Raw genomic sequence first — 113,474 nt, forward strand, 5'->3', positions numbered from 1 at the left:
TCACCATCTCGAGAGCGGTCTGTTCAGGAGCAGGTTTCTTCAACATGTCCCAATGAATCATAAACCCCCAGCTCACGCCAGGGGTTTGTCAGCAGTCTGAAGCCGGGCATCGCCCGGCTTTTCTCTTTTTTCGATACAGTTCGGCGCAATCAGTTGATCGCCTTCATCTCAACCTTGAAGAACAGCGTCTCGCCAGAAGAATCATCGACGCCGTCATTGTCTGTCACGGCATAGGCCGCTCCAGCCTTGTCAAAGGTGAAGCCTTCCAGCTTGTCGACGACGTAGCCGTTGGTCTGGGCCTTGAGGTCGGGCAGGAAGTCGTGGGCTTCCTGCTTGGTCACCAGCGGCAGCTCGCCGCCGATCTTGCCCGGCTTCAGGTCGGCGATAGCAACGCGGTAGAGCTTCTTGATCTTGGCCTTGTCGCCGATCTGGTTGTCGCGCTCGATGATATAGACATAGTCGCCCTGCGCGGTGATTTCAGAAAGGCCGACCCAGCCTGCCTCGGTCTTGTCGAGCGGGTAACGCACAGCGCCCCACTCCTTGGACTTCGGATTATAGGAGACGAGCTTGACGAAGCCCTTCTCGTCCGTGCCCCATTCACGCTGCACGGCCATCCACAGCGTCGCATCGTCGCCTTTACCGATCATCGTCACGCCTTCGAAACCGAAGCGGGTATCGCTGGCGAGCAGCTCCTTCGGCAGCGCGATCTCGGCCTTGATTTCACCCTTGGCGTTAACGTTATAAAGCGCATGCGGAACGAGCTTGGCGCTATCGCCTTCAGAGGCCAGCCAGAAACCGCCCTTGCCGTCCAGCGTGATGCCTTCGATATCAAGCTTCTGGGCGGCGACGCCGTCACGCTTGACGCGCAGCACGCTGGTGATGACAGCAGGCTTTTTCGTCGCATCAATGGTAAAGATCGACGGCTGATTGCCATAGACCGAATCGGACACGGCATAGAGAATGCCGGGCTTTTCGGTATCGCCGACCAGACCCGAGAGCGCACCCCAACCGATCGGCGCACCATCGACTGTCGCGGAGACGAGCTGCGGATAGGCTGCTTCGCCTTCAGCACGCTCATAAAGCATGACATGCGAGCGGACGCCGCCGTCTTCGATCAGATCAACCTCATTGGCCGTGGCTAGGAGGTTGCGCGACGGGATGGCGACTGCGCCTTCCGGCGAAATTCCCGAAGGCAGGAGCTGGGTCAGTTGCGGCTCTGCGCCGGTATCCTTGTAAACAGCGGCAACGGAGGCGCGCTCGGCAAGCACGAAGAAATACTTCTGACCATCGAAGGTCGCCGCCTCCAGACCCTCGGGCTCGATCCCCTTGGCCTTGGAACGCTTTTCCGGATAGTGGCCGATGGCGGCAACCGCGTGCTCGAGCGAGGTGCCGGCCTCATAAAGAAGCTTGCCGGTCTTGTCGAAGATGGTGAAGCCGCGCGAGCCGCCCTGCCAGTCGCCCTCATTGGCGATGACGATACGGTCATTGTCCAGCCACTTCACGGCATCCGGCTCGCGCTTGCGGCCTTCCTGCTTGTCGGTGAACTTCAGCTGTCCATCGGTTTTGGTATCGATGCCTTCCAGATTGACGGTGCCGGCAGAGAAATGCGTCTTCACGGTGCCGGTCTTGCCGTCGATGATGACGATATGGTTGTTTTCCTGCAGCGTCAGCGCGATCTCGCCATTGGCGTTGATGGAAACAAATTCCGGTTCCGGATCCTCCGGGGAAATTTCAGCGAGACCGGTAACGTCGATCTTCTTCAGCGTCGCGCAGTCGGCAACACCATCCTTCAGGCCGACGGTAACGAGGTAACCGGCTGGCATCTGCGGCAGGGCGCCTTCGTTTACCTCTTCATCGCGCTCGTTTTCGATCGCGATGGCGGCAAAGGTCTTGTCCGGGGAAACGGCGACGGAATCGGGTTGGCCGCCGAGGTCGCAGCTTGCCTCAACCTTCTTCGTGGCGAGATCGACCGTCACCAGCTTGCCGGAGGGCTTGGCACGACTTTCCGACGTATTGACGCCAGCCAGTACCTTGAGACCGGCAACGGCAACGGAGGTCGGCTCGCCTTCCAGCAACAATGCGCCGCCGGCCTTTGGAGCCTTGGCGTCTGTGATGTCGATGAAACCGATGCCGCCAAGCGGGCTGTCCGAATAAATCAGCGTCTTGCCGTCTTCGCTGGCGGTGATGATTTCAGCCGAAGTGACAGACTTGGCGTCCTTGTCCGCGGGAAGGTTTTTCGCCACCGGGAACGATGCAATGCGGTTGAAAACCGGCTCGGCAGCGGCCGGGATGGCCGCGGACGCAAGCAGAGCTGCAGTCAAAGCCATTTGAGAAAATCGGAACGCCATTTTAATCCCCCTTGGGTCCAGAAATACCCCATGGCTTCTGCGTCAAAGACATGACAGTGGCATGACATTTCCTTGCGGGAGAATCAAAAAGCCCGACTGCTGGAGCCGGGCTTTCGCGTTTATGCGCACATTCCGCGTTTCGAAACACCACCCGCTTTAGCGTCGATGTGACGGCGTCAGGGCATCAAAACATGTTTCCTCGTGAACCTGAAAAGCCGCCCGCCCGCCGCCGGGCGTTGCAGCTTTCCGGAAACCTTACGAGTTGACGGCGTCCTTCAGGCCCTTGCCTGCGGAAAACTTCGGTACGTTGCGAGCCGGGATATCGACTTCAGCACCCGTGGAAGGGTTACGACCCTTGGAGGCTTCACGACGGCTAACGGAGAAGCTGCCGAAGCCAGCGAGACGGATGTCGCCACCGCTCTTCAGTTCGTTCTGTACGGTTTCGAATACGGCATCAACAGCGGAAGCAGCATCTGCCTTCGTGAGACCAGCCTTTTCGGCAACAGCAGAGACGAGCTCGTTCTTGTTCATGTTTCCACCCCTTTCAATGGTTTGAAACGACTAAAATTAAGCCGGCGCAGAATACATTCGCATCCGCGCGCAGCAACTCAAAAGCGCTGGAATCGCCTGAAAAACAAGGGGTCTGCGATTTTTTTCACAAAAAAGGCCGACATTTCTGCCGGCCTTCCACATATTCGTGCCAATTTGGCATCAGTTGCGCAGAGCTGAGCACCGCGCACGCACTCCGACACCTAACGCATTGATTCTATGCGCTGCCCGCCGCGAAAGGCGATTCCCGCCTTCGCGACGATGCATGTATCAATGGGCGATGGTCTGGTTGCCGTCATCAACACCTTCGACGGTTGCGATCACCGGCGTCTCGATGCTGCCGTCCCACTCGATGGGTTCCGGCTGGCGGATGAGAGCGTGCTTGATAACCTCGCCCATGCGCGACACCGGAATGATTTCCATCTCGTTCTTCACGTTATCCGGAATCTCCGCCAGATCCTTGGCGTTTTCTTCCGGGATCAGCACCTTCTTGATGCCGCCGCGCAGAGCCGCAAGCAGCTTTTCCTTCAGGCCGCCGATCGGCAACACGCGACCACGAAGCGTGATCTCGCCCGTCATCGCCACATCCTTCGAGACCGGAATACCGGTCATGATGGAGACGATGGCAGTTGCCATGGCAACACCGGCAGACGGTCCGTCCTTCGGAGTTGCCCCTTCAGGAACGTGAACGTGGATGTCACTCTTGTCGAAACGCGGCGGTTCGATGCCGAAATCCACGGCGCGCGAGCGGACATAGGATGCCGCCGCCGAAATGGATTCCTTCATCACTTCCTTGAGGTTGCCAGTAACCGTCATGCGGCCCTTGCCCGGCATCATCACGCCTTCGATGGTGAGCAACTCACCGCCGACTTCCGTCCAGGCTAGACCGGTGACGACACCGACCTGATCCTCGCGCTCGGCTTCGCCATGGCGGAACCGCGGCACGCCCAGATAGTCGGGAACGTTTGCAGCGGTGACTTCCACGGACTTGACCTTGCCCTTGATGATCTCGGTGACAGCCTTGCGCGCCAGCTTCATCAGCTCGCGTTCGAAGCTGCGCACGCCCGCTTCGCGGGTGTACTGCTGGATGACGACCATCAGGGCATCATCGGTGACCGAGAACTCTTCTGGACGCAGGGCATGCTCCTTGATCGCCTTGGGCAAAAGGTGACGCTTTGCGATTTCGCGCTTTTCGTCTTCCGTGTAACCGGCGATGCGGATCACTTCCATGCGGTCCATCAGCGGGCCGGGAATGTTCAACGTGTTGGCCGTGGTCACGAACATCACGTCGGACAGGTCGTATTCCACTTCCAGGTAATGATCCATGAAGGTGGAGTTCTGTTCCGGATCGAGAACCTCCAGCAGTGCCGACGACGGATCGCCACGGAAATCCATGCCCATCTTGTCGATTTCGTCGAGCAGGAAGAGCGGGTTCGCCTTCTTGGCCTTCTTCATCGACTGGACGATCTTGCCGGGCATGGAGCCGATATAGGTACGGCGGTGACCGCGGATTTCCGCTTCGTCACGAACGCCGCCCAGCGCCATGCGCACATATTCACGGCCGGTCGCCTTGGCGATCGACTTGGCAAGCGAGGTCTTGCCGACGCCGGGAGGACCGACGAGGCACAGGATAGGACCGCGGATTTTGGAAGCACGGGCCTGTACGGCCAGATATTCGACAATGCGCTCCTTGACCTTGTCCAGACCGAAGTGATCCTGATCAAGGATCGTCTCGGCGGCATTGAGGTCGGTCTTGATCTTCGACTTCTTGCCCCAGGGCAGACCCAGCAGCCAGTCCAGATAGTTGCGCACGACTGTGGCTTCCGCCGACATCGGGCTCATCTGGCGAAGCTTCTTCATTTCCGCCTCGGCCTTTTCCTTGGCCTCCTTGGAAAGCTTGGTCTTGGCGATGCGCTCTTCCAGTTCGGCCATTTCGTCACGACCGTCTTCGCCGTCGCCGAGTTCCTTCTGGATCGCCTTCATCTGCTCGTTCAGGTAATATTCGCGCTGGGTCTTTTCCATCTGGCGTTTGACGCGCGAACGGATGCGCTTCTCGACCTGCAGCACGGAAATTTCGCCTTCCATGAAGCCGAGCGCCTTTTCAAGCCGCTGCTTCACGCTGACGGTTTCCAGCATTTCCTGCTTTTCGGTGATCTTGATCGACAGGTGCGAAGCGACCGTATCGGCAAGCTTCGAATAATCGTCGATCTGGCCAGCAGCGCCGACAACCTCGGGCGAAATCTTCTTGTTGAGCTTCACGTAGCTTTCAAATTCGGACACGACCGAACGCGAAAGCGCTTCGATCTCGACCGGATCTTCGGCAGGCTCCTGCAAAGGCGTCGCGGAGGCTTCATAGAAATCCTCGCGGCCGGTGTAATTGTCGATCTGGGCGCGGCCCTTGCCTTCCACCAGCACCTTTACGGTGCCGTCGGGAAGCTTCAGGAGCTGCAGGACATTGGCGACCGTGCCGACCTTATGGATGGCTTCCGGTGCCGGATCGTCGTCGCTGGCGTTGATCTGGGTGACAAGCATGATCTGCTTGTCCGAACCCATGACTTCCTCGAGCGCACGGATGGATTTTTCCCGCCCGACGAACAGGGGAACGATCATATGCGGGAAAACGACAATGTCGCGCAGGGGAAGTACCGGATAGGTACCGCCAGATGCCGCAGACGTGATGTTCGTCATATCATTTCCTTTCCATGGTCCCTTTCGGGACACTTTGCCGGACAGCTTGGGGCATCCGGCGCATTCATTTCTCGAGACTGAAAGTGGAGCTTCGAAACACCGATTTCAAGTCGCCGGAACAGACGGTCCAGCAGAGCGGCAAGACCGTGAAATTCAACAAAACCCAGCGCTGGCTCATACTCCCGACATTCCGGTTATCCTCAAGGGCCAGGAACCGGGTCGCCGACGGAATTCACATTTCCGTCATAACGCGCTGCAAATCAGTTGTAAGACTTTATCAGCAAAGCGCAATCCGCTCCAAACGCAAAATCGGGCTTCGTCAAGTTAGACGCAAGTTTCGTGAGGTCGCTCTAACAGAAAAGGCCCGCACGGATGCGGGCCCTGATCTCTTCCAACATTGCATCAGCCGATCAGGCCGAAACGTTGGTCTTTTCTTCCTGGCGGTCCGCATAGATGTAGAGCGGACGGGCGACACCGCTGACGACCTCGTCGGAAATGACGACCTCGCGCACGCCTTCCAGCGTCGGCAGTTCGAACATGGTGTCCAGCAGGATCTTTTCCATGATCGAGCGCAGGCCGCGGGCACCGGTCTTGCGGGTGATCGCCTTACGAGCGATTTCGCGCAGCGCGTCCTCGTGGAAGGTCAGCTCGACATCTTCCATCTCGAACAGGCGCTGATACTGCTTGACCAGCGCGTTCTTCGGCTCGGACAGGATCTGGATCAGCGCATCTTCGTCCAGGTCTTCCAGCGTCGCCAGAACGGGCAGACGGCCGATGAATTCCGGAATGAGGCCGAACTTCACCAGATCTTCCGGCTCCAGCTCGCGCAGCACTTCGCCCACACGACGATCGTCTTCCGCCTTGACGGTCGCACCGAAGCCGATCGAGGTCTTTTCGCCTCTGGCCGAGATGATCTTGTCGAGGCCGGCGAATGCGCCGCCGCAGATGAACAGGATATTGGTCGTATCCACCTGCAGGAACTCCTGCTGCGGATGCTTGCGGCCGCCCTGCGGCGGAACGGAAGCGACCGTGCCTTCCATGATCTTCAGAAGCGCCTGCTGAACGCCCTCGCCCGACACGTCGCGCGTGATGGACGGGTTGTCCGACTTGCGGGAAATCTTGTCGACTTCGTCGATATAGACGATGCCGCGCTGGGCGCGCTCGACATTGTAATCCGCAGCCTGCAACAGCTTCAGGATGATGTTTTCCACGTCCTCGCCGACATAGCCGGCTTCGGTCAGCGTCGTTGCGTCCGCCATGGTGAAGGGAACGTCGATGATGCGAGCGAGCGTCTGGGCAAGATAGGTCTTGCCGCAACCCGTCGGACCGACGAGCATGATGTTAGACTTCGCCAGCTCGACATCGCCGTTCTTGGAGGCGTGCGCAAGGCGCTTGTAATGGTTGTGAACGGCCACGGACAGGATTTTCTTCGCCTGCTTCTGGCCGATAACATATTCATCGAGGATCTTGATGATGTCCTGCGGGGTGGGCACACCCTCGCGCGACTTCACCATAGACGTCTTGTTCTCCTCGCGGATGATGTCCATGCACAATTCGACGCATTCATCACAGATGAACACCGTCGGTCCGGCAATGAGTTTCCGGACTTCGTGCTGGCTCTTGCCGCAGAATGAACAATAGAGTGTATTCTTAGAGTCGCCGCCGTTGCTGCCGCTGACTTTGCTCATATCTCTTTCCTTCCAGCACGCCGCAGGTCCGCCAAACGGATCGCGGTCAACTTACCGCCCGCAGATACGGCAGCCCTTGGGGTGCATCGCCGTATCCGCCTCGTTTCCCGGGGTACTAACCGGTATCAGATACATGAGCTGATACCCGGCTGCAACGAATTCCCCATCAAACCTAGCTACGTCATAAAAACTCAACATAGCCTTTATATATACTAATATCGCTTTCTGTTGCGGTTGAAAGCCCCGAAATTACTTTTGCGGCTTCAAACAAACGTCAAAAGCGGCGCGCCTCAATTCGCGACGGCGCCTTCGATTTCCTGGCGCGAGGTCAGGATCTTGTCGATCACGCCCCAGTCCTTCGCCTCGTCTGCATCCATGAAATGGTCGCGATCAAGGGTTTTTTCAACCTCTTCGAGCGTACGGCCGGTGTGCTTCACGTAGACTTCATTGAGACGGCGCTTCATCTTGATGATGTCGCGGGCGTGGCGCTCGATGTCCGATGCCTGCCCCTGGAAACCGCCGGAAGGCTGGTGAACCATGATGCGGGCGTTCGGGGTCGCAAAGCGCATTCCCTTTTCACCGGCGGCGAGAAGCAGCGAGCCCATGGACGCGGCCTGGCCGACGCAGAGCGTCGAGACCGCAGGGCGAATGAACTGCATCGTGTCGTAGATCGCCATACCGGCGGTCACGACGCCACCCGGCGAGTTGATGTAGAGCGCAATTTCCTTCTTGGGGTTTTCAGCCTCGAGGAAAAGCAGCTGCGCGCAGACGAGCGACGCCATCTGGTCTTCCACCGGGCCGGTGAGGAAAATGATGCGTTCCTTGAGAAGACGGGAAAATATGTCGTAGGAGCGTTCGCCGCGATTGGTCTGCTCAACGACCATCGGCACCAGAGCCATGGCGGTATCAACTGGATTTTTCATGTCCGTCCTTTGTCAAACTCTGCCCTTCGCGGAACGCCGCTCCGGAATCACTTCTAACCTTCATACTCCCTACATAGAGTGTCCCTGCCCCGTACTTCAAGACACGAAGCCGCATATCCTTAACGGCTCAACAGCGTTTGCAGGCCTTTCAGGCCGAGGTTGACAGGGCTTTCGGACCGGGCGGCGCCAGCCGGGCCTCTCTCCCACGCTGCCACCATTTTTTTACTATGGCGCGCGACGACGGCAAAAATCGCCCGCCATGCACAGATATAACTTCTCACCGGCAAGAACTCGTTAGTATTTGCTGCCGATACTGGCCAGCGAATTTCCGGTTCCCGTTGGGGAATGGGCCCATCCGGGCGAAATGGCAGCTCAACAATTCCAGCGGGCATAACGCACCTCGTGCGGAAGGGCCCGCTTTTACCGCATTATGGCGCAGATAGGATTTTGCAATGCTGGATGCAAAGACGAGCACGCTACTGTGGGCGGCGGAGACGCTCACCCTTGCCGTGCTTTTGGGAACGCTGTGGCTGCACCGCCCTTCCCGCCGGCATAATCTCTATTTCGCGGCCGGTTTCCTCGCCACGGGCATCGGCACGGTAATGGTGGCGCTTCGTGGGGATATTTCCAGTTTTTTGTCCATCCAGGTCGGCAATACGCTCGCACTTTCCGCCTTCGGGTTCTGGCTTGCGGGCCTGCTGTGCTTCGAGCAGCGGAAAATCGGCGGCTGGGTCGCCATTCCGGCTCTGCTGTGGATCGCCGGAATGTTTCTGCCGCCCGTGCGTGAAAATATGGTGCCCCGCATCCTGCTCTATCACGCCAGTGCCGCCACCGGTTATTTCATGCTCGCCGGCGTCCTTCTGGCCAGCAAGGCGCGCGCCTCACGCAGCCGCCGGGTTTTGGCCGCAATTCTGATCATGCAGGCTTTTGCCGGGGCGTTTGTCGCATCCATCGTCATACCGGCCAATGCCGCGGCCCCCAACGCTATTCCGCTGACATCGGCGCTCGCCTTTTCCGGCATGCTCGGCTTCACGGCCATCATCATGATCAGTGCCAAGATCATCATGGAAGACACAGAAACGCGCCTTCACCGGCTCGCCATGACCGATCATCTGACCGGCGTTCTTAACCGTCGCGGCCTGCTGGAGGAGTTTGAGCGCATCAAGAAGAGGTCGCCGGCCTCCAGCCGTTACGTGGCGCTGGTGCTGTTCGATATCGACCATTTCAAGAAGATAAACGACAGATACGGCCACCAGTCCGGCGATGCGGTCCTCGTGCATTTCTGTAATATCGCACAGCGTACGATCGGCGATCGCGGGCTTTTCGTCAGGATGGGCGGCGAAGAATTCGCCCTGGTTGCCGAAGTGGAAAGCTCCTCCAGCACCGCGGCGCTTGCGGAAGCCATCCGCAGCAACCTGCGCCTTTCGAAGATCAGTTCGCGCGGTGAAGGTATCGAGGTGACCACCAGCGTCGGCATATCGGAAGCCATGATCAAGGATGCCGACCTGAATACGATGATGACAGAAGCCGACCGCGCGCTTTATGCCGCCAAGAAGGCCGGGCGCAACCGGACCGTCATCCATGTCAATTCGGCCAATGTCGTCGTGCCAGCTTCGGACCGCGACGAAAATCCGATGGACAACAATGCCGACCGCCAGGTGGCGGCGCTGAACCGGATATCCGCCATCGCCGGCCGGTGATGATGTAACCATTCAGTGACATGCGCAGAGTTATCGCAATGGATTTGTCTCCCTTCCCAAAGCGCCGCGCGCGGAATAGACCATGGGCATGACAGCGACATTTCCCTTTCTCAAAATCGACCACGCCACCCGCCGCATCTCCCTCGATGCCCGCGACCCGGCCTTCTACAACGATCCGAACCCGGTTTATGCGGCCCTGCACGCGCAATGTCCCACTTTCTACTGGGAAGAGCAGCGGCAATGGTTCTTCACCGGTTACGACCATGTCAGCGCCCTTCTGCGCGACCGCCGCTTCGGACGGCAGATACTACATGTGGCTAGCCGCGAGGAAATCGGCCTGCCGCAGCCGCTGGAACATGTGAAGCATTTCGACGCCGCCGAGCAGCATTCGCTTCTGGAGCTCGAGCCGCCGGAGCACACACGGCTGCGCACGCTCATCAACCGCGCCTTCGTGTCGCGGCACGTCGACAAGATGAAGCCGGAAATAGAGGAACTCGCCAACCGCCTCATCGACGCCTTCGAAAGCAAGGGCGAAACGGAACTGCTCTCGTCTTATGCCGATATCATCCCGGTGACGATGATCGCCCGTATGATCGGAATTCCCGAGGAAATGGGGCCGCAGCTTCTGAAATGGTCGCATGCCTATGTCGGCATGTACATGTTCAAGCGCACGCCCGAGGACGAGCTTCTGGCCGACAGGGCCGCGCATGAATTTTCAGACTATGTACGCAGCGTGATCGCAGAGCGTCGGGCGGAGCCGAAAGACGATCTGCTGAGCCACATGATCCATACGCAGCACAAGGGCCAGTATCTGACCGACGATGAGCTCGTCTCCACCACCATCGTGTTATTGAACGCCGGTCATGAGGCGACGGTGCACCAGATCGGCAATTCCGTGCGCATCATTCTGGAGAGCGGCCTCAATCCCGAAACCCTCTTCCATGACGAGACGGCCACGGAACGCACGGTCGAGGAAACGCTGCGCATCTGCGCGCCGGTCCACATCTTCCAGCGTTGGGTTCTCGAACCGGTCGAGATTGATGGCGTGCAGTTCAAGCGTGGCGACAAGGTCAGCCTCATCCTAGCCGCCGCCAACCTCGATCCGGCGAAATTTTCCGATCCTCTGGCCTTCCAGCCGGATCGGAACGAGGGCGCCAACGTCTCCTTCGGCGCCGGCATCCATTTCTGCATCGGCGCACCGCTTGCAAGACTGGAGCTCAATCTCGCCCTGCCCCTGCTTTTCAAACGTCTGCCGGGCCTGAAGATCGCCGAGCCGCCCAAGGTGAAGGACGTCTATCATTTCCATGGTCTGGAGCGGCTCGATCTCAGCTGGTAGATCGGGGTAACGAAGCTTCGCCCCTATATCTGCGCCAGTCCACCGTCGACGGAAAGTTCCACGCCGGTAATATAGCTAGCCTTGGAAGACGCCAGAAACAGCACGGCCTCGGCGATTTCGTCGGGGTCGGCCATTCGGCCGATCGGTGCCGCATCCTTCAGATAGGCCTTGAAACCGGCGATCTTTTCATCGTCCATCTTCAGTCCATTTTCCATGATCGGCGTGCGGGTGACACCTGGGCTGACCGTATTGACACGGATTCCGCGCCCCTTCAGGTCATTGGCAAAGCTGCGGGCGAATGACCGAACCGCCGCTTTCGAGGCATTGTAAGCGCTGAGCCTTTCCATGCCCTTGTTGCCGACGATCGACCCCGTCAATACGATCGAGCCGCCATCGCGCAGCACGGGCAACAGGGTCTGCACCGTGTAGAATACGCCCTTCACGTTGATATCGAAAATCCGGTCGTAAAGTGCCTCGTGGGTCTCGCCAAGATCATTATTCTCCGCAATGCCGGCGTTGGCGACCAGTATGTCCACTTTCCGCCCGTCTGCTTCTATGCGGCTCTTGAGCTGTTCCAGGTCCGAGAGCTTCGCGACGTCTGAAACGAAGCCGATTGCCCCCTTCCCGAGTTTGGCGATGGCGGCATCGAGATTGGCCGAATTGCGGCCCGTCACATAGACCGCAGACGCTCCACCTTCCAGAAACAATTTGGCGACTGAAAAGCCTATGCCGGTCGATCCGCCCGTGACGACGACCACTTGCCCGTTGAATATTCCAGACATTAAAAACTCCATAAATATCTAAACTTCCGAATAACCGTAATTCGGTATTTCGGTTTTATTGAAATATTGAAGCCTGTCAATCCATATGCTAGAGCCGACCCATGGTTCAGTTTTTTCATCCCGCTCGCGAGGACATATCGCTCACAGCCGTGCTGGCCGCCCTCGGCGAACCTGCACGCATGGGCATCATCCGCAAACTATGGGGGTCCGAGGCCGGGCAAAATTGTGGCGCGGCAGCGCCCTGCCAGGATATGCCGCGCTCAACCCTTTCCAGCCATATGCGAATCCTGCGTGAGGCCGGATTGATCCGCACCCATAAACACGGCGTCGAAAATATCAGCGTCGTCCGTCTCGAGGATTTGGAAGCCCGCTTTCCCGGGCTCCTTCCATCGATTCTCAAATTCGATGAGCAATAGCAGCTTTAAACCGTCACCCTGCCTCACAGCCGGATGACGTAATCCTTCCGCGTGGTTTCCACGACCTCCCAGGTGCCGGTGAAGCCGGGGCGCAGGACAATCCTGTCACCCGGCCTCAGATCGCGCGGTGTGCCGCCGTCTTCGGTCAGGATGGAATGGCCTTCGAGAATGCTGAAATATTCCCATTCATCATAGACCACCCGCCATTTGCCCGGCGTAGACTGCCAGATGCCGGCATAGATGCCGCCGGGAGCCTCTTCGAGATTCCATGTCGTGAATTTGGGATCACCTGATATCAGTCTTTCCGGCGCGGGCGCGCCGTGCTCCACCTCAACGGCGCTGCTTTCAAAAGACACAAGATTTGTCATCGCGGCAGGTCCTCAGATTTTTTCAAAGGACTGTTCGAGATCGGCGATGATGTCCTTGACGTCCTCAATGCCGATCGACAAGCGCACCACATCCGGCCCGGCGCCGGCGGCCGTTTGCTGTTCCGGCGTCAACTGCGCATGAGTGGTGGAGGCCGGGTGGATGACGAGCGAGCGTGTATCGCCGATATTGGCGAGATGCGAAAAAAGCTGCAGCCCTTCCACCAACGCCTTGCCGGCGGCATAACCGCCCTTGACGCCGAAAGTGAAGACGGAGCCCGCCCCCTTCGGCGAATAATGCTGTTGGATGGCATGGTTGTCGCTGTCCTCCAGGCCCGCATAATGCACCCAGCCGACTTTGGGATGTGCCTTCAGCCATTTCGCGACGGCGAGCGCATTGTCGGAATGGCGCTGAACGCGCAGCGGCAGCGTCTCTATGCCAGTCAGGATCAGGAAGGCGTTGAAGGGTGAGATTGCCGGGCCGAGATCCCGCAAGCCCAGCACACGGCAGGCGATGGCGAAGGCGAAATTGCCGAAGGTCTGGTGCAGAACGACACCGGAATATTCGGGTCGCGGCTGCGACAGCGCCGGAAATCTATCGGTCGCCGACCAGTCGAAGGTGCCTCCATCGACAATGATGCCACCCATGGAATTGCCGTGTCCGCCAAGGAATTTCGTCAGCGAATGCAGCACGATGTCAGCGCCGTGCTCCAGCGGGCGCAGCAGATAGGGGCTCGCCATGGTGTTGTCGACGATGAGCGGCAGGCCGTGGCGATGGGCGACATCGGCGATTGCGGCGACATCCACGAAAGTACCGCCCGGATTGGCGAGGCTTTCGATGAAGACGGCACGGGTACGATCATCGATCTGCGCCTCGAAGCTTGCCGGATCTGCGGCATCTGCCCAGCGCACCTGCCAGTCGAAACCCTTGAAGGCGTGGCCGAACTGGTTAATCGAGCCGCCATAAAGCTGGCGGGCCGCGACGAAATTATCGCCGGATTGCATGAGCGTGTGGAACACCAGCAATTGCGCCGCGTGGCCGGAAGCAACGGCAAGCGCCGCCGTGCCACCTTCTAGCGCCGCCACGCGCTCCTCCAGAACCGCCTGGGTGGGATTCATGATGCGGGTGTAGATATTGCCGAACTCTTTCAATCCGAACAGGGCGGCGGCGTGATCGGCATCGCGGAAAGCATAGGCCGTGGTCTGATAAATGGGCGTGGCGCGCGCGCCGGTGGTCGGATCAGGCTGCGCGCCTGCGTGAACGGCCAGCGTCGAAAAACCGGGATTGTTGCTCGGCATGATGTTTCCTCCATTGGAATTTTGGAGGGATCATAATGCCTTGGCGCCAAATGATAAGTGCAATCCGTACCAACTATCGCGCAATATTGAGACGCGGATACTCAATTGCGGGGCAACGGTCCATCACCACGTCCATGCCATAGGCTTCCGCCTTGGCGGCGGCATCGTCATCGCGAACGGAGAGCTGGCCCCAGATCACCGAAGGGCGGTCAGGCAGCAATATCGCCTCTTCGACAATGGCCAACAAATATTCCGGCGCCCGGAAAACGTCGATCATGTCCACCGGCTCGGGAATATCGGCGAGTTTGGCATAGACCTTCTGCCCCAATATCTCCTTGCCCGCCTGGCCAGGATTGACCGGAAACACGCGATACCCCTTGGACAGCAGAAAGCGCATCACGCCGTGGCTGGGCCTGTCGGGATTGGGAGAAGCACCCAGCAGGGCGATGGTTTTGACGTCAGTCAGAATTTTTCTGAGGTACTCGGGTTCATAACTATCATGCTGCATGTCAACTTATCCCTTCTGGAGCATCGCATGGTTTGAAGAATACCAATGCAGGTGCGCCATTTAAAAGCGCCCGAGCATGGCGTCTCATGCATAATTCCACCGACGCATTCCTGACGCTGCCGGTTGCGCCCGTCCTTTCCATCTAGGAAGGTTCTTCGCTTTCTTGAACCCCTGCCGATCTGTTTGACCGCCATTACCGCAGACTCCATGTCGCGAAGAGGCGCATTTTTCGTTCACGCAAAATGATTTCACCAAACGCCAGAACGCCAGTTTTATTGACTATTCTTGCCCAGTTTTCGAAATGACGCGAATTGTCGCAAATGCGGGCTTAAACAATATTAGCGTGAAATTCATGCGCCCTTCGTCTCCTGTTTGTTTTCATTCCGTTCGCAGGAAAATTAGACATGTCTAATTTTCAAAAAGTTATTCAGTAAATCAATCCTTATACGAACCTGCAACGTTACAGAGCCTGATTCAGGAGAGATCTGAAATTTATTTTCATGCGCGCCTCCCCCCGATTGATACAGTTAGAGCCCGAGGAGCCGTCGGATATCCATCAGGATATTTGACAAAACAGGTAGTATTTTAAGCGAAAATTGATCCCGACGCGAAACTAGAAGCTGTGCATGCGACGCTCCTACCTCCATCTGGCGGATGAAATTGTGAGCAGAAGGCCATATCGCCCCGACGCAAAATCATTCCACTGATCCGTGACATGCACAAAGCATAAAGTTTACGCGCGTTGCAGTATCCGCCGCAATCACAGGCTATTTGCGGGCGGCTCCACCGCGCAAAACGTGTACGCGAACAATTGGGAAAGGCTTGCCGGGCGTAGCGAAAATCGATTCCGGTTTTCAAACCGATGCTGTAGGTTGCCCAAAGTAGCCCGCGAGCGAGTCTCTATTGTGACATTTGACATTCTTCTTCTGGTGCTCATGGGCGCGATGCTGCATGCCGGATGGAATGCGCTGGTCAAAGCCGGATCCGACAAATCGCTGGACGCCTCGCTGATCGCGGCGGGCGCTGCGGCCTGTTCGCTGCCGTTTCTACCTTTCCTGCCATTTCCAGCTCCGGTCGCCATTCCTTTCCTGATCGCTTCGGCCGTTCTGCAATTCGCCTATTTCCGGCTTGTCGCCGCCGCCTATACGATCGGCGACATCGGCCTTGTCTACCCCGTCATGCGCGGCGTGGCGCCCCTGATCGTCGCTGCGACGAGCAGTCTGTTCCTGAGCGAGATTTTGAGCCCGGTGGCGCTTGCCGGTATCGCCGTCATCTCAGTCGGCATCCTGACGCTCGCTTTCGAGGCGCGGCGCGGCGGCGGAAAGGCGATCATGGTCGCCCTGCTCAACGCCTTCGTGATCGCATCCTACACCTTCGTCGACGGTGTCGGCGCAAGGCTTTCCGGCAACGCCATCTCCTATACGCTGTGGATGTCGCTTCTGCCGCCCGTGCTGCTTTTCGGCTTTGCCCTTTACCGGCGCGGTGTGGGCCCGGTCGCAAACCATGCCCGGCGCAACTGGCGGCGCGGACTGATCGGCGGCGGCGGCTCCATTCTCTCTTACGGGCTGGCGCTCTACGCCATGACCAAGGCGCCTGTCGCGGTCGTCGCGGCGCTCCGGGAAACCTCCATTCTCTTTGCACTGGTGATCTCCGTGGTGATCCTGAAGGAACGCGCCAGCGTCTGGCGTTATCTTGCCGGAGGCATCATTGCAGCAGGCGTTCTGGTGATGCGACTGGGGTAAAACGGCCCCGCTTGATGGGGTAAAATAATACCCCATTATCAAGTCATTGTTTTTTATATCTTATTTTTACGGCCTCCAAAATCCGTCATATTGACGCTTTCGTTCGCGCACCGTATAAGCGCGCCAGATCGGATTCCAGCCGGAATTGGGTCATTTGCGGTTGTCTTTCACGGCAACCAAACCAAGCAACAAGAAACGCCCGTATGCTCTTCATGCAAGAGGATGACGGGTCCACGTTAGAAAGTGAAATTCATGTCTACTTTCGTTCAGAAGCCCGCTGAGGTGGAGAAGAAGTGGGTCATCATCGACGCCGAAGGCCTCGTTGTTGGTCGCCTCGCCACCATCGTTGCAACCCGCCTGCGCGGCAAGCACAAGGCTACCTACACCCCCCACGTTGATGATGGCGACAACGTCATCGTTATCAATGCGGAAAAGGTTGCCCTCACCGGCAAGAAGTATTCCGACAAGAAGTACTACTGGCACACCGGTCATCCGGGTGGCATCAAGGAGCGTACGGCTCGCCAGATCATCGAAGGCCGCTTCCCGGAGCGCGTCGTTGAAAAGGCCGTCGAGCGCATGATCCCGCGCGGCCCGCTCGGCCGTCGCCAGATGAAGAACCTGCGCGTTTACGCCGGCTCGAACCATCCGCACGAAGCACAGCAGCCCACCGTTCTCGACGTGGCCGCGCTTAACAAGAAGAACGTAAGGAGCGCCTGATAATGGCCGATCTTTCCTCTCTGAAAGACCTCGCCCCGGCATCGGAAGCTTCGGCTCCCGTGCATGTCCGCAAGGTTGACACCCTCGGCCGCTCCTACGCGACCGGCAAGCGCAAGAACGCCGTAGCCCGCGTATGGGTCAAGGCCGGTTCTGGCAAGATCATCATCAACGGCCGCGATTTCACCACGTATTTCGCCCGTCCGGTTCTGCAGATGATCCTTCAGCAGCCGATCGTCGCCGCTGCCCGCACGGGTCAGTTCGACATCATCGCCACCGTTGCCGGTGGTGGTCTGTCCGGTCAGGCCGGCGCCGTTCGTCACGGTCTGTCCAAGGCCCTCACCTACTTCGAACCGGGCCTGCGCTCCGTTCTGAAGAAGGGTGGCTTCCTGACCCGCGACAGCCGCGTTGTCGAGCGTAAAAAGTACGGTAAGGCCAAGGCCCGCCGTTCGTTCCAGTTCTCGAAGCGCTAATCGCTTCTCAGAACGGTTCGTTCAGAACTTCGAAAGGCGGGGCTTCGGCTCCGCCTTTTTTTTCATAATCGCCTCCCTTGTTTTTTTAGCAGGAAGACAGCAACCTCGGCGCAAATCGCAATGGGGTGATCAATGCCGTCCAAAACCATCGACCATGCCTTCACCGCAACGACCCTGACATCGGCCGCCACCGACCCGACCCATGCGGGCGTCCTCTCCTTCATGCGGCGCAAATATACCAAGAACCTCAAGGGTGTATCGACGGCCATCTGGGGCATCCCCTTCGATGCGGCCACCTCCAACCGGCCGGGCGCCCGTTTCGGGCCGCAGGCCATCCGCCGCGCCTCGGCGATCTTCGACAATGATCCACAATATCCTTTCGCGCGTGATCTTTTTGCCCAAATGCCGACCATAGATTACGGCGACTGTCTGCTCGATTACGGCAATCACTGGAAGACACCTGATACGATCGAAAAGGAAGCGCGAAAGATCATCTCCAAGACAGATTATCTGCTGACGCTCGGCGGCGATCATTTCATTACCTGGCCGCTTTTGAAGGCGCATGTCGCAAAGCACGGCCCGCTGGCGCTGGTGCAGTTCGACGCACATCAGGACACCTGGTTCGACGACGGCAAGCGCATCGACCACGGCTCCTTCGTGGCGCGCGCCGTGCGCGACGGGCTGATCGACCCCGACCGCTCGATCCAGATCGGTATCCGCACCCATGCGCCCGACGATTTCGGCATTCGCATTCTCCATGGTTACGAGGTGGAGGAAATGCGGGCAAGCGATATCGCCTCGCTGATCGTCAAGCACACGGCCGGCATGCCCGCTTATCTGACCTTCGATATCGATTGCCTCGATCCCGCATTTGCGCCGGGAACAGGCACGCCAGTCGCTGGCGGGCCGACCAGTGCGAAAATTCTCTCCGTTTTGCGCGGGCTTGGACAGCTCGATATTCGCGGCTCGGACGTGGTGGAGGTCGCGCCCGCCTACGACCATGCGGATATTACCGCCATTGCCGGAGCGACCGTTGCAATGTATATGCTTGGCCTGCGTGCCGAACGGCTGGCGAAGGCTGGCTGACAAAGATAACGGCGCTTGCCAAACTGATTCCGAATACCCTCGCAACACTCTGAAAAGTCAGGACAAGGACATGACAGCGAAGATCTTCATCGATGGCGAACACGGCACCACGGGTCTGCAGATCCGCACGCGCCTTGCCGGTCGCCGCGATATCGAGCTGCTGTCCATACCCGAGGCCGAGCGCCGCAATGCGGCGATGCGCGAGGATATGCTCAACAATGCCGACATTTCGATCCTCTGCCTGCCGGACGATGCTTCCCGGGAAGCGGTCTCGATGGTGGCCGGCAATAACAATGTCCGCATTATCGATACCTCGACCGCCTATCGTGTCCATCAGGACTGGGCCTATGGGTTTGCCGAAATGGATAAGGAACAGGGCGAGAAGGTTCGTTCCGCCCGCCTCGTCGCCAATCCGGGCTGCTATCCGACCGGCGCGATCGCCCTTCTGCGCCCGCTGCGCGCCGCAGGCCTCCTGCCTGACGGTTATCCGGTCAGCGTCAATGCGGTTTCCGGTTACACTGGCGGCGGCAAGCAGATGATTGCCCAGATGGAAGACCAGAGCCGCGATGACGCCATCAGCGCCAATAATTTCCTTTATGGCCTGACGCTCAAGCACAAGCATGTGCCGGAGATGACCATTCATGGTCAGCTCGACCGTGCACCGCTGTTTTCGCCCTCCGTCGGTCGTTTCCCGCAGGGGATGATCGTGCAGGTGCCGCTTTTTGCTGCCGACCTGAAGGAAGGCACGACCATCGAAACGATCCACGCGGCGCTGACCGCCCATTATGCGGGCCAGGACATTGTCAGTGTGGTGCCGCTTGCTGAAAGCAAGGGGCTCTCCCGCATCGATGCGGAGGAACTGGCGGGCAAGGATACGATGAAGCTTTTCGTCTTCGGTACGCCCGGCGATGAGCATATCAACCTCGTGGCGCTGCTCGACAATCTCGGCAAGGGCGCGTCTGGCGCAGCGGTACAGAACATGGAGCTGATGCTCTCTGCATGAGACTTTTCTCATGAAGATTGCCCCGCCCTCTTTTCCGGCCTCGTGGAATATCGAGGCCGCGAAATCTATTGCCGATACGCCGGCCGGGGTGGTGTACGAGCTTACGCGCGGCGATGGTTCCCTCGCTGTTGCCAAGGTTCTGAAAAAGAAAGTATTGAAGGACAGCCTTCGCGGCGCGGATTTCATCGCATGGCGCGCCGGCATCGGCTGTGTGGAACTGCTCGACCGCTCCGACGATATTCTGCTGATGGAACACGCCGGTACGGAGACCCTGCGCGACCTGCTGTTTCGCGACGGCAACGACGACGCCACGACGGAAATCGCCGCCGATGTCCTGCTAAAATATCATCAGCCATCGCAGCAGAAGCCGCCTTCAAGCCTGCTGACGCTGCCGCTCTATTTCGAGAGCCTGTTTCGCAAGGCCGAGCAGGATCGCACCGACGGCATGGACAGCCCCTATATCGAGGCGGCCACGCTGGCGCAGGCGCTGATCGACCGGCAGCGGGATGTGAAGCCGCTGCACGGCGATCTGCATCACGAAAACATCATGCGCAGTGAACGCGGCTGGATCATCATCGACCCGGCCGGCCTGATTGGCGATGCGGCCCTCGATGTCGCCAATATGTTCTCCAACCCACTCGACCGTTTCGACCTTACCCGCAGCGAGGCGCGTATCGCCTCCATGGCAGCGATTTTTGCGAAGGCCCTGCAACGGGACGAAAAGCTATTGCTGCAATATGCTTTCGCTTATGGCTGCCTTTCCGCTGCGTGGCACGAAGAGGACGGCAATGCGGAAGAGCGCGACAACGAACTCGCCGTCGCGGCCGCCATCAAAACGGTGCTCGGGCAGTTCTAAGCCGCCTCAGTCCCTGACTTCGACCGCAACGGGGGCCGGATATTCGCCAATGAAACCGCGCCAGTGGGCGACGGCGAAACCCAGCACAATCAGCGCCATGCCCTGATGGGCGAGCGCCACATGAATATCCACATGCATGAGCAGCGTGGTGATGCCGAGCCCCGCCTGAATGGAGACGAGCACGAAGAACAGCACCGCCCGGCGGGCATGTGGCGTACTGGGCAAGGCGCGGGCCATCGACACCATATGCCAAAGCGTGGCGGCAAAGAGCGTATAGGCGCCGAGGCGGTGGACGAATTGCACCGTCTTGGGGTTCTCGAAGAGGTTGATCCACCAGGGTTGTTGCAGGAAGAGATCGCCCGGCACCAGTGAGCCGTCCATTAGCGGCCAGGTATTGTAGGAAAGGCCGGCATTCAGCCCCGCCACCAATGCGCCGAGATAGATCTGGAAGAGACAGAGCACAGTCAGCAGCGCGGCAAAGCCCCTGCCCGTCTTTTCGTCGGCGGCGTCGGGCGAGTGGTGCGACAGGCCGCGCAATATCCACATGCAGCCCGCAAAGATGAGGCAGGCAATGGTCAGATGCGTAGCAAGCCGATATTGCGAGACATCCGTGCGGTTGACGAGGCCTGACGATACCATCCACCAGCCGATGAAGCCCTGAAAACCGCCAAGCGCCAGAAGGCCAACGAGCGGCAGGCGCAGGCGCTTTTCGACGCGGCCGGTCAGCCAGAAAAAGGCGAGCGGCAAAGCGAAGATGAGGCCGATGGTGCGGGCAAGCAGGCGATGCGCCCATTCCCACCAGAAAATCGTCTTGAACTCGTCGAGCGACATACCCTTGTTGATTTCCTGATATTGGGGAATGCGCTTGTAGAGCTGGAATTCCTCTTCCCATTCGGCGACGGAAAGCGGCGGAATGGCGCCATGGATCGGCTTCCATTCGGTAATCGACAGGCCGGATTCGGTAAGCCGCGTGGCGCCGCCGACGAGGACCAGACAGAAGAGCGTGAAGAGCACGACGCGAAGCCAGATGCGCAGCAGGCGGCGGTCCTTCTCCTGTTTCTGCAGGGCAGCCTCCACCACCATATCCGCAGAACCATTTGCCATCGTCATGCCGCTCGAACGCATCTTTCAGGTCTCCCTCATACAGTCATGTTGATTAGCCCCAACCGGCACCACAAAACAAGGCCTCAGGGTTTGCGGCATCCGGTCGCGGCGGTATAGTCGGCCAGTTGTTCAATCACGGAAGATTTCATGCACCCTCGCCTCAGATCGCTCATCGGCACTATCGTCATCATCTGCCTCGTCGTCGTTTACGCCGTGGTGGCGACGGCCATTGCATCGGCGGCGCTGGCGCAATCGCCCTGGTGGGTGCATCTCGCTTATTTCGTGCTGACCGGAATCCTGTGGGTTCTGCCGGCGATGCTGATCATCAAATGGATGGCCGGACCCAAAAAACAGGGTTAAGCGCCGGCCATTGCATGACACCCTGAGGTCGCAATTTTATAAACCGATTGTTTGCCGCTCAGCGATATAGTCCGACCGAAACAACCGGAGAGAGTGGATGGCGGCTGAGGGGCCGGTCTTTATCAGCGACGAGCAAGCGCCGACCGCCGTGCAAAACGAGCGGCGGGGTGCTGATCGTCTGTTGATCGATCTGGTCGATGACGCCTCCACCATCCGCGTCGACTGGGAGCGGCTGGAAAACGATCCGCTCAATTCGCTGCATCAGAGTTTCGGCTGGTGCTCCATCTGGGCACAAACGCAGGATAGCGCGCTCCTGACGCTTCGCGGCCGGCAACGCGGCAAGACGATCTTTCTGCTGCCTCTCGAAATCGTAATGGAAGGCGGCGTTCGCAAGGCGCGTTTTCCCGGCGGCCGTTTCAACAATATCAATACGGGGCTTTTCGACCCCTCCTTTGCCGGACAGGCCGGACAGGAAATCGCGGCGGCGATTGCCCGGGAGGCGCGGAAGCTGTTGCATGGTCGAGCCGATATTCTGGCTTTGCACAACATACCGCTGAGGTGGCGCGACAGGACCAATCCCCTCTCGCATCTTGCTTCCGTCGAGAACCAGAATCCGGCCTTCCAGCTTCCCCTGCTCGAAAGTTTCGAGGCCACGCTTCGGCAGGTCAATGCCAAGAGGCGACGGAAGAAATTCCGCATCCAGAGCCGAAGGGCCGAGGAAATGGGCGGCTACAGCCATATGATCGCTCAATCGCCACAGGAAAAATGCGAAATGTTGCAGGCGTTTTTCCGCCAAAAGGCCGCCCGTTTCGCCTCGCAGGGCATTCCGGATGTGTTTCGCGATCAATCGGTGAAGGATTTCTTCTACGATCTCGCCAATTTCCCACAGACAGGCACGGACAGCCTGCTGGAGCTGCACGCCATTCGCCTGCATGGCGAAAACGAGGGCGTCATCGCCGCGATAGCCGGCCTTTCACGCAAGCAGGATCACATCATCTGCCAGTTCGGTTCGATCGATGAATCCGTTTCGGAACTCAGCCCCGGTGAATTGCTGTTCTGGTTGATGATCGAAAGGGCCTGCCGCGAAAAGGCGGCAATCTTCGATTTCGGCGTCGGCGACCAGCTCTACAAGCGCAGTTGGTGCCCGCTTTTCACCGTGCAGCACGATATATTCCTGCCGGTGACGTTGAAGGGTCGTGTTGCGGCCTCGGCCTATGTCGCCATCGCCCGGACGAAGAGCCTGATCAAATCCAATCCGGCGCTTTATGCGTTGATACAGCGGTTTCGCGCCGGACGGCCGAAGATGGACAGCGCCGCCGACTGAGTTGCCGGCGCTGTAGGTATGCGGCGCCTCAGGCCGCGCTCAGATGGTCCGGCTTGCGCATGCCGGTCAGCGGCAGCGCCTGTCCATAACCCTCGGCAACCAGTTCACCGAGCGTCTTTTCCAACAATTCGCTATCCTTGCCCGGAACCGAGACGATAATTTCCGCCGGCAGGTTGCGCAGCATTTTCCCGAGGCTCGAGATCTGTACCGCGCCGCACTCGACGAGGACGGTATCATAAGCGTCGGAGAGCGCCCCGAGGATCATCGTCAGACGGTCAATCGCACGCATGGCCTCGCGCGGCTGCGCATTGCCACGCGGCACAATATGGGCGTCGGACAGGCGGTCGCCGTGAATGGTTTCACCAAAGGCGGCCGCGCCCGCCAGAAGGTCCATCACACCGGGAAGTCCAGCCTCCGGCGCCATCAATCGCGTCGGACAGGCTGACGCCGTCATGTCGACGAGAACGACCGAACGACCCATTTCGGACAGAGCACGCGCCAGCATGACGGTCGTGGTCGAACCGCTATCACCGGCCGGAGACACGATCGCGGCGACCGGCTTGGCAAGGCGGGTAGCCAGGAAACCTGCAACGGCGCTAATGGAGAAGTCGTCATTGGCGTCGACCTCCTCCTCCACTGCCTCCTCTTTCGCGGCCGTGACATCCTCCACCGGCAAGGCCGGTATGGCGGCCGCAGCGGCGGCGGCCGGTACACGCCGTTCTTCCTCTTCGGCAACGGGCTGGTATGCGGCGACCGGCATGGCTCGCACAGCAGGCTGAATGGCTTCATGGCGCGCGACTACAGGCTGTTCCGACACGTCCGTCGTTTTGTCCGGATCGGCTGGGGAACGGGAAGGAGAAGGCGGATCGGAGAGCGGCGGAACTTGGTTCCTGCCCAACGGCTTCAAGGCCCGGCCGGTGAAGAGCTCCACCAGCATGACGACGATGCAGGACAGTAGAAAGGCCGCCAACGTCACGACGATGGTGATGGCGCCGGTCTTCGGGAAATAGGGTTCGCGCGGTTCCACCGCCGTCGAGATGACGCGCGCATCGGCCGGCGTGGAATCCACCGAACCGGCGCGCGAAGTCGCTTCGCGGTAACGGGCAAGATAGGTCTCCAGAAGCTGCCTTTGCGCAGAAGCTTCCCGCTCCAGATCGTTGAGACCGACCTGCTGTTCGCCGGCACGAACGCTTTCCGATTTCAGCATGTTCAGCTGCTGAACCAGTTGCCGTTCCCGCAGACGCGAAACATTGGCCTCGTTTTCGAGACTTGCCAGCACCTTGCGGGTTTCTTCCTGAATCTGCCGCTGTATGCCGTCAAGCTGATTGCGCAGCGCACGGATGCGCGGATGGCCTTCCAGCATCGAAGACGAGAGATCGGAAATCTGGCTGCGGATCGTCGTCTCGTTTTCCTTCAGCCTCTGGATCGTCGGGGAACCGACGACATCGGGGAAAGTATCAAGCGGACGGCCGTTAGCAAGCGCGCTGCGCACGCCTTCCGCCCGCGCTTCCGCATTGGCGCGCTCGCCACGGATACGGCCAAGTTCGGTGGAGATATCGCTGAGCTGGCGGGTGGCAAGCGTTTCGCCCTGCCCCGCCGAGAGAAGATCGGCGGAGGCGCGGTAATCCGCAACCTTCCTGTCGGCCTCGCGCACCTTTTCGCGCAGATTGGCGATTTCCGGCTCCAGCCAGCGCGCCGCTTCCGTGCTTGTATCCAGCTTTGCGCCGCTTTGCAGGGCGATATAGGCCTTCATCATCGCATTGGGGATGGCGGCGGCGAGCTTCGGGTCCTGCGAGGAAAACTCGACAGTGATGACGCGCGAACTTTCGACCTGATAGACCTGCAGCTTTTCCCGGAAGGCCGTCAGCACCCGCTCCTCGGGCAACACCTGAAGCGGGTCCTTCTTGACGCCGACGGCGACCAGCAGCTGCGAGATGAGCGAAGGATGGGCCTCCGGATCGAACTCATCAAGCTCATAAAGCTTCATGTCTTTCGCGACCTGTTTGATGAGATCGACCGATTGCAGGATCTGCACCTGGCTGGAAACGGTCAATTCATCAAGAACCGGCTCGGCGGGCGCATTGGACTGCTGCGAGGCGCCGAAGGAGGCCGTGCGGGATTCGATGAGCACGCGCGCCTCGCCCTTATAGGCAGGCGACATCATGCTTGAGATCACGAAGGCGGTGCCTCCGGCCAGAAGCGTGATCGCCGCGATCCGCCCCTTGCGCTGCCATATGGCTGCGACAAGCTGCGCAAGATCGATATCCACATCCCTGTCGTCAATGCGATCGCCGTTCATGCAGGCTCCGTAACCGAGACAAACCTCGGGCGTTCAAATATAGATGGTCAATTTTCGCGAAGCTTAAGTCTTGCGGGTAACACAACAGTTAATCCCGGAGAATCCGACGAAATAAAGCCGATATTACCATCGCTCGCGCCGGCTGTTTACCGCACATTAACCCTAACAGAACGATAAGAATGATCAAAGATCGACTCGGAGCCAGATGAGATGCCGCTCGCCGGATCACGACATGTCACCGCACTGACGCTCGCCGTTTTGACGGCCCTTTCCGGCTGCGCGGCATATCAACCCGCGCCGAGGTCCTTTAACGAGGCTGCGCTGCAACCCTATCATGTCGATAGCGGCGACAGGCTGCGCATCAACGTGTTCGAGCAGGCCGGGCTGACCAACACCTATACGGTCGACCAGGCCGGTTATGTCGCCTTCCCGCTCGTCGGTCAGGTTCCCGCACGCGGCAAGACGCTGCCGCAGCTCGAAGCCGCCATAGCCGCCAAATTGCGGCAGGGTTACCTTCGCGATCCAGACGTGACGATCGAGATCGACCGTTATCGCCCGGTCTTCATCATGGGCGAAGTCGGTCGTCCCGGCCAATATTCCTATGTGCCGGGCATGACCGCGCAAAACGCCATAGCCATTGCCGGCGGCTTTACTCCGCGCGCCAATCAGGCCGATGTCGACATTACCCGCAAGATCAACGCCGAGGTGATGACCGGCCGGATCGGGATCACCGCGCCCATTCTGGCGGGTGATACCGTCTATGTGCGTGAACGCTTCTTCTAAGAACGGAGTGGCGCACGTGTCGGATGACGGCCCTCCCCTGCGTATCATTCATTGCTTCCGCTCCCCGGTGGGCGGTGTTTTCCGCCATGTGCGCGACCTCATCGAAGAACATGTGAAGCAGGGCCACAAGGTTGGCATCGTTTGCGACAGTTCCACCGGCGGCGCGCATGAGGAGCGGCTCTTCGCACAGATCACCCCGATGCTGGAACTCGGCCTCACCCGCCTGCCCATCAGGCGGTCCATCAGCCCCGGCGACCTCATGGCGCTGTGGAAATCCTACAAGCACATCAAAAGTTTGCGGCCGGACATTCTGCACGGACACAGCGCCAAGGGTGGCGCTCTTGCCCGGCTGATCGGCTCACTCCTGCGGGCGAACAGGTATCGCGTAGCCCGCCTCTATTCACCGCATGGCGGCAGCCTGCATTACGCCAGAAACAGCCTCAAAGGGCAGCTCTTCCTGCGGCTGGAGCGGTTCCAGGAACATTTCACCGATGCGCTCTGTTTCGTCTGCAATTTCGAGCAGGCGACGTATGAAGCCAAGGTCGGCAGGCCGCGCACCCGCACCGCGATGATCTATAACGGCGTTCAGGAAAGCGAGTTCGAAACCGTACCCGCGCGCGAAGACGCAGCCCGTTTTCTCTATATCGGCATGTTGCGCGACCTCAAGGGGCCGGATGTCTTCATCACGGCATTTGCAAAGATGGAACGGAGTCTCGGCAAGCCCATGTCCGGCGTGATTGTGGGCGACGGACCGGACAGGGACAAATATGCGGCGATGATCGACAAGGCTGGGCTTTCCCGGCGTATTTCCATGCATGCGGCCATGCCCGCCAGACAGGCCTTCGAACTGGCGACGACGGTGGTGGTGCCTTCGCGCGCCGAAGCCATGCCCTATATCGTGCTGGAAGCGCTTGCGTCGGGAAAGACGGTCATTGCCTCGCATGTCGGTGGCATTCCCGAAGTCCTCGGAGAAGACAGCGAAGCGCTCGTACCGGCTGGTGACGCCGACGCGCTTGCGCGGATCATGGTCAAGGATGCCGAGGACGCCGACTGGGCGCAGCGGATTATGCCTCGTCCCGACAGCTTCAAAGCGAAATTTTCAACCCCGGTCATGGCGGATGAGATGATGAAACTCTATCGCGGCCTGTTATCCACCTGATAGTCATTTCAAAAACACGATTTTTAATTGTATATTCCGGCCATCCTGTAGAAAATCATCATAAACGTTTCTTAGCATGTTTCGGCTAGTTTCCTGCTCGTAGAGCGCGTGCGCCCATTCGGATGCATAAAAGGCGCTCTGCCACTTTGAGGTTGCGCATCGTTCCGTTCGAAAATTCAATGCGATTTTCAGGCCGATGTGCTGGAGGGTGCGGACCAAGGCAATGACCAAGACTGACAAGGACAGAATGCAATTCGATCTGGCGTCATTGCGCAAGAAACTCTCTGACCATGAAGCCGGCGGGTCTTCGGCGTCCGAAACGGTCGTTCTCAATCCGCTTGCACGGCAGATCGCCAACCAGCTTCGCGCCGGCAACCATTCGCCCAATATGGTGATCGGGCAATTGCGGCTTCTGGAATTCACGATGCTCGTCGTCATCGCCGCCATCGTCAACGGCATCGCGGCCGATCGCGGTCTCGAAACCTTTCTGTCGGTTTTCGGCGGCGGCGTATTGGGGGCGGCGCTCTGCGTGTTTCTGTTGCAGGCCGGTGACTGCTATCAGCTTCCGACGCTGCGCACGCCGCTGAAGATGTTCGCCCGCATTCAGGGCGCGGTGTGCCTCTCCTTCGTGGGAATTGCCTGTTTCCTTCTCCTTTTCTTTCCCGATGCGCTGCATTCCTGGCAAGCCTTTGGCGTCTGGTATGCAACGGCTGCGGTCGCGATCTTCGCCGGGCGGCTGATCCTCGGTTTCGCCATTCGCCATTGGGGCCGCAACGGCGTCATGGAACGCCGCGCCGTCATCGTTGGCGGCGGCGATACCGCCAAGGACCTTATCCGCTCGCTGGAGCAGCAGTCCGACAACGATATACGCATCTGCGGTATCTTCGATGACCGGAAAAGCGCCCGCTCCCCCGAAGTTGTCGCCGGTTATCCCAAACTCGGAACCTTTGCGGAGCTGGTGGAGTTCGCCCGCCTGACGAAGCTGGACATGCTGATCATCGCCCTGCCGCTCAGCGCCGAGGCGCGCATTCTCCAGCTTCTGCGCAAACTTTGGGTGCTGCCGGTCGATATCCGCATTGCGGCGCATGCCAATAAATTGCGTTTCCGCCCCCGTGCCTATTCCCATGTCGGCAAGGTACCGATGCTCGATGTGTTCGACAAGCCGATCCGCGACTGGGATTCGGTGGCGAAACGGGTGTTCGACATCACCTTCAGCCTCATCGGCATCGCCCTCTTATGGCCGGTGATGGTGGGGGCGGGAATTGCCGTGAAAACCACCTCGAAAGGCCCGATCCTCTTCAAGCAGAAGCGCCACGGCTTCAACAATGAGACGATCAATGTCTGGAAGTTCCGTTCCATGTATACGGAGCTCGCCGACCCGACCGCGAAAAAGGCCGTGACAAAGAACGATCCGCGCGTGACGCCCGTCGGCCGCTTCCTGCGCAAATCCTCTATGGACGAATTGCCGCAGCTTTTCAACGTTCTTTACGGCGATCTTTCGCTCGTCGGGCCGCGCCCGCATGCCGTTCACGCCCAGACGGGCGACTTGAAATATACCGAGGTGGTGGAGCACTATTTCGCACGCCACAAGGTCAAGCCCGGCGTCACCGGCTGGGCGCAGATCAACGGCTGGCGCGGCGAGATCGACCATGGCGACAAGATCAAGTTCCGGACCGAATATGATCTCTATTACATCGAGAACTGGTCGCTGTTTCTCGATTTGAAGATTCTGTTCCTCACGCCGATACGGCTGCTGAAATCGGAAAACGCCTATTGACCCACACCGGTTACCAGCACGCGGCGGGTTTTGACGCACCTTTGGCCACCATGCGGCTCATCGGTGCGTTCTTCATCGCGTTTGGCGTGTTCCTTTCCGGCTTCGTCATCTCCGAGCCGGCGCCTTATGAGTTGATGATGGTGGGACAGGTGGCGCTCTGGTTCCTGCTCGGCCTTCGCCTTTCGCGCACCGTCGTCCTGCTTCTGTGCCTGCTGCTTGCCTTCAATGTCGGCGGTTATCTTTCGCTCACCACCATGGCCGATCTGGATGAGGGACCGCTTTATCTCGCCGTCTCGACCTTTCTGGCGCTGACATCGGTTTTTTACGCGGCGATCATCGAGGACAAATACCAGCGGCTGCTTTTGATTTTCCGGGCCTGGCTTGCCGCGGCGCTGATCACCGCCCTGCTCGGCATCATCGGATATTTCCACGCTATTCCGGGTTTCGAGGTCTTCACCCTCTACGACCGCGCCAAGGGCGCATTTCAGGACCCGAATGTTTTCGGCCCCTTTCTGGTGACCCCGTCGCTTTATCTGATCTACGGCCTCCTCACCGGCAAAGCGATGCATGCGCCTTTACGGATCGTCGGGCTACTCATCCTGTCGCTCGGCATTTTTCTGTCATTCTCGCGCGCGGCCTGGGGCTTGTTTCTGTTTTCCACCATCCTCCTCGTTTTCGTCATGCTGCTGAAAGAACGAACGGCCGCCTTCCGTCTGAAGATACTCGTGTTGTTTCTCGTCGCCGCGGGCCTCATGGTCGCGGCTATTATCATCGCGCTGCAGTTCAAACAGGTGGCCGATCTGTTCCTTAGCCGCGCCTCTGCGGTGCAATCCTATGATGGTGGGCATCTCGGCCGTTTTGCCCGCCACTATCTCGGCTTCCTGCTCGCAATGGATCATCCCCTCGGCATTGGCCCGATGGTGTTCGACAATATCTTTCCCGCTGCCGAACATAATATCTGGCTGAAGAGCCTGACGACGCATGGCTGGTTCGGCTTCGTGATCTATCTCGTGTTGATCTGCTGGACCGTTGCCGCCGGTTTCAGGCATCTGCTGCGGCCACGCCCCTGGCAGCCGTTCCTCATCATTTCCTGGGTTACTTTCGTGGGACATGTGATGATCGGCGCCGTCATCGATACCGACCACTGGCGGCATTTCTTCCTGCTGCTCGGCATATTGTGGGGGTGCATGGCGCTGGAAAAACGTGAAAGCCTGCGCCGCCGCGCACGCGCCGCGTAAAGACCTACCCTTACGGAACCTTACACCATTTCATGCGTTTAGCCCCCGATTCCGATTGTCAAAAGGGGAGACATCTTATGACGCAGACCAATAATCTCTATCTCATTATCGGCGCCCTCATCGTGGTCATTGCCGGTCTCGGCATCTATGTCTGGCACGAGGAGAGCAAGCCGAAGGGAATAGAGATGAACATCGGCCCGAACGGCGTCTCCGTTCAGGAGAACTGATCCGCAAGCGTCGCGCAAAGTCCGGCCATTAAGACCGAGTGCATCCCAAGCCGAACGCGGCCGGGATTCGCCCGGTCTTCTTATGAGAGGAGACGAAAGGCGGGATCGATGCCCGCCGAGCCGGTTCGGTACGAATGATGCGTATCGCCCGATCAAGGAAACAGCTAGCGCAATGGTCTCCTCCATCGACCTGTCCACACGCCTCACCGCAACCAGAATGGCCCTCAAGGCCATCAAGGAGCAGGAAGACAATCCCGCCGTCACGTCCTCATCCTCCACTCGGACGTCTCTGCTCGGTTCCTACGGGCTCGACACCGCCAACTCCTCCTCGTCCACCAATACCAGGCTCACGCAGCTTCTGGCGCAATATGCCCAGACCTCGAACGAGGATACGCAGACCGACGACACGGATACCCGGCTTTCTTCCGGCGATATTACCAAGGCCGATTTCATGAAGGCGCTGAAGGAGACGCTGGAAGAACTGACCGCGGATCCGGACAAGGCTTCGCAGGCAAAGGCCATGCTGGAGGCTTTGACGGCCGGCACGCTGACCATCTCCGATCCCGCCGAAGGCGCGCAGGTCAAAGCTTGGGACGTGGCCGCAGATACAAAAAGCACTTCCGGCCCTGCTATGAATATCGCCGTGACGGGATGGAGCGACTTTCTGAAAGACCATCTCAAACGCGACGGCTCGACCTATGCGAGAAGCGAAACCGGCGCCTATGTCGATACCATCTCTGGCGACAACGCGTTTTTCGGCAGCGTCGGCAGCCGCTATTATTATCTTACCTGGCCACAGGCGAAAAACGGCACTTTGACCGTATAAGCCGCATTCCCGGATGGCTGCGACATGGAACATGCCGCAGCCTCGCTTTCAACGCCCGTTCAGGCGGCAGGCGCGGCAGCCGGTTCGGCTCCGCCGGAAAGCGCCTTTTGTAACTGCGCTTCCTGCGCCGGCGACAGCGACGTCTTGATGACACGTCCGCGCAGACCTTCGAATTCCGCCAGTACCTTTTCCGGCTGCACCTTGCGGATCAGCACGAACAGCGCCGAAGAACCATTGGGAATGGTCTCGCCGAGCGATTTGATGAAATCGTCATCGATACCGAAATCCGTCAGCGAACCCGCAAGAGCGCCCGTGCCCGCACCGATCGCGCCGCCGATGGCAAATCCCGCCAGCGGGTTGAGGAACAGCAGGCCGACAAGGCCGCCCCAGAGGCCGCCGGACAGGAAACCGGAGCTTGCACCTATCGCCGTCAGATTGACGCTCTGCTTCAGATGCACCTTGCCGTCTTCATCGCGAACGACAACCACGGCATCTTCCAGATCGACCAGATATTCCTTTTTCAGGCCAGCAAGCTTCAGAAGCACCCTGTCGGCCACTTCCGTTCCGTCAAAACCAACAACGACAAGTTCAGACATAGTTCGTCTCCCTGAGTTTCAATTCCGCTGCGATTGAACGCCGAAGCGGGCGGCTTGTTCCGGCAATGATGGAAAGAGGATGTGTCATGCGTTTGACGACCGCCCGTCCGGACTGCTTCAGCCCTTCTACCATCCACATCCTTTGCTCCTTTTTTTATGAAAAGACCATTTTCCGCTTGCGCCCTAACAGGCTTATATATAAACGGCTTTCAGGTTCGGAGCGTAGCGCAGCCCGGTAGCGCACTTGACTGGGGGTCAAGGGGTCGTGGGTTCGAATCCCGCCGCTCCGACCATTAAAATCAGATAGATAGCCAGTTCCCCCAGAGCTGGCTATATTTGTTTCAGCCATCTGGTAACCCGCGCCATGCGCGAATTTAAAAGACCGGATTCGGCTATACATTTGTCCAGGCCTGAGAATGAGGTGCGCCGAGATGGCCAAAAAAACGAAAATAGAACACTCGGAATTCTCGGGCGAGTTTGAAGACGACGGCGTCACGGTTTTGGTTGATATCTACCGGCCCGCCGGCACCCAGCAGGATTGGACGCTCGAAGTCATCAGCGAGCATGACGATGTTACCACCTGGGACGAACCCTTCGCGACCGATAAAGATGCCTGGGAAGAATTCCTGGCAACGTGTGAGAAGGACGGGATTCGCAGCTTTCTGGATGGCGAGGATCCGTCCATCCACTGACGTTCGAATGCTCGACGCCGGACCGTTGGGGGTCCGGGGCAAAATCCCGTACTGCGACCATTGTGGTGAGGGAGAACATTCTCCGCATAGTTTTTGAAAATACGGTCTTCACTGTAAAGCCGCCGACCACCGAAGGGCAATCCCCACTGCCTTGTCGACTCTCCGTTGTTGACTCCTCGCTAAAATTAGAACATTTAGTGAACAAAAGAGAGGTCATCCGATATGTCCAACGCTGGAAAAATCACCCCCATACGGCCTGACGACATAGCGGGCTATGTCATCCAGTGTCACGACGGCAATGCGAAAGCGGCTGTCGAAGCCCTTCTCGGCGAAATCGAGCATCTACAGGAACAGCTTTCCCTGGCGGTCGCCATTATGGGAAAGGGATATACGCGCGGATGGACGCCGGATATCGGACGCGATTAGAATCGTCTTCGCCAGCCTCTTTTGGACGCGACGATACATGCGGCGAGCTCGAGCATTTCCCGTAAAAGTGCGAAGCGGTTTTACGTCCGGAAATGCGTGAAAACAAAAAGGGAGAGCACGTCCACAGATTCCGCTTAAACCGGACGTGCTCTGGGGGACGATTGGACCTAAGGCGTCGCGCCCCCGCCATTTTGTCCCGATGCTGCCGAGGCGAAGGGATGAGTCATAGGCTGCTTTACCGGAGACCGGAAACAGGCGGCCCGGCATCCTTGCCTGCGTCGCCTGCCATTAACACATTCAATATTCGTTAGAGGCGATCGCAAAATCGTCGACGATGGGCATCTTTTCCGCGTTTTCCCAGGTCCGGTCCATGGCGTAGGTTTGCGAGAGATAGGGAATGCCGATATGGCCGAAGCGGAAGGAAAGCTGGCTTTCCGCCTGTTCCTCGTCAAGCTTTGCCACGCGGCTGAGATAGAGCGCGGTGGCGAGGCCTGTCCTGTCCGCACCGGCCTTGCAATGAATGAGAATGGGCTTCGGCGCATCGCGCATGATGGCGACCAGTTCGTTGACCCTGTTCATATCGAGCTCCTGACTTGCCGACATGCCGAAATCGATATGATTAAGTCCCAGATCGCGGGCGGTTTCGACCTCATCGCGATACCAGGCCTTGGATTCGTTCGCGCCGCGCAGATTGATGACCGTCCTGATACCGTGATCTTTGGTATAGCGGACGAGCTGCTCATTGCTCGGCTGATTGGAGCGGTAGAGCTGCCCCGCGACAACCTCGTGAAAATTGCCCATGAGCTGAATGGCGTAGAGATAACAGCCTGCCGCGAGCACAACAAAACCCATGCCCCAAAGCGAGCACTTCCAGAATCTTCGCATAATAAAACGGTTCCCTTATTCGACGAGAGAACCGATACAGGTGGATTCTGACAGTAAGCTGAAAGTTCTGCGACAGTATTGTAAGAGTAGAAAAATTGCGCTTGATCAACGCACGAAAACGTAAACTGCATAGACCGCGATGAGTGCGGCGGCGGCCGCCGCAGTGATGGCGCCAAGGCGTTTCTCAATAAAATGACGTACCGATTCCCCGTATTTCTGCAGCAATCCGGCAAGGATGAAAAAGCGCGCGCCACGCGTGACGACGGCAGAAAGAATGAACAGGCCAAGGCTGATATTGGCCGCGCCGGAAAGGATCGTCACGACCTTGATCGGCGGCAGATGCGCGAGCCCTGATGTCACCAGCAGGAGAACGATGGTTTCGTAGTCCACCGAGTTCTTCAGATGCTCGAAGCTGTCGAGCTTGCCGTAAAATTCGAGAATGGGCCGGGCGATGCTCTCAAAGGCATAATGACCGAGGAACCAGCCGGCGATACCGCCGAGAACCGAGGCGACAGTTGCCACGAGCGCATAAAACATCGCCTTTTTCGGCTTTGCCAGCACCATGGGTAGGAAAAGCACATCCGCAGGCACGACGAAGACGGAGCTTTCCACGAAAGCCACGATTGCCAGCCACCACACGGCGGTTTTACGCGCGGCGAGCGCCATCGTCCAGGCATAGATGTTTTTCAGCATGTGGTTTCTCCGGGAAGAGTGTTGCGGAGTGAAGGCAGGCAGGAGCCAAGGCTTATCGGCAGTTATTGATGCGGTTTACCGACAGCTGCCGGAGGGCGGAGAACCGAACCCTGAATGATGATTAGAGACAACGCAAGAGAATGGCAAATGTTGGAAGATTTATTTTTGCATCGCAAAAAATCATAAAGACGCGCATTTCCCGCCTATTCCAAAGATCGGTTTCTGCAATGCAAAATTTCACCCTTCGGTAGATTAACTCGCCTTCTTGCTGTAGAATAAGAGGTGGAGGAAAGAGGAGGAAGTTATCATGGACTATGTAAACTTCGTTACATCGATTAATCCGGTCATACTTGTCATTCTGCTGGTCGTTCTTCTTGCAGGCGCATACAGCAGCTGGGTTTCGCACTAAACAGGGCGAAACCGCACGACCAAATGTGAAGAGGCTCGTTTCTATCAGCGATAGGCATCGGGCAGGATGAATGGTATCAATCCCGGAGTTAAATCAACTTCCGGGACGACGCATGACGAACGAATTCGCATTCACTGATACGTCTGAAAAGCTCAGCACGACGCTTGAGAAGCTGATAGGAAAACTGCAGGGCCAGACGATTACGTTGCGCGAGTTGATGGAAGCGATCGGCGAACAGGGCCTGTTGCTCATCTGCGCTATCGCTTCCCTGCCCTTTCTCATTCCGGTTTCCATTCCCGGCGTCAGCACCGTCTTTGGCGCGGCGATCATCCTTGTCAGCCTGGCAATTACCCTCAACCGCCTGCCATGGCTGCCGGCGAAAATCCTTGACCGGAAGATGGAGACGGCAAAGCTCGTCCCGGCACTTCAAAAAGGTATCGCCATTGTCTCCAAGCTCGATGCTTTCATCCGCCCGCGCATTCCCGCGCTGACGACGGGCATCATCGCCAACCGGATCAACGGACTTGCTCTGATGACGGCGGGCGTATTGCTGATGATGCCGCTTGGCTTCATTCCTTTCTCCAACACCCTTCCAGGCGTTGCGATCCTGCTTTTTTCGGCCGGGATGATTCAGCGGGATGGCGTCACCGTGCTTGGCGGCTATCTTTTCCTGGGACTGACATCGATTTATTTCGCCGCGCTCGCCTATGCGGCGTTGTGGGCCGGCCAAGGCATCAGCAGCTCCATCGGCGCATAAGACCTAGTGCCGACCGTTATTGCGAGTGTCGCGGCGGTTCTGTCGCGACGCCCACCACACCGCCATCCGTCGCCGCCGGCGGCGAACCGCAGGGAGATCGTGCGAAAGCACAATGAGCCCAAGCGGTATCATCCAGAATCCGAGAACGGGCAGGAAACCCAGCGTTCCGCCCACCACCAGCGCCGAGCCCGTCGCAATCCTGCCAACGCGGGAACGCGGCATGGCAAGGCTCCATTTCCCGATATGGAGGCGCTGTGTTCTGTGGTCGATTCCGAATTTCATTCCATCCTGCCCTTTAACATCTGGCCTGTGGATATTTTTTTCATCGGCGATAAGCCCGGAAAATCGGGACTCTGACGAGATAAAACAAGAGGAATGCGTTTTTTTTGAAAAAACCGCTTGGCAAATCGGAAAAGCATTTGTATTACCCCGCTCACACCGCGCCAAGCGGTGGACGTTCCCTGGTAGCTCAGCGGTAGAGCATTCGACTGTTAATCGACAGGTCGCCGGTTCGAATCCGGCCCGGGGAGCCATTTTCTCTCAAAACATATAATGTAGAGCGTAAAATGGCTTTCCGCCCGGCCGGATAGACGCATCGCGCTTTTATACCTGAAGGCTTCAGGCTTTTTTCGGTGCGCGTTTGGTTGCCCGGGTTGTCGTGGTAAGCGCTGGCGGATCGCTCGCAGGGAAACTTTCTTCAAGGCTTTCGGTCAAATCATCGTCCTTGTCCATCTGAGATGCCGTCTGCTCTTTCTGAAGCGACTTTACAGCCGGTGACTTCGTTTTCTTTGCCGGCGTTTTAGCGGCGGGGGATTTTTTTGCGCCGCTTTTGCTGGCAGATTTCGCCTTGCCGGCATTGTTGGAGACTTCCTGCTCCGCTTCCATCCAGTGCCGTTCGTGATGACCCTCCGGTCTTCCCTCTTTCTCCCATATTGCGCGGGCTCTTTCCCGGATTTCGGCTTCGCGATCATGGTCCATAACGGCCTCCCTCTTTTCGTGGCACCGGCTTTATTCTGCCCATGGAAAACCCGAGAAAGCTAGAATTTGTTCCGCCTTCGAAAGCCGTAGATGCGGATTTCGCGATCATCGAAGGAACCGCCCCGGCGGCCGATCGTTTGCTCCACGACAACAACAGGAGAATTCCGATGACCGGCGCCAGGCATAAAAGTCCCGAACCTCTCGATATTCGACAAAAGGACGTGGCGGATTTTGAAAACGACAGCGATCTGAAGTCTAAAGACAGTGAAATCTATCCGGATGAATCGATCAGCCTTCGCGCGCGCAGGCAGGCGGCGCGGCAGCATGAGGACGCCTTTATCGTGGCGACCGACCTGGAAGACGACGATCAGCGAGACGCGGCACCAGGCACAAGAGAGCAGCCTTAGACCTGAAAAAGGAAAAGGCGGGTCAAAGCCCGCCTTTATCAAAAAATGCAAGGAGATTTATCGGCGGACCGAAACGATGGCCTTGCGATTGAAGTTCGACACCTGCACCCGGCCGGACTGGTTACCGCCGAGGATCTTGGCCGTCTTGCCGCTCATGCTTTTCAATATTCCGGCATGGTAACCACGGCCGTTGCGAATGACAACGACATCGCCCGGCTTGGCCTGACTGACAGGCACGGCATAGCCGAAGGATCTCCAGGACTTCGCAAACCCATAGGATTTTGGAGATTTCCGCCCGACCTTGCTGGCGACGGCATGCAGGAAAAGGCCGCACCAAGGGGTACTACGTGGATTTGCGCCAAGAATGTTCTTGAGGCTCTTGTTATTTTTGGACTCATGCAGCCCGGTGTATTTTTCTGCCTGGTTCAGCATGCCGGCGGAGGCCGATGCAACGACTGTAAAAGACAAGGCAACCGATAGAATTAACGCGGATACTTTCAAACGTTTCGCCCTTATGTTAGAGGGCGCCCGTGTATTGTGACAATTTAGCGACAATTTGACGAGAAATGGGCAGAAATCAGACGCCTATTCATGCGCGCTCATCTGTCATTGCTTCAAAACAGGCTGCCCTGCGCCTCATCGGCCCGGCTGCGGCCGGCATTTTCGAGATCCAGCATACGCAATTTGGTGGTGGTTCCACCCGGCGCAGAGAAGCCGCCAAGCCTGCCGCCGGCGGCAAGCACCCGGTGACAGGGAATGATCAGCGGCACCGGATTTTTCGCCATGGCCTGACCGACATCGCGGGCCTTTTCCATACCAAGACCAAGCGTCTTTACGATGCCGCCATAGGTCGTCGTGTTGCCCCAGCCGATCTGCCGCGCGACGGCGTAAACATCGAGGAAAAAACGATCCTGCCCGGCGAGATCGAGTTCGACTGTGGTAAAATCGATTTCCTCGCCGCCAAAATAACGGGTGATCATTGCAACCACCTCACGCGTGCGTGTTTCCGGAACAGCGAGAGAGGCAGACGGCAGGCGCTTCAGGAGAAGCTTTTCTGTCTCGCCGGCATCAGGGCTGGGCAATTGCAGACGCGCGATACCATGCCCCGCCCATGCCAGGCCGCAATGGCCGAGGGCCGTGGGAAAAACAATATAACCGTGGTGGTTGCTCATCGCCGTCACTCATTCGCTTTTTCGTATGCACGATGCCATATCCCACATTCGAAACAACCCCGTTCCCACCCTCTCAACACACAAGGCCACCCGTTTTTGGCGGGTGGCCTTTTACACGTCAGTTCCGAAAATCCGTTCAGGATGCGATTTTGTCCGGCTCTTCCACCAGGCACTGCGCCTGCCGACTGGCGGCGACGAAGGCCGTGCGGGCGATTTCTCCCGCTACGTCGCCCATCAGCGAGGCGCGGCACAGGCGCAGCGCCTGTTCATGTACCTTGTCGCCCCGTTTGGGCCATTCATGCTGGAGAAAATCGAAAGCGTCGTAAACGCCGTTGAAAATCCGGGGAGCGCCGTTTTCAAGGGAGATGGTAACGGGCTTTTCCCACTTAACGTCATTCAGCAACATTGATTGCACTTCCATGCTCTATTAACCCGCGACAAACGCCGGCTCCTCCAGTTGGTTCCCTTTATCAGCGGTTTCAAGGGCGAAAAAATAACCCCCCAGAAACCGTGCGCCCCCATCTTTTCATTGTAGCCGATTTGCGGAACAAAGCGGTTCAACACTCGTTCAAGCGGAAGTGAACCGGGACCCTTCATGTCAACAACAGTCTCCCCCGCAATCGTCTGGTTCCGCAAGGACTTGCGCCTTTCGGACAATCTCGCCTTGCTTGCCGCCGTGGAGCACGGGGGGGCGGTCATCCCCGTCTATATCAGGGAAGAATCATGTGGCCCGCTGGGCGGCGCACAGGAATGGTGGCTTCATCATTCGCTCGCCTCGCTTTCCGCCGCACTGGAAAAAACCGGCAGCCGTCTTCTGCTTTTTAGCGGCGAGGCCGAAAAGACGTTGCGCGCGCTAATATCCGAAACCGGCGCCGACGCGATATTCTGGAACCGCCGATATGATCCGGCCGGCATGGCCACGGACAAGGCGCTCAAACAGAAGCTACGCGACGACGGGCTGACCGTCCGCAGCTTTTCCGGGCATCTCCTGCACGAGCCATCACGGCTGCAGACGAAATCCGGCGGGCCTTACCGGGTCTATACGCCCTTCTGGCGGGCGCTGGAGGGCGGCGAAGAGCCACACGCGCCAGCGGATGCGCCAAAGAGCCTGAAGGCGCCCAAGGTCTGGCCGAAGTCCGAAAAACTCGCCGACTGGAAGCTGCTGCCCACCACGCCGGACTGGGCAAAGGATTTCAGTGACATCTGGACCCCCGGTGAAAACGGTGCGCAGGAAAAACTCGATGATTTCATCGATGGTGCCCTGAAAGGTTATGAAGAAGGCCGGGATTTTCCAGCAAAACCCGCGACGTCGCTGCTTTCACCGCATCTTGCCACGGGCGAAATATCGCCGGCGGCCGTCTGGCACGCCACGAAAGGGCTTTCGCGGCATATTGCCTCCAATGATATCAGCCGTTTCCGCAAGGAAATCGTGTGGCGGGAATTCTGCTACCACCTGCTGTTCCATTTCCCGGAACTGGACGAAAAGAACTGGAACGACAGTTTCGACGCCTTTCCCTGGCGGGATGATGAGAAATCCTTCCAAGCCTGGACACGTGGGATGACGGGATATCCGATCGTCGATGCCGGCATGCGGCAATTGTGGCAACACGGCATCATGCACAACCGGGTGCGCATGATCGTGGCGTCCTTCCTCATCAAACATCTGCTGATCGATTGGCGGAAGGGTGAGAAATGGTTTCGCGATACGCTTGTCGATGCCGACCCGGCGTCCAATGCCGCCAACTGGCAATGGGTGGCGGGCTCGGGGGCGGATGCCTCGCCGTTCTTCCGCATCTTCAACCCCATATTGCAGGGAGAGAAATTCGACGCCGACGGGGATTATGTACGCCGCTTCGTGCCTGAGCTTGAAAAGCTCGAGCGGAAATACATCCACAAGCCGTTCGAAGCGCCGAAGGATGTGCTGAAAAAGGCGGGCATCGAACTCGGCAAGATCTATCCGCTGCCGATCGTCGACCACGCAAAGGCGCGCGAAAGAGCGCTCGCCGCCTACGCCGCAGTGAAGAAGGCCACATAAAACTGGGTATCGGCAAAATTTTGCGTGGCTAAGCCAAAGCCGGGAAGATAATTTCTTGTCTTGAAGCGGTTGTAACGGGACATAACGGCACCTAATTTCCGCTCAGACAAGAAGGCTCGATCATGACCATTCATCCCTCTGCGCTCAGTGCTATCGGCAACACGCCGCTCATCCGCCTGAAAGCTGCCTCTGAAGCAACGGGGTGTGAAATCCTCGGCAAGGCGGAATTCCTCAATCCCGGCCAGTCGGTGAAGGATCGCGCCGCGCTCTACATCATCCGCGACGCCGAACGGCGCGGACAGTTGCGCCCAGGCGGCACCATCGTGGAAGGGACGGCCGGCAATACCGGCATCGGCCTGTCGCTGGTCGCCAATGCGCTTGGCTACAAGACCGTCATCGTCATTCCCGAGACGCAGAGCCAGGAAAAGAAAGATGCGCTGAAACTTCTCGGCGCCAAGCTGGTCGAGGTTCCGGCAGCACCCTATTCCAACCCGAACAATTACGTGAAGGTTTCAGGCCGGCTGGCAAAACAGCTTGCCGCAACGGATGAGAACGGCGCGATCTGGGCCAACCAGTTCGATAATATCGCCAACCGCCAGGCGCATATTGAGACGACGGCCCCGGAAATCTGGGACCAGACAGACGGCAAGGTGGATGGCTTCATCTGCGCAGTCGGTTCCGGCGGGACGCTTGCGGGCGTGGCCGATGGCCTGCGCGATTTCAATCCCGACATCAAGATCGGTCTTGCCGATCCTGAAGGTGCCGCCCTCTACGAATTCTACAAGCACGGCGTCCTGAAATCCGAAGGTTCTTCCATCACGGAAGGGATCGGCCAGGGCCGCATCACCGCCAATCTGGAAGGTTTCGCCCCGGACTTTTCCTATCGAATTGCAGACGCGGAAGCCTTGCCCATTCTCTTTGATCTGGTCACGAAAGAAGGCCTTTGCCTCGGCGGTTCTTCGGGCATCAACATTGCCGGTGCAATCCGCCTTGCCCGCGAGCTCGGTCCGGGGCATACAATCGTGACGATACTTTGCGACTACGGCAATCGTTATCAGTCGAAGCTCTTCAATCCGGATTTCCTGCGCTCAAAGGGGCTTCCCGTGCCGCAGTGGCTGGCGACCAGGAGCGAGATTCCGGTTCCCTACGAAACCGTTTAAGGAAATGCCGAAATGCCTGTGAATGCCCTGTTCCGTGACGATTTTTATCTTTCCACCGCAGAAGCGATCGTCACGGCGGTGCATGAGGATGGCGGCATAGAGCTAGACCAGACCTGCTTTTACGCCACCTCCGGCGGTCAGCCGGGCGATAGCGGCTTTCTCGAGCGGGCCGATGGGTCGCGCATCGAACTCGGCATCACCAGAAACGGTGCCGACAAGAGCGTGATCGTCCATGTGCCGCTCGAAGGCCAACCTTCACCCAAGGTCGGCGAAAAACTGACGCTGCATGTGGACTGGCCGCGTCGTTACAAGCTGATGCGCATGCACACCGCCTGCCACCTGCTCTCCGTCGTCTGCCAATGGCCGATCACCGGTGCGGCGGTCGGCGAGGATGAATCGCGTGTCGATTTCGACATGTCGGAAACCATCGACAAGGACGAGGTGACCGCAAAGCTGATGGAGCTGGTGAAAGCCAACCACCCCGTCTTCCTGCAATGGATCACCGACGAGGAGCTTGCCGCCAATCCGGGCATCGTCAAATCCAAGAATGTGCGCCCGCCAATGGGTCTTGGCCGGGTCAGCCTCGTCTGCATCGGCGAAAATTCCAGTATCGACAGCCAGCCCTGCGGCGGCACCCATGTTTCCGAAACGCAGGAAGTGGGCGATATTCACATTGCCAAGATAGAAAAGAAGGGCAAGGAGAACAGGCGGTTCCGCATTCGTTTCGGCGCGCCTGAAGCTGCTGCCTGAAATCAGGAGAAACATCGTGAGCACGGATAAGAGCCGTTTCGTCGTTTCGGCGGACTGGGTGGAAAAACAACTCGGCACGACCGGGTTTCGTCTCGTTGATGCCTCATGGTATCTGCCGGCGCACAAACGCAACGGTGCGGAAGAATTCGCAGCCGGCCATCTGCCCGGTGCGGTCTTTTTCGATCAGGACAAGATCGCCGATCATACCACCGGCCTGCCACACTCCCTGCCCTCGCCGGAATTCTTTGCGGAACAGGCCGGTTCACTCGGGCTCAGCGACACCGATACGATCGTGGTTTATGACGGTCCCGGCTTCTTTTCCGCGCCGCGTGTGTGGTGGATGCTGCGGGTGATGGGCGTGCGCAAAGCCTATGTGCTGGATGGCGGCCTCGACGGCTGGAAACGCGAAGGGCGGCCGCTCGAAACCGGCACGCCGGAAATCGAGCCGGCGACCTTTACGCCTGACTTCAACGAAAAGCGCGTGACGACGCTGGGCGCCATGCGCGGCATTGTCGACAGCGGTGAAAAACAGATTGCCGACGCTCGCGGCGCCGGACGCTTTACCGGCGACGAGGCCGAGCCGCGTGCCGGCATGCGCTCCGGCCACATGCCCGGCGCGCGCAGCCTGCCCGCAACGGCCTTTTCCGAAAACGGCCACTTCAAGGACCTCACCGCTATCCGCAAGATGGTGACCGATGCCGGTATCGATCTTTCGAAGCCCGTCGTCACCAGTTGCGGCTCGGGCGTCACCGCCGCTGTCATCACCCTAGCCCTGGAATCGCTCGGCCATAAGGATAATTCGCTTTATGACGGCTCATGGTCGGAATGGGGCGGATTGCAGGATACGCCGGTGGTTACCGGTCCGGCGGATGCAATCCCCACATTGTCGCACGGGCCGCTGAAGGCGCATGTGACGCAGCTCGAAATGACGGCGCCGCCGAAGGTCAGCCTGCCGATCCCCGTGAACATCCAGACGGCGCTGATGCGGGTCAACAATATCCCCCTGCACTTCTACCGCTATCTCTACTGGCGGGTGGGGAAACGCTGGCACTGGCAAAAGCGCATGCGTATGAGCGACGCCGAGCTTTCCGCCATCCTGCGCGATCCGAAAAACAGCGTTACGGTTCTTTATATGAACGGTGCGCCCGCCGGTTTCTTCGAACTGAACAGGGCGAGCGACGAGGTGACCGAGCTTTCCTATTTCGGGCTGCTCGAAGAGGCGATCGGTGCGGGCGTTGGCAAATGGTTTCTGTTGCAGGCGCTTTACGCCGCCTGGCAGGACAATCCGCAACGGGTGACGGTGACGACCAATACGCTCGACCATCCGCGCGCATTGCAGCTTTACCAGATGATGGGTTTTTCGCCCGTCGGCACCTATGAGGCCTGGGTGGAGCCGCTTGCCGATACCGAGCTTTTGGAGATATCGCTGCGCAATTGAGTAGCGCCATTGAGAGCAACGCGTGCCATTCTCCGATAAGGAGTGTCTGTTCCCCGCTCCCTCATCCCTGTGCTCGTCACAGGAGTCCAGCCAGCCCAAGTCCTTGGGCTGAAAAAGACTCTCTCGCCGCGCAGACGCCGTCAGCTAGATTGCCGTGACAAGCAACAGGAATGAGGGGGTGAGGGAAATGTCAGCGCAGGAACCGCTGCGCAATGTTGGTGGGGATACTTTTTACGGCTCAGCAGCACGGCACTTTCCTCCCATATCAGGAAGCCAGATCGCCAGCGGCCGGCAATCTGCCTTCAGATTTCCCGTTCCAGATTAACGGCTGCCGTCGGTATTTTCCCGCCTACAGCACCTTTGTCTTCCGTGACGGTGTTCTGCAGATGATCGGCAATCAGTTCCGCCTGGAACTTGCCGAGTTCATAACAATAGGTGATCTCGCGCTTTTCCGCCGACCAAAAGACGTCGGGACGGCCGCAGGATTTGGCCGTCAGCTTGACGTCCCCTTTCAGGCCATAGCTGCTAAAACTGCGGCTGATGAGATCGAGAACTTTGGATTCCTTGATCATGATGGCGTATGGTTCAAGTTCCGGGTCGCGCGGCGGCATGTAGCTGATGGAGAATCTGGAAGGCGCCTGGCTGCGGTGGGGCGCGAGAAAATTCTCCCACGCCGACGCAACGCCCGGATAGGCGGCGGCGCATTTGTCGAATTCGGCATTGTTGAGCCCCATCATGGCGGCCAGATCGCCATAACCGTCCTTGTCGCGGCCAACCATCAGGCAGGCCATTTTGCGATCACGGTTCCTGTCTGGCACCAGCACGGAGAAGACCGGGGCTTCATGCTCAGGCAGGGTCTGCGCCTCACGCGCCAGATACCAGCTGTCCGTGGCATTGACGAGCGCGGTGTCGAGCCACTCCTCGTTGGCCTGGAGGATAAGCGTTCCTGCGAGTTGATCCGCCGGGGCCTGGGAACTTGCCGTCTGCGCCGTTCCGAAATCCGAGATCAGCATGCGCGCGCCCTCGTGATAAAGCGAGAAAATCGCATTGCCGATGACGAAATTGACCGCCTGCTGAAGCTGTTCGTCGGACAGGCCATCGAGGCCAGACGCCATCTGGGCCTGAGCGGGAACCGTCAACGAAACGAAAGCCAGTGGAACGACGGCCAGAAAACGACGGAACATAAAATCAGACCTTCCGGGAACGAGGAGCGTCACTGATTCCCGAAGCTAACGAGTCACGCAATGGGCCGGTTGCATCGCCCGTCAAGAATCGGGTGGATAGCGATCCGTTTCGGGACCATAGCTGCAAAGAAGCAACGCCGATCCCAACATAGGAGGTTCCCGACATGACCGATCTCGTTTTCACCGCAATGCCGGCTAAGGAAGCCGAAGCTTACCGGGCAGGAGCCGCCGACGCTTATGGCAATGCACCGGAGAACGCCGTTTCTCCTGGAGGTATGCCATGCCGCCACTGCCTTCGCCAGATCGGTGAAGGCGACGCGATGCTGATCCTCGCCTACCGGCCCTTTCCCTCGCTGCAGCCCTATGCGGAAACGGGGCCGGTGTTTCTGCATGCCGACGCCTGTGAGCGCTACCCGCAGACGCAGACCATTCCGCCGATGCTGGACAGCCCGGATTACATCGTGCGCGGTTATGGGGCCGATGACCGCATCGTCTACGGCACCGGCGCGGTGACGGCGACAAACGAAATCGTGTCACGCGCGCAGCAACTTCTGGAACGTTCGGATGTCGCTTATGTCCACGTGCGCTCCGCCCGCAACAATTGCTATCAGTGCCGTATCGACACAGCATAATCGGTAATTACATGCAATTTTAAGAGAAGAACTAAACGGCTCTCAAGTTTTCCGCGCCATGATGCAGGTATCGGAAACAATTCATTTGAGCAGCAAAATGACAAACAACCTCAATATGGCGACCCGGACCGCGCCCCGCAGCAAAACCAGGATTTTTGCGACCGTGCATTATTTCAGCCAGTCGACCAGAGGGCGTGTTGTCGATCTTTCCGCCACCGGAATGGCGCTCGAACTGGACGGGCCTTTCGCGGCTGCCAAGGGCAGCCGGGTCAAGGTGCAGAGTGAAGATCTGGGCTTCATCGAGGGCGTCGTGCAGTGGCAGCACATGAACCGCCTTGGCCTGCAGCTCAAGCTTTCCACCAATACGCTGGCGCAGCTATCCTCCTATTTTCGCTTCTTCCACGAAGAAGTGAGACCAACCCTCGCGCGCTGATCCAGAGCACGGCAATGCGCAGAGCGAAGAATGCGCATTCTCCAGTGCGGCGACACCTGCGCCGCACTGCCGTGATAAAAAATTTATCAAACGGTTGAAAACCGGCCCATCTGTCACGGCCCTGTCATTTTGGTGATGGACTCCTCTGCGATTGCTTCTACCCTGTCATTTTTCAAGACAGAGCAAGCTTCATCCGAAGGAGTTCCCATGTCGTCGCTTCTCGCTCTCCACCCCATTACCCGGCGTTCGGTGCTGGGCGGCATCGCAGCCTCCTCGGCGCTGGTGATGCTGCACCCTTTTGCTGCGCGTGCGGCGACCAACCAGGCGCATCTGCGCATCATGGAAACGACCGATATCCATGTTCACGTCTTTCCCTATGATTATTACGCCGATAAGCCGAACGACACGATGGGGCTTTCGCGCACCGCCTCGATCATCGACAAGATCCGCGCCGAGGCCGGCAATTCGATGCTGGTGGATAATGGCGACTTCCTGCAGGGCAATCCGCTCGGCGACTATATCGCCTATGAGCGCGGCATGAAAGCCGGCGACAAGCACCCCGTGATCAACGCCATGAACGTGCTGGGGTATGATTGCGGCACGCTCGGCAACCACGAATTCAATTACGGTCTCGACTATATGTCGAACACGCTGGCGGGCGCCGGTTTCCCTTATGTCTGCGCCAATCTCACCAAGGGCCAGCTTGCTTCCGATCCGAAAAACGACGAGCTGTTCTTCAAGCCCTATGTTATCCTGGAAAAGCAGATACGCGACGGCGGCGGCGTGACGAGCCCGGTCAAGGTCGGCATCATCGGCTTTGTGCCGCCGCAGATCATGATGTGGGATTCCAAGAACCTCGAGGGCAAGGCCCAGACGCGCGACATCGTCGAGGCGGCAAAAGCCTGGGTGCCCGTGATGAAGGAAGAAGGCGCCGATATCATCATCGCCCTTTCCCATTCCGGCATCGATGGCAAGGGCCAGAGCGACCGCATGGAAAACGCCTCGCTCTATCTGGCGGGCGTGGAAGGCATCGACGCCATCTTCACCGGCCACCAGCATCTTGTTTTCCCCGGTCCGAAGACCTGGGACGGTATCGAGGGTGCGGATGCGGTGAAGGGCACGCTGATGGGCAAACCGGCCGTGATGGCTGGTTTCTGGGGTTCGCATATGGGCCTGATCGACCTGCTGCTCGAAAAGGACGGCAAGAGCTGGAAGATCGTCGACTTCACCTCCGAAGCCCGGCCGATCTATCATCGTGACGACAGCCGCAAGGTCGTTGCCGACTACACCGACAAGCCAGAGGTTCTCGCCGCCGCCAAGGCCGATCACGAGGCGGCCCTCGCCTATGTGCGCCGTCCCGTCGGCAAGACCTCCGCACCGCTCTATTCCTATTTCGCGCTGGTAGCCGACGACCCTTCCGTGCAGATCGTCTCCAATGCCCAGACCTGGTATATCAAGGACATGCTGAAGGAAGGGCAATACAAGGATCTGCCCGTGCTTTCGGCAGCAGCCCCCTTCAAGTCCGGCGGTCGCGGCGGCGCGGATTATTATACCGATGTCCCCGCCGGTGACATCGCCATCAAGAACGTCGCCGATCTCTATCTCTATCCCAACACGGTGCAGGCGGTGCTGATCAACGGCGCGCAGGTGAAGAACTGGCTGGAAATGTCGGCCGGCATGTTCAATACGGTCGAGGCCGGCGCAAAGGACGCGCCGCTGCTCAACGCCGACTTCCCGTCCTATAATTTCGATGTCATCGACGGTGTTACCTACCAGATCGATATTTCCAAACCGGCGAAATTCGACAAGGACGGCAAGGCGGTCAACCCGGAGAGCAACCGCATCGTCAACCTGCAATTTGAAGGCAAGCCCATCGATCCCGAGCAGAAATTCGTGGTGGCCACCAATAATTACCGTGCGAGCGGCGGTGGCAAATTCCCCGATATCGCCGGTGACAAGGTGATTTTCGTGGCCCCCGACACCAACCGCGACGTGATCGTGCGCTACATCATCGATCAAGGCACCATCAATCCGTCCGCAGACGCCAACTGGTCTTTCGCACCGGTGGCCGATGCCACGGCGATCTTCGAGACCGGCCCCAAGGGCCGCCACTATGCAACCGATATCAAGGGCGCAAAAATCGAGGATGCCGGGGATGGCGCGGAAGGTTTCGCGAAGTTCCGTCTGGTTCTTTGAGGGCTGCGGCCTTTCGGCTGTTGGCGGCAGGGTGAAGCTCTGCCGTCATCCTTGGGCTTGTCCCAAGGATCTAACCACGTCAACAAAATCAATCCGTAGCAGATCCTCGGGACAAGCCCGAGGATGACGCCGAGTTTGATGGAAACTATCGGCAATACCGAGGGCTATCCCCTCAATCGCGCCCATCGAGCGTTCGCAGCAGAAGCGGCAGTTCCAATGGCGGCTTCTGCTCTACACGCCGATAATCGCTACCATCGCGGTTGCGGCGGATGAGCCTCAGGCCGACCATGTCGCGCCTCAGCATGGCTGCATCCCCGAACAGGTGCAGGCTATCCAGAAAGCTGCTGAATTCGCGCTCTGAAAAGCTCTGCCCGGCGGGAATTTTCGCCCACAGATACCAGAGGCACAGTTCCTGATGCGAGCGGCGGGCCGGCCATTGCATCATCCGGCCGGCAGCGTCGAAGACACGAACTGTCTTCAGCACCCTGCCCTCATTGGCGGCCGAAAGCATCTCAGGTCGGGATTGCCCACTTTCAGCGGATGGGTTTCTTGACGCGCGCAGATGCTGGAAATTTCGGAACCCGGCAGCGCGGCTCAGCAGATTGAGCATCTCCACATGGCTTGGCTTTCGGTCCAGCCTGCCGATCTGTTCACGGACGGATTTGGCGAAAGTCGACAGGTCAGCGATATCAATGGAAAGGATCGAACGTGGCATGACTTACCCTCATGTGCCATTCCGAAAAGGTGTCGCTGATCGCCGTCTTCCGACATGGCACAGGATAAGTGCTGTCAAACTTTAAAAATGCAGGTTTAGCTTCCCTTACGGGACGGCGATGCCTCGGTGAACTGCTGACCGTAATTTAGGTATAGGCAGGCGATCCACCCACGTCAATTGGCCTTGTTGGCATAGCGGCACCTTCTCAGCCTAAAGGTAATTGTCGCAACTTCAACCAATGTCACTCAGCGGCGACAGCAATGGTCCTCTGCTTTTGGGCAGCAAGCATCCCGTTGAAATCCTTATGCTTCGGACAGGCCGACAGGCGCTGCTGAAATGCTTCGGTGAGCCATTGGCCGGCGGGGCCGGCGGGTGAATCGACACGCCGCAGCGCAAAGAGCGGATATTCGCCCTGCTCATAGGCCTCGAGTTCAAGCGCTTTGAGGCCGCCATTGGCCAGGTCGTTCCGCACGATCGATGCGGGCAGGCCGCCCCAGCCCAGACCGCCCTTAATGAGCTGGTATTTCGTGGCGATGTCGCTGACCCGCCATGTCTTGTAGGACAGCACGTTGAAATCCCGCCCCTTGGTGAGGCCCGATGCATCGGTGACGACAAGCTGAACTTCCTCGCGCACGTCAGCGAGAACCAGAGGCCGCTCGATCTGCGCCAGCGGGTGGTCTGACGCAACCACCGGCAACATGAAGGAATGGCCGACCTTTTCCATCACGAGTTCATCGTCCTGGCGCAATACCGCCCCGCCGATGCCTATGCCGGCCTTGCGGGAAAGCACCATCTCCATGACCATGCCCAGCTCGCCGACATTGAGGCTGAGGGTGACGGTGGGGAACTGCTGGCGAAAATCCCGCAGCACGGCCACGACAGCCTCAGCCGGCACCATGGTGCTGATGGCGACCGAGAGTTCCGCCTCAAGCCCCTGCTTCAGCCCCTTGGCGCGCGCGCGCATCTCCTGCAGGCCGGCGACAATACGCCTTGCATCCTCCAGCATGGCGCGACCTTCATCCGTCAGCTTCGGCTGGCGCACGCCGCTGCGCTCGAACAGTGTCACTTCAAGCTGCGCCTCAAGATTGGCGATGGTGTAGCTGATCACCGACTGCGCACGATTGAGCGCCCGTGACGCGGCGGAAAAACTGCCGGTCTCGGCCACCGTCAGAAACACCTGCAATTGATCGAGTGTCGGGTTCGCGTCCATGTACCATCCATTTCATCGATAGATTGCTTCCACATTATCACAGTTTTCTTGATGGCAACAATTTTCCATATAGGGGCAAAGGAAGGGCATTGTGCTCTCCCGCCCTCCCAAGGCGCCCGTCAATTCATCGCTTATGCAAGGAAAGACCATGTCCAACATTCTTCTCATCACCTCCAGCCCGCGTGGCGACGAATCGGTTTCCAACAAGTTCGCCGGTGAACTCGCCAGCAAGCTGAAGGCAAAGTCGGCTTCCAACACCCTTGTCCACCGCGATCTCGCTGCTGACCCGATCCCGCATCTCGACACCGTCAAGACCGCCGCCATCCGCAAGGCGCCCGACCAACGCACCGCTGAAGAAGCGGTTGCCGCCGATTATTCCGACAAGCTGGTAACCGAGCTTCTGGCCGCCGACACCGTCGTCATCGGCACCGGCCTCATCAATTTCAACATTTATTCCGGTCTGAAGTCCTGGATCGACAATGTCGCGCGCGCCGGCCAGACCTTCAAATACACCGAAACCGGCCCGGTCGGCCTTGCCACCGGCAAGAAGGTCTACATCGTTCTGGCCGCTGCCGGCGTTTACTCCGAAGGCCCGGCCGTATCGATGAACCACGCCGTTCCTTACCTGAAGACCGTCCTCGGTTTCATGGGCATGACGGATGTGGAAGTCATCTACGTCGAAGGCCTGGCATTCGGTCCGGAAGCAGTCGAAAAGGCCGTAGCTGCCGCCGAAGCCAAGGTTGAAGAGCTGGCGCAGGCCGCCTGAAACAATTTAATGGAGGCTGATGCGGTAATGTATCAGCCGACCCACATTCCGTAACGGCCGTGGACCTGATCACGGCCGTTATTTTTTGCCGCATAGAGCCGCGAGTCGGCTTCCGACAGAAGTTCCATAAATACCCGCCCGTCCTCAAGACCAGTTGCAACACCGATACTGACGGTCAACGGCGTTCCATCGGGCCGGCGCAGACCCGCCAGCACGGCGGCGCGCAGACCTTCCGAGAAGGCGAGCGCGGCCTCATGCGACATCGCCGGAAGCAGGGCCACAAATTCCTCGCCGCCGAAACGGTAGAGATGACCATGTGGCTGGACCGACCGCTTCAGCACGGCTGCGAATTCGCGCAGAATTTCATCGCCCTGTAGATGACCGAAGGTGTCGTTGACGGTCTTGAAATGATCGATATCGACGATAAGCACACTGATCGCCCGCCTCTTTTCGGCGCAGTCAAGCACGATGGAAGGCGCGTCGAGTTCCATGCGGGCACGGTCCGAAACACCCGTCAACATGTCGCGCCCGGAGCGCGACAGCAGTTCTTCGTAACGTTCGCGGAAAGTCAGATCGTTGAAGACATCCGCTATGTTGCGGCGTGTGAGGAAACGGCCCTTGGCGGATGTCAGCCCAAGATAGATCGCGAAGAGCAACGAATAAACGGCAACGGCCGACATCTTCGCTTTCCAGCCATCGTAAAAGACATCGAGAGGTGCGTTGAACAACAATCGCAACGCTCCATAAAAACCTGCCTGATCGAGGCTCAGGATAACGACGCCGCAAATCGCGAAGCGCAGCACGATATGGCGTTGCAGATAACGACCCAGCTTTTCGTAAAACAGGATGATGGCGATGGCGTCGATGTAAAGCAGGCTGGTTCCCCAAACCATCAGCACGCCCATCTCATCCAGAAATGCGGCGCTGACCGACTGCCCGGGAACAATCGCCACCGTCTGATGAAAACGGATGATCTGCGCCATGATGACGGTCAATATATTGCCGAGAAACAGGCCGTAGATCGGTTGCCGAACAACCGCCGCGTCCTCGCGCATATAGAGCATGAGGATCATCATCAGCTTGCCGGCAAAAAGGATCGAGGAGCCGGGCGACGCCACGCCAAAGGGCAGCTGCACATAAAAAACGGCCGCCAGATAGGTTTCCAGGAAGTGCATGACGCCCAGCGCGGTGAGAAAAACACCGATGCCGAGAATATGCCGGTAATGAAGGAATGCCGTCATTACCGAAAAATAGACGATGGCCTCCGTCAGGAAGAGGGCCAGATTTGCCCATTGCATCGGCACACGCCCTATCGATCCACATCACGCCGGTCTATCGGCGCGACTCCATGCCCTTCACAGACGATAGGCCCAAGCAACCAACGGAATCTTAATTTAGAGAATAAGAAAACGTCATCATTTTCCTGGAAAAAGCGACGCGCCGTTCTGCTCAATGATGAGCTTCGCCTTGCGGATCGTGAACTCCACGGCATCGTCCATGCTCGTGAAGACGTCGGCGCGCACAAATTCATGCACCAGCACTTCGTCGCCGGCCTTTTTCTCGATACGGCCCGCCAGGCGGAACTGGCCGCCTTCCTTGATCGGCGTCGCATAAATCAGATAGTCGCCATGCGCATGCGGCTCGGCCTGCGCCACCTTCTGCGGCGCGTCGGCGGACGGCTGGCCGGAGCCGAAGGCCGAGAGGATTTTGGAAAAAAACGATGCCATGGCTTTCACTCCCTCAATCAATCATACGTGGAAAGGCGGCGCTACACCGCCCTTCCCTGTGCCTTGCCGGATCAGATGATCAGGTTCGACAGAATGTCGTTTTCGGTGATGTCTTCATAACCGAGACCCGCCGCTTCAAAGCGCTCCAGCAACCCGGCGAAGTTTTCCTGCGCATTGGTTTCGATGCCGATCAGGATCGAGCCGAAGTTGCGGGCCGATTTCTTCAGATATTCGAAACGGGCAATATCATCGTCCGGGCCGAGCAGATTGAGGAAATCGCGCAGCGCACCAGGACGCTGCGGCAGGCGCAGGATGAAATACTTTTTCACGCCTGTGTAACGCATGGCGCGTTCCTTCACGTCCGGAAGGCGCTCGAAATCGAAATTGCCCCCGGAAACCACCGCAATCACCGTCTTGCCTTCCAGCCTTTCGCGGCCAAGCTTTTCCAGCGCGGCAATCGAAAGGGCACCAGCGGGCTCCAGCACTACGCCTTCGAGGTTCAACATCTCGATGATCGTCACGCAGATGGCGTTTTCGGGGATGAGCTGGACCTGATCGGCCGGAAAATCCTTCAGCGCCTTGAAATTCAGGTCGCCAATGCGGGCGACGGCAGCGCCGTCGACGAAATTGTCCACCTTGTTCAGCGTCACCGGTTCGCCGCGTTCGAGGCTCTTCTTCAGGCTCGGCGCGCCCTCAGGCTCACAGAACACGAAGTTCTCCTTTTTCACCGTACCGGCCAGAAAACCGGTGAGGCCAGCCGAAAGCCCGCCACCACCAACGGGCATGACGACGATGTCAGGCTTCGTGCCTTCCGGAAGCTGATCCATGATCTCGGCGGCGACCGTCGCCTGTCCCTCGATGATGTCCTCATGGTCGAAGGGCGGCACCATGTAGCCGTCATTATCCTGCACGTGCTGGCGTGCGGCGGCATAACACTGGTCGAATATATCGCCCACCAGACGGATCGAGATAAATTCGCCGCCGAAGATGCGGGTTTTTTCGATCTTCTGCTGCGGTGTGGTCACCGGCATGAAAACGACGCCGTGAACACCGAAATGACGGCAGGCGAAGGCGAAGCCCTGCGCATGGTTGCCGGCCGAAGCACAGACGAAAACCTTGCCCTTGCCGGCCTTGGCCACCGCTTTGCGCAGAAAGTTGAATGCGCCTCTAATCTTGTAGGAACGAACCGGGGACAGATCCTCACGCTTCAGCCAAATCGACGCGCCATACCGACGGCTGAGATGTTCATTCAACTGCAGCGGTGTTTCGGGGAATATTTCCCGCACTTCCCGCCGCGCTGCTTCCACAAGCTGCTTGTCCACGATAGTCAATCCATTGAAATTCATAATGGCACCCGCTATGCCATAGGAAGGCGTCCGAGACAAAGACTCATTTCAGCGCGGCAACAAACTCCAGGTTTCATTTCTTGAACAGCAACCTTCTGCGCTCGGTCATATATGTGGCCTCCATTTTCGGGCTTTACATGGCGACAGCCATGTTTCTGCCGGCGCTCACCGATCTCTATTACGGCAATGACGACTGGATGGTGTTTGCGCTGTCGGGTTTCATGTGCGGGGGCTTTGCGCTTGCCTGCGCGCTGGCGACGCGCGGGCCGATTGCCGCCTTCAACAAACGTTTCGGCTTTTTGCTCGTCAACTTGCTCTGGCTGGTCTTTTCAATTGTCGGCGCGGTTCCGCTTTACCTGTCCGAACTCGGCCTGACACTTGGCCAAGCGATTTTCGAATCCGTTTCCGCCATTACGACAACGGGATCCACCGTTGTTTCCGGGCTTGACCACGCCCCGCAGGGCATCCTCCTCTGGCGCTCGCTGCTGTGCTGGCTTGGCGGTATCGGTATCGTGGCGCTCGGCCTCTTCATCCTGCCGCTGCTGCGCGTCGGCGGCATGACGTTCTTTCGCATGGAATCCTCCGATACCGGCAATGACCGGCCTTTCGCGCGGCTCGCAAGCTTCACCCGGGCTTTCGTGGCCATTTACATCATCATGACGCTTGCCTGTACGATCGCTTACGATTTTGCCGGCATGTCGCACTTCGATGCGCTGAACCATGCCATGTCGACGGTCGCGACCGGTGGTTTCTCCACCCATGACGCCTCTTTCGCCTATTTCAACAATACGGCACTGCTGTGGATCGCCACCGTCTTCCTGATCTTCGGCAGTCTGCCCTTCTCGGTGATGATCCTGTTGGCCGTGCGCCGCCGGCTGGAAACGCTGCGCGACCCCCAGATCGTCGTCTTCCTGGGATATCTCTGCGCGATTTCCATCGCCGTCGGCGTCTATCATCATCTCAGGAACGGCGTGCCGCTGAACGACGCGCTCAGCCATTCCTTCTTCAACATGACCTCGATCCTTTCCACCGGCGGCTTTGCCAGCGACGACTATACGCTCTGGGGGCCTTTCGTCGTCGTTGTCGCCTTTTTTGCCACCTTCATGGGCGGTTGCTCCGGGTCCACGGCGGGCGGCATCAAGGCCTATCGTTTTCTCATCATGTTCAACGTGGCGCGGGCGGGCCTGAAGAAGCTGATCTATCCGAACGCCGTTTATTCGGTTCGTTATGGGCAGCAGGTGGTCGATCCCGATACGATCCGGACGATTTTCCTGTTCGTCAGCTGTTATGTCGCGCTTTGGATCGCCGGCAGCCTCGCCATGAGTCTGATGGGTTATGATTTTCTCACTTCCATATCTTCGGTGGCAACGGCGCTCGGCAATGTCGGACCGGGTATCGGCCCCGTCATCGGCCCCTCTGGTAATTTCGCCACCATTAGCGATCCGGCGCTTTACGTCCTGTCGATGATGATGCTGCTAGGGCGTCTGGAAATACTGACGGTCCTGGTGCTGCTGATGCCAATTTTCTGGCGCAGCTGATATCGTGGCACACTTGTTGAGCGCCGGCGAATAAAGCGCTTGACCTTCCCACGTTGGAATAGTCCAGGCTCCTCCCGTTAGAATTCCAAACCATGGAGAACCGCCTATGTGCACCGCTCACCAGCATCACGCCGAAACCACGACGGCGCCGGTTGATGCAGACCTTTCTTTTCACGTTGAGGACATGACCTGCGGTCACTGCGCCGGAGTGATCAAGGGCGCGATCGAAAAGACCGTTCCCGGCGCTGCCGTGCATGCCGATCCGGCAAGCCGCACGGTCGTGGTTGGCGGCGTCTCCGATGCGGCACGTATTGCCGAAATCATCACCGCTGCTGGCTATACGCCCGAAGCGCGCGCCTGAACGAAAAAATGCTGGCGGCAGCTTTTCCATGCTGCCGTCGGTCTGCCTTGCCACTCGGTTCACGCTCGATTTCAGCGTAAGGAATGGATGAGGTCCAATATCTCTCCATCGCTCCTCGGCAGATATCCCCTTTTTATCGGACAAGACGGCAGTACGTTGCGCAAAACCAATTGCCGACGTCGCCCACATCGATCGTGGCGAAAACCGCGTCGCGGGCGGGCCTATCCCCCTGCGAGCGAGGGAAGCGTTGAGCGTTGAGCGTTGAGCGGGTCTTTGAAGCCATGCGATTTCTTTGCGCAACCCGGCTCCTCAGAGCCGGGCTCCCTTCGCAATGCCGATCTACTTGATCGCCATATCCTTCGTCAGCACGAAATAGTTGATCGGATGCGGCCGGAAGTTTTCGAGTTTTTCGGAATAGGCATCGAACACGGTTTCATGGACGAGAAAGACCGAGACGGCATCATCATAAATCTTCTTCGCTATCTCACCATAAATCGCGTAACGCTTGGTGGGCTCCACTTCGGCATAAGCAGCCTTGATCAACTTGTCCGTATCTGCATTGCAATAATGCGAGATGTTGTATGTGCCGGTGCAGGAATAGTCGGCGTTGAGATATCCAGCCGGCTCAATCACATCCGTGGCATAACCGCGCGACAGCAGCACCATGTCGAAGTTGCCGGCAAGAAGATCAGGCTCAATCGCACTATATTCTGCGACACGGACACCGGCTGTGATCCCGATCTCCTGCAACTGCGCCTGAATAATAGCGGCCACATCCTTCAGCTCGGTCTTCATCGTGTAAGCAAGTATGGTGACTTTCAGACTGCCCGGGGCGATGCCGGCCTCCTGGAGGAGAGATTTTGCCTTTGCCACGTCATAGGCCGATGCGGGTTCTTCCACCGCCCATGGCTGCCCCGGGGCAAACGGCATGCTCGCGCTTTTGACCTTCTCTTCGTAAATACTGCTGGCGATGCCGGCGGCATCGATTGCCGCACGCACGGCCTCACGAACCTTTTTATCGTTGAACGGTGGCCTGGAATTATTCAGCAGCAATTCTGTGATGCGCGGTACCGAAATGGTGGCGACCTTAACTCCCTTGGTTGCCTCGATGGATTTGATCGACCACGGCGGGACCAGGCGCGAAATCTGCACTTCGCCCGTCCTTATCTGGGTGGCGCGCGTGTCTGCGTCGGGAACGAAGTTAACGCGACCCCCGTCAAGTTTCGGCATGCCGCCCCAATATCCGTGATTGGCCTTCATGACCATATATTGATTGGGATCGACTTCCGTGATCGCGAACGGCCCGGTGCAGGTGCCGATAGGATTGATCTTGCCGTCCTTATAGGCCGATGGCGCAAGAATGGCAGTGGCGGGGCTTGCCAACTGTGCAGGCAACAGCACCGACGGTTCGATCGTCGTCACCTTCACAATATCATCGCCAACGGCCTCCACACTGGCGATCTGTTTCGGCGAAAAGGCACGGGCAGGAACGGATGCTTTCAGGAGATTGGTGAGCGCGTTGACGACTGCTGCGGCGTTAAAGTCTTCGCCGTTCTGGAATTTGACGCCCTTGCGCAGCTTGAACTCCCACACTTTAGGCTCGATCTGCTTCCAGGACTCCGCAAGAGATGCCTCCTGCCTCATGTCGAAGCCAATTCTGACAAGGCCTTCATAGCACCCGACACGCATGCCCATTGTGGAATCATCCGACGCCATCTGCCATGCGGCTTTTATGGCGTAGTTGTCATCATAGGTCACAGTGCCGGCATTTGCGGCATTAGCCCCGAAAGCCCCGGCAATGGCGCAGGTGGTTAAAAGTGCGTGCTTTATCATTGCATAATTCCCCTTATCTTTGATGGCGACGCTCACAATCTAATTTCCCTAAGCCTTTAATATTATCTATCATTAATTACAAAGAATCACGTTGACGGACGCGACAATACATCCGCCTTCTTTACATTCATTTTATGTTTTTTATTCGGAATTTTATTCCGTTGTTACTTCAAGTACGCACTATTCGACTGTTTTTCACATTCCCTGAAAAACATTCAGTGCACCGTTTCTCAACCCAGTTCCCGCCAGCGATGGCAGCGCGCAAAGTGCTCTCCGGAAACGCCTTCCAGAGCCGGCTCCACCTCACCGCAGATTGCGGTCGCATATTTACAGCGGGTGTGAAACTTGCAGCCACCAGGAGGGTTGAGAGGGCTCGGCAGATCACCGTCCAGAAGCATTTCCGGTGCATATAACCCCGTCTCGTCCAGCATCGACGAGGCGATGAGAGCTTTCGTGTAGGGATGCTTGGGCGCGCGGAAAAGCTCTTCGCGGTCGGCGATTTCAACGATGCGTCCGAGATACATCACGGCAATGCGATCACAGAGATAACGCACCACGCGCAGGTCATGAGAAATCATCAGAACCGTCAGGCCGTGGCGGCGCTTCATGTCCATCAGGAGGTTCAGGATCTGCGTGCGCATCGAGGCGTCGAGTGCCGATGTCGGTTCATCACAGACAAGGAAACTCGGATTGAGAAGAAGCGCACGGCCGATGACGACGCGCTGCAACTGGCCGCCGGAACACTGGCTCGGATACCGATCGTAAAAGGAACCGTCGAGACCGACTTCCTCCAGCATTCGGAAAACACGCGCCGTGCGCTCCTCGCGGGTGCCGATGCCGTGCTGGGCAAGCGGCGCTTGCATGCTCTGGCCAATGCGCATACGCGGATCGAGTGCGGAATAAGGGTCCTGAAACACCAGTTGCACAACCCGGCGCACGCGCCGGAGCGCCTCGCCCTGCATGTGCAATATGTCGTGATCTCCGATGCTGACCTCACCCCGCGTCGCGTGCGTCAGGCGCGTGATCAGTCCGGCAACAGTGCTTTTGCCGCAACCGGATTCGCCGACAAGGCCCAATACCTCCCCCTCGCCGATCGTCAGGGAAACATCGTCGACGGATTTCACCACACGGTGACCAAGGCCCGATATGGGATAATATTTGCAGAGATTCTTCGCGACCACATAGGGCCGGCCGCTGTTTTCCGCCGATGGCGGCATCTGTGTCATGGCTTTGGATAACATCATCGCCTCCTTCAACAAACCGCATGGTCGGCATGGTCGTGACCGGCCTGGTCGTCGCCGACTGCCCAGCACCGCGCCTTGCGCCCTTCAGGCAAGGCATTCAATGCAGGCTCCATTGCCATGCAGCGGCTTCCCATGCCTTCAGACTTTGCGAGCGCGCAACGCGGATGAAACCGGCAACCGCAGGACATGTCGTGGGCCTGTGCGCCGGAACCGGGGATCGTCAGCAACTGTCCCTCGCCGTCGGTGGTCAGCAGCGAACAGCTGATGAGCGCCTTGGTATAGGGGTGCTGCGGCGCCTTGAGGATCGCCTGGGTCGGCCCTTCCTCGACGATGCGGCCGGCATACATGACCGCGATCCGGTCTGCGAAGGCGGCAACGACCGAGAGATCGTGGGTGATGAGCAACGTGGCAAGCCGGCGCTTGCGGCGCTCGTCATCGAGCAGGCGGAGTATCTGTGCCTGAACGGTGACATCAAGCGCCGTCGTCGGTTCGTCGGCGATCAGAAGCTGCGGATTGCCTGACAGTGCAGCGGCAATCATGACACGTTGCGCCATGCCGCCGGAAAGCTCATGCGCAAAGCATTGCGCCCGCGCCGACGGATCGGGAATGCCGACATCCGAAAGAAGGCCGACGACCCGGTTAAGCGCGGCGTGCCGGCTCATTTTACGGTGGATCCAGAGCGGCTCCGCTACCTGCGTCCTCACCCGACTGGTCGGGTCGAGCATGGCCTGCGGCTGCTGGAACAGCATGCTGATATCGGCCCCGCGCAGTGCATCGAGTTCGGAAGATGAAAGAGCGAGAATGTCGCGGCCGGCAAAGGAAATGCGGCCGGAATTGATTTCCGCGCCCTGCGGCAAAAGTCGCATCAGCGACAGCGCCGTCATGCTCTTTCCCGATCCGGATTCGCCGACGAGAGCGACGACTTCGCCGGCGTTGACGGAAAGCGTCAGGCCCGAAATAACAAACTTGCGGCCATTTTGCGCTGGCACTGAAACGTGCAGGTCCTCTATCTCCAGAAGCGGTGCGCATTCAGGGGACATGGCCGTATTTGCAAGCGTTTGTCCTTCGATATTCATAAGAGTTCCCCTTATTTTTATTGAATCGGAGGCATTGCGTATTTTCATGCGGCTTCAGACGATATTACTCTCCTTCCTGCTCCGTTGCGTCGTCGATGTTTGGCAATCGTCAAATCCGTCATTGCCCGCCCGCAGGCGTCAATGACCGTTGGTTTTCTTTGTTTCCAGATTCAGGCCATGGCCGATCCACGTTACGCTGAGCGCCGCCAAGAAGATCGCCAGACCCGGTGCGATGACGAGAACGGGCATCCGTTCCGCGTAAGCCTGCGCATCGGCCAACATCAGCGCCCAGTCGGCGGCCGGCGGCTGTACGCCAAGGCCCAGAAACGACAACCCGCCAACCGTGATCAGCTTGTGGCCGAAGCGCAGGAACGCCACCGCCGCAATCGGCCAGATCGTGTTGGGAATAATATGCCGGAAGATAATGAAGCGCCGTGTGCAGCCGAGCACCTCGGCGGCGCGAATATATTCGCGCGAATTGATCGAGAGCGTCAGTCCCCGCGCCAGCCGTGCAAAAGGTGTCCACCCGACGATCGTCAGCGACGCGATCAGCGTGCCATATCCCGGACCGAAAATGGCCACGAGGAAAATCGCGATTACCACGTCCGGTATGGCGATGAGCAGGTCCACGATGCGCATCAGCACCTCGTCGAGGATGCCGCGGCTGCGGCCGCTGATGATGCCGATGAAGGTCCCGATCACGACAGAGAGAATGACGGTGACGGCGGCAATGGTGACCGTGAAGCGGCCGCCGACCAGCAGCCGGCTGAGCACATCGCGGCCCAGGTGGTCCGTTCCCAGCCAGTAGAGGGCGCTCGGCGCGTTCAACCGCAGACGCAGGTTCTGCTTTGCCGGATCATAGGGCGAAATCCACGGCGCGATGACCAGCAGCAGGATGATGACCAGAAAGATCGCCGCACCCGCATAGAAGGTCCAGTGACGGCAGCGGATGAAATCCGTAAACCGGGCGAGGTTCGAGGGGCGCTTGGGCGCAGTCATCGGCATGGCGGCGGCAGGCGCGCTCGGGAAGTGACTAATGGTCATGGTGACCTCGCATTGCTGGATTGATCAGGACATAAAAGCTGTCGGCCAAGGTATTGATGAGGATGGAGAGCGCCACGATGCAGATGAAACCGCCCTGCAGCATCGGGATATCGCGATTGACCACGGCGTCGTAGAGAAGCCGGCCCATGCCGGGGATGGCGAAGATGACTTCCACGACCACCGATCCACCCAAAAGGCCCGCGAGCCACAATGCGAAGAAGGTGACGACCGGCAGCGAACCGTTGCGGACGCCATGCCGCAGCACCGTGCTATGCATGCCGAGACCGCGGCTGCGGGCCGCCGTGATATAAGGCGCGCGCAGTACCTCGGCCATGGCGGCGCGCGTCACCTGGGTGAAATAGGCGAGCGGCCTGAGCGTGAGCGTCAGCGCGGGAAGCACCAGCGAGCGCCAGCTATCCCATCCGGCCGAAGGCAACCAGCCGAGATAAAGCGCAAAGACCAGAGCCGACATGGGCGCAAACCAGTATTCGGGCGTTGCGACGAAGGTCTGGATCATCAGCGTCGCAAAATTATCGAGCCGTCCGCCGGGACGCATGGCCGCCAGCGTACCGAGCGGCAGGGCGACGGCGACCGCGAATGCAAGCGCCGTCAGCGCCAGCGTTACCGACACCCAGAGCGAGCGCATAAGCTCGGCAGCGACGGGCTGGCTGCTGGTGAAAGAAAAACCGAGGTCGCCGCGCAACGCATTCGACAGCCATGCGAAATATTGCACATAAAGCGGCCGGTCGAGCCCGAGACTGACCCGCAGCGCCTCCACCGCATGCGGATCGAGCGCGGTATCGCGCATGCGTGAAAACAAGATGGTGCGAGCCGGATCGCCGCCCGCCATATAGGGCAAAAGAAACGCGATGACGGACACGATCGCCAGCATCAAGCACAGAATAAAGAAGCGCTGTATTACCTGTATCCACATGGCTTGGTCTCCTTCATCGTGATTGGCAATTCGCACTGCATTCATTGCCCGCTCCCCCAAAAGGAACCGGGGGCTTATTTCACTGGGCGCTGTAAATCCATCACCGGGCCTGCTGTGCCCTTCAGCATGCCGGTGCGTTTGGGCACGACGGCAACCGCTGAAAAATCAAGATCTTCCGCATGAGCAAGGTCATGAATGATCGGGCATTCCGGCTCACCATTGTCCGGGCAATAGGTCGCGAGGTTTCGGAGCGTGTCCGCCATCTCCCGCAGCGTATCCATCTTCGCTTCCAGGTCGACGACATGTTCCATGACGATGCGTTTGACATCACAGGAGGCGCCACCGGGGTCGCGCCAGAGGGTCATGAGTTGCCTGATTTTTTCGATGGAAAAACCGAGATCGCGTCCGCGCCGGATAAAGCGCAGCGTTTCCAAGTCGTTGGCAGTGTAGACCCGATAGCCGGATTCCGTGCGGTTTGCCGATTTGATCAGGCCGATTGTCTCGTAATGCCTGATCATCTTCGCAGAAACACCGGAGGCGGTGGCGGCTGTGCCAATATTCATCGATCCTGCTCCTATCTTTCCGAGGTAGAAAATACATCCGCGCGATTGTCGGAGAGCGGCTCAGCTCCATTGAGCCAGCCGATCACCACGTCGCCTAATGGTACGGCTCGGCATGCAAGCGTCAGACCATCTGCCTTCTCTTCCTCTGTCAGAGAAAAGGGCGTGTGCTTGAGAAGATCGACATCGCCGGAGATCAGCCTGGATTTGCAGGCGCCACAGCGGCCCATACGACAGCCATGCGGATAAGCGATCCCTGCCGCCAAGGCGGCCTGGAGGACAGTCTCGCCCGGCGCCACAGAGATGCTGCGTTCGATCTGCGGCAGGAAAACGGTGTGTTGAAGCGCCATGTCTGCTCCTCCTATTCCGCCGCTGCGAGCTTAAGGCCCGCAGGTCTGTCCACCAGGGGCGCACGGAAGCTCTTCAGGCGTAGCGCGTTCGTCAATACGAAGACGCTGGAAAGCGCCATGGCTCCGGCAGCAAGGACTGGCGACAGCAGAACGCCGTTGACAGGATACAATATTCCGGCCGCGACGGGAACGAGAGCGGCATTGTACGCGAAGGCCCAGAACAGATTCTGGCCGATATTGCGGATCGTGGCCTTGGAGAGTGCGATGGCGTTGGCGACGCCGCGCAGATCGCCGGACATCAGCACCACGTCGGCGCTTTCAATCGCGACATCCGTGCCCGTGCCGATGGCAAGCCCGACATCGGCGGCGGCCAGCGCCGGTGCATCGTTGATGCCGTCGCCGACGAAGGCGACACGTCGACCGTCGGCGGCGAGCCTCTTGACCGCCTCGACCTTGCCGTCGGGCAGGACTTCCGCCACCACCTCGTCAATGCCGAGCCGACGGGCGATGGCTTCAGCGGTGCGGCGGTTGTCACCCGTGATCATCGTCACTTTAAGGCCGAGCGCATGCAGCGCCGCAATCGCCTCCGGGGTCGTCTGCTTGATCGGATCGGCAACGGCGACGATCGCGGCCAGCCTGCCATCGACGGCGGCATAAAGCGGCGACTGCCCTTCCCTGCCCAGCCGCTCGGCATCTTCTGCGAACATCGCGACATCGTAACCGAGCTTGGTCATGAACCGGTCCGCACCTGCTTCCACCCTGCGACCGTCGACCATGGCTGCAACACCAAAACCGGGGGTCGCCTCGAAGCCCTCCGCATCGGCAAGCGTCACGCCGCCATGTTTCGCAGCCTCGACGATCGCTTCGGCAATCGGATGTTCGGAATGGTTCTCCAGCGATGCGACGAGGCGCAACACCTCATCCGCATCGAAGCCCTCTGTCGTGGTAAAATGCACCAGCTTCGGTTTGCCGAGCGTCAGCGTGCCTGTCTTGTCAACAGCGATCACGTCGGCGTCGCGCAGCGTCTGAAGCGCATCGCCACGGCGGAACAACACGCCCATTTCCGCGGCGCGGCCGGTGCCGACCATGATCGAGGTCGGCGTGGCAAGGCCCATAGCACAGGGACAGGCGATGATGAGCACCGCAACCGCATTGACGAGCGCGAAGGTCAAGGCCGGATCTGGCCCGAACATGAACCATACGATGAAGGTGGCGAGCGCTGCCAGCATTACCGCCGGCACGAACCAGTTTGTCACCTTGTCTACCAGCGCCTGAATGGGCAGCTTGTCGGCCTGCGCCTCCTCCACCATGCGGATGATCTGGGCTATCAGCGTATCTGCGCCGACCTTGGTGGCGCGGAAGGTGAAGGAGCCATTGCGGTTCACTGTGCCGCCGACCACCTCGGAACCCTCGGCTTTGGTAACCGGGACCGGCTCACCCGTGATCATCGATTCATCGACATAAGAGGAGCCACTCAGAACCAGACCATCGACCGGCACTTTCTCACCGGGGCGAACGACGATCACATCACCCGTTCGCACATCCTGTAAGGGTACATCGATGGTTTCGCCATCGCGCAGCACGCGGGCCGACTTGGCCTGCAGGCCGACGAGCCGCTTTATTGCCTCGCTGGTGCGGCCTTTGGCGCGCGCTTCAAGGAAACGACCAAGGAGGATGAGTGAGACGATGACCGCTGCTGCCTCATAATAGACATTGGCCGTGCCACTCGGCAGGATTTTGGGCATGAAAGTTGCGACGACCGAAAACCCCCAGGCGGCGGCGGTGCCAAGTACGACGAGCGAATTCATGTCCGGCGCAAACCGCAGAAGCGCGGGGATGCCTTTTTTGAAGAAGCGCAGGCCGGGACCGAACAGAACCAGCGTGGTCAGCACGAATTGCAGATACCAGCTTTCCCGCATGCCAACCGTTTCCATCACGAAATCATGGATGGCGGGCACCAGATGCGAGCCCATTTCCAGTACGAAGACCGGCAACGTCAGTGCAGCGGCGACGGCAAGGCTGATTTTGAGGCTCCGCAGTTCCGCCTCGCGCTTGTCCTGCTCTCCATCCGTGGCTTTGTCGGCGACAACCTCACTCGCCTTATAGCCCGCCCGTTTGATGGCATCCGAAAGGTTGGCCGCAGACACGGCGTTGCCGGCAACGCGGACGGTGGCGCGTTCCGTCGCCAGATTGACGCTTGCACCGGAAACACCGGAAACGGCCTTCAACGCCTTTTCGACACGTCCGACGCAGGAGGCGCAAGTCATGCCCTCAATATCGAGTTCGATGGTTTTTTCTTCGACGCCGTAACCGGCCTGCCGCACCGCCTCGATAACGGCCGGCACATCCGGCGACCCGGAAAAGGAAATGTCGGCACGTTCCGTTGCCAGATTGACCGAAGCTTTCAAAACGCCCGGCACCTTGGCAATCGCCTTTTCCACGCGGCCGACACAGGAGGCGCATGTCATGCCATCGATCGCAATCTGATGACTCGCCCGGAGCTCCATTTGTGACATGCGTATGACCCCTCTTTTCTTGTGTTGAAAAAAGATAGGGCTTCCCATCGTGGCAAGGTCAAGAGGTTCTTTTTGATGATTCCCGGAGAAAAATGCCGCCCTCGTAATCAAGCTCATTTTTTAGGCGCGCGCGGGCGTTCGCGCGATTTACACCCAAAAGCCGGGAATCCCCTTTAAATGCTCCGAAATCGCAGGAAAACGAAAAGAAAATTTTAATCAGGAGGATATGGTGCGGACGGCGGGACTTGAACCCGCAAGACCAATGGTCGGCAGATTTTAAGTCTGCTGCGTCTACCGATTTCGCCACGTCCGCATTGCCGCGCCACGAACCGTTCCGGCCGGGGCGTTACAAAAAATCGTCATGCTGCCGGCGCCCGGCGCTGGGGTCCGGTCCCGAAGATGACTGAGCCTCATCTACACAGGCCGAACCGTTTCGGTCAACGGGGCCTCCGAGCATTTCCAGGAAAAGTGGAACCCGGTTTTCCGTCCGGGAAGGCGGCGAACCAAGAGCGAGAGCGTTTTCGCGATTCGACAAAAAGCGAGAATGCTCTACCCACACCAGGACTGATTTTTTGCCGATGCCGGATGCGCGAGCCCTTCGCGCACGAGTTGATCGGCGAAGGATACGCCCGAACGCGAAAGCCGTTTGCGTTCCGTGGCTTGCCCGCCCGCAGCACCGCCGGACGCCACATCGAAGGCTCCGGCATTCAACATGTCACGAAGCCTGACCTTCGCAATGAAACCACGCTGGCGCTCTTCCATGCAGCGCGCCCGGTCGATCTGCGGCACTTCTATGCCGGCAAGCTGCATTTTCACGCCCTTCATCCAGAAGGTGTTGCCGTCGGCCACGCAATTGTTGAGGCCGGAACGACCGCAGAAAGCAAAAGTACCGCTTTTTTCACCGAGCGAAATTTTTTCGACCGAAGGACGGGTTTCCGGCAAGATAGCGGCGACCTGGCTCGGCTGCGAGGCGGACGGCATGGCGATCGAGCGCGGTGGCACCGGGCCGTTGCCGGGCAGAGCCGGCGATGCGGGGCGAATGGACGCCACTTTCTCCCGCGTGACGGAATCGCGCTTGGCCACCGTGGCAACTTTCGAAGAACTCGTGGTCGAAGATGTCGCCTTTGCAACATGCCGCTGCGGCAAAAGACTGTCGCGATGTTCGTAAGCCTGAATGCCGCCGGCGACGACGCCCAGCATCAGCACCCAGGGCCAAACGCTACCGCCGCTCGATTTCTTCGCCGTACGGCGTCGTGCTGTCGATTTTCGGTTGCTCACGATCGGACTCCTTTCAACGGAGCCGCATTATCGGCCAAAGGAGTTTCCGAAAGGTTGGCGTTGCTGGGCGTTTTCGCTTTTCACAGAAAAGGGGAAACGCCCTAACCCCTTGTTTTCTCGATTTCCCGAATGGAAAGCACGCAAATGAGCTGTGGATAAACCGTCAGCGGACCTGATCGAGAAGGCGCTTGCATTCGAGGAGGTCGAACAGGGCTTCCTGCAAAAGCGCCTGATCGTCCTTGCCGATACTCGACTTGCCGACCGATATTTCCGCATCGCCGCCACCGCCGAAGCCAAAAAAACGGCCGCTTGGCTTGGCCTTCGGACGGCCGACGACCTCGTCCCCATCGGTATCGACGACACGCGGTTCGGCGACTTCCTTTTCACCGCTCGCCGCCATGATGGCTTCCATGGTTGCGAGATCACCGGAGGCGATGGCCGCCACGAAGCGGTTACCATTGGCTTTCAGCAGCTTCTGTACGCCCTTAATGGTGTAGCCATGGTCATAAAGAAGGTGACGGATACCCTTCAGGAGATCGATATCGTCAGGGCGGTAATAACGGCGGCCCCCGCCCCGTTTCATCGGCTTGATCTGCGGAAAGCGTGTTTCCCAGAAACGCAGCACATGCTGCGGCAGGTTCAACTCATCCGCCACTTCACTGATCGTCCGAAACGCGTCGGGGCTTTTATCCAAATTTCCACTCCCATCCGAACCGGAGCGCCATGCATCCGGCCGGACACTGAACGAGAACGCTTTTCACACGCCGGTCAAACATCGCGCGACATCCGTTCTGAACCCGCGCAGACGCCATTGCGGCGAGATACAAATCACTAAAATTGATTATGATGTGAGTCGACCGGATTTCAACGGCTTGCACGTTGAAATTCAAGCATGTTCACAAGAAGAATGGGAAAAAGGCTTACGATACGACAAAAATGCGTGTCGCTTATAACTCTAGAGAAGGATTATGCTCCGGCCTTCTGGCCCTTCTGCTTGGCCTTGCGGGCCGTATGGGCCTTCAGAATGCGCTGCTTCAGCACATTCGAGGCCTTGAAGGTCATGACGCGACGTGGGGAGATCGGAACTTCCTCGCCCGTCTTGGGGTTGCGGCCGATACGCTCGTTCTTTTCCCGGATTTGAAACGTCGCGAAGGAAGAAAGCTTGACGACTTCGCCGCGGGTGATCGCGTTGCAAATTTCGTCAATGATCGTCTCGACCAGTTCAGCGGATTCGGTGCGGGACAGCCCGACTTTACGAAACACAGATTCTGCAAGATCTGCGCGTGTCACTGTCTTCCCGGCCATTTTTCCCCACAAACCGTGTCTGAACTCTTCTCTAGGAGCCGCCGAGATTATTTCCCTTGTGGCGACCGGTCAAGGGATTGTTCCAGATTCATTTGAGGCTTTCGGCAATCAGTGCAAGGGCTTAGGGCGAGTGATACGCTTTTGACACAGGCTCGGGCCGCTCCGGCGCGTCCGATCAAGGCGTGAGCGCGAAAATCACAACCGAATTCGCGCCATCGCCCCAGCAAACGCGAAAATCGCGCCTTTACCAGCGCAGCAGCACCGCGCCCCAGGTGAAGCCGCCGCCCATGGCCTCCAGCATCACCAGATCGCCCTTCTTGATGCGTCCATCACCGGCGGCAACGGCGAGCGCCAGCGGAATGGAGGCGGCCGAGGTGTTGCCGTGCTGATCGACGGTGATCACGACTTTTTCCGGGTCTATGTTAAGCTTCTTGGCTGAACCGTCGATGATGCGCTTGTTGGCCTGGTGCGGAACCAGCCAGTCGAGATCGTCGGCCGTTGTGCCGGTCGCCTCGAAGGCCTGCTCGATGACGTCGGTGATCATGCCAACGGCGTGCTTGAATACTTCCCGGCCTTCCATGCGCAGATGACCGACCGTGCCTGTGGTGGAAGGACCGCCATCGACATAGAGCTTTTCCTTGTGCGAGCCGTCGGAGCGCAGCTGTGCGGTCAGGATGCCGCGATCGGCGGAGGTGCCTTCACCCTCACCGGCCTCCAGAACCAGCGCGCCGGCGCCGTCACCGAAGAGGACGCAGGTCGTGCGGTCCTTCCAGTCGAGGATGCGCGAGAAGGTCTCAGAGCCGATCACCAGAACGCGCTTGGCCATGCCGCCGCGAATATAGAGATCGGCGGTCGATACGGCATAAACGAAACCGGAGCAGACGGCCTGCATGTCGAAGGCGAAACCGTGGGTCATGCCAAGACGGTTCTGGATGTTCACCGCCGTTGCCGGAAAGGTGTTATCCGGGGTCGAGGTGGCCAGAATGATGAGGTCGATATCGTCGGGCGTGAGGCCGGCATTGTCGAGGGCGGCACGCGCCGCCGCTTCGCCGAGAGACGCGGTGGTTTCACCTTCGCCGGCGATATAACGCTGACGGATGCCAGTGCGCTGCACGATCCATTCGTCTGACGTCTCGACGACACCTTCGATTTCACTGTTGGTCATGACACGCTTCGGAAGCGCTGCCCCGAAACCACGAACTATAGAGCGGATCATTCCCTTATTCCTCGTCAGCCACGAGAGCTTCGGGCGCCGGGGGCGGAAGCCGTCTTGCGTGGTAAATTTTCAAATCATTCTCAATCTTGGCCGTCAGGCCGTTATGAACCATGTCGTAGCCGACATCCACGGCGGAGGCAAAACCAACGGCATCCGTGCCGCCATGGCTCTTGATGACGATGCCGTTGAGGCCCAGAAACACGCCGCCATTGACCTTGCGCGGGTCCATCTTTTCCCTCAGCACATCGAAGGCACTTTTTGCGAGGATATAACCGATCTTGGCGAAGAAGCTGCGGGAGATCGCCTCGCGCAGAAGCGTGGTGATCTGGCGCGCGGTGCCTTCGGCGGCCTTGAGCGCGATATTGCCGGTGAAACCTTCGGTCACCACCACATCCACCGTGCCCTTGCCGATATCGTCGCCTTCGACAAACCCGCGATAATCGATGGTGGCGAGATCGGCCTCGCGGATCAGACGTCCGGCCTCACGCACCTCTTCCTGACCCTTGACCTCCTCGACGCCGACATTCAGCAGGCCGACGGTCGGACGGTCGATATCGAACAGCGCACGCGCCATGGCGCCGCCCATCAGGGCGAAATCGAGAAGCTGCTGGGAATCGGCGCCGATCGTGGCGCCGACATCAAGAACGATGCTTTCGCCTTTCAGCGTCGGCCAGATGCCGGCAATCGCCGGGCGCTCCACCCGCGCCATGGTGCGCAAACAGAATTTCGCCATGGCCATCAAGGCGCCGGTATTGCCGGCGGAAACGGCGACATCGGCTTCACCGAGCTTCACGGCTTCAATGGCGCGCCACATGCTGGAGACGTAGCGGCCGCGGCGCAGCGCCTGGCTCGGTTTCTCGTCCATGCTGACCGAGACTTCACAATCGTGAAAGACCGACTTTTCCCGAAGCGTGGGATATTGTGCCAGAATGGGGTCGCATTTGCTCTTCTGCCCGTAGAGCAGAAAAGTTACATCGTTGTGCCGTTCAAGCGCCTTGGCGGCACCGGGTATGGCAACATCTGGGCCGAAATCGCCACCCATGACGTCAATTGCAATTCTGATCACTCGTCCCTTATCCTTCTTGCCGCCAACCAAGCGGATTTCGCGCGAAAATACCTTTTCCGGCTCTTGTTACAATAAAATTATTTCAGCCCGGCTGGGCCATTCAGTCTTTTTTCCAATCTTTCAACACGGCAAAGGGCGATGGCGGCTTGTCATCGTCGGCCTCTTTTTCAGCCTTTTCGGCAAATTCCACATTCGGCTTGCGCGGATAAGGGTCGATGGCAAGGGCCGCAAATTCGGCAACCACGGCACCGACATCGATGCTGTCGCCGGTGAACTGGTCGGGAATGTCGGGACCATCGGGATCGAGTACGATCTCGCCTTCTTCGTTCGTCACCATCCGCGCCAGCTTCGATCCTTCCGGCACGAAAATATGCTCCACGGTCTCATCGATCTTGCTCGAAACCGGTTCCAGCGTCACGACGCAGGATTGAGTGACCGCCGCATGCACTTCGCCCTTGATCTTGATGCCATCCTTCTTCCAGCGGGTTACCTGCAGCTCCGCCTTCAGATATTCGACGGAGACCACATCCCAGAATTTCGCAAGCGCCTTCAACTCCTCGGCGCTGGCTTCGAGACCAATCCTGACCGGATTGGCGGAAATATGGCCTACCTTGACGGGATAGGAAAAAGGCAGATCATCATTTGCGGGGTGTCGCGCGTTCATCGTGAACCTCATTGTCCAGGCAGGGGCAGCGTCAGGCTTCCGGTTGCTATCGTTTCTTCGGACTGGGCGGCAAGCTCCGTGGATGCATCCATCATCCAGCCTGCCAGCCCTTCCATCTCGGGTGCCTTCTCATCTACCTGCGGATATATATTGCGCCGGAGCGCCGCGGCAAGGGCGACACGGTCGGAAGCATCCAGCGCCGCCGCATAGGATTCCAGCCGCCCATAGAACATGCCGGCGAATTTCTTCATGCGTTTCGGCACACCCTGATCGCCTATCCCCAATTCGCGGATGGAATGATCGAGGTCCTGAAAAAAGGCGTCGACGATCTCCTGGGCGATTTCCTGCCCGCTGACACCTGACGATTTGGTGCGGCGAAAATAGAGAATCATGATGACCGACAGCATCTCGAAGCGGCCCATGACCGTGTCGGGCACACCGAAGTCGAGATAAAACCCGGGCGCGCGGGCGGCAGCCGTCAAGGTCGCATATTGCCGGTCGACTATGGCGCGATTGTTGTTTTTCTGTCTGAACAGCCCGAATATCATCGTTTTTTTTCCGAAGGGGACGGGTGAATTCGCTTACCGCCCATCGCACTTGTTGCATGATCGTCAAAGCTGGTTTACCGAAGCATCCACGAATTGCAATGCTGTCACGGTCACGTTCGTCTTTGGGCTGAAACAGTCGAAGAGAACCGGAGGAGTTCCAGAAGGTCGGGAAAGCATTGAATTTGGGGGGTGATCGGGATTTTCCGTCCCCGGATTGACACAATCATGTGCACAGACACTGTGCACCACGCAATGCCGGAAGGTGCCATTCATGATCGCAGTCGGGGAAAAGCAGTTGAGCAAGCAGAAATCCGCAAGTCACGGCAAAATTCTGAGCAAGACCGCCATCGCAATCGTGCTCGCATCCGGCCTGCTTTCCGCCTGCACGAGCACGACAGACGTATTTCACAACGGCTACGTCATGGACGAGCAGGCCCTCCAGCTGATCCCCGAAGGTTCCAGCCGTGAGCAGGTTCTCCTGACCATGGGCACGCCTTCCACCACGGCGACTTTCGGCAACGAGGTGTTCTATTACATCTCGCAGAAGCGCGTACGCCGCGCGGCTTTCATGAAGCCGTCGCTGGTCGAGCAGAACATTCTCGCCATCTACTTCAACAAGGACGGCGTGATCGAGCGCAAGGCCAATTATACGCTGCAGGACGGCAAGGTATTCGACACGATTTCGCGCACCACGCCGACGGGCGGCAAGGACCTCACCTTCCTGCAGCAGCTGCTTTCCGGCGGCACCTCGGGCGCCAATATCGCCAAGAGCATTCTCGGTCAGGGTGGGAACACACCCTGATCGGAAGAAGGATAATAAATTCAAAGGCCCGGGGAGCGATCCCCGGGCCTTTTCATTTGGCGGAAACGTCAGCCTTCAGTGGGCAAGAACAGCCAGCAGCAGCAGCGCCACGATATTGGTGATCTTGATAGCCGGGTTGACGGCCGGACCCGCGGTATCCTTGTAGGGATCGCCGACCGTATCGCCCGTTACCGATGCCTTGTGCGCCTCGGAACCCTTGACGTGGCGCACGCCGTCCTTGTCGATGAAGCCATCTTCGAAGCTCTTCTTGGCGTTGTCCCAGGCGCCACCACCCGACGTCATGGAAATTGCCACGAACAGCCCGTTGATGATGACACCCAGCAGGGACGCACCCAGCGCGGCAAAGGCTGATGCCTTGGAGCCCGAGATCAGCAGAACGCCGAAATAAACCACGAGCGGCGCCAGAACCGGCAGAAGCGACGGAATGACCATTTCCCTGATCGCCGCCTTGGTCAAAAGGTCCACGGCCCTGCCGTAGTCCGGCTTTTCCGTGCCGGCCATGATGCCGGGTTTTTCGCGGAACTGGCGGCGGACCTCCTCAACGATGGCGCTTGCCGCCTTGCCCACCGCCGTCATGGCGATGCCGCCGAAGAGATAGGGAATGAGACCACCGAACAGCAGGCCGGCAACCACGTAAGGATTGGCGAGGCTGAAGGAAATCTCGCCTATATCCTTGAAGTAGGGATAGGTCTCGCCATTGGCGGCGAAATAGGAGAGGTCGTTGGCATAGGCCGCAAATAGCACCAATGCGCCGAGACCAGCCGAACCGATGGCGTAACCCTTGGTCACCGCCTTGGTGGTGTTGCCAACGGCGTCCAGCGCATCGGTCGCCTTGCGCACGTCGGGATCGAGACCGGCCATTTCAGCGATACCGCCCGCATTGTCCGTGACCGGGCCGAAGGCGTCGAGCGCGACGATCATGCCCGCCAACCCGAGCATGGCGGTGACGGCGATGCCGGTGCCGAACAGGCCGCCGAGCTGGTAGGTTCCGATGATGCCGCCGACGATGACGATGGCCGGCAGCGCCGTCGATTCCAGCGAGACCGCAAGGCCCTGGATGACGTTGGTGCCGTGGCCGGTAACCGATGCCTGGGCGATGGAGTTGACCGGTCGCTTGTTGGTGCCGGTGTAATATTCGGTAATGACGACGATCAGCGCCGTTACGACGAGGCCAACCAAGCCGCAGAAGAAGAGGTTGGTGCCGGTGATCTCCATGCCGGCCACCGTGCCGATCGCTCCCCAGCCGACCGTGGCATAGGTTGCCACGGCAAGGCCGACGACGGAGAAGATGCCGGTTGCGATGAGCCCCTTGTAGAGCGCGCCCATGATGGAATTGTTGGTGCCGAGCTTGACGAAGAATGTACCGGCAATCGAGGTCAGGATGCAGGCACCGCAGATCGCCAGCGGATAGACCATGGCGCTTTCCAGAATCGGCGTTCCCGCAAAGAAGATCGCGGCGAGAACCATGGTCGCGACCACGGAGACAGCATAGGTTTCGAACAGGTCGGCCGCCATACCGGCGCAATCACCGACGTTATCGCCGACATTGTCGGCAATGGTCGCCGGGTTGCGCGGATCGTCCTCGGGAATGCCCGCTTCCACCTTGCCGACGAGATCGCCGCCGACATCCGCACCCTTGGTGAATATGCCGCCGCCGAGACGGGCGAAGATGGAGATCAGCGAAGCGCCGAAACCGAGCGACACCAGCGCGTCGATAACAGCGCGCGAGCCGGGTGGATGGCCAAGGACGGACGTCAGAACGAAATAATAGATGGAAACGCCAAGCAGCGCGAGGCCGGCGACCAGCATGCCGGTAATGGCGCCCGACTTGAAGGCGATATCGAGGCCGGCACCAAGGCTATGAGATGCGGCCTGCGCGGTACGCAGATTGGCGCGCACGGAAACATGCATGCCGACGAAACCGGCGACGCCGGACAAGACTGCACCGATAACGAAACCGATAGCTGCGATGGCCGACAACAGATACCAGGCAAGAACGGCGACGATCAATCCGACGATGGCGATGGTGAGATATTGACGGGTGAGATAAGCCTGCGCACCTTCACGGATAAAACCTGCTATTTCACGCATACGCTCGTTGCCCTGATCGGCATCGAGAACGCTCTTGGTCGCCCATACCGCGTAAACCACGGACAGGACACCGCATAAAATTACGATGGGTATTACGGTCATGCGCACTTACCTCCCAAAAGGCCGGGTCTCACTCCCTCCCCGGCGTGGCGAAACCTTGTGCAGGGAGATGCGGACGGCCTGTCCCAAATCCCGTCTTGGGCATTTGTTCCCCTCCCAAGGAAAAATGTCCTCGCAGCGGAGATTGCGTTGGCGCGAGGTGTCGCGTCAAGCCCACAAATTTGCCTGAAACTTGAAAGGGGTAGAGCGTGGCGCGAGACTCAGGCCGCTTTTTTGCGACTTGTCAGGACGAGCGACAGGACAAGCAGAAGGCAAAGCCCGGCAACCGGCCAAATAACGAGGTTCATTACCGACCAGCCCCAGGCCGTAAACACCTTGCCGGAAGAGAAGGATGACAGGGCCACCGTGCCGAACAGCACGATATCGTGGAAGCCCTGCACCTTGTCCGCCTCATGCGGGCGATAGCTTGACGTGATGATTGCGGTTGCGCCGATGAAGCCGAAATTCCAACCGAGGCCGAGCAGGATGAGCGCCGCCCAGAAGTTCCACAACTCGATGCCCATATGCGCGACGATGGCGCAGGCCATCAGCACGATGAGGCCCGCCGCGACGATTTTTTCCGAACCGAATCGGGAAATCAGCATGCCGGTGAAGAAGCTCGGGCCGAACATGGCGAGAACGTGCCACTGGATGCCAAGCGTGGCGAGTTCCGTCGGGAAGCCGCAGCCGACTACCATGGCGAGCGGTGCGCCGGTCATCATGAAGGTCATCAAGGCGTAGGAGCCTATGCCGCAGATCATGCCCGTGATGAAACGCTGGGTTCGGACGATTTCCGACAGCGGCCTTGGCGCCTCAGCGTGCGTGGCGGCAGCCTTGGGATCGGGCAGTTTCAAGAACGCCAAAATGACAATGGATAAAAGCCCCAGCGGAACGAGCGCGATAAAGGCCCCCGCAAAGGTGACCGGCGCAAGCAGGTCCTTGCCGAAAATCGCGAGCTGTGGTCCGACGATGGCCGAGATGATGCCGCCAGCCAGAATCCAGGAGATCGCTTTGGGTTTGTAGAAGGATGGCGAGGCGTCAGCTGCGGCGAAGCGAATTTTTTGCGTAAAGCCGCCGGAAATGCCGATCAGCAGCAGACCGAGGGCAAACAGCCAGAAATCGGAGCGGAAGAGCGCGACCGCGGCAATGCCGCCGCCGACAGAGCACATCAGCGCCCCGACCATGAAGCCTGCCTTGCGGCCGAGGAAGCGGGATGCGGCCGCCACGCAGATCGCGCCGAGCGCAACGCCGATATTGAAGCCGGTGAGAGGCGCGGTCGCCAGCGACTTGTCCGTCCCGAGCAACTGATAGCCGGCAAGCGCGCCGACCGAAAAGCTTAAGGGCGCGGCCGATCCCATGATCGCCTGCGCCATGGTCAGGAGGAAGACATTGCGCTTCGCCTCGTCCAGTTGAACTTCAAGTCCGGGGACGGAAACCGCGCTCATCTCTTCCTCATTTGTTTTAGAGAATTTTCGCATTTCCGGACGGAAAAGCGGATTCCGTTTTTCCTCGAAATGCTCTCATTCAGCGTTTTGCCTCGCCGCGAACCTGTTTGGCAATGCGATCCAGAACCGCGTTCACCAGCTTGGGCTCGTCATGCTCGAAGAAAGCGCGGGCGATTTCGACATATTCCGTGACGATGACGGCAACCGGCACGTCCTTGCGCTCGAGAATCTCGAAGGTGCCGGCACGCAGTATGGCGCGCACGGTGGCATCGAGGCGCGACAGCGGCCAGTCTTCCAGAAGGGCGGAGCGCACCAAGGGATCGATCTTCGTCTGATCGCGGACGACGCCGGAAACAATCGAACGGAACCATGAAGGATCGGCCTTCAGGTAGGTATCGCCATCGACTTCCTGGCCGAGACGGTGCGCCTCATATTCGGCAACAACTTCCATCACACCGGTTCCGCCGACATCCATCTGGTACAGCGCCTGCACGGCCGCAAGGCGGGCCGCGCCGCGCTGGTTGGCGGGCTTTACCGAAGGCTGGCGCGGTTCGCCGCCGTTTTCAACATCCGACATGCGTTCAGCCACCCAGTTTCTTCTTCAGCTCAATCATCGTCAGAGCCGCACGGGCCGCGAAGCCGCCCTTGTCCTTGTCGGAGCGGCGCACGCGCGCCCAGGCCTGCTCGTCATTTTCGACGGTGAGGATGCCATTGCCGATCGGCAGCGATTCGCTGACGGCGAGATCCATCAGGGCGCGGGAGGATTCATTGGCGACGATATCGAAGTGATAGGTCTCACCACGAATGACCATGCCGAGCGCAACGAAACCGTCATACTCCGTGCCGTCATTGTCTGCGCCATCGAGCGCCATCGCGATGGCCGCGGGGATTTCCAGCGCGCCGGGAACGGTGATGACGTCATAGGTGGCGCCGGCTTCATCAAGCGCGAACTTCGCGCCTTCGAGAAGCGCATCCGCCATATCGTCGTAAAAACGTGCTTCCACGATAAGAAGATGGGGTTGGGACATGATATTTTCCTGAAAAGCTTGACGCCGGATCATACCGGCTTTTGCGGCGGTCAAACCACGGCTGGCCGTTTTTGGCAAGTAATTTCATGTGTCACCGGCGCGAGAGGCCGCGTTTGCGGGGCATTTGGCCGGGTTTCACGCCTTCCGGCGCGGCTCCGCGACAATCAGGTTTTCTGGAAGGCGAGATGGACGCCAAGCCCCATCAGCACCGTCCCGGCAGCGCGGCGGGCAAGCACCTGCACCGCGCTAGAACGCTTCAAACGTCCGACCATGGCGCCCGCCAGAAGGACACCGACGAGATCGGCCGAGGAAAAAATGAAATTGACGGCGATGCCGAGGATCAGGAACTGCAACCAGACCGGAAAGGCAGCCGCCGGATCGACAAATTGCGGCAGGAAGGCCAGAAAGAACAGCGCCGTCTTCGGATTGAGCACATCGACGATGATGCTGTCGATAAAGGCGCGGCGGGCCGATTTCGGCTCGATGGTCAGATTGACCGCCTCGCCCTCGAGCTTGCTGCGCAGCATCGAGAAACCGAGCCAGACGAGATAAAGCGCGCCGCAGAGCTTCACGGCGAGATAAAGCCAGGGAACGGCCTGAAACAGCACCGAAAGCCCTGCCGCAGAAGCGAAAATGTGGAAATAGCAGCCGACATGGATGCCAAGCACCGCCATCAGCCCGGCAAACCGGCCGCGCGCCATGGTTTGCGCCGCCGCATAAAGCATGGCGGGACCGGGGATATAGGCGAACAAGGCGGTGGTTATGAAAAAGGCTGTCAGCAGTTCGAAGGACGGCATGATGTATTTCCCCTACCCCGTTTGGAGCCCCAAAACGTCTTTATAACGTTTACGCTCCAATCGGAAGCAGGGTGTCGGACAAGAATTGATCTGCCGCGACGTCCGCTGACTCATCGTCCTCAGTTTAAGCCGGCGGAAATTCTGCAAGCCTTGCGGCGTAACGCGCCATGGTGTCGACTTCGAAATTCACGAAATCGCCCGGCTGGCGTTCGCCCCAGGTGGTGACGGCGAGCGTATGGCGGATCAACAGCACGTCGAAATCTGTGCCTTCGACGGCGTTGACGGTCAGCGAGGTGCCGTCGAGCGCCACGGAACCCTTGGGCGCCACGAATTTCGCCAGATGCTCCGGAGCGCGCAGGCGAATGCGCACCGCCTCGCCTTCGGGTTCCACCGAAAGTATTTCCGCCTTGCCATCGACATGGCCGGAAACGATGTGGCCGCCAAGCTCATCGCCGATCTTCAGCGCCCGTTCCAGATTGACATGGGTACCCTTTTGCCAGCCGGCAATCGTTGTCAGGCGCAGCGCCTCTTCCCAGGCCTCGACCTCGTACCAGCGCTCATTGCTGCCGTCCTCCGGCAGTCTCGTCACCGTCAGGCAGACGCCGCCATGGGAGATCGATGCGCCCATATCGATGGTCTTTGGATCGTAATTGGTCGCCACCCGCAGACGCACGCCTTCGGCCAGAGCTTCCAGCTCGGATACGGTTCCGACATCGGTGACAATTCCGGTAAACATCAAATCGGCCTTTCATAACAGAAGCAGCGATCCGGCCCATGGGCGGTCTCGCTGACCAGAGCATAGTCGCCCGTGATATCGGCACGGTTGAGCGGCGTTTCAATGCCGCCCTCACCGATCACGACCGGGCTTTCGAACAGCATGATACGGTCCACCAGCCCGGCTTCAAGGAATGATTTTGCTGCAAAAGCGCCGCCTTCGACCAGAAGTTCCGACATGCCGCTTTCGGCAAGGGTTTGGAGGAGGTTTTCGAGCGTTGGGGCTTCAAGAATCTGGACGCCGGCGTCGGTGAGAAGTTGGCGGCGGCGGTCGCGGCTACCCCCCTCTGCCCTGCCGGGCATCTCCCCCTCAAGGGGGGAGATCGATGGGGCGCTGCCTTGCCAGACCTTGAAGGTTGACGAATGAGAGGTGGAGTCGAAATTTGAGCGAGCGGCCAGCCCCTTGCCGATCTCCCCCCTTGAGGGGGAGATGCCCGGCAGGGCAGAGGGGGGTAACGCCGCAACGATCACCGGCACCTCCCGCGCTGTCTTCACCAGCTTCGATGTCAGCGGCAACTCAAACTGCCGATCCAGCACGATGCGAACCGGCGAACGATCCTCGAGACCAGCTATTCGGACCGTCAGTTCGGGATCATCCCCAATGGCCGTCCTGATACCAACGAGAATGCAGTCGCAGCGCGCCCGCAGCTCATGCACGGCATGGCGAGACTCGGGACCGGTGATCGCTACCTGCCCCTCGCCCTGCCTGCCGATCATGCCATCGGCAGAAATTGCAATCTTCAGAATCACATGCGGGCGTTTTTTCATCTGGCGCGTAAGGTAGCCTGCCAGCGCCCTTTTACCTTCGTCCCGCAACAGGCCGGTTTCCACGACAATACCGGCATCGCGCAATATCTGATAACCGCGGCCGGAAACGCGCTCATCGGGATCATCCACCGCCACCACGACACGGGCGACGCCGTATTCCACCAAGGCATTGGCGCAGGGCGGGGTTTTGCCCCAGTGGGAACAGGGTTCGAGCGTCACATAGGCGGTGGCGCCGCGCGCCGCCTCTCCGGCGATTGCCAGCGCCTGCCGTTCGGCATGCGGGCGGCCGCCAACGGCGGTCACGGCCTCGGCGATGATTTGCCCGTCTTTGACGAGAACACAGCCGACGGAGGGATTAGTGAGCGTTTGGCCCTGATGGCGAAGCGAAACCTCGATGGCGCGGGCCATGAACCGTTCGTCATCGGCACGGGTGGTCACGGCTAGACTCCGGCGTCCGTATCGCGGGCGATCTTGGCGTTGATTTCGGCGATAACGTTCTCGAAATCCTCGGCATGGCTGAAATCGCGATAGACCGAAGCGTAACGCACGAAGGCCACATCATCGAGGCTTTTCAGTGCTTCAAGAACCTGCAGGCCGATTTCTTCCGAGGGAATTTCCGTCTCGCCGGAGCTTTCGAGACGACGGGCGATGCCTGACACAGCCCGCTCGATCCGGTCGCGATCGACCGGGCGTTTGCGCAGCGCGATCTCGAAGGAACGCACCAGCTTTTCCCGGTCGAAGGGCAGCTTGCGGCCGCTTTTCTTGATGACCATCAACTCGCGCAGTTGCACGCGCTCATAGGTCGTGAAGCGGCCGCCGCAATCGGGGCAGATGCGCCGCCGGCGGATGGAGGTATTGTCCTCCGCCGGACGCGAGTCCTTGACCTGTGTGTCTTCGGAACCGCAAAATGGGCAGCGCATCGTCTTTTTTCCTTACATGTACGGGTACATCGGGAAACGGTCGGTCAGGCCGACGACCTTTTCACGCACCGCAGCCTCGACGGCGGCGTTGCCCTCGTCCGAATTGGCGACCTTCAGACCATCGAGAACCTCGACGATCAGCTTGCCGATTTCTCGGAATTCCGCTTCCTTGAAACCGCGCGTCGTGCCGGCCGGCGTGCCGAGACGGACACCCGAGGTGACGAAGGGCTTTTCCGGATCGAAAGGAATGCCGTTCTTGTTGCAGGTGATGTAAGCGCGGCCAAGAGCTGCTTCCGCGCGCTTGCCGGTGGCGTTCTTCTTGCGAAGGTCAACCAGCATCAGGTGGTTGTCCGTGCCGCCGGAAACGACATCCAGACCGCCTTCGATCAGGGTTTCGGCCAGCGCCTTGGCGTTCTTCACCACCTGTGCGGCATAATCCTTGAACTCCGGCTGCAAAGCTTCACCGAAGGCAACGGCCTTGGCGGCGATGACATGCATCAGCGGGCCGCCCTGCAGGCCGGGGAAGACGGCCGAGTTGAACTTCTTGGCCAGATCCTCGTCATTGGTGAGGATCATGCCGCCACGCGGGCCACGCAGAGACTTGTGCGTGGTGGTGGTGGCAACATGGCAATGCGGGAACGGCGACGGATGCTGGCCACCGGCAACGAGACCGGCGATGTGGGCCATGTCGACCATCAGATAAGCGCCGACTTCATCGGCGATCTCGCGGAAACGCTTCCAGTCCCAGACGCGCGAATAGGCGGTGCCACCGGCGAGGATGAGCTTCGGCCGGGTTTCCTTGGCCTTGCGCTCCACCTCGTCCATGTCGAGAAGATTGTCGCCTTCGCGCACGCCGTAGGACACGACGTTAAACCACTTGCCGGACATGTTGACCGGCGAACCATGCGTCAGGTGACCGCCCGAATTCAGGTCGAGGCCCATGAAGGTATCGCCCGGCTGCAGGAGTGCGAGGAACACGGCCTGGTTCATCTGCGAACCGGAGTTCGGCTGGACGTTGGCGAAGTTGACGCCGAACAGCTTCTTGGCGCGCTCGATGGCGAGCTCTTCAGCGATGTCTACGAACTGGCAGCCGCCGTAATAACGCTTGCCCGGATAACCTTCCGCATATTTGTTGGTCATGATCGAACCCTGCGCTTCGAGCACGGCGCGGGAAACGATATTTTCCGATGCGATCAGTTCGATCTCGTGGCGCTGGCGACCCAGTTCCTTCTCGATCGCGCCGAAAATATCCGGATCGGCTTCGGCAAGCGGGCGGGAGAAGAAAGCATCTGTGTTCGACATGATGAAGGCTCCTGAAACAGTAATGCGATGGCGTCTTAGCGCCCTGCCCGGACAAGAGCAATACGGGCAGCGAGATTTGCCCGTCAAACTGCGACGTTGGGGCGAAAAGTGACAGTTGTTTTCGCCATCGACAAAGAAAAAGCCGCACCAGGATGGCGCGGCTCTCTCTCTATCCGAAAATGAGGGATGACCCTCAATTGCGCGGCAGCAGATCGTCGTCCACGGCACCTGCCGGCTGCTCCATGCCCGCGGTGGTGTTGAGCGCCAGTTCGGCATTGCCGTCCTTGCCGTAGATATCGTCGCGGAACTGAACCACGCCGTCCTTTGCCGACCATGCGGTGATATAGACGAAATAAACGGGAACTTCCTGAGCGAGCTTTATCGGCGTGTTGACGCGGGTGGCGATGACGCGTTCCATCTCCTGGCGCGACCAGCCGGGCGTGTCGCGCAGCAGCCAGCTCGTCAGGTCGCGCACGTTCTGCACGCGCACACAGCCGGAGGATTCGAAACGCATCAGCTTGTTGAACAGGCCCTGCTGCGGCGTGTCGTGCATATATTCGTTATTGGGATTGTGGAAGTTGATCTTCGTGGACGACATGGCGTTGATCTTGCCGGGGTCCTGACGGAACATCAGGTTCGGAGCCTTCGGCGCGAACCAGTCGACTGCGGTTGGCGACACTTCCTGTCCCTTACCGTCGATGAGGCGGATATTGTTCCGCTCCAGATAGGTCGGGTCCTTCTGCATCAACGGCACGATGTCCTTTTCGACGATCGAGCGCGGTGCGGTCCAGTAAGGGTTCAGGATGACTTCGTAAATCTTGGAGTTGATCACATGGGTCGGACGGCTGGCGCGACCGACGACGGCCGTGTTGCGCAACACGACGCGTTCATTCTCCACTGCCTCGATGGCGGCGGCCGGGATATTCACCATCAGGTGACGCTGGCCGAGATCGCCCGACATGGACTGGATGCGAACAAGGTTGGTCTGTAGCTGCGCCAGACGAATCTGCGCGGAAACATTGAGCGCCTTCGTGGTGTATTCGCCGATGACGCCATCTGCCGGAAGACCGTGACGGGCCTGAAAACGCTTCAGCGCGCCATCGACATAGGAATCGAAGGCGCTGGAGATGCCGGCTTCGCGCGGCAGGTCGCCGGACACCATCAGTCGCTGACGCAGCGCCTGCACGGAAGGATCGGAGACGCCTATCTGGAGACGCTGCTGCGACGCGGGCACTTCCGGCCAGCCGCCATTCTGCACTATCTGCTGATATTGCATGATCGCCTGCTGCATATAGACAGGCGCTTCGCGTCCAAGAACCGGATTGTTGGAAACGACACCCACGGCCGAACGCGAGGAATTGGCATCGAACTGGTCATCCCAATTGCCACGGCGCGACGAGCCCATGAGATCGTTCAGCGCGTTCTGCGCAAGAGCCGGCGCAGCGAGTGCTGCAACACCAACGGAAACGGCCGAACGCAGAAGCGTGCGGCGCGATACGGATTCGGAAACGGTTTTTTTTGTCATTCTACCTACCAGCCACTCTCTTCGGCATTATCAACAATGCCTAAATCAATATGATTAACAAACACGTACAGCGTGTCTGCCGGCTGGTAGTACTCACCACCCATCTGTTGGGCGCTATTGTCTGGCAGAACAGTCGGCACTTGCCGCAACAGCAGGAGAAACAGCCGGCTCCTTCACCTTTGCCGGTCCCATATCAATATGGCCGATTCGTGTCACGGGCCTCACCTCACGAAGCTTTGTTCGCCTGAAAAACAGCGCGAAGGCCCGAACAAGGGTTATGCGTGACAGAGAAAACCGCGGAACGCGGAATCCGCAAGCCAGAAGCCGGAAGCAAAATAATGCTCCCGGCTTAAACAGTGGAACCGTCTTGCGGTTACAGGCGGTAAGCGATCGAGTCGTTCCAGAAGCGATCGAGGCGCTGCAGCAGCTTGTTCATCTCGGAGAACTCGCCGGTGCCGATGCCGCCGACCTTTTCGATCGAGCCGACGTGGCGTTCATAAAGGCGGGCGACCGTTTCGGCGATTTCCTGGCCCTTTTCGGTCAGGCTGATGCGGACCGAGCGGCGGTCGACGCGCGAACGCTGGTGGTTGATGAGACCGAGATCGACCAGCTTCTTGACGTTATAGGAGACATTCGAGCCGAGGTAATAACCACGCGAACGAAGCTCGCCAGCCGTCAGTTCGGAATTGCCGATGTTGAACAGCAGCAGGGCCTGAACGGCGTTGACGTCATCGCGACCCTGACGGTCGAACTCGTCCTTGATGACATCGAGGAGGCGGCGGTGGAGGCGTTCCACCAGGTGCAGCGACTCCATGTAGAGCGAGCGGATGGTATCTTCATGTGCATCGGCAACAACGGCCTGCGGCTTAACTTTGCTATTGATCATGACTGCCTCACTGTTTTGTTTGGCGGTGTGTTTGTTTGTCTCCCGCCTTGAGTGAGAACCTAATCAATGCGCATAAAATTCTACTTAAAAGCTACGATTAACAAATGCTTACCTGCATTTTCCCCGGAGGGCCAAACTTGTGGCGAAGCGGGAACGCCCTGAGCGTGAACATTATAAATCAATGACTTAACGGGAAAAATTGGCGTGAAAACGGACCGAATTGCTTTATTCTTATGGTAAATCAATTCTTGCGCGTTCTTCATTCTGGCGGTGATCCAGCCAGAAAGCGACCAGGAATAGTATATAAATGGTTGCCACGAGACCGTGCATGACGGGCACCAGCGTGTTGGCACCGAAGATATGCGGCCATACCTTATACATGGCGATCTGCGCACCCGCGCCCATGACCCACATGACCGCGCCCCAGGAGGCTCCGAGCCATAGACCGAGTGCTGCGACGGGGAAAATAACGGCCAGCGCGCTGCCAGCCACGCGCCAGGGCAGGTTCAGCATATCGAACCGCCCATGGCCGCCAAGCGAATAACCTGTCAGCATCGCCCAATATTGCAGGCCGAACCAGAAACAGGAAACCGCAACCAGCCTCATGAAGACCAGAAAGAGGATTTCCGCGAGCGGGCGTTTCGGCAGAGGTTGAGAATCAGGTTCCATGGCCGGAAGATACGGTCTCGACGAACGGGCGACCAGCCCATATTGAATCTCGCCGCCCACCTTGTCAAAGCATCATCGTCGTCGCAGGACGCTGATGAGGGAAGATTGTCGCATTCGCATGGGCCACGCTTCATGATATGCAGCTTTCGAAATTTGATCGAAGGACATTCTGACATGCAGGACAAAACGCATCTGGTCGACGAGATCACCGGCCATCGCCGCATGCGGCGCAATCGCAAGGCGGATTGGACGCGCCGTCTGGTGCAGGAAAATCGCCTGACCGTTGACGATCTCATCTGGCCGGTCTTCATCGTGCCGGGCAGCAATATTGTCGAACCCATCCCCGCCATGCCCGGTGTCAACCGCATGAGCGTCGACCGGCTGGTGGAAGCAGCGAAGGAAGCCGCCGATCTCGGCATTCCCGCCATCGCCACCTTCCCGAATATCGAGATGGAGCTGCGCGACGAGACCGGCTCCAATGCCCTCGAGGCCAACAATCTCATCAATCAGGCAACGATCGCAGTTAAAAAAGCCGTTCCCAACATCGGCATGATCACCGATGTCGCGCTCGACCCTTTTACCAGCCACGGCCATGACGGTATTTTGCGTGGCGACGAGATCGTCAACGACGAGACTGTGGATCAGGTCGTCAGGGCGGCCATCCTTCAGGCGGAGGCAGGCTCGGACATTATCTCCCCTTCCGAGATGATGGATGGCCGCATCGGCGCCATTCGCCGTGGTCTCGACGCCGCCGGGCACCAGAATGTCGGCATCATGGCCTATGCGACGAAATTCTCGTCGGGCTATTACGGCCCCTATCGCGAGGCAATCTCGACGGCGGGCCTGCTGAAGGGCGACAAGAACAGCTATTACATCAGCCCCGCCAATGGCATGGAGGCTATCCGCGACGCAGCACTCGACGTGGAGGAAGGCGCCGATATGCTGATGGTCAAGCCCGGCCTGCCCTATCTCGATATCTGCTGGCGGCTGAAGGAGAATTTCGGCCTGCCGACATTCGCCTATCAGGTGTCCGGCGAATATACCCAGATCAAGGCGGCCGCCATGAACGGCTGGATCGACGGCGAGCGGGTGATGATGGAAACACTTCTCTGTTTCAAGCGTGCGGGCTGCGATGGCGTACTCACCTATTTCGCCATTGAGGCCGCACGCAAACTGGCAAAGGGCTAAAGCCCACGCTTATTGTATTCGGTCGTTTTCTTCCCATATTGTCTGCTGACACGGCACTCATGCCGCGCTGTCATGCCCTCTCAGGAGAAAACGACCGATGAGCCTCGACCAGAACCCCACCTATGCCGCACCGGATGACTGGCGCGCCTATAGCGGCGTCCTGAGCCGGCGGGTCTTCGCGTTTCTGATCGATTACGCGATCGTGCTCCTCTTGTGTATCCCGGCTGCCGTGATCGTCTTCTTCCTCGGCATTATCACGCTGGGTCTCGGCTTCTTCCTTTATCCGGCGCTGTTCGTGATCGTTGCGGTGCTCTATTTCGGCATGACACTCGGCGGCCCGTCGCAGGCCACCCCGGGGATGCGGGCGATGGGGATTGCGATGGCGCGCATGGACGGACGGCGAATCGATTTCCTGCTGTCGACCGTTCACATCGTGCTTTTCTGGGTCATTAACTCGGTTTTGACGCCGCTGATCCTGCTTGCAGGCCTGTTTACCGAGCGCTCGCGCCTCGTTCACGACTTCCTGCTTGGCACCGTTATCGTCAGAACGCGCTAATATGGCGGAAAGCCGCGTAAACGCGGCTTTCAGCCCTTACAATACCTCATCCCGCAGTTGACGTTTTCCGTCATTTTGCCATTCTGTGGCATTATGCATGTCGCTTGAAGCGCCGCCGCCGGCCCCGTGAAATCGCGGCGCGCTTTCATAACAGACGCAGGAGGCGATCACGGTTCGATGAACACGCAGGCGACGCCCTCTCCCCAATTCTATCTTACGGCGCCGGCCACCTGCCCCTATCTGCCGAACCAGATGGAGCGGAAGGTCTTCACCCATCTGGTCGGCCCGCGCGCCGCGGAAATGAACGACCTTTTGACCCAGGGCGGTTTCAGGCGCTCGCAGAACATCGCCTATCGCCCGGCCTGCGAAACCTGTCGCGCCTGCGTGTCCGTGCGTATCCTCTCCGAGCAGTTCCAGCCGACCAAATCGATGCGACGCGCTCTTGCCGCCAACAGCGATGTCGTCGCAACAGTTCATGCCGCCGAACCCTCCACAGAACAATTCGCCCTCTTCCGCCGCTACCTCGACCACCGGCACCAGTCCGGCGGCATGTCCGACATGTCGGCGCTGGACTATGCGATCATGGTGGAAGACACGCATGTGAACACCCGCATCATCGAATACCGCGTGAGAGAACCCGGTTCCGGCATCGATTCCAGCAAGCGCGGCGAACTGCTGGCCGTGGCACTCAGCGACGTGATGAGCGACGGCCTGTCGATGGTCTATTCGTTCTTCAATCCGGAGCTGGAAAAACGCTCGCTCGGCACCTTCATGATCATCGATCACATCACCCGCACCCGCGCACTCGGCCTGCCGCATGTCTATCTTGGCTACTGGGTCGATGGTTCGGAAAAGATGGGCTACAAGACCCGCTACCATCCGCAGGAGCATCTGACGCCGCGCGGGTGGGAGGTTTATACGCCCGAAGAAAAGTAACCGGCATTTGGAATTGTCACATCCAACCTCCGGAAATCGTACATTGTGTGCGAAGCTTAGCCCTGTTATAACACCGTTATAACAGGAGCTATCGTCATGAACATAACGATCCGCAAAATCGGCAATTCCGAAGGCATCATCATTCCGAAGGAAGTTCTGGATCGCATGGGTCTCAAGGCCGGCGACGCGCTGGAACTCAGAGAAACTGCCGGCAATATCGAACTCGTTCCCGAGCATGCGGAACTGAGAGAACAGCTTGAAGCCGCCCGGCGTGGTATGAAAAAATACCATACAGCTCTGAGAGAACTCGCCAAGTGAGCAATATAAAGTGGCTCTCCCGTGTCGCCATCGAAGTTATACATCAAGAGCAATTAGCCGAACACGGTGGCTTGCCGGGCCTCAAGGATGAAAACGCACTCGAGGCAGCTTTGGCGCGTCCATTGCACAAAGCTGCCTATAGAGAAGAGGAACCACTGAAACTCGCCGCCGCTTATCTTTACGGTATAGCGCGCAACCATCCCTTTTCCGACGGTAACAAACGCACGGCTTTTCTTGCCGCCTACACTTTCCTTTTTATCAACGGACTTGAAGTCGTTGCCGAGCAAGCGGACATCGTGGCTTTTGTTCTCGATGTCGCTGCAGGTGAGATCGATGAGGACGGCGCATACCGTTTTCTCAAAGATCACACTATACCGCTCCATTGAACAGAAACGCCGCATATCGTTTCGATACGCGGCGCTTCATCGATAACCTGTCAATACCAGACGGCTTTACCCGCCAAACTTCCCGCTACGTGGAAAGCCCTTCGGCACAGTGCGGCCCGCCGTCGCGCGGTCGGCCAGCCATTCGCGCAGCTCTTCACCGACCTTGTTGAAGAGACGCCCGGCCGTGTCGGACCAGCTGAGGCCCTCGGCAAGCGCGAAACATTTCACGTCGACAACGCCGCCATCCTTGTAGCGCTGGAGGCGCACGCCCTTGCCACGCGACATTTCCGGTATCTGCGCCAGCGGGAAGGCCAGGAGTTTGCGGTTTTCGCCGACGACAGCGACGTGGTCGCCGGTAACGGGAACCGCGAGCTTGGCTTCGTCAGGCATGGATACGTTCATGATCTGCTTGCCCTTGCGGGTATTCGCGACCATTTCGCTTTCCGCAACGATGAAGCCGTTGCCGGCGGTGGAGACGAGCAGCAGTTTGCGTGATGGATCATGTACGAAGGCGGTCAGGATATCCTGATCGTTCTCCATGTCGACCATGATGCGGATCGGCTCGCCATGTCCGCGGCCGCCCGGCAGCTTGTCGGCGCCGAGCGTATAGGCCTTGCCGCCCGTCGTCAGCAGCAGCAGCTTGTCGGTCGTCTGCGCCGGGAAAGCGAGCTTCGGGCCATCACCCTCCTTGAAGGTGAGCGACGAGGTATCGGACATGTGCCCCTTCAGCGCCCGGATCCAGCCCTTCTGCGAGATGACGATGGTGACCGGTTCTTTCTCGATCATCGCCTGCTGGATGGCCTCGATATCGGCATCCGGCGCATCCGCGAACTGCGTGCGGCGGCGGCCAATCTCGGTCGCCTTGGCGTATTTCTTTTTGACCTCGCCGATTTCCCAGGCGACCGTCTGCCACTGCTTGTCGTCGGAGGCAATCAGCGCTTCGATTTCGGCCTTCTCATTGCTGAGGTCGTCGAACTCCTTGCGGATTTCGAATTCCTCGAGCTTGCGCAGATTGCGCAGCCGCATGTTGAGGATGGATTCGGCCTGCAGGTCCGTCAGCGACCATTTCGCCATCATCACCTGTTTCGGCTCATCCTCCTCGCGGATGATGCGGATGACTTCATCGATATTCAGGTAGGCGACAAGCAGGCCGCCCAGAATTTCCAGCCTGCGGTCGATGGCCGCCAGGCGGTGGCGGGAACGGCGGACAAGAACGTCCTTGCGGTGCGCCAGCCACTCGCTCAGCACCTCGTTCAGCGCCATCACCTTCGGCACCTTGCCGAGCGATAGCACATTCATGTTGAGCGGCAGTCGGCTTTCGAGATCAGACAGGCGGAACAGCGATTCCATCAAGAGCGTCGCATCGACCGTTCGGCTCTTCGGCACCAGCACGATTCGCACGTCTTCGGCGGATTCGTCGCGTATATCCTCAAGAAGCGGCAGCTTGCGGGCAATCAGCAGCTCGGCGATCTTCTCGATCAGGCGCGATTTCTGCACCTGGAAGGGTATTTCGGTGATGACGATCTGGTAACCGCCGCGGCCGAGATCTTCCGTCTCCCATTTGGCGCGCACGCGGAAACCGCCACGACCGGTCTTATAGGCATCGAGAATATTCTCGCGGCTTTCGACAATCACGCCGCCCGTCGGAAGATCGGGGCCGGGAATGAATTCCACCAGCTTCTCCACCGACGCATCGGGATGCTTGATAAGATAAAGCGCCGCATCGCATAATTCATGAGCATTGTGCGGCGGGATTGACGTGGCCATGCCGACAGCGATGCCGGATGCTCCGTTCGCCAGCAGGTTCGGGAACGCGCCCGGCAGAACAACCGGCTCTGAATTTGACTCGTCATAGGTGTCGCGGAAATCAACTGCATCCTCGCCGATACCCTCGAGCAGAAGCTCGGCCACCGCCGTCATCTTACTTTCGGTGTAACGCATGGCGGCGGGGCTATCGCCATCGATATTGCCGAAATTACCCTGGCCGTCCACCAACGGATAACGCAGCGAGAAATCCTGCGCCAGACGCGCCAGCGCATCATAGATCGCCTGATCGCCATGGGGGTGGTAGTTACCCATCACCTCGCCGACAATCTTCGCGCATTTGCGGAAGGCGGAATTGGGCCGCAGACCCATTTCGCTCATGGCGTAGACAATACGCCGGTGAACCGGCTTCAGGCCGTCGCGCACATCCGGCAGCGCACGATGCATGATCGTGGACAAGGCGTAAGCGAGGTAGCGCTCTTCAAGCGCTGCCTTCAAATCGACCGGATGGATGTTATCGTCTCCGCCGGACGGAGGTACAAGATTTTTTCCCATGGTGCTTGACTAGCGGAAATGCCGATTCCCGGCAAGAAATTCAGGGGTCGCAGCTGTGGATGAACGCAACCCTTTCATGCGATTTTTTGTTAACCGCGTTGCAAATGCCGCAATGCCGCCGTCATGGGAATCGATCTAAATCCTATAGACCTTTGAATAATCGCGAATATAAGTATCAGCATTCGAATTCGAACACGGTGCACAGCCGTACGTTGAGGGAAGAAACATCATGAGACTGAAATCCACCCGGCAGGTTCTTTTCGCGAGCGCCGCGCTTCTTACGCTTTCGGCGCCCGCTTTCGCGCTGGATGGCGGGGATGTTCTGAAGAAGATCAATGCGGCCTATGCCGCACAGGGCGGCGAGATCGCTGCCGGCTCCGTCGCCGTTAACGGCTCGACGGTGACCCTGAACAGCGTGACCTTCAACCCGGTCGCCGATCCGGCCACGAAAATCCCGGTTGGCAATATCACGCTCGAAGGCGTCGAGGAAAACAACGGCGGCTACAAGATCGAGAACGCTCGTTTTGACGATATCGACTACCGGCAGGACAAGGTTGAGATCAAGGCGAGCGACATCTACATCTCCGGTCTCGTCATTCCCGCAGACTCCACCACCGGCACCGTCGATGCGCTGATGTTTTATGACGAAGCGCATAGCGGCCCGATCTCCGTTTCTGTCGACGGCAAACAGGCTTTCTCGCTTGAGGAAACCAGCGCGACGATGTCGGTCAGCGATGACAAGAACTCCATTGGCTTCGACCTTGACGCTTCCGGTTTCAAGGCCGATCTCAGCGAAGTCACTGATCCCGCGACCAAGGACGCGATCGAAAAGCTGAAGCTGCAGGCGCTCTCCGGCGACATGACCATGAGCGGCAGCTGGGAAGTGGCCTCCGGTACCATCGATGTTGAAGAATACGCCATCGACCTCGATGATGTCGGCCGTCTCAACATGTCGTTCGGCTTCTCCGGCTACACGCTCGCCTTCATCAAGTCGATGCAGGAGACGGTGAAGGCGCAGGCCGCCAATCCGAACAAGGAACAGGCGGATCAGGCGGCGAGCCTCGCCATGCTGGGCCTGATGCAGCAGTTGTCCTTCATCAACGCGGAGATCAGCTTCGAAGACGCCAGCATCACCAAGCGCGCCATCGACTATGCCGCAAGCCAGCAGGGCATGACGGGCGATCAGCTTGCCCAGACCATCAAGGGCATGGCCCCGATCATGATGGCTTCGCTCAATGTTCCGGAATTGCAGAACATGGTGTCGGCAGCAATTAACACCTACATCGACAATCCGAAAAACTTCTCGATTACGGCGGAACCGGAAAAGCCGGTTCCCTTTCCGATGATCATGGGCGCTGCGATGGGCGCGCCGAACACCCTGCCCAAAATGCTCGGCGTGACGGTGACGGCAAACGAATAGGACGACAAAGCCCCGGTTCAAAACCGGGGCTTTTCATTTTCACTCAATGCAGCGGTGCGGCAGCGGCTTCCTGCTTGTCGTGCAGGGCGAAGCGGTCGATCATATGGGCGCTCGCCTTATTGACGCCGATCACCTCGACCCGCTTGCCGCCTCTGCGGAACTTCAGGACCACCTTGTCCAGCGCGCCGACCGCCGAAATATCCCACAGATGCGCCTCCGTGACATCAATCGTCACCGCCTCCACCTCTTCGGCAAAATCGAAGGCGGCGATAAAGCTTTCCGTCGAAGCGAAGAAAATCTGGCCGTCGACGCGATAGATCCGCTCTCGGCCATCGGCTGAAAGCTCCGGCCGGACATGGAAGAGTTTTGAAACCTTGCCCGCAAAAAACACGCCGGAGAGAAGGACGCCGGCCAGCACGCCCTTTGCAAGGTCATGCGTTGCGAGCACCGTGCCGACCGTCACCAGCATGACGATGCTGGAGGATGGCGGATTGCGGCGCAGATCAAGAATGGAGCGCCACGAGAATGTGCCGATGGAGACCATGATCATGACAGCTACCAGCGCGGCCATGGGAATGATGCGCACGAGATCATCCAGCACCAGGATGAGGAACAGCAGGAACGCGCCCGCGACGAAAGTGGACAAACGGCCCCTGCCGCCGGAACTGACATTGATGACGGACTGGCCGATCATGGCGCAGCCGCCCATGCCACCGATGAGGGCAGACGCTATGTTGCTCGTCCCCTGCCCGATACATTCCTGGCTTTTGTTGCTGCCCGTATCCGTCATGTCGTCGACGATCTGGGCCGTCAGCAGCGATTCCAGCAGGCCGACAGCGGCGAGCGCGACGGAATAGGGAAAGATGATCTGTAGCGTCTCGAAGGTCAGCGGCACCTGCGGCAGGGCCAATATCGGCAGCGTCGAGGGCAACTCGCCGAGATCGCCGACCGTGCGGATATCCATGCCGGAGAAAACCGCAACGCAGGTCAGGGCGACGATGGCGACCAGCGGTGACGGGATGATCTTCGTGACCAGCGGAAAGAGATAAATGATCGCAAGGCCAGCCGCGATCATGACATAGGTTTCGACCGGCACGCCGATCAGTTCCGGCAATTGCGCCATAAAGATCAGGATCGCCAGCGCGTTGACGAAACCAGTCATGACTGAACGCGATACGAAACGCATCACCCGACCGAGCTTTGCAAAGCCCGCCGCGATTTGCAGTACGCCCATGAGGATGGTGGCCGCGAAGAGATATTGCAGCCCGTGTTCCTTGACAAGCGTGACCATCAGGACGGCGGTGGCGGCGGTTGCCGCCGAGATCATACCCGGTCTGCCGCCGGTGAAGGCGGAAACGCAGGCGATGGCGAAGGAGGCGAACAATCCCACCTTCGGATCGACGCCGGCGATGACGGAAAAGCCGATGGCTTCGGGAATGAGGGCGAGTGCCACGACGATGCCGGAAAGGAGATCGCCGCGAATATTGGAAAACCACTCACGTCTGTAAGTATGAAATCTGTTCATTTAATTTTTTTCGCAAAGAATGACGCACCGGCCGGAGCCATGTCCGGTAGATTAAGAAGGACTGTCGGTGCTTTGCGTTGTCTGGCGGATCGGCGGCCAGAAGAGCCACCCGGAATTTCACCGGGTCCGTGGTGAATGCCCCATCTATAAACGGCAAAAAAGCGGGCCGCAAGTTGTGACCCGCTTTTAAGATCAAGCTATCCTACCTCAGGTGGCGTTGGTCCGTGTGCTGTTTGCGACGTCGATCGAAACAGCCGCTCCAGACCAGTCCACTTTGCGTGTTGCAAACATGGTCGCCGCGATGGCGATGAACGATATGACCGCGCCGGCAAGCAACGCATACTCGTCCTCATTCAAGACCAGATACATCACGCCATAGGCCACCGCCAGAACGCTGAAAAGCGCAAGACCGTTGCTGCGACTACGGGTGGCACTGCCAAGATAAAAGGCAATCAGGGCCGCTGTGGAGAAGGAGGCCGCCGCATAGGCAACGGTGAAACCCGTATGTTCGGCGAGCGCGAGCAGCAGCACGTAGAAGACGATGAGTGCCAGACCCGTCAGCACATATTGTATCCAGTGCACAACGCTGCCGCCCTTGAGTTCCACAATGAAGACGGCGAGGAAGACAAGCGAGATGAAGCCGATGGAATATTTCAGTGTCCGGGCGATGACCTGATAGAACTTCACCGGCTCAACGAGATTGATCGTCATCAGGCTGTTGGAGAGCGGCAGCCGCGAACCCTCGACAACACGGTCTATGCCTCTTGCGAGATAGGGAATAGTCCAGCTGGCGTTGAAATCCGAAGCCGTGACCGTTTTGATTTCCGGCAGGAACAGGCCTTCGAAACCCGGATGCGGCCAATCGGCTTTTGCCGTAAAGCCCGTCGTCTGGCCGGCGGGTGCGACGGCGAAACTGCCCGACCCATTCAGCGAGAATGCGATATCGAAATCAAAGCCGCTCTCGATCAGGTTTCTGTCGATCGGCCTGTGCACGCCCGCATCTGATCTTATGGAGCTGTTTTCACCGGCGCGGCTTGAGATGACAGAAATATCGCGCATACCGGGATCGAAGGGCAAAACTGCGCCGCCGTTTATCCGAACCCCGGCGCTCGACCTTATACCGGTAATATCCTCTATGCTGAGGACGAGAATGGCGTTGTCGAGGCGCGGTGTGCCGGCAAAACGGGCGAGATCTGTCAGGACTCCCTGCCCGAAGCGCCCCTTCAGCACGAGATCACCGTTATAGACGGGCAAGCTGTAGATCGAGAGCTTCTTTTCCTCGGTTTTGAGGTCCGCTGTCACCTGCAGCGTTTCCGGCATGACCAGCGCCCACTCCGTCACGCGATCCACGATGGTTCGGCCATCAACCTCGCGGCGGCGCTCCACGTCGAAGGGCACGGCAAGATAAGGGCCATTCACAACCTGATCGCCGCCCCACCCGTTCGCGATCCGTCCGGAAACCTCCCTCGCCCGGGAGGCGCGCTCTTCCGTCAGCCCCCAGACGAGCATGAGTGGAACCAGCAGGATCATCGAGATGAGACCGATCATCAGAAACTTCGCGCCGGGTGAACGCAGGCTGGCGGCAAAATTGCCGCGCGGCATGGCTGGAGGAATTGGCCCGACCGGCGGTGGCGGCTCTTTGTTCGTCTCGTGTACCATTCTGAAATCCTCATAAATATGATCGCGCCAGAACCGGAAAAATTTCGGCTGGCGCCGTCCCAGTTTTAAAATCAAGTGGCTTGCATCCCCGAATTGGATACAGCCCCATACTGGGGTTGGATTTCGGCCGTTTATTCGCGGAATTCGGTAAATCTCGCGGAAAAATTGTGGCGACGCCGGGATTGGTGTGCCAGCAATAGTTCACATCGCGAGTGGTAGCTGGCTTTGGGGCGAAAGTGATGAGCGCAAGCGGAGCTAGAGCTTCAGCCGCTCGCGAAAGAAGACGAGCGCTACGGCCACACCGGTCGCGACGCCCACAATAACATCGACAAAACGGACAAGCCCGGCAACCTGCGGCCCCATCAGGAGCACCAGCATGGCTGAAGCGCCAGCCTGTATCGGCACGACCGGCGGGAGGCCGAACATGGAGGCGAGGATCATGGCGATGAAGGTCGCCGAGGCCAGCCGGATTTCAGCGAAATCATGTGGGACAAGGAGCGCGACCTCCCCGACGAGAATGCCGATGGTGACACCGACCATCAGCCCAAGGCCCTGACGGACATGGCTTGGAATTCCCGGAGCAAGGCAGATCAACGCGCTGATCGCAGCAAAGACGGGTTGTGGATGGCCAAGCCACCGATGCGCCACCCAGAACGCAAAAGCGGCCGCAAGTGCGGCCGCCAATGCACGGGTGAAGGCTGCGCGAACCCGGTCGAGCAGCGTCTTCAACACGATCAGTCTTTCTTGGACGGAACGACGCGCAGCGCCAGTTCGCGAAGCTGCGTCGGCGTTGCCGGCGACGGCGCGTTCATCAGGAGATCCTGCGCCTGCTGGTTCATCGGGAACAGCGTGATTTCGCGCAGGTTCTTCGCGCCGACCAGCAGCATGACGACACGGTCGATGCCGAATGCGCAACCGCCATGCGGAGGCGCGCCGTACTGGAACGCGCGGTAGAGGCCGCCGAAGCGCTCTTCCACGTCGCTCTGCGACAGGCCGACCTTTTCGAAGGCCTTGACCATCAGCTCGGGCGACTGGTTACGGATCGAACCGGAAGCGATTTCGAAGCCGTTGCAGACCGCATCATACTGGAAGGCCTTGATGGAGAGCGGATCCTGCCCTTCCAGCGCTTCCATGCCACCCTGCGGCATGGAGAAGGGGTTGTGGGCGAAATCGATCTTCTTTTCTTCTTCGTTATATTCGAAGAAGGGGAAGTCGACGATCCAGCACATTTCGAAACGGTCGCGGTCGATCAGGTTCAGTTCGTCGGCGGCGCGGGTGCGCGCTTCACCGGCGAACTTGTAGAACTTGGCGGGATCACCGGCGACGAAGAAGCAGGCGTCGCCCGCCTCAAGGCCGAGCTGCTGGCGAAGCGCCTCGGTGCGTTCCTCGCCAATGTTCTTGGCGAGCGGGCCGGAGCCGCCGACCTTGCCGTCTTCTTCCTTCCAGAAGATGTAACCGAGGCCGGGCTGGCCCTGGGACTGCGCCCAGGCGTTCATGCGGTCGCAGAATGCGCGCGAACCGCCGGTCTTGACCGGAATTGCCCAGACCTGAACCTTCGGGTTGGAGGCGATCATGTTCGCGAAGACCTTGAAACCCGAACCATCGAAGTGCTCGGTCACGGCCTGCATGACGATGGGGTTGCGCAGGTCCGGCTTGTCGGAGCCGTATTTGCGGATCGCTTCATCATAAGGAATGCGCGGCCATTCTTTGGTGACAGGCTTGCCTTCGGCGAATTTCTCGAAGACGGCCGTCATCATCGGCTCCATCGTGGTCCAGACATCTTCCTGGGTCACGAAGCTCATTTCGACGTCGAGCTGGTAGAATTCGCCCGGCAGGCGGTCGGCGCGCGGGTCTTCGTCGCGGAAGCACGGCGCGATCTGGAAGTAGCGGTCGAAACCCGCCACCATCAGAAGCTGCTTGTACTGCTGCGGCGCCTGCGGCAGAGCGAAGAACTTGCCTTCATGAATACGCGACGGCACGAGGAAGTCGCGCGCGCCTTCCGGCGACGAGGCCGTGAGGATCGGCGTCGTATATTCAGCAAAGCCGGCATCCGCCATGCCTGTGCGCATGGCGGAGATGATCTGCGTGCGCTTGACGATGTTCTTGTGCAGCGTTTCGCGGCGCAGGTCGAGGAAGCGGTATTTCAGGCGAACGTCTTCGGGGTAGTCAGGCTCGCCGAAGACCGGCAGCGGCAATTCCTTGGCCACGCCGAGAACCTCGATCTCCTGGGCGTAAAGCTCGATCTCGCCGGTCGCCATGCCCTTGTTGACGGTGTCTTCCGAACGCGCCTTGACGAGGCCGTCGATGCGGATGACCCATTCGCCGCGCACGGTTTCGGCAACCTTGAAGGCCGGGCTGTCAGGATCGGCAACCACCTGGGTAATGCCGTAATGGTCGCGAAGGTCGATGAAGAGAACGCCGCCATGATCTCGCACGCGGTGAACCCAACCGGAAAGGCGAACGGTTTCGCCGACGTCGGACTTGCGGAGAGCGGCACAGGTGTGGCTGCGGTAACGATGCATTTTTATATCCTGGAACGTGTCGTGCGCCCGTTGGAGGCCAGATGGGCGGCACTGTCGAAATTTGCCGGAAAAGCGCATGGCCAGCCTGATTTGTCAAGGCAAAGCGCAACAATGTCGCCTTCAGCCTGTCCTTTCCTCTGCCTTCGCTTTAGATAGGACTAATCCAGCCCGCCAAACCGAGTCGGCCCGCAATGAGCCAGATCAGACCTCTTATCCCGCTTCTCGTGACTGCCGGTATCCTCATCGGCGGCAACGGCCTGCAGGGAACCTATATAGCGCTGCGCGGTCTCTCCGAAGGTTTTTCCGCCAGCACCATCGGCCTCATCAGCGCCGCCTATAGCATCGGATTTGCACTCGGCTGTATTTCCGTAACGCGGCTTTTGCGCAAGATCGGGCATATCCGAACCTTTGCGACCATGGCCGCGGTCGCCTCCGCCGCTTCCATCGCCATGCCGCTCATCATCCACCCGCTATTCTGGATGCTGATGCGTTTCGTCATCGGCATTGCGGTCGCCTGTCTTTTTGCGGCTATCGAAAGCTGGATCAACGCGCAGGTCACGAATTCAAATCGGGCGCGCACGCTCTCCATCTATCGTTTCGTCGATCTCGGCTCCGTGACGCTGGCGCAATATGTCATTGCCGTGATGGGTGTCGAAGGTCCGGTGGTGTTTTCGTTAATTGCGATAGCGCTGGTGTTGTCTCTGGTGCCGATCTCGCTTGCCGACAAGTCCAACCCTGCCCCGCCGAAACAGATTCCCTTCGATCTTTTCGCCGTCTGGCGCATTTCCCCGCTTGCGGTCGTCGGTTGCGTGGCGGTTGGCCTCAGCATGGCAGCCTTCCGCAATATCGGGCCTATCTATGCCGAGCAGATCGGCTTTTCCGTTACCGCCATTGCCACCTTCATGAGTGCGGGCATTATCGGCGGGGTCGTGCTGCAATATCCGCTCGGCGTTTATTCCGACCGTTACGACCGGCGCATCATCATTCTCGCCACAACGGCGGGCTCGGTCATCGTCGGCCTGTTTCTCGCATTCTTCGCCGGCACGAATGAATGGAGCAACATCATCGGAGTCTTCATCTTCGGCGCTTTCGCCCTGCCGCTTTATTCATTGAGTTCCGCCCACGGCAACGACCACGCCAAGGAAGGCGAACATGCGATGATGTCGGCTGGACTGTTGTTTTTCTGGTCTGTCGGAGCGACGGTCGGGCCGCTTCTTGCCTCCGTCCTGATCGATCATTTCGGCCCGAAGGCGCTGTTCAGCTATACGGCCGCAATACAGATTGTTTTCATCGCTTACACGATTTACCGGCTGCAGGTGCGCGAAGGCGTACCACTTGAGGAACGGAACTGGCGGTTCAGCTCGCTGTTGCGCACCTCGGCCTATTTCCAGAAGCTCGCCGCCCCCAACCCACCCAAAAAGGATGGGCCGGAGCCCAATCCGCCTGAGAAAAACGATCCATGAGCCTTGAAAAGCGGGCTTTGTATTGACATGCGCGCGGCAAAGGGAAAGTAAGACGGATAATTTTCACGAGTGGCCATTTGCAATGATTGAAACGACTGCCGCCCTCGCCGAGGCCTGCACGGAACTGGCGAAATCGGAATTCATTACCATCGACACCGAATTTTTGCGGGAAACGACCTTCTGGCCCGAGCTTTGTCTCGTCCAGATGGCGAGCCCTACCCTTGAGGTGCTGGTCGACCCACTCGCCAAGGGCATTGACCTTACGCCGTTGTTCGAACTGATGGCCAATCCAAACGTCGTGAAGGTTTTCCATGCGGCGCGTCAGGATATCGAAATCATCTATCATCTGGGCGGGCTGATACCGCATCCGATCTTCGATACGCAGGTCGCCGCCATGGTCTGCGGTTTCGGCGATTCGATTTCCTACGATCAGCTGGTCCAGAGAATCAAGAATGTGCAGATTGACAAATCCTCGCGCTTTACCGACTGGAGCCGTCGTCCGCTGACCGAAAAGCAGCTGGATTATGCGCTGGCCGACGTGACCCATCTGCGCGATGTCTATCTGGCGCTGAAAGCCCAGCTGGAGCGCGAAGGCCGCTCGCTGTGGCTGACCGAAGAGATGGATATTCTGGAATCGCGCGACACCTATGACATGCACCCCGACGATGCATGGCTGCGGTTGAAATCGCGTCTGCGAAAGCCGACGGAACTTGCGATCCTCAAATTCATCGCCGCCTGGCGCGAGCGTGAGGCGCGCTCCCGCAACGTGCCGCGGTCGCGCGTCCTCAAGGACGATGCGATCTTCGAAATCGCCCAGCAGCAGCCGAAGGACGCCGAGGCGCTGTCGCGGCTTCGCACCATTCCCAAGGGTTGGGAACGGTCCGCCTCCGGCACCGCCATCATCGAAACGGTGAATGCGGCGCTGGCACTGCCGAAAGAAGAGATGCCGAAGGCGCCGCGTCACAGCCACGCACCGGAAGGTTCCGGTGCTGCCGTGGAGCTTTTGAAGGTTCTGCTGAAGCTGACGGCAGACAAGCACGGCGTCGCCGCCAAGGTTATCGCCAACAGCGACGATCTGGACAAGATCGCCGCTGAGGGCGAAAAAGCGACCGTGGCGGCGCTGACCGGCTGGCGGCGGGAACTCTTCGGCGATGTGGCCCTGAAGCTCATCAATGGCGAAGTCGCGCTGCGCTTTGCCGGCAAGAAGGTCGAGGCGGTGGAGGTTGCGGCAAGCGAGCCATAACGGCCCGCCGCTTTCCACCCCGACGACGACCTCCTCGACCGCTATAATCGCGGCCCGAAAGGCATGGGCAGCGGCTGGAGAGGCTGGAAGGAGAACGTCCCTTCACCATTGACTGCGCCACCTGCACCCGCACGGGAGAACGCTGTTCGACCGGGCCTGGATCGACGGCGACCGGCTGCGTTTCGCCGCCTTCCCCGTCAAATGGTCGAAACGCTCGCCGGATGACTGGCCGCAATCCCCGCTTGAAACCGCCTATCACAGAACATTCTATCAGGCGTATAAGAGCGGCAACGCCGATTTTGCGGCAACGGCGCAACAGCCTTACCAATCCTTCATGCAACCTTACCGATTGCTCACTTTTTGCGGCGCTTTTTCCACATTAATGTCGCATATGACCTCAACAGAAGCTTCGCACGAAGGGAGCGGCCTGCCCTTCTTTCCCAAGACCAAAGCCTTCCCTTCCCGAGACCCAAGAACCGACATGAGAAAATTGCTGCCCATTCTGGATTACGTGGTGCTCTTCGTTGCCGTGGCCGGCAGCGGCGTGGCATACGCCTTTCTGGAATATGGCGGCGGTGCATTGATCGGCGCGACCTATGCGCTGTTTGCCTGCGCACCCATCCTCGCTTTCGAGCGCGGTTACATCATGCCTGGCCTGTCGCGGCAGGTGAGCGCCCTGCCGACGCCGGCCTATATCGCCGTCGGCCTCGTCATTTATGCCATCCTCGTCTTTTGCGGCTTCGGGCTTGGCGGCACGATCCTGTGGTTGAGCGGGATATTTCCAGGTACCTGGAAACGCGCCGTCCATGCCGAGCTGCAGACGCTGATCTTCACCCTCATTGTCTGCGGCATCATCGTCTTCATCATGAGGGTGCGCGAGCTTCTCGGCCGCGATATCTTCATCGACCTCATCCTGGGGCGTTATCGCCGGCCGGTCAGCGAAGACCGCGTCTTCATCTTCATCGATCTCGTCGGCTCCACCTCCTTCGCAGAGACCCATGGGGACCTGAAGGCCCAGGAATTTCTCGGGGAAATCTTTGCAAGCTATGCCGCACCTGTCAGAAAACACGGCGGCGTCATCGACGACTATATCGGCGACGCCGCCATCATCACCTGGCCCTATCACATGGCGATAAGGCGGGCGGCCTGCGTGCGCTGCGTCTTCGATATTCAGGCGACCATTGAAAATTCCCGCGACGTGTGGCTTTCCCGCTTCGGCGAGGTGCCGCGCCTGCGCTTCGCCATTCATGGCGGGCCGGTCATTACAGCGGAAATCGGCGTCGACCATCACAAGATCACCTATTTCGGCGATACGGTGAACACGACCTCGCGGCTCGAATCGCTGAGCAAGATGCTCGGCCATCCGGTGCTGATTTCCGCCGACCTCGCCCATCAACTGGTGCTTCCCAAGGGCGTGCGCAGCGAATATCTCGGCGAACATGCGGTGAAAGGCCGTGGCCAGACGCTGGGCGTTTGCACGCTCAGCCAATATCAGGCGCCCGCCGTATAATTTCATCAAAGCTTCAAACGGCAATCACCCGCCTGTCATGTGGCGACCCTATCGCGTCAATCCTGTCTTCAACAGGTATTGAGAGGGGTCTCCATCATGAAGCACATTCTTTTTGCGTCCTGCGCCATCCTTGCACTCGCCTCCATCTCGCAAGCCGCCGAACAGGAGTTCCCGGCAAAGCTGGTCTCTCACGCCATCCTGCCGGCAAACACCATCATCCCGGCGCCCACGGACGCGCCTGAGCACCTCAAGACCTCCGCCAAGTTCACCACCGCCGACCGCAAGCGCGCGGAAGGTCTCGGCACCGTACCCGGCAAGGACGGCGTGCGCCTGACCGGCCTTTCCATGCCGTTCAACGGCCAGCCGATGCAGGGTTTTTCCGGCATCAAGGCGATGCCGGACGGCAGCTTCTGGAGCCTTTCCGACAACGGTTTCGGTTCCAAGTTGAATTCCAGCGACGCCATGCTGATGCTTCACCATCTGAAGTTCGATTGGGACGCCGGAAAGGTCAATGCGCTTGAAACCGTGTTCCTTTCCGATCCTGACATGAAGGCGCCCTTTCCCATCGTTCTGGAAGGCTCGAGTACGCGTTACCTGACGGGCGCGGATTTCGACGTTGAATCCATTCAGCCGGTTGCCGATGGTTTCTGGGTCGGCGAGGAATTCGGTCCCTACATCCTGAAATTCACCCGCGACGGTAAGCTGACCGACGTCATCTCCACCAAGGCCGGCGACATCGAGGTGAAGTCTCCAGATCATCCCGCCCTTGCCCTGCCCGGCAACCCGACGCAGAAAATGCCCGCTTTCAACCTGAAGCGTTCAGGCGGTTATGAGGGCATGGCGCTCTCCAAGGACGGCTCGAAGCTCTACGGCCTGCTGGAAGGCCCGCTTTACACAGCCGACGGCCAGGTGGAAAAAACCGACGACGGCGCGACCGCGCTGCGCATCGTCGAACTCGACACCGCCAAGAAGGAATGGACCGGCCGCAGCTGGCTTTATCCCCTGGCGGAAGGCGGCGAGGCAATCGGCGACTTCAACATGCTGGATGACGCGACCGCCCTCGTCATCGAGCGCGACAACGGCGCCGGCACCGCCGACAAGGCCTGCGCCGACCCCAAGGCTCCAGCTGCAGACTGCTTCGCCCGCCCTGCCAAGCTGAAGCGCATCTACAAGATCGAATTCAACGACGCCAATGTCGGCAAGTCCGCCCGCAAGATCGGCTATATAGACCTGATGAAGATCTCCGACCCGGACAACAAGAAGCGTCAGGGCGGCGGCAACGGCTATTACGACATGCCTTTCGTCACCATCGAGAATGTCGACCGTGTCGATGCCAACCATATCATCGTCGGCAACGACAACAACCTGCCCTTCTCGGCCGGTCGGGCTCTGGACAAGGCTGACGACAACGAATTCGTCCTGCTGGAGGTCAAGGACCTGCTGGACGCAAAGTAAGACGAAGGCTGCTGTCACTTGCTTTGACGGCTGCGAATGATCCCGACGGAGCGCCCGGCAGACACAAATGTCTGCTTGGTGCTCCGTTGCTATTTTCCAGAGCTAAAGCAACTCCGGTGAACGCCGGCTCACCTCCATGGCTCTAACTCTTTGTTTTTGCGCATTTTCAGACGTAAACCGAGCACACTTCTGCTGAAAATGCTTTAACCGAAACATACGTGTGGAAAAGAAGACGTTTCATGCAGGACCATGCAGAAAGACTTTATTACGCCCTGAAGAAAAGTTGGTCGGGCGAGACGAGCGGCCTCTGGTCGCGGGAAAACCCCGCCAAGGGCCAAGGCAGCGTCACCGCGCTGGTGGTGCAGGATATTCTTGGCGGCGAACTCGCCAAAACCGCCGTCAGCGGCACCGAGCATTTTTACAATATCGTTGAAGGCACGCGCTGGGATTTCACGTTTAGCCAGTTCGATGTTCCGGTCGGCTATCAGGACAGGCTTGCCAGCCGCACCGAAGCCATGGCGACAATAACGCCGTTGCAATATGCCTATCTCAGCGCCTGCATCCGCAAGGCGCTCGGGCACGGGTAAACCCCTGATCACATGATATTTTAAGGGGTGAAACAGTCGCGCCATGTTTCAGGGGTCTCTAACTGCAAACAGCTCTGACGCATCCCTTGTCGAGAACAAAAAATCCATCTTGAGGAACCTCGAGTTCAAGCATTTCCGGTATTGAGATATCAAGATATACACCCCGCAAAATTCTCCCGAAAAGACCGTGAGAGACTGCAATCGTCGGCGTGCGCACCGTTGCCAGCCATGCCCTTGCCCGATTGCAGACTTGATCGAGTTTCTCTCCGTCCGGTGATTTGAAGTACCAGTCGTAAGCAGTCGATCCGCAGAGCGCTCCCGGAAATTCATGTTCGATCTCAAATTTCGTCAAGCCGTCCCACGAACCCACCGAAACCTCCATCAGCCGTTCGTCGTCATTTTTATGGAGCGGTAAGATCGACTGTAAAATAGCGGCCGTCTGCTGCGTTCTGCCGAGCGGGCTGACACAAAATTCTAAGGATTGTTCGCTGCCGGCAATCTCGCGTTTGAGCAACGTCGCGACGATATTCGCCTGCCTTACGCCATGGGAGGTCAGGGGTGAATCCTTGATCCCCTGATACCGACCGAGCGTATTCCACACGGTCTCACCGTGACGCACCAAATAGATCATGACGATCCGCTGCCGTTTCTTAGCGCTTTAATCATTCGTCGGGGCGACGAAAGCCACAATAAGCTTGCCGTACCGCTTTCTCGGTTCACTCGAACACGAAGGCCAGCCGCTTGCCCGTCAGCTTCGCCAATTGCTGCAGGCGGCCATCCAGTCGCTCGCCGGCGAAATCGCAATAATCGTGCGGCACGACGAATTCCAGATCGAGATCGGGGTTGCCGGATTTGCGAAATTTCAGGTGGTCGACGACGCCCGGCATCGAGGCCGAGAAGAGGTAAACGACGCGGAGCAGGCCGCCCAGCAGCTTGCCGAGTTCCTGCAACCGGTCTCCCGCCATGGCGGCAAGCGGCTGCGTGGTGCCGTTGTCGTTCAGACCTTCGAAGCGATAATAATTGGCGAGCGCAATATAGGCGCGGCCGGGATGGGTGATCGCCACGAAGGAGGAATGGGCGATGATGTTGAGCGCCTGCAACCCGCGATAATCCGGATGGGCGCGCCAGCTGATATCGGCCAGCAGGCAGGCCGCCTGCCGGTAGCGGCTTTCTTCTTCCGTCTCGTCAACACCGAAGACAGGAAAGGTGCGACCGCTCCAATCCGCCAGTTCGCGCGCATGTTCGGGAGAACGGGCACGCAAAATGGCAAGCTCATCCGCCGCGACAAGCAGCGGATCAGAATTCCGCTCTTCTTCCGTCAGCAGCGAATAAAGATACCCTTCACGCACGCCCTGCGCGGAGAAGGCGATCTTGGCCGGCTTCATCGCTCTCAGAACTTCCCGCATGGCGATGGCACCAAAGGGAAGAAGCGAGCGGCGGTTCTTGGAAACCGCCTGCCAGGCCGGATCCTTGCTATCCCGGGAGACGATGACTTCTTCCAGAAAATTCAGCATTTCCGCCAGCGGCAATTCATATCCCTGCATCATGTGCAGCGGATAGCCCGATATCTCCATGTGCAGCTTGGCGATGTTTCGCCATGTGCCGCCCACCGCGTAAAAGGTGCGCCCCTCACCCGCCGCCAGAAGTTTGGCGAAGGATTTGACGTGTTTTCTGGCAATCGTCGCCGCTTTTTCCAACGAACCGTCCGACTGCTCCGACAGCCGCAGACCGCCGAGCGGCAGGGTGATGCCCTCGCCGCAGTTCTTACCCTTGATGTCGATGAGTTCGAGCGAACCGCCGCCGAGGTCGCCGGCGATACCGTCTGGATCATGGAAACCGCTGATCACGCCATAGGCGGAATAAAGCGCTTCCTTTTCACCCGACAGGACCTCAATCTCGCAGCCGAGGATGGCTTCAGCCTCACGGATAAAATCTGGACCATTTTCCGCCTCACGCGCGGCCGCCGTCGCCAGCACATAAAGCTGTTGCGCCTGAGCCTGCTCGGAAAGCGCATGGAAGCGCCTCAGCGCCATCAAAGCGCGGGTGACGCCCTCCTCATGCATGCGCCCCGTCAGCGCCAGTCCTTTGCCAAGGCCGCACAGGACCTTTTCGTTGAACAGCACGGCGGGCGCGCGGGAAAGACCTTCATATACGACGAGACGAACGGAGTTCGAACCAATATCTATGACGGAAACGGGGGCGAGGCCGGTCAGCCGCCCCTGTGCTTCTGATCGAGTCATTCAGCCTGTTTCTTGCGGGACGAAATCAACCCGGCAATCAATTTGGGCGCACTGGATTTCAAGGCTTCACCACGTCCGGAAAGGCTGGGATTGGTCATGAAATAGTGCTGCGCGTTGAACGGTTCTTCGCCTTTACGCACCTCGATGCGCCTCGACGTTCCGTCCGCAAGTATCTCGTAGCTCTGCTGGTTGTCAATGAGATTGCCCAGCATAATCTGTGAAAGAACCTGCTCATGCACGGTGGGATTGGTGAGCGGGACCAGCGTTTCCACACGCCGATCAAGGTTGCGCGGCATCATGTCGGCCGAGCCGATATAGACCAGCGCCTTGTCGGACGGCAGGCCAAAACCATTGCCGAAGCAGAAAATGCGGCTGTGCTCGAGGAAGCGGCCGACGATGGATTTGACGCGGATATTGTCCGACAGGCCCGACACCTGCGGGCGCAGGCAGCAGATGCCGCGCACGACGAGGTCGATCTCCACGCCAGCCGCGCTGGCGCGGTAAAGCGCATCGATGATTTCAGGATCGACCAGCGAATTCATCTTCATCCAGATCGCCGCCGGCGCGCCGCTCTTGGCATGCTCGATCTCTTCGTTGATGTGCTTCACGATGCGGGCGCGCAGCGTATAGGGCGAAACGGCCAGCTTCATGCCCTCTTCCGGTTCGCCGTAACCCGTGATGAAGTTGAAGATGTTCGCCATGTCATGGGCGATCTTCGGGTTGCATGTGAAGAAGGACAGGTCGGTGTAGATCTTGGCGGTGATCGGGTGATAATTGCCGGTGCCGAGATGGCAATACGTTCTCAGCTTGCCATCCTCGCGGCGCACAACCATCGACATCTTGGCATGGGTCTTGAGTTCGATGAAACCGAACACCACCTGCACGCCAGCGCGCTCCAGGTCGCGCGCCCAGCGGATATTTGCTTCTTCGTCGAAACGCGCCTTCAGCTCGACCAGCGCCGTGACAGATTTGCCGGCTTCGGCCGCGTCGATCAGCGCGCGAACGATCGGGCTGTCGTTGGAGGTGCGGTAGAGCGTCTGCTTGATGGCAAGCACTTCGGGGTCGCGCGCCGCTTGCAGCAGAAACTGGACGACGACGTCGAAGCTCTCATAGGGATGGTGAACCACCATGTCCTTTTCGCGGATGGCGGCAAGGCAATCGCCGGCATGTTCGCGCACGCGCTCCGGGAAACGCGCGTTGTAAGGTTCGAATTTCAGGTCGTCGCGCGGCGCGCGCACGATTTCCGAAATGGTGTTGAGCGCCAGAAGACCCGGCAGAACGGCGACGCGGTTATCCGGCACGCCAAGCTCATGCACCACGAACTGGCGCAGCGACTGCGGCATTTCGCTATCGGTCTCGATGCGGATGACCGAACCGCGGCGGCGGCGCTTCAGCGCGCTTTCGAAAAAGCGGACCAGATCTTCCGCCTCTTCCTCCACCTCGATATCGCTGTCACGGATGATACGGAACGTGCCAAAGCCCCGGACGCTATAGCCGGGATAAAGCCGGTGGATGAACAGGCCGACCACATCTTCAAGCGTGATGTAGCGGATGGCGTTCTTGTCGTCCGGCAGGCGCACGAAACGGTCGAGCGCGGGCGGCAGACGCAGGAGCGCCGTCATCGGCTCGCGGCCGTTGACGCTGTCGAGCTGCAGGCCCATGGAAAAGCCGAGATTGGGAATGAAGGGGAACGGGTGCGCCGGGTCGATGGAGAGCGGCGTCAGAACGGGGAACATGCGTTCCTCGAACTCCGTTTCCAGCCAGATGCGGTCGGCGTCCGAAAGTGCGGCGGGGCGCACGATGAAAATTTCTTCTTTGGCGAGATATTGCTGCAAAACAGCGAGCGATGCCTGCTGCTCCATCTGCAGATTATCGATTTCCTTCAGAATATCTTCGAGCTGCTCAGCCGGCGTCTTGCCGTCAGGCGTCCTGACGGTGATCTTCTGGCGTACCTGCCCTTCAAGGCCGGCGACGCGGACCATGAAAAATTCATCGAGGTTGGCGGCCGAGATGGACAGGAAGCGCAGCCGCTCAAGCAGCGGATGATCCGTGTTCAGCGTTTCCTCGAGAACGCGGCGATTGAACTGGAGCCAGGAGAATTCGCGGTTGATGAAACGCGCCGGGCTGTCCCAGAGGTTCTCGCCCTCAGCCACAGGCTGAACCTTGTTGAAGTCTTCCTGCGCGATAGCGTCCATGCCCTGTTCCGTCCCCTGACCGATTTCCGTCCCGTGATCTTGCTGCATCGCGCGATCGTCCTTCTTGCCCGTATAACAGTTTGACGACGGAACTGTGACAGTCAATCGACGTCCAGTCCGCTGCCCGCCGTTGCGTTGTCCATCGCATTGAGGACCTCCGCCACCAGCGGACGGGTAATTCTCGTTCCACGCGCGAGCGCCAGACGGTCGATCCGATCCACGATCGTCTGCGCCGTATCGAGCGAACGCTCCATTCTATTGACGATGTAACCTATGAGTTTGTCATCCATGTAAAGCTGTCGGTCGGCGAAGAGTTTTACCAGCACCTGCGCCAGCAGCCCTTCGTCCGGCTCGCCGGTTTCCACCACCGTTACCGCTTTGAGGCGCGAGCGCAGATCCGGCAGCGTCACCGGCCATGCGGCGGGCCATTGCCGGCTGGTCATCAAAAGCGTCGTGCCGTGCTGGCGAACGCTGTTGATGACATGGAAAAGTTCGGTCTCGTTAAAACCGCGCCGGTCGGCGTCCTCGAAAAGAACCGGTCCCGTTTCGGCAGCACGCGCGGCATCAGAGCCAGCTTCAGGGTGAATGTCGCGCGCGTCGCTGATATTTTTCCAGATATTGGCAAGATGGGATTTGCCCGAACCCGGCGGCCCGGCCAGCACCACGACGGGCGAGCGCCAGTTCGGCCATTCATCAATAAGGCTGACGGCAGCCGCGAGCGAGGCGGAGACGAGGAGATCATCCCTGCCGGAGGCGGACTGGTGCGAGAATGCGAGCGGCAGCTGCTCGGCCTTCGACCGGGCGTTGTCGGTTTTGATTTGGTCAGTCATCGTCAGCTCTGAGAGTCAACCTTGCCGGAGGACGTTTCCCCTTCTTCAAGGGCGGGGTTTGTGTCCCAGGGAAGGTTGGCGGCATGCCCGTGGTAAAGATCGCTTTCAAGATACCGCGACAAGGCGAAGCGGACAAGCACACCGACCGCCGCCGCCGCCGGCACCGCCACGAGAAGCCCGACGAAACCGAAAAGCGCGCCGAAGGCGAAAAGGGCGAACATGAGCCAGACCGGATGCAGGCCAACGCTTTTGCCGACGAGCTTCGGCTGCAGGATATTGCCTTCGATAAACTGCCCGGAAAAGAACACGACGAGCGTCAGAAACACATAGATGTAATCGGGCCAGAACTGCACGATGGCGACGCCGACGGCGAGGATGAGGCCGACCATGGAGCCGATATAGGGAATGAAGCTGATGAGGCCGGAGAAAAGGCCGATGAGCAGGCCGAAATTCAGGCCCACCAATGACAGGCCGACGGCATAATAGACCCCGAGGATAAGGCAGAGCGACCCCTGCCCACGCACGAAACCGGCAATGGTCTTATCCATGTCGCGGGCGATTTGGCGGACGGTATGGACATAATCGCGCGGTATCCAGCTGTCGACCTTGTCGATCATCCGGTCCCAGTCGAGCAGCAGATAGAAGGCGACCACGGGCGTGACGACCAGAAGCGACACGACATCGACCAGCGATTTGCCGGAATTCCATATCTGCGTCAAAAGCGTGCCGATGAAACCCGCGCCTTCGGTCAAAAGCTTTGAAAAATTCTCCTTCACGGCGTCAATCTGGCTGCTCACCCAGTCCGGCAGGAGATTGGTGTCGGCGCCGGCGATCAGTTGCTGCAGCGAGGAGATATATTGCGGGATGCGCGTGATGAATTCCGAGGCCTGGGCGGCGATCAGGGGAATGATGATGATGAGCGACAGCGCGAAGATCAGCACGAAGGAGACGAGAATGACGACGGTGGCCATCAGCCGGCTCAAGCCGCGCCGCTCCAGCCAGTCGGCAACCGGGTCGAGGAAATAGGCGAGCGCCATGCCCGCCACGAAAGGCAGGAGAATGGAGCTGAAGACCATCAGGAAAAGAATAAAGACGGCAAGCACGCCGATCCAGAAAAACACCTGCCGGCGCAGGCTCGTCCCGCTTACATGTGGTTGCATCCGTTCATCCTTTATCGCCGCACCGTCACCGCCCATGATGGAGATAGGATGCGCATATGCACATGGTCAAGACGGCGCTTTCACGCGCCGACAGAAGGAGACTGCCCGTACAGCAGCAAAATCCCTCATTTCCGGCCATCCCTCGCAACGGCAGGTTGACCGGCGGTAAATATTAGACAACTATCAAATATTGCCGGGAGAGCCAGCGGCGCTCTTTCGTATCCGGCGACCGGGGGCACGATGCAGAACAGCAGCGAAAATGGCATCGCGGAATATAATGCCGGTCTCTTCGATAATCCCGAAGTTGCCGAATGGTATGACAACCAGCAGCTTTACCCGGCCGAACGCATCATTCTCGATCAGTTCCGCCATGCCTATGCGGGCAAGCGGCTGCTTGACCTCGGCGTCGGCACCGGACGAACGACGAAGCCGCTTCTGCCGCTGGTGGAAGATTATATCGGCATTGACCGTTCGCAGCCGATGCTTGCGCTGGCGCGGCGCAATTTTCCCGCCGCCACGTTTCTCGACATGGATGTGCGGGCGATCGGCCAGTTCGGCGCGGAGCGTTTCGATTGCGTGCTCGGCGCGCTCGCAATTTTAAGCGCCTTCGATCATTAGGAGCGGCTTGCCATCATCCATGCCGTGCGAAGCATTCTCGCACCCGGCGGATATTTCATCTTTTCGTTTCACAATCGCGAATGGAAGCGGGCCGGCGGCATGCCGCTGCACCAACGTTCCTGGCACCCGCGCGAGGTGGTGAATTCGCTGCATCCGCAAAGCTGGATCAACTATCTGCGCCTGCAACCTTCGACACGGCGAACACCAGAATACGCCATTCTCGCGGATCAGGCGCACCGCTGGAGCGGCTTGTTTTATTTCATCGACCTTGCCGCCCAGACCCGCCAGTTGCAGGATGCGGGCTTCGAGGTGGTCGCCCGTTATGGCGAGAACGGACGACAGATCGAGAAAAATTCCGATACGTCCAATGACGGCCTGCTCAATCTCGTCTGTCGCGTCGCGCCGCAGCCATCGTGAGCACCCAATCCGGCTAGCACCGCCAAAGCCGTTAAAAACCGGAGCTTTTGCCACTGAAACCCTTGCATCAGGCCCCGTCCCGTGCGAATGGCGACGCCAAAGGAACCAGCGGAGACGAGAGCCATGAGCCAGTCGGGCAAGAACGGTCTTACCTATAGCGATGCGGGTGTGGATATCGACGCCGGCAACCTGATGGTCGAGAAGATCAAACCGGCGGTGCGCTCCACGCGGCGTCCCGGTGCGGATGGCGAAATCGGCGGCTTCGGCGGCCTGTTCGATCTGAAAGCCGCGGGTTTCACCGATCCGGTTCTGGTGGCCGCCAATGACGGCGTCGGCACCAAGCTGAAGATCGCCATCGATGCTGACTACCACGACACCGTCGGTATCGACCTCGTCGCCATGTGCGTCAACGATCTCGTCGTTCAGGGCGCGGAGCCGCTGTTCTTCCTCGATTATTTCGCCACCGGCAAACTCGACCCTGACCAGGGTGCGGCCATCGTTTCCGGCATTGCCGCGGGCTGCCGCGAATCCGGCTGCGCGCTGATCGGCGGCGAAACCGCTGAAATGCCCGGCATGTATTCCGATGGCGACTACGACCTTGCTGGCTTTGCCGTGGGTGCGGCCGAACGCGGCCAGCTTCTGCCGGCCGGCGACATTTCCGAAGGCGACGTCATTCTCGGCCTCTCCTCTTCCGGCGTTCACTCCAACGGCTTTTCGCTGGTGCGCAAGATCGTATCGATCTCCGGTCTCGACTGGAGCGCTCCCGCTCCCTTTGCCGACGGCAAGAAGCTTGGCGAAGCGCTGCTGACACCGACCCGCATATATGTGAAGCCGCTTTTGAAGGCGATCCGCGAAACCGGCGCACTGAAGGCGCTGGCGCACATTACCGGCGGCGGTTTTCCGGAGAATATTCCGCGCGTTCTGCCAAAGCATCTCGCCGCCGAAATCGATCTCGGCGCGATCAAGCTTCCCGCTGTCTTCTCCTGGCTCGCGAAAACCGGCGGTGTTGAAGCCAATGAAATGCTGCGCACCTTCAATTGCGGCGTCGGCATGATCGTCGTCGTTTCGGCTGAAAATGCCGAAAAGGTCACAGAGGTTCTGACCGCCGAAGGCGAAACCGTCTTCCCGCTCGGCCGCATGGTCGCCCGCGAAGAAGGCGCGCATGGCACCATCTACAAGGGCGCTCTCGGCCTATGATGAGCGCCGCCTTCCCGTCCGGCCGCAAACGCGTCGTCGTTTTCATTTCCGGCAGCGGCTCCAATATGGTGTCGTTGGCCAAGGCCTGTCAGGCGGCGGATTTTCCGGCGGAAATCGTCTGCGTGATCTCGGACAAGGCGTCTGCGGGCGGGCTGCAAAAGGCACGCGATCTCGGTATTCCGACGCTGGTCTTCGAGCGCAAGACTTATCCCAGCAAGGCCGAGCACGAAGGCGCCATTCTGGCGGCACTTGGCGAGATTGCGCCTGATATCATCTGCCTTGCCGGTTACATGCGGCTGATATCTGGGGATTTCATTGCCCCCTATGAAGGCCGCATCATCAATATCCACCCTTCCCTGCTGCCGCTTTTCCCCGGCCTGCACACCCATCAGCGTGCCATCGACAGCGGTATGAAAATTTCCGGCTGCACCGTGCATTTCGTCACCGAAGGCATGGATGAAGGCCCGACCATCGCGCAAGGCGCGGTGCCGGTGCTTTCCGACGATACGGCCGATACGCTTGCGGCACGCATTCTAACCGTCGAGCACCAGCTCTACCCACTGGCGTTGAAGCGGCTTGCCGAAGGCAAGGTTCGAATGGAAGACAGCAAGACTATATTCGCTGACGACGAGATTAAATCCGAACCTCAAAGCCTGATATCCGTCTTTTAACTTATTTATTACTAAATTACAAAATTCTTAATATTGTAATTTATGCCGAATAAACCGATTATTTACCATAATCATCTTTAATGGCATCAACGGCCTTTCATTTCAGGCTCTCCGGTCATTCAGGAGCGATTATGCCATTTTCGAGATTTTCACTGCCGCTCTCGGCCGCCTTGGCCATCAGCACGACCGTGCCAGCAATGGCGGAACCGGGCGGCATTA

General features: G+C 58.8%; 109 protein-coding genes, 3 tRNA genes, 1 pseudogene and 1 other annotated feature (1 of these 114 running past the window's edge). Of the genes and pseudogenes, 50 read left to right on the top strand and 63 right to left on the bottom strand.

What is annotated here, in order from left to right; genetic code table 11:
• Positions 1-149 precede the first annotated feature (149 nt).
• The 5 genes from PL597_RS16575 to clpP all read right to left on the bottom strand — a co-directional run bounded on the left by PL597_RS16575 (position 150) and on the right by clpP (position 8,196).
• Positions 150-2,348, bottom strand: coding sequence for an esterase-like activity of phytase family protein (locus PL597_RS16575; RefSeq protein ID WP_271365752.1), 2,199 nt, complete (start codon positions 2,346-2,348; stop codon positions 150-152).
• Between the two features lie 255 nt (positions 2,349-2,603).
• On the bottom strand, positions 2,604-2,879 hold the full coding sequence (gene hupB / locus PL597_RS16580) for a DNA-binding protein HupB (protein WP_003496481.1): 276 nt from the start codon (positions 2,877-2,879) through the stop codon (positions 2,604-2,606).
• A 288-nt stretch (positions 2,880-3,167) separates the two neighbouring features.
• On the bottom strand, positions 3,168-5,585 hold the full coding sequence (gene lon, locus PL597_RS16585) for an endopeptidase La (protein ID WP_077982456.1): 2,418 nt from the start codon (positions 5,583-5,585) through the stop codon (positions 3,168-3,170).
• Positions 5,586-5,995: 410 nt separating this feature from the next.
• A complete protein-coding gene (clpX, locus tag PL597_RS16590) occupies positions 5,996-7,273 on the bottom strand; it encodes an ATP-dependent Clp protease ATP-binding subunit ClpX (protein WP_063951205.1) in 1,278 nt (425 codons plus the stop codon).
• A gap of 290 nt (positions 7,274-7,563) precedes the next feature.
• Positions 7,564-8,196: an ATP-dependent Clp endopeptidase proteolytic subunit ClpP gene (gene clpP, locus PL597_RS16595; RefSeq protein ID WP_004441299.1), complete on the bottom strand. Its 633-nt coding sequence runs from the start codon at positions 8,194-8,196 to the stop codon at positions 7,564-7,566.
• Positions 8,197-8,648: 452 nt separating this feature from the next.
• Here clpP and PL597_RS16600 point away from each other — a divergent pair, with 452 nt between their 5' ends.
• Both PL597_RS16600 and PL597_RS16605 read left to right on the top strand, forming a co-directional pair.
• The gene (locus PL597_RS16600; protein WP_173988921.1) at positions 8,649-9,896 is read left to right on the top strand and encodes a GGDEF domain-containing protein; all 1,248 of its coding nucleotides are present in this window, start codon (positions 8,649-8,651) and stop codon (positions 9,894-9,896) included.
• A gap of 82 nt (positions 9,897-9,978) precedes the next feature.
• Positions 9,979-11,232 carry a cytochrome P450 gene (locus PL597_RS16605; protein WP_271365754.1) on the top strand — a complete coding sequence of 418 codons (1,254 nt, stop codon included), beginning with the start codon at positions 9,979-9,981 and terminating at the stop codon, positions 11,230-11,232.
• Between the two features lie 23 nt (positions 11,233-11,255).
• Here the strand turns inward: PL597_RS16605 and PL597_RS16610 are convergent, their stop codons facing one another.
• Positions 11,256-12,026 carry an SDR family NAD(P)-dependent oxidoreductase gene (locus PL597_RS16610; RefSeq protein ID WP_162520439.1) on the bottom strand — a complete coding sequence of 257 codons (771 nt, stop codon included), beginning with the start codon at positions 12,024-12,026 and terminating at the stop codon, positions 11,256-11,258.
• A gap of 89 nt (positions 12,027-12,115) precedes the next feature.
• Between PL597_RS16610 and PL597_RS16615 the strand changes: the two genes are divergently transcribed.
• Entirely contained in the window at positions 12,116-12,430 is a 315-nt protein-coding gene (locus PL597_RS16615) for an ArsR/SmtB family transcription factor (RefSeq protein ID WP_080790894.1), read from the top strand.
• Between the two features lie 23 nt (positions 12,431-12,453).
• On the opposite strand, the gene PL597_RS16620 is transcribed toward PL597_RS16615, so the two are convergent.
• The 3 genes from PL597_RS16620 to PL597_RS16630 all read right to left on the bottom strand — a co-directional run bounded on the left by PL597_RS16620 (position 12,454) and on the right by PL597_RS16630 (position 14,602).
• Positions 12,454-12,798: a cupin domain-containing protein gene (locus PL597_RS16620; RefSeq protein WP_137410185.1), complete on the bottom strand. Its 345-nt coding sequence runs from the start codon at positions 12,796-12,798 to the stop codon at positions 12,454-12,456.
• A gap of 12 nt (positions 12,799-12,810) precedes the next feature.
• The gene (locus PL597_RS16625) at positions 12,811-14,094 is read right to left on the bottom strand and encodes an O-acetylhomoserine aminocarboxypropyltransferase (RefSeq protein WP_142912606.1); all 1,284 of its coding nucleotides are present in this window, start codon (positions 14,092-14,094) and stop codon (positions 12,811-12,813) included.
• A gap of 73 nt (positions 14,095-14,167) precedes the next feature.
• Positions 14,168-14,602: a CoA-binding protein gene (locus tag PL597_RS16630; RefSeq protein ID WP_271365756.1), complete on the bottom strand. Its 435-nt coding sequence runs from the start codon at positions 14,600-14,602 to the stop codon at positions 14,168-14,170.
• 905 nt (positions 14,603-15,507) lie between these two features.
• Here PL597_RS16630 and PL597_RS16635 point away from each other — a divergent pair.
• The 6 genes from PL597_RS16635 to PL597_RS16660 all read left to right on the top strand — a co-directional run bounded on the left by PL597_RS16635 (position 15,508) and on the right by PL597_RS16660 (position 20,476).
• Positions 15,508-16,344, top strand: coding sequence for an EamA family transporter (locus PL597_RS16635; protein ID WP_191217666.1), 837 nt, complete (start codon positions 15,508-15,510; stop codon positions 16,342-16,344).
• A 252-nt stretch (positions 16,345-16,596) separates the two neighbouring features.
• Complete coding sequence (rplM, locus tag PL597_RS16640) at positions 16,597-17,061, top strand: 50S ribosomal protein L13 (RefSeq protein ID WP_077982462.1); 465 nt, start codon at positions 16,597-16,599, stop codon at positions 17,059-17,061.
• A 2-nt stretch (positions 17,062-17,063) separates the two neighbouring features.
• Positions 17,064-17,531, top strand: a complete 468-nt coding sequence (gene rpsI / locus PL597_RS16645; protein WP_003521540.1) for a 30S ribosomal protein S9 — start codon at positions 17,064-17,066, stop codon at positions 17,529-17,531.
• A 132-nt stretch (positions 17,532-17,663) separates the two neighbouring features.
• Positions 17,664-18,617 (top strand): agmatinase, encoded by a 954-nt coding sequence (speB, locus tag PL597_RS16650; RefSeq protein WP_077982463.1) that lies wholly within the window; start codon positions 17,664-17,666, stop codon positions 18,615-18,617.
• Positions 18,618-18,687: 70 nt separating this feature from the next.
• A complete protein-coding gene (gene argC / locus PL597_RS16655) occupies positions 18,688-19,620 on the top strand; it encodes an N-acetyl-gamma-glutamyl-phosphate reductase (protein ID WP_269825738.1) in 933 nt (310 codons plus the stop codon).
• A 10-nt stretch (positions 19,621-19,630) separates the two neighbouring features.
• Positions 19,631-20,476 carry an aminoglycoside phosphotransferase family protein gene (locus PL597_RS16660; RefSeq protein WP_271365757.1) on the top strand — a complete coding sequence of 282 codons (846 nt, stop codon included), beginning with the start codon at positions 19,631-19,633 and terminating at the stop codon, positions 20,474-20,476.
• Between the two features lie 6 nt (positions 20,477-20,482).
• Here the strand turns inward: PL597_RS16660 and PL597_RS16665 are convergent, their stop codons facing one another.
• The gene (locus tag PL597_RS16665; RefSeq protein WP_165691202.1) at positions 20,483-21,586 is read right to left on the bottom strand and encodes a COX15/CtaA family protein; all 1,104 of its coding nucleotides are present in this window, start codon (positions 21,584-21,586) and stop codon (positions 20,483-20,485) included.
• Positions 21,587-21,727: 141 nt separating this feature from the next.
• Between PL597_RS16665 and PL597_RS16670 the strand changes: the two genes are divergently transcribed.
• Both PL597_RS16670 and uppA read left to right on the top strand, forming a co-directional pair.
• Positions 21,728-21,940 (top strand): DUF2842 domain-containing protein, encoded by a 213-nt coding sequence (locus PL597_RS16670; protein WP_020811154.1) that lies wholly within the window; start codon positions 21,728-21,730, stop codon positions 21,938-21,940.
• 97 nt (positions 21,941-22,037) lie between these two features.
• On the top strand, positions 22,038-23,264 hold the full coding sequence (gene uppA, locus PL597_RS16675) for a polysaccharide biosynthesis GNAT family N-acetyltransferase UppA (RefSeq protein WP_271365758.1): 1,227 nt from the start codon (positions 22,038-22,040) through the stop codon (positions 23,262-23,264).
• A gap of 28 nt (positions 23,265-23,292) precedes the next feature.
• Here uppA and uppB read toward each other — a convergent pair whose 3' ends face one another.
• On the bottom strand, positions 23,293-25,563 hold the full coding sequence (gene uppB / locus PL597_RS16680) for a polysaccharide biosynthesis protein UppB (protein ID WP_269824274.1): 2,271 nt from the start codon (positions 25,561-25,563) through the stop codon (positions 23,293-23,295).
• A gap of 210 nt (positions 25,564-25,773) precedes the next feature.
• Here uppB and uppC point away from each other — a divergent pair, with 210 nt between their 5' ends.
• The 6 genes from uppC to PL597_RS16710 all read left to right on the top strand — a co-directional run bounded on the left by uppC (position 25,774) and on the right by PL597_RS16710 (position 31,573).
• The gene (uppC, locus tag PL597_RS16685) at positions 25,774-26,346 is read left to right on the top strand and encodes a polysaccharide export protein UppC (RefSeq protein ID WP_080790905.1); all 573 of its coding nucleotides are present in this window, start codon (positions 25,774-25,776) and stop codon (positions 26,344-26,346) included.
• Positions 26,347-26,362: 16 nt separating this feature from the next.
• Positions 26,363-27,505, top strand: coding sequence for a polysaccharide biosynthesis type 4 glycosyltransferase UppD (gene uppD / locus PL597_RS16690; protein WP_170985482.1), 1,143 nt, complete (start codon positions 26,363-26,365; stop codon positions 27,503-27,505).
• A gap of 223 nt (positions 27,506-27,728) precedes the next feature.
• Entirely contained in the window at positions 27,729-29,282 is a 1,554-nt protein-coding gene (gene uppE, locus PL597_RS16695) for a polysaccharide biosynthesis glycosyltransferase UppE (RefSeq protein WP_137410175.1), read from the top strand.
• The gene (gene uppF / locus PL597_RS16700) at positions 29,279-30,520 is read left to right on the top strand and encodes a polysaccharide biosynthesis O-antigen ligase family protein UppF (protein ID WP_077982473.1); all 1,242 of its coding nucleotides are present in this window, start codon (positions 29,279-29,281) and stop codon (positions 30,518-30,520) included. The genes uppE and uppF overlap by 4 nt, the downstream gene beginning before the upstream one ends.
• A gap of 77 nt (positions 30,521-30,597) precedes the next feature.
• A complete protein-coding gene (locus tag PL597_RS16705; RefSeq protein ID WP_003521552.1) occupies positions 30,598-30,747 on the top strand; it encodes a hypothetical protein in 150 nt (49 codons plus the stop codon).
• A gap of 172 nt (positions 30,748-30,919) precedes the next feature.
• Positions 30,920-31,573 (top strand): hypothetical protein, encoded by a 654-nt coding sequence (locus PL597_RS16710; RefSeq protein ID WP_271365759.1) that lies wholly within the window; start codon positions 30,920-30,922, stop codon positions 31,571-31,573.
• 59 nt (positions 31,574-31,632) lie between these two features.
• Here the strand turns inward: PL597_RS16710 and PL597_RS16715 are convergent, their stop codons facing one another.
• Positions 31,633-32,169 (bottom strand): DUF1269 domain-containing protein, encoded by a 537-nt coding sequence (locus tag PL597_RS16715; protein WP_142912597.1) that lies wholly within the window; start codon positions 32,167-32,169, stop codon positions 31,633-31,635.
• 216 nt (positions 32,170-32,385) lie between these two features.
• On the opposite strand from PL597_RS16715, the gene PL597_RS16720 reads away from it, so the two are divergent.
• From PL597_RS16720 to PL597_RS16730, 3 genes are all read left to right on the top strand, one after another.
• A tRNA-Pro gene (locus tag PL597_RS16720) sits at positions 32,386-32,462 on the top strand.
• Positions 32,463-32,600: 138 nt separating this feature from the next.
• Positions 32,601-32,861, top strand: a complete 261-nt coding sequence (locus PL597_RS16725) for a hypothetical protein (RefSeq protein WP_077982477.1) — start codon at positions 32,601-32,603, stop codon at positions 32,859-32,861.
• A gap of 222 nt (positions 32,862-33,083) precedes the next feature.
• Positions 33,084-33,287 (top strand): hypothetical protein, encoded by a 204-nt coding sequence (locus PL597_RS16730; protein WP_269824269.1) that lies wholly within the window; start codon positions 33,084-33,086, stop codon positions 33,285-33,287.
• Positions 33,288-33,584: 297 nt separating this feature from the next.
• On the opposite strand, the gene PL597_RS16735 is transcribed toward PL597_RS16730, so the two are convergent.
• Together PL597_RS16735 and PL597_RS16740 are read right to left on the bottom strand one after the other, a co-directional pair.
• On the bottom strand, positions 33,585-34,139 hold the full coding sequence (locus tag PL597_RS16735; RefSeq protein WP_269824285.1) for a dual specificity protein phosphatase family protein: 555 nt from the start codon (positions 34,137-34,139) through the stop codon (positions 33,585-33,587).
• Positions 34,140-34,277: 138 nt separating this feature from the next.
• Positions 34,278-34,865, bottom strand: a complete 588-nt coding sequence (locus PL597_RS16740; protein ID WP_077982480.1) for a YqaA family protein — start codon at positions 34,863-34,865, stop codon at positions 34,278-34,280.
• Positions 34,866-35,386: 521 nt separating this feature from the next.
• On the opposite strand from PL597_RS16740, the gene PL597_RS16745 reads away from it, so the two are divergent.
• Positions 35,387-36,031, top strand: coding sequence for an exopolysaccharide biosynthesis protein (locus PL597_RS16745; RefSeq protein WP_077982481.1), 645 nt, complete (start codon positions 35,387-35,389; stop codon positions 36,029-36,031).
• A 3-nt stretch (positions 36,032-36,034) separates the two neighbouring features.
• Here the strand turns inward: PL597_RS16745 and PL597_RS16750 are convergent, their stop codons facing one another.
• Positions 36,035-36,313, bottom strand: a complete 279-nt coding sequence (locus tag PL597_RS16750) for a hypothetical protein (protein WP_077982482.1) — start codon at positions 36,311-36,313, stop codon at positions 36,035-36,037.
• A gap of 176 nt (positions 36,314-36,489) precedes the next feature.
• Here PL597_RS16750 and PL597_RS16755 point away from each other — a divergent pair.
• Positions 36,490-36,564 (top strand) — tRNA-Asn (locus PL597_RS16755).
• 85 nt (positions 36,565-36,649) lie between these two features.
• Here PL597_RS16755 and PL597_RS16760 read toward each other — a convergent pair.
• Complete coding sequence (locus tag PL597_RS16760) at positions 36,650-37,009, bottom strand: DUF2934 domain-containing protein (protein ID WP_149146598.1); 360 nt, start codon at positions 37,007-37,009, stop codon at positions 36,650-36,652.
• Positions 37,010-37,176: 167 nt separating this feature from the next.
• Between PL597_RS16760 and PL597_RS16765 the strand changes: the two genes are divergently transcribed.
• Positions 37,177-37,416 (top strand): hypothetical protein, encoded by a 240-nt coding sequence (locus tag PL597_RS16765; protein WP_269834601.1) that lies wholly within the window; start codon positions 37,177-37,179, stop codon positions 37,414-37,416.
• Positions 37,417-37,473: 57 nt separating this feature from the next.
• Here the strand turns inward: PL597_RS16765 and PL597_RS16770 are convergent, their stop codons facing one another.
• The 3 genes from PL597_RS16770 to PL597_RS16780 all read right to left on the bottom strand — a co-directional run bounded on the left by PL597_RS16770 (position 37,474) and on the right by PL597_RS16780 (position 38,994).
• A complete protein-coding gene (locus tag PL597_RS16770) occupies positions 37,474-37,917 on the bottom strand; it encodes a TIGR02594 family protein (RefSeq protein ID WP_077982484.1) in 444 nt (147 codons plus the stop codon).
• A 113-nt stretch (positions 37,918-38,030) separates the two neighbouring features.
• Entirely contained in the window at positions 38,031-38,588 is a 558-nt protein-coding gene (locus tag PL597_RS16775; protein ID WP_142912573.1) for a methylated-DNA--[protein]-cysteine S-methyltransferase, read from the bottom strand.
• 136 nt (positions 38,589-38,724) lie between these two features.
• Positions 38,725-38,994, bottom strand: coding sequence for a DUF982 domain-containing protein (locus tag PL597_RS16780; protein WP_162520436.1), 270 nt, complete (start codon positions 38,992-38,994; stop codon positions 38,725-38,727).
• Between the two features lie 189 nt (positions 38,995-39,183).
• On the opposite strand from PL597_RS16780, the gene PL597_RS16785 reads away from it, so the two are divergent.
• From PL597_RS16785 to sseA, 4 genes are all read left to right on the top strand, one after another.
• Complete coding sequence (locus PL597_RS16785) at positions 39,184-40,623, top strand: cryptochrome/photolyase family protein (RefSeq protein WP_271365760.1); 1,440 nt, start codon at positions 39,184-39,186, stop codon at positions 40,621-40,623.
• A 122-nt stretch (positions 40,624-40,745) separates the two neighbouring features.
• Complete coding sequence (locus tag PL597_RS16790) at positions 40,746-41,783, top strand: cysteine synthase A (protein WP_271365761.1); 1,038 nt, start codon at positions 40,746-40,748, stop codon at positions 41,781-41,783.
• A gap of 12 nt (positions 41,784-41,795) precedes the next feature.
• The gene (locus tag PL597_RS16795; RefSeq protein WP_269824234.1) at positions 41,796-42,533 is read left to right on the top strand and encodes an alanyl-tRNA editing protein; all 738 of its coding nucleotides are present in this window, start codon (positions 41,796-41,798) and stop codon (positions 42,531-42,533) included.
• 16 nt (positions 42,534-42,549) lie between these two features.
• Positions 42,550-43,971: a 3-mercaptopyruvate sulfurtransferase gene (sseA, locus tag PL597_RS16800; protein ID WP_142912569.1), complete on the top strand. Its 1,422-nt coding sequence runs from the start codon at positions 42,550-42,552 to the stop codon at positions 43,969-43,971.
• A 302-nt stretch (positions 43,972-44,273) separates the two neighbouring features.
• On the opposite strand, the gene PL597_RS16805 is transcribed toward sseA, so the two are convergent.
• The gene (locus PL597_RS16805; protein ID WP_142912568.1) at positions 44,274-45,155 is read right to left on the bottom strand and encodes a DUF4344 domain-containing metallopeptidase; all 882 of its coding nucleotides are present in this window, start codon (positions 45,153-45,155) and stop codon (positions 44,274-44,276) included.
• A gap of 164 nt (positions 45,156-45,319) precedes the next feature.
• Between PL597_RS16805 and PL597_RS16810 the strand changes: the two genes are divergently transcribed.
• The 3 genes from PL597_RS16810 to PL597_RS16820 all read left to right on the top strand — a co-directional run bounded on the left by PL597_RS16810 (position 45,320) and on the right by PL597_RS16820 (position 48,416).
• Positions 45,320-45,787 (top strand): DUF1203 domain-containing protein, encoded by a 468-nt coding sequence (locus PL597_RS16810; RefSeq protein ID WP_077982490.1) that lies wholly within the window; start codon positions 45,320-45,322, stop codon positions 45,785-45,787.
• Between the two features lie 97 nt (positions 45,788-45,884).
• Positions 45,885-46,220, top strand: coding sequence for a PilZ domain-containing protein (locus PL597_RS16815; protein WP_077982961.1), 336 nt, complete (start codon positions 45,885-45,887; stop codon positions 46,218-46,220).
• Positions 46,221-46,427: 207 nt separating this feature from the next.
• Positions 46,428-48,416, top strand: a complete 1,989-nt coding sequence (locus tag PL597_RS16820) for a bifunctional 2',3'-cyclic-nucleotide 2'-phosphodiesterase/3'-nucleotidase (protein ID WP_271365763.1) — start codon at positions 46,428-46,430, stop codon at positions 48,414-48,416.
• 172 nt (positions 48,417-48,588) lie between these two features.
• Here the strand turns inward: PL597_RS16820 and PL597_RS16825 are convergent, their stop codons facing one another.
• Entirely contained in the window at positions 48,589-49,131 is a 543-nt protein-coding gene (locus tag PL597_RS16825) for a DUF2087 domain-containing protein (protein WP_271365764.1), read from the bottom strand.
• A 241-nt stretch (positions 49,132-49,372) separates the two neighbouring features.
• Entirely contained in the window at positions 49,373-50,341 is a 969-nt protein-coding gene (locus tag PL597_RS16830; RefSeq protein ID WP_077982494.1) for a LysR family transcriptional regulator, read from the bottom strand.
• Between the two features lie 148 nt (positions 50,342-50,489).
• Here PL597_RS16830 and PL597_RS16835 point away from each other — a divergent pair, with 148 nt between their 5' ends.
• A complete protein-coding gene (locus PL597_RS16835) occupies positions 50,490-51,107 on the top strand; it encodes an FMN-dependent NADH-azoreductase (RefSeq protein ID WP_072494288.1) in 618 nt (205 codons plus the stop codon).
• 32 nt (positions 51,108-51,139) lie between these two features.
• Here the strand turns inward: PL597_RS16835 and PL597_RS16840 are convergent, their stop codons facing one another.
• The 3 genes from PL597_RS16840 to ilvA all read right to left on the bottom strand — a co-directional run bounded on the left by PL597_RS16840 (position 51,140) and on the right by ilvA (position 54,180).
• Complete coding sequence (locus PL597_RS16840) at positions 51,140-52,405, bottom strand: GGDEF domain-containing protein (RefSeq protein ID WP_077982495.1); 1,266 nt, start codon at positions 52,403-52,405, stop codon at positions 51,140-51,142.
• Between the two features lie 117 nt (positions 52,406-52,522).
• Entirely contained in the window at positions 52,523-52,834 is a 312-nt protein-coding gene (locus tag PL597_RS16845) for an HlyU family transcriptional regulator (RefSeq protein WP_077982496.1), read from the bottom strand.
• A 71-nt stretch (positions 52,835-52,905) separates the two neighbouring features.
• The gene (gene ilvA, locus PL597_RS16850) at positions 52,906-54,180 is read right to left on the bottom strand and encodes a threonine ammonia-lyase (protein WP_271365766.1); all 1,275 of its coding nucleotides are present in this window, start codon (positions 54,178-54,180) and stop codon (positions 52,906-52,908) included.
• A gap of 80 nt (positions 54,181-54,260) precedes the next feature.
• Between ilvA and PL597_RS16855 the strand changes: the two genes are divergently transcribed.
• Complete coding sequence (locus tag PL597_RS16855) at positions 54,261-55,718, top strand: TrkH family potassium uptake protein (protein ID WP_269824227.1); 1,458 nt, start codon at positions 54,261-54,263, stop codon at positions 55,716-55,718.
• A gap of 106 nt (positions 55,719-55,824) precedes the next feature.
• Positions 55,825-56,079 carry a heavy-metal-associated domain-containing protein gene (locus PL597_RS16860; protein WP_003521591.1) on the top strand — a complete coding sequence of 85 codons (255 nt, stop codon included), beginning with the start codon at positions 55,825-55,827 and terminating at the stop codon, positions 56,077-56,079.
• Positions 56,080-56,418: 339 nt separating this feature from the next.
• On the opposite strand, the gene PL597_RS16865 is transcribed toward PL597_RS16860, so the two are convergent.
• The 16 genes and pseudogenes from PL597_RS16865 to PL597_RS16940 all read right to left on the bottom strand — a co-directional run bounded on the left by PL597_RS16865 (position 56,419) and on the right by PL597_RS16940 (position 71,713).
• A complete protein-coding gene (locus PL597_RS16865) occupies positions 56,419-57,912 on the bottom strand; it encodes an ABC transporter substrate-binding protein (protein ID WP_271365767.1) in 1,494 nt (497 codons plus the stop codon).
• A 230-nt stretch (positions 57,913-58,142) separates the two neighbouring features.
• Positions 58,143-59,153, bottom strand: coding sequence for an ABC transporter ATP-binding protein (locus tag PL597_RS16870; protein ID WP_269824225.1), 1,011 nt, complete (start codon positions 59,151-59,153; stop codon positions 58,143-58,145).
• A gap of 11 nt (positions 59,154-59,164) precedes the next feature.
• Positions 59,165-60,232 (bottom strand): ABC transporter ATP-binding protein, encoded by a 1,068-nt coding sequence (locus tag PL597_RS16875; RefSeq protein ID WP_142912561.1) that lies wholly within the window; start codon positions 60,230-60,232, stop codon positions 59,165-59,167.
• A gap of 138 nt (positions 60,233-60,370) precedes the next feature.
• The gene (locus PL597_RS16880) at positions 60,371-61,276 is read right to left on the bottom strand and encodes an ABC transporter permease (RefSeq protein WP_142912560.1); all 906 of its coding nucleotides are present in this window, start codon (positions 61,274-61,276) and stop codon (positions 60,371-60,373) included.
• Positions 61,266-62,210: an ABC transporter permease gene (locus PL597_RS16885; RefSeq protein ID WP_077982500.1), complete on the bottom strand. Its 945-nt coding sequence runs from the start codon at positions 62,208-62,210 to the stop codon at positions 61,266-61,268. Before PL597_RS16885 ends, PL597_RS16880 begins: the two co-directional genes overlap by 11 nt.
• Positions 62,211-62,284: 74 nt before the next feature.
• Positions 62,285-62,773 carry a Cu(I)-responsive transcriptional regulator gene (gene cueR / locus PL597_RS16890; RefSeq protein WP_077982501.1) on the bottom strand — a complete coding sequence of 163 codons (489 nt, stop codon included), beginning with the start codon at positions 62,771-62,773 and terminating at the stop codon, positions 62,285-62,287.
• A gap of 47 nt (positions 62,774-62,820) precedes the next feature.
• Positions 62,821-63,120 (bottom strand): annotated as a pseudogene (locus PL597_RS16895) (2Fe-2S iron-sulfur cluster-binding protein); the annotation flags it as partial.
• Positions 63,121-63,131: 11 nt separating this feature from the next.
• Entirely contained in the window at positions 63,132-65,627 is a 2,496-nt protein-coding gene (locus tag PL597_RS16900; RefSeq protein WP_416372237.1) for a heavy metal translocating P-type ATPase, read from the bottom strand.
• 236 nt (positions 65,628-65,863) lie between these two features.
• Positions 65,864-65,949 (bottom strand) — tRNA-Leu (locus PL597_RS16905).
• A gap of 236 nt (positions 65,950-66,185) precedes the next feature.
• Entirely contained in the window at positions 66,186-66,914 is a 729-nt protein-coding gene (locus tag PL597_RS16910) for a nuclease (RefSeq protein WP_137410093.1), read from the bottom strand.
• Positions 66,915-67,077: 163 nt separating this feature from the next.
• On the bottom strand, positions 67,078-67,608 hold the full coding sequence (locus tag PL597_RS16915; protein WP_077982504.1) for a MerR family transcriptional regulator: 531 nt from the start codon (positions 67,606-67,608) through the stop codon (positions 67,078-67,080).
• A gap of 272 nt (positions 67,609-67,880) precedes the next feature.
• A complete protein-coding gene (locus tag PL597_RS16920; protein ID WP_003502236.1) occupies positions 67,881-68,219 on the bottom strand; it encodes an integration host factor subunit alpha in 339 nt (112 codons plus the stop codon).
• A gap of 244 nt (positions 68,220-68,463) precedes the next feature.
• Entirely contained in the window at positions 68,464-69,435 is a 972-nt protein-coding gene (locus PL597_RS16925; RefSeq protein WP_077982505.1) for a beta-ketoacyl-ACP synthase III, read from the bottom strand.
• A 4-nt stretch (positions 69,436-69,439) separates the two neighbouring features.
• Entirely contained in the window at positions 69,440-70,501 is a 1,062-nt protein-coding gene (gene plsX, locus PL597_RS16930) for a phosphate acyltransferase PlsX (protein ID WP_269824223.1), read from the bottom strand.
• 100 nt (positions 70,502-70,601) lie between these two features.
• A complete protein-coding gene (locus PL597_RS16935) occupies positions 70,602-71,165 on the bottom strand; it encodes a YceD family protein (protein WP_077982507.1) in 564 nt (187 codons plus the stop codon).
• 8 nt (positions 71,166-71,173) lie between these two features.
• Positions 71,174-71,713 (bottom strand): ubiquinol-cytochrome C chaperone family protein, encoded by a 540-nt coding sequence (locus PL597_RS16940; RefSeq protein WP_269824222.1) that lies wholly within the window; start codon positions 71,711-71,713, stop codon positions 71,174-71,176.
• 271 nt (positions 71,714-71,984) lie between these two features.
• Here PL597_RS16940 and PL597_RS16945 point away from each other — a divergent pair, with 271 nt between their 5' ends.
• Positions 71,985-72,515: an outer membrane protein assembly factor BamE gene (locus PL597_RS16945; protein WP_077982509.1), complete on the top strand. Its 531-nt coding sequence runs from the start codon at positions 71,985-71,987 to the stop codon at positions 72,513-72,515.
• Positions 72,516-72,590: 75 nt separating this feature from the next.
• Here PL597_RS16945 and PL597_RS16950 read toward each other — a convergent pair whose 3' ends face one another.
• From PL597_RS16950 to PL597_RS17005, 12 genes are all read right to left on the bottom strand, one after another.
• Positions 72,591-74,729, bottom strand: a complete 2,139-nt coding sequence (locus tag PL597_RS16950; protein WP_271365771.1) for a sodium-translocating pyrophosphatase — start codon at positions 74,727-74,729, stop codon at positions 72,591-72,593.
• A gap of 218 nt (positions 74,730-74,947) precedes the next feature.
• Complete coding sequence (locus PL597_RS16955; protein ID WP_077982511.1) at positions 74,948-76,171, bottom strand: MFS transporter; 1,224 nt, start codon at positions 76,169-76,171, stop codon at positions 74,948-74,950.
• Positions 76,172-76,250: 79 nt separating this feature from the next.
• Positions 76,251-76,748, bottom strand: a complete 498-nt coding sequence (nusB, locus tag PL597_RS16960; RefSeq protein ID WP_010971444.1) for a transcription antitermination factor NusB — start codon at positions 76,746-76,748, stop codon at positions 76,251-76,253.
• Between the two features lie 4 nt (positions 76,749-76,752).
• Positions 76,753-77,199, bottom strand: a complete 447-nt coding sequence (gene ribH, locus PL597_RS16965) for a 6,7-dimethyl-8-ribityllumazine synthase (protein ID WP_077982966.1) — start codon at positions 77,197-77,199, stop codon at positions 76,753-76,755.
• A gap of 164 nt (positions 77,200-77,363) precedes the next feature.
• The gene (locus PL597_RS16970) at positions 77,364-77,996 is read right to left on the bottom strand and encodes a LysE family translocator (RefSeq protein ID WP_173988679.1); all 633 of its coding nucleotides are present in this window, start codon (positions 77,994-77,996) and stop codon (positions 77,364-77,366) included.
• Positions 77,997-78,120: 124 nt separating this feature from the next.
• On the bottom strand, positions 78,121-78,732 hold the full coding sequence (locus PL597_RS16975) for a riboflavin synthase (protein ID WP_142912554.1): 612 nt from the start codon (positions 78,730-78,732) through the stop codon (positions 78,121-78,123).
• Positions 78,732-79,976 (bottom strand): bifunctional diaminohydroxyphosphoribosylaminopyrimidine deaminase/5-amino-6-(5-phosphoribosylamino)uracil reductase RibD, encoded by a 1,245-nt coding sequence (gene ribD, locus PL597_RS16980; protein ID WP_271365773.1) that lies wholly within the window; start codon positions 79,974-79,976, stop codon positions 78,732-78,734. Before ribD ends, PL597_RS16975 begins: the two co-directional genes overlap by 1 nt.
• A 2-nt stretch (positions 79,977-79,978) precedes the next feature.
• Positions 79,979-80,458 carry a transcriptional regulator NrdR gene (nrdR, locus tag PL597_RS16985; protein WP_006312828.1) on the bottom strand — a complete coding sequence of 160 codons (480 nt, stop codon included), beginning with the start codon at positions 80,456-80,458 and terminating at the stop codon, positions 79,979-79,981.
• A 12-nt stretch (positions 80,459-80,470) separates the two neighbouring features.
• Positions 80,471-81,760: a serine hydroxymethyltransferase gene (gene glyA, locus PL597_RS16990; RefSeq protein ID WP_077982515.1), complete on the bottom strand. Its 1,290-nt coding sequence runs from the start codon at positions 81,758-81,760 to the stop codon at positions 80,471-80,473.
• 193 nt (positions 81,761-81,953) lie between these two features.
• The gene (locus PL597_RS16995; protein ID WP_077982516.1) at positions 81,954-83,285 is read right to left on the bottom strand and encodes a L,D-transpeptidase family protein; all 1,332 of its coding nucleotides are present in this window, start codon (positions 83,283-83,285) and stop codon (positions 81,954-81,956) included.
• Between the two features lie 373 nt (positions 83,286-83,658).
• Positions 83,659-84,168, bottom strand: coding sequence for a transcriptional regulator LdtR (gene ldtR, locus PL597_RS17000; protein ID WP_026363448.1), 510 nt, complete (start codon positions 84,166-84,168; stop codon positions 83,659-83,661).
• Positions 84,169-84,402: 234 nt separating this feature from the next.
• Positions 84,403-84,840 (bottom strand): DUF6163 family protein, encoded by a 438-nt coding sequence (locus PL597_RS17005; RefSeq protein ID WP_077982517.1) that lies wholly within the window; start codon positions 84,838-84,840, stop codon positions 84,403-84,405.
• 174 nt (positions 84,841-85,014) lie between these two features.
• On the opposite strand from PL597_RS17005, the gene hemB reads away from it, so the two are divergent.
• From hemB to PL597_RS17030, 5 genes are all read left to right on the top strand, one after another.
• Positions 85,015-86,028, top strand: coding sequence for a porphobilinogen synthase (gene hemB, locus PL597_RS17010; RefSeq protein WP_077982518.1), 1,014 nt, complete (start codon positions 85,015-85,017; stop codon positions 86,026-86,028).
• A 97-nt stretch (positions 86,029-86,125) separates the two neighbouring features.
• Positions 86,126-86,584, top strand: coding sequence for an RDD family protein (locus PL597_RS17015; protein WP_077982519.1), 459 nt, complete (start codon positions 86,126-86,128; stop codon positions 86,582-86,584).
• Between the two features lie 177 nt (positions 86,585-86,761).
• Positions 86,762-87,520: an arginyltransferase gene (locus PL597_RS17020; protein ID WP_271365774.1), complete on the top strand. Its 759-nt coding sequence runs from the start codon at positions 86,762-86,764 to the stop codon at positions 87,518-87,520.
• Between the two features lie 96 nt (positions 87,521-87,616).
• Entirely contained in the window at positions 87,617-87,838 is a 222-nt protein-coding gene (locus PL597_RS17025) for an AbrB/MazE/SpoVT family DNA-binding domain-containing protein (RefSeq protein WP_059752528.1), read from the top strand.
• Positions 87,835-88,224, top strand: coding sequence for a type II toxin-antitoxin system death-on-curing family toxin (locus PL597_RS17030; RefSeq protein ID WP_271365775.1), 390 nt, complete (start codon positions 87,835-87,837; stop codon positions 88,222-88,224). The genes PL597_RS17025 and PL597_RS17030 overlap by 4 nt, the downstream gene beginning before the upstream one ends.
• 66 nt (positions 88,225-88,290) lie before the next feature.
• Here the strand turns inward: PL597_RS17030 and parC are convergent, their stop codons facing one another.
• The gene (gene parC / locus PL597_RS17035) at positions 88,291-90,543 is read right to left on the bottom strand and encodes a DNA topoisomerase IV subunit A (RefSeq protein ID WP_077982522.1); all 2,253 of its coding nucleotides are present in this window, start codon (positions 90,541-90,543) and stop codon (positions 88,291-88,293) included.
• A gap of 229 nt (positions 90,544-90,772) precedes the next feature.
• Between parC and PL597_RS17040 the strand changes: the two genes are divergently transcribed.
• A complete protein-coding gene (locus PL597_RS17040; protein WP_271365776.1) occupies positions 90,773-91,963 on the top strand; it encodes a hypothetical protein in 1,191 nt (396 codons plus the stop codon).
• 43 nt (positions 91,964-92,006) lie between these two features.
• On the opposite strand, the gene PL597_RS17045 is transcribed toward PL597_RS17040, so the two are convergent.
• From PL597_RS17045 to aspS, 4 genes are all read right to left on the bottom strand, one after another.
• A complete protein-coding gene (locus tag PL597_RS17045) occupies positions 92,007-93,488 on the bottom strand; it encodes a SulP family inorganic anion transporter (RefSeq protein WP_271365777.1) in 1,482 nt (493 codons plus the stop codon).
• A gap of 75 nt (positions 93,489-93,563) precedes the next feature.
• Positions 93,564-93,619 (bottom strand) — a sequence feature (sul1 is cis-regulatory element that is thought to sense ions involved in sulfur or methionine metabolism; They are found in Alphaproteobacteria).
• Positions 93,620-93,695: 76 nt separating this feature from the next.
• Positions 93,696-95,147, bottom strand: a complete 1,452-nt coding sequence (gene creD, locus PL597_RS17050) for a cell envelope integrity protein CreD (protein ID WP_170985475.1) — start codon at positions 95,145-95,147, stop codon at positions 93,696-93,698.
• Between the two features lie 255 nt (positions 95,148-95,402).
• Entirely contained in the window at positions 95,403-95,879 is a 477-nt protein-coding gene (locus tag PL597_RS17055) for an FUSC family protein (RefSeq protein WP_149146622.1), read from the bottom strand.
• 2 nt (positions 95,880-95,881) lie between these two features.
• Positions 95,882-97,669 (bottom strand): aspartate--tRNA ligase, encoded by a 1,788-nt coding sequence (gene aspS / locus PL597_RS17060; RefSeq protein ID WP_271365778.1) that lies wholly within the window; start codon positions 97,667-97,669, stop codon positions 95,882-95,884.
• A 191-nt stretch (positions 97,670-97,860) separates the two neighbouring features.
• Between aspS and PL597_RS17065 the strand changes: the two genes are divergently transcribed.
• The 5 genes from PL597_RS17065 (at position 97,861) to PL597_RS17085 (ending at position 103,927) form a co-directional block, all read left to right on the top strand.
• The gene (locus tag PL597_RS17065) at positions 97,861-99,132 is read left to right on the top strand and encodes an MFS transporter (RefSeq protein ID WP_077982527.1); all 1,272 of its coding nucleotides are present in this window, start codon (positions 97,861-97,863) and stop codon (positions 99,130-99,132) included.
• Between the two features lie 82 nt (positions 99,133-99,214).
• On the top strand, positions 99,215-100,375 hold the full coding sequence (rnd, locus tag PL597_RS17070; protein WP_077982528.1) for a ribonuclease D: 1,161 nt from the start codon (positions 99,215-99,217) through the stop codon (positions 100,373-100,375).
• A gap of 481 nt (positions 100,376-100,856) precedes the next feature.
• Positions 100,857-101,885, top strand: a complete 1,029-nt coding sequence (locus tag PL597_RS17075; protein ID WP_217004566.1) for an adenylate/guanylate cyclase domain-containing protein — start codon at positions 100,857-100,859, stop codon at positions 101,883-101,885.
• Between the two features lie 96 nt (positions 101,886-101,981).
• Positions 101,982-103,340 (top strand): esterase-like activity of phytase family protein, encoded by a 1,359-nt coding sequence (locus PL597_RS17080; protein WP_269824217.1) that lies wholly within the window; start codon positions 101,982-101,984, stop codon positions 103,338-103,340.
• Positions 103,341-103,579: 239 nt separating this feature from the next.
• Positions 103,580-103,927: a YunG family protein gene (locus tag PL597_RS17085; RefSeq protein ID WP_142912543.1), complete on the top strand. Its 348-nt coding sequence runs from the start codon at positions 103,580-103,582 to the stop codon at positions 103,925-103,927.
• Positions 103,928-103,985: 58 nt separating this feature from the next.
• Here PL597_RS17085 and PL597_RS17090 read toward each other — a convergent pair whose 3' ends face one another.
• The 5 genes from PL597_RS17090 to PL597_RS17110 form a co-directional block, all read right to left on the bottom strand.
• The gene (locus PL597_RS17090; RefSeq protein WP_271365780.1) at positions 103,986-104,558 is read right to left on the bottom strand and encodes a histidine phosphatase family protein; all 573 of its coding nucleotides are present in this window, start codon (positions 104,556-104,558) and stop codon (positions 103,986-103,988) included.
• An 85-nt stretch (positions 104,559-104,643) separates the two neighbouring features.
• Positions 104,644-106,167: an exopolyphosphatase gene (gene ppx, locus PL597_RS17095; protein WP_077982535.1), complete on the bottom strand. Its 1,524-nt coding sequence runs from the start codon at positions 106,165-106,167 to the stop codon at positions 104,644-104,646.
• Entirely contained in the window at positions 106,164-108,362 is a 2,199-nt protein-coding gene (locus PL597_RS17100) for an RNA degradosome polyphosphate kinase (RefSeq protein ID WP_416372236.1), read from the bottom strand. The genes ppx and PL597_RS17100 overlap by 4 nt, the downstream gene beginning before the upstream one ends.
• Before the next feature lie 101 nt (positions 108,363-108,463).
• Positions 108,464-109,192 carry a DnaA regulatory inactivator HdaA gene (gene hdaA, locus PL597_RS17105; protein ID WP_191217764.1) on the bottom strand — a complete coding sequence of 243 codons (729 nt, stop codon included), beginning with the start codon at positions 109,190-109,192 and terminating at the stop codon, positions 108,464-108,466.
• A 2-nt stretch (positions 109,193-109,194) separates the two neighbouring features.
• Positions 109,195-110,352 (bottom strand): AI-2E family transporter, encoded by a 1,158-nt coding sequence (locus PL597_RS17110; protein ID WP_271365783.1) that lies wholly within the window; start codon positions 110,350-110,352, stop codon positions 109,195-109,197.
• A gap of 240 nt (positions 110,353-110,592) precedes the next feature.
• On the opposite strand from PL597_RS17110, the gene PL597_RS17115 reads away from it, so the two are divergent.
• The 5 genes from PL597_RS17115 to PL597_RS17135 form a co-directional block, all read left to right on the top strand.
• Complete coding sequence (locus PL597_RS17115) at positions 110,593-110,970, top strand: class I SAM-dependent DNA methyltransferase (protein WP_271365784.1); 378 nt, start codon at positions 110,593-110,595, stop codon at positions 110,968-110,970.
• A 24-nt stretch (positions 110,971-110,994) separates the two neighbouring features.
• The gene (locus PL597_RS17120; RefSeq protein WP_271365786.1) at positions 110,995-111,387 is read left to right on the top strand and encodes a hypothetical protein; all 393 of its coding nucleotides are present in this window, start codon (positions 110,995-110,997) and stop codon (positions 111,385-111,387) included.
• Between the two features lie 123 nt (positions 111,388-111,510).
• Positions 111,511-112,584: a phosphoribosylformylglycinamidine cyclo-ligase gene (purM, locus tag PL597_RS17125; protein ID WP_173988653.1), complete on the top strand. Its 1,074-nt coding sequence runs from the start codon at positions 111,511-111,513 to the stop codon at positions 112,582-112,584.
• The gene (purN, locus tag PL597_RS17130) at positions 112,581-113,255 is read left to right on the top strand and encodes a phosphoribosylglycinamide formyltransferase (protein ID WP_269824214.1); all 675 of its coding nucleotides are present in this window, start codon (positions 112,581-112,583) and stop codon (positions 113,253-113,255) included. The genes purM and purN overlap by 4 nt, the downstream gene beginning before the upstream one ends.
• A gap of 131 nt (positions 113,256-113,386) precedes the next feature.
• Positions 113,387-113,474 carry the beginning of an omptin family outer membrane protease gene (locus tag PL597_RS17135; protein ID WP_269824213.1) on the top strand. It continues 848 nt past the right edge of the window, so the window shows 88 of its 936 coding nt (coding positions 1-88); its start codon is at positions 113,387-113,389; its stop codon lies off the right edge, out of view.

It is taken from the genome of Agrobacterium sp. ST15.13.013 (assembly GCF_027956525.1).
Lineage (GTDB): Bacteria > Pseudomonadota > Alphaproteobacteria > Rhizobiales > Rhizobiaceae > Agrobacterium > Agrobacterium salinitolerans.

Excerpts from the sequence above, each read along its gene's own strand:
- PL597_RS16575 (WP_271365752.1), bottom strand. The coding sequence starts at position 2,348 with ATGGCGTTCCGATTTTCTCAAATGGCTTTGACTGCAGCTCTGCTTGCG.
- hupB (WP_003496481.1), bottom strand. The coding sequence starts at position 2,879 with ATGAACAAGAACGAGCTCGTCTCTGCTGTTGCCGAAAAGGCTGGTCTC.
- lon (WP_077982456.1), bottom strand. The coding sequence starts at position 5,585 with ATGACGAACATCACGTCTGCGGCATCTGGCGGTACCTATCCGGTACTT.
- clpX (WP_063951205.1), bottom strand. The coding sequence starts at position 7,273 with ATGAGCAAAGTCAGCGGCAGCAACGGCGGCGACTCTAAGAATACACTC.
- clpP (WP_004441299.1), bottom strand. The coding sequence starts at position 8,196 with ATGAAAAATCCAGTTGATACCGCCATGGCTCTGGTGCCGATGGTCGTT.
- PL597_RS16600 (WP_173988921.1), top strand. The coding sequence starts at position 8,649 with ATGCTGGATGCAAAGACGAGCACGCTACTGTGGGCGGCGGAGACGCTC.
- PL597_RS16605 (WP_271365754.1), top strand. The coding sequence starts at position 9,979 with ATGGGCATGACAGCGACATTTCCCTTTCTCAAAATCGACCACGCCACC.
- PL597_RS16610 (WP_162520439.1), bottom strand. The coding sequence starts at position 12,026 with ATGGAGTTTTTAATGTCTGGAATATTCAACGGGCAAGTGGTCGTCGTC.
- PL597_RS16615 (WP_080790894.1), top strand. The coding sequence starts at position 12,116 with ATGGTTCAGTTTTTTCATCCCGCTCGCGAGGACATATCGCTCACAGCC.
- PL597_RS16620 (WP_137410185.1), bottom strand. The coding sequence starts at position 12,798 with ATGACAAATCTTGTGTCTTTTGAAAGCAGCGCCGTTGAGGTGGAGCAC.
- PL597_RS16625 (WP_142912606.1), bottom strand. The coding sequence starts at position 14,094 with ATGCCGAGCAACAATCCCGGTTTTTCGACGCTGGCCGTTCACGCAGGC.
- PL597_RS16630 (WP_271365756.1), bottom strand. The coding sequence starts at position 14,602 with ATGCAGCATGATAGTTATGAACCCGAGTACCTCAGAAAAATTCTGACT.
- rplM (WP_077982462.1), top strand. The coding sequence starts at position 16,597 with ATGTCTACTTTCGTTCAGAAGCCCGCTGAGGTGGAGAAGAAGTGGGTC.
- rpsI (WP_003521540.1), top strand. The coding sequence starts at position 17,064 with ATGGCCGATCTTTCCTCTCTGAAAGACCTCGCCCCGGCATCGGAAGCT.
- speB (WP_077982463.1), top strand. The coding sequence starts at position 17,664 with ATGCCGTCCAAAACCATCGACCATGCCTTCACCGCAACGACCCTGACA.
- argC (WP_269825738.1), top strand. The coding sequence starts at position 18,688 with ATGACAGCGAAGATCTTCATCGATGGCGAACACGGCACCACGGGTCTG.
- PL597_RS16660 (WP_271365757.1), top strand. The coding sequence starts at position 19,631 with ATGAAGATTGCCCCGCCCTCTTTTCCGGCCTCGTGGAATATCGAGGCC.
- PL597_RS16665 (WP_165691202.1), bottom strand. The coding sequence starts at position 21,586 with ATGACGATGGCAAATGGTTCTGCGGATATGGTGGTGGAGGCTGCCCTG.
- PL597_RS16670 (WP_020811154.1), top strand. The coding sequence starts at position 21,728 with ATGCACCCTCGCCTCAGATCGCTCATCGGCACTATCGTCATCATCTGC.
- uppA (WP_271365758.1), top strand. The coding sequence starts at position 22,038 with ATGGCGGCTGAGGGGCCGGTCTTTATCAGCGACGAGCAAGCGCCGACC.
- uppB (WP_269824274.1), bottom strand. The coding sequence starts at position 25,563 with ATGAACGGCGATCGCATTGACGACAGGGATGTGGATATCGATCTTGCG.
- uppC (WP_080790905.1), top strand. The coding sequence starts at position 25,774 with ATGCCGCTCGCCGGATCACGACATGTCACCGCACTGACGCTCGCCGTT.
- uppE (WP_137410175.1), top strand. The coding sequence starts at position 27,729 with ATGACCAAGACTGACAAGGACAGAATGCAATTCGATCTGGCGTCATTG.
- PL597_RS16705 (WP_003521552.1), top strand. The coding sequence starts at position 30,598 with ATGACGCAGACCAATAATCTCTATCTCATTATCGGCGCCCTCATCGTG.
- PL597_RS16710 (WP_271365759.1), top strand. The coding sequence starts at position 30,920 with ATGGTCTCCTCCATCGACCTGTCCACACGCCTCACCGCAACCAGAATG.
- PL597_RS16715 (WP_142912597.1), bottom strand. The coding sequence starts at position 32,169 with ATGTCTGAACTTGTCGTTGTTGGTTTTGACGGAACGGAAGTGGCCGAC.
- PL597_RS16725 (WP_077982477.1), top strand. The coding sequence starts at position 32,601 with ATGGCCAAAAAAACGAAAATAGAACACTCGGAATTCTCGGGCGAGTTT.
- PL597_RS16730 (WP_269824269.1), top strand. The coding sequence starts at position 33,084 with ATGTCCAACGCTGGAAAAATCACCCCCATACGGCCTGACGACATAGCG.
- PL597_RS16735 (WP_269824285.1), bottom strand. The coding sequence starts at position 34,139 with ATGGGTTTTGTTGTGCTCGCGGCAGGCTGTTATCTCTACGCCATTCAG.
- PL597_RS16740 (WP_077982480.1), bottom strand. The coding sequence starts at position 34,865 with ATGCTGAAAAACATCTATGCCTGGACGATGGCGCTCGCCGCGCGTAAA.
- PL597_RS16745 (WP_077982481.1), top strand. The coding sequence starts at position 35,387 with ATGACGAACGAATTCGCATTCACTGATACGTCTGAAAAGCTCAGCACG.
- PL597_RS16750 (WP_077982482.1), bottom strand. The coding sequence starts at position 36,313 with ATGAAATTCGGAATCGACCACAGAACACAGCGCCTCCATATCGGGAAA.
- PL597_RS16760 (WP_149146598.1), bottom strand. The coding sequence starts at position 37,009 with ATGGACCATGATCGCGAAGCCGAAATCCGGGAAAGAGCCCGCGCAATA.
- PL597_RS16765 (WP_269834601.1), top strand. The coding sequence starts at position 37,177 with ATGACCGGCGCCAGGCATAAAAGTCCCGAACCTCTCGATATTCGACAA.
- PL597_RS16775 (WP_142912573.1), bottom strand. The coding sequence starts at position 38,588 with ATGAGCAACCACCACGGTTATATTGTTTTTCCCACGGCCCTCGGCCAT.
- PL597_RS16780 (WP_162520436.1), bottom strand. The coding sequence starts at position 38,994 with ATGTTGCTGAATGACGTTAAGTGGGAAAAGCCCGTTACCATCTCCCTT.
- PL597_RS16785 (WP_271365760.1), top strand. The coding sequence starts at position 39,184 with ATGTCAACAACAGTCTCCCCCGCAATCGTCTGGTTCCGCAAGGACTTG.
- PL597_RS16790 (WP_271365761.1), top strand. The coding sequence starts at position 40,746 with ATGACCATTCATCCCTCTGCGCTCAGTGCTATCGGCAACACGCCGCTC.
- PL597_RS16795 (WP_269824234.1), top strand. The coding sequence starts at position 41,796 with ATGCCTGTGAATGCCCTGTTCCGTGACGATTTTTATCTTTCCACCGCA.
- PL597_RS16805 (WP_142912568.1), bottom strand. The coding sequence starts at position 45,155 with ATGTTCCGTCGTTTTCTGGCCGTCGTTCCACTGGCTTTCGTTTCGTTG.
- PL597_RS16810 (WP_077982490.1), top strand. The coding sequence starts at position 45,320 with ATGACCGATCTCGTTTTCACCGCAATGCCGGCTAAGGAAGCCGAAGCT.
- PL597_RS16815 (WP_077982961.1), top strand. The coding sequence starts at position 45,885 with ATGACAAACAACCTCAATATGGCGACCCGGACCGCGCCCCGCAGCAAA.
- PL597_RS16820 (WP_271365763.1), top strand. The coding sequence starts at position 46,428 with ATGTCGTCGCTTCTCGCTCTCCACCCCATTACCCGGCGTTCGGTGCTG.
- PL597_RS16825 (WP_271365764.1), bottom strand. The coding sequence starts at position 49,131 with ATGCCACGTTCGATCCTTTCCATTGATATCGCTGACCTGTCGACTTTC.
- PL597_RS16830 (WP_077982494.1), bottom strand. The coding sequence starts at position 50,341 with ATGGACGCGAACCCGACACTCGATCAATTGCAGGTGTTTCTGACGGTG.
- PL597_RS16835 (WP_072494288.1), top strand. The coding sequence starts at position 50,490 with ATGTCCAACATTCTTCTCATCACCTCCAGCCCGCGTGGCGACGAATCG.
- PL597_RS16840 (WP_077982495.1), bottom strand. The coding sequence starts at position 52,405 with ATGCAATGGGCAAATCTGGCCCTCTTCCTGACGGAGGCCATCGTCTAT.
- PL597_RS16845 (WP_077982496.1), bottom strand. The coding sequence starts at position 52,834 with ATGGCATCGTTTTTTTCCAAAATCCTCTCGGCCTTCGGCTCCGGCCAG.
- ilvA (WP_271365766.1), bottom strand. The coding sequence starts at position 54,180 with ATGAATTTCAATGGATTGACTATCGTGGACAAGCAGCTTGTGGAAGCA.
- PL597_RS16860 (WP_003521591.1), top strand. The coding sequence starts at position 55,825 with ATGTGCACCGCTCACCAGCATCACGCCGAAACCACGACGGCGCCGGTT.
- PL597_RS16865 (WP_271365767.1), bottom strand. The coding sequence starts at position 57,912 with ATGATAAAGCACGCACTTTTAACCACCTGCGCCATTGCCGGGGCTTTC.
- PL597_RS16870 (WP_269824225.1), bottom strand. The coding sequence starts at position 59,153 with ATGTTATCCAAAGCCATGACACAGATGCCGCCATCGGCGGAAAACAGC.
- PL597_RS16875 (WP_142912561.1), bottom strand. The coding sequence starts at position 60,232 with ATGAATATCGAAGGACAAACGCTTGCAAATACGGCCATGTCCCCTGAA.
- PL597_RS16880 (WP_142912560.1), bottom strand. The coding sequence starts at position 61,276 with ATGACCATTAGTCACTTCCCGAGCGCGCCTGCCGCCGCCATGCCGATG.
- PL597_RS16885 (WP_077982500.1), bottom strand. The coding sequence starts at position 62,210 with ATGTGGATACAGGTAATACAGCGCTTCTTTATTCTGTGCTTGATGCTG.
- cueR (WP_077982501.1), bottom strand. The coding sequence starts at position 62,773 with ATGAATATTGGCACAGCCGCCACCGCCTCCGGTGTTTCTGCGAAGATG.
- PL597_RS16900 (WP_416372237.1), bottom strand. The coding sequence starts at position 65,627 with ATGGAGCTCCGGGCGAGTCATCAGATTGCGATCGATGGCATGACATGC.
- PL597_RS16920 (WP_003502236.1), bottom strand. The coding sequence starts at position 68,219 with ATGGCCGGGAAGACAGTGACACGCGCAGATCTTGCAGAATCTGTGTTT.
- PL597_RS16925 (WP_077982505.1), bottom strand. The coding sequence starts at position 69,435 with ATGATCCGCTCTATAGTTCGTGGTTTCGGGGCAGCGCTTCCGAAGCGT.
- PL597_RS16935 (WP_077982507.1), bottom strand. The coding sequence starts at position 71,165 with ATGAACGCGCGACACCCCGCAAATGATGATCTGCCTTTTTCCTATCCC.
- PL597_RS16940 (WP_269824222.1), bottom strand. The coding sequence starts at position 71,713 with ATGATATTCGGGCTGTTCAGACAGAAAAACAACAATCGCGCCATAGTC.
- PL597_RS16945 (WP_077982509.1), top strand. The coding sequence starts at position 71,985 with ATGATCGCAGTCGGGGAAAAGCAGTTGAGCAAGCAGAAATCCGCAAGT.
- PL597_RS16950 (WP_271365771.1), bottom strand. The coding sequence starts at position 74,729 with ATGACCGTAATACCCATCGTAATTTTATGCGGTGTCCTGTCCGTGGTT.
- PL597_RS16955 (WP_077982511.1), bottom strand. The coding sequence starts at position 76,171 with ATGAGCGCGGTTTCCGTCCCCGGACTTGAAGTTCAACTGGACGAGGCG.
- nusB (WP_010971444.1), bottom strand. The coding sequence starts at position 76,748 with ATGTCGGATGTTGAAAACGGCGGCGAACCGCGCCAGCCTTCGGTAAAG.
- ribH (WP_077982966.1), bottom strand. The coding sequence starts at position 77,199 with ATGTCCCAACCCCATCTTCTTATCGTGGAAGCACGTTTTTACGACGAT.
- PL597_RS16970 (WP_173988679.1), bottom strand. The coding sequence starts at position 77,996 with ATGCCGTCCTTCGAACTGCTGACAGCCTTTTTCATAACCACCGCCTTG.
- PL597_RS16975 (WP_142912554.1), bottom strand. The coding sequence starts at position 78,732 with ATGTTTACCGGAATTGTCACCGATGTCGGAACCGTATCCGAGCTGGAA.
- nrdR (WP_006312828.1), bottom strand. The coding sequence starts at position 80,458 with ATGCGCTGCCCATTTTGCGGTTCCGAAGACACACAGGTCAAGGACTCG.
- glyA (WP_077982515.1), bottom strand. The coding sequence starts at position 81,760 with ATGTCGAACACAGATGCTTTCTTCTCCCGCCCGCTTGCCGAAGCCGAT.
- PL597_RS16995 (WP_077982516.1), bottom strand. The coding sequence starts at position 83,285 with ATGACAAAAAAAACCGTTTCCGAATCCGTATCGCGCCGCACGCTTCTG.
- PL597_RS17005 (WP_077982517.1), bottom strand. The coding sequence starts at position 84,840 with ATGGAACCTGATTCTCAACCTCTGCCGAAACGCCCGCTCGCGGAAATC.
- hemB (WP_077982518.1), top strand. The coding sequence starts at position 85,015 with ATGCAGGACAAAACGCATCTGGTCGACGAGATCACCGGCCATCGCCGC.
- PL597_RS17015 (WP_077982519.1), top strand. The coding sequence starts at position 86,126 with ATGAGCCTCGACCAGAACCCCACCTATGCCGCACCGGATGACTGGCGC.
- PL597_RS17020 (WP_271365774.1), top strand. The coding sequence starts at position 86,762 with ATGAACACGCAGGCGACGCCCTCTCCCCAATTCTATCTTACGGCGCCG.
- PL597_RS17025 (WP_059752528.1), top strand. The coding sequence starts at position 87,617 with ATGAACATAACGATCCGCAAAATCGGCAATTCCGAAGGCATCATCATT.
- parC (WP_077982522.1), bottom strand. The coding sequence starts at position 90,543 with ATGGGAAAAAATCTTGTACCTCCGTCCGGCGGAGACGATAACATCCAT.
- PL597_RS17040 (WP_271365776.1), top strand. The coding sequence starts at position 90,773 with ATGAGACTGAAATCCACCCGGCAGGTTCTTTTCGCGAGCGCCGCGCTT.
- PL597_RS17045 (WP_271365777.1), bottom strand. The coding sequence starts at position 93,488 with ATGAACAGATTTCATACTTACAGACGTGAGTGGTTTTCCAATATTCGC.
- creD (WP_170985475.1), bottom strand. The coding sequence starts at position 95,147 with ATGGTACACGAGACGAACAAAGAGCCGCCACCGCCGGTCGGGCCAATT.
- aspS (WP_271365778.1), bottom strand. The coding sequence starts at position 97,669 with ATGCATCGTTACCGCAGCCACACCTGTGCCGCTCTCCGCAAGTCCGAC.
- PL597_RS17065 (WP_077982527.1), top strand. The coding sequence starts at position 97,861 with ATGAGCCAGATCAGACCTCTTATCCCGCTTCTCGTGACTGCCGGTATC.
- rnd (WP_077982528.1), top strand. The coding sequence starts at position 99,215 with ATGATTGAAACGACTGCCGCCCTCGCCGAGGCCTGCACGGAACTGGCG.
- PL597_RS17075 (WP_217004566.1), top strand. The coding sequence starts at position 100,857 with ATGAGAAAATTGCTGCCCATTCTGGATTACGTGGTGCTCTTCGTTGCC.
- PL597_RS17080 (WP_269824217.1), top strand. The coding sequence starts at position 101,982 with ATGAAGCACATTCTTTTTGCGTCCTGCGCCATCCTTGCACTCGCCTCC.
- PL597_RS17085 (WP_142912543.1), top strand. The coding sequence starts at position 103,580 with ATGCAGGACCATGCAGAAAGACTTTATTACGCCCTGAAGAAAAGTTGG.
- PL597_RS17090 (WP_271365780.1), bottom strand. The coding sequence starts at position 104,558 with ATGATCTATTTGGTGCGTCACGGTGAGACCGTGTGGAATACGCTCGGT.
- ppx (WP_077982535.1), bottom strand. The coding sequence starts at position 106,167 with ATGACTCGATCAGAAGCACAGGGGCGGCTGACCGGCCTCGCCCCCGTT.
- PL597_RS17100 (WP_416372236.1), bottom strand. The coding sequence starts at position 108,362 with ATGGACGCTATCGCGCAGGAAGACTTCAACAAGGTTCAGCCTGTGGCT.
- hdaA (WP_191217764.1), bottom strand. The coding sequence starts at position 109,192 with ATGACTGACCAAATCAAAACCGACAACGCCCGGTCGAAGGCCGAGCAG.
- PL597_RS17110 (WP_271365783.1), bottom strand. The coding sequence starts at position 110,352 with ATGCAACCACATGTAAGCGGGACGAGCCTGCGCCGGCAGGTGTTTTTC.
- PL597_RS17115 (WP_271365784.1), top strand. The coding sequence starts at position 110,593 with ATGCAGAACAGCAGCGAAAATGGCATCGCGGAATATAATGCCGGTCTC.
- purM (WP_173988653.1), top strand. The coding sequence starts at position 111,511 with ATGAGCCAGTCGGGCAAGAACGGTCTTACCTATAGCGATGCGGGTGTG.
- purN (WP_269824214.1), top strand. The coding sequence starts at position 112,581 with ATGATGAGCGCCGCCTTCCCGTCCGGCCGCAAACGCGTCGTCGTTTTC.